Origin of the sequence: Arthrobacter bambusae (assembly GCF_022606295.1) — a bacterium.
Taxonomy (GTDB): Bacteria; Actinomycetota; Actinomycetes; order Actinomycetales; family Micrococcaceae; genus Arthrobacter; species Arthrobacter bambusae_A.
Map to the genome: position 1 here is coordinate 1 of NZ_JAHHZS010000008.1, position 115,343 is coordinate 115,343.

The following is a 115,343-nucleotide window of genomic DNA, read 5'->3' on the forward strand; positions in this document are numbered from 1 at the left end:
CTCCACCCACGCCGCGGTCTCCCAGCAGCGCGCGGAGGGCATCCGGCTCATGCGCGACGGGCTGTCCGCGCATTACGCGGACGATCCCGGGCAATCCTTCGAGCCCCAATCGCGCATTACCGCCCGACGCCGGCACGACTACCTCTCGACCCTCGCCACCGCCACCCTGGGCGGAATCACCCGCAGCTTCAGCGCTCCGGATGCAGCCTTGAACCAGGCAGTCTAGACTCCGCCTACTTGGCGGTCGGCACGCGGCGGAGCACGACGGCGGAGAGGACTGCCGCCCCCGCCATCAGAACCAGCCCGATCGCTGCCGTGATGTGGACCCCCGATTCAAAGGCCGCACGCGCCGCGGTGCTCAGGGAGTCGCCCAATGGCTGGGGCAGGGTAGATGCGGTGTCCATGGCGCCGGCGAGCGTCTCCCGCGAGCGTTCTGCGGCGTGGGCCGACAGTTCGACCGGAAGCAGCAAATGGTGTTGGTAGGAGGCTGTCAGGATGGAGCCGAGCACGGCTGTGCCCAGCAGTGATCCGAGTTCGTAGCCCGTTTCCGAGATCGCCGATGCCGCGCCTGCCTTGTCGGCAGGAACCGCGCCGAGGATCAGGTCGTTGGAGATGGTCTCCGCCGAGCCAACCCCGATGGCCAGCAGCAGGAGCGCCGTCAAAAGGTACCCCGGCCCCTGGCTGTGGTTTCCCAGGGCGGCCACGAGGTATCCCACCGCGCTCAGCGCCAATCCCGATGCCACCACCAGGCCAGGGCGGATCCGCTTGAGCAAGGGGACCACCACCAGTCCTGCCACAATCGTGGCAAGTAGGGCGGGAACCATCGCGATCCCTGCCTGCATGGGGGATTGGCCCTCCACCAGTTGCAAGTGCTGGGCGAAGAAGTAGATGAATCCCGTCATGGAGAACAGGGACAGGACGTTGGCCGTAATGGCCGTGCTGAAGACCTTGTTCCGGAAAAGCTGAACGTCCAACATGGGCGATGCCAACGAGCCCTGCCTCCGGACGAAGACAATTCCCATAGCCAGGCCGAACACCATGAAGGCCGCGGGACCCGGGCCGAACCCGTGCACGGCGGCCTCCTTGATGCCGTAAACCATCGGGGCCATGGTCAGGATGGACAGCACCACGCTGGGAACGTCGGGCTTGCCCGGGTTGCGGTCCTTCGACTCGGGAATCAAGGACGGACCGAACGCGAGCAGGGGAAGCAACAGCGGCACGGCGACCAGGAACACGGTTCCCCACCAGAAATGCTCCACGAGCCAACCGCCAAAGATCGGACCGAGCGCGGCTCCGCCGGAGAATCCCGCGGCCCACACGGCAACCGCGAGCCGGCGGCGGTTCGGGTCCGGGAAGATGTTGCGGATCAACGACAGTGTGGACGGCATGAGCATGGCTCCGAAGATGCCCATGCTGGCACGTCCTGCAATGAGCCATTCAACCGATGGGGCGAAGGCCGTGGCCGCGGAAACGGCCGCGAAGCCCGTGCTGCCGATCAGCAGCAAGCGACGGCGGCCGATCCGGTCACCCAGGTTTCCCATGGACACCAACAGTGCCGCGAGCACCAACGGATAGGCATCCACCACCCATAGCAGCTGCACGCCACCGACTTCCAGCGACCGGGCGATTTGCGGCAGGGCAAATGTCAGCGCCGTATTGTCCACAGCCACCAGCAGCACGGGGAACATCAGGAGTGCCAGGGCAGCCCAGTCGCGCCACGGGGCGATGTGGATCGAAGGGGTACGGGGGTGCTGGGTTGAGGACGGGGTGAACATGAATATAACTGTACCGTCTGGACGGTATAGTTTCAATTTGCCGCATCGAACTGCCGCATCGAACTAAGGGATGATGGACACCATGCCGCGAAAACCTATTGCCCGGGACGCTGTCCTGGATGCTTTTGAAGCCCTGCTGATCGAGGTGGGGGAGCGGGCTGCCACCCTGGACGCCGTCGCCAAGCGCGCAGGCGTCTCCAAGGGCGGTTTGCTCTACCATTTCCCCAACAAGGAAGCCATGATCAGCTCCTTGCTCGAGCGCATGGACGGGCTGGCCGCGCTGGACATCGAGGCGATGAAGGCAGCTCCGGAAGGTGCTGCCGCGTTCTTCATCAAGTCCTCGCTCTGGGCCGACACGCCCTTGGACCGCGTGTTTGTGGCAGCCACGCGCCTCGCGGAAGTAGCCCATGAAGAAACCCGCAGGCGCTTCGCGGGAATCCAGCAACAATGGCTCGATGTGCTGGCCGAGGAAGTCGGGCCTGAAATGGCCAAAGCCGTCCGGTATATGGGCGATGGACTCTACTTCAACGCAATGCTCGAAGGCGGCGCCGGTGATACGGAAGTCAAGGCCAGCGCGAGGAGCGCCGACGTCGGTGCGCTGCTGGCCGCCGTCGAACGCCTCCGTACCTGAGTGGCCACCCAACTGACTCGCATTAGGTGTCGTTTTGAGGCTCCAAAACGACAACAAGTGCCAGTCAGTTGGGAAAGTCGGGCTGCTAGGTAACCCTATTTGCGGACGCGGGCAGTCCATAGGACAATTGGTAGTTGTGGCAGCCGTCACCGGCAACCACAGTCGATTCACACAATTGAATACGCCTTTGATCTGCGGCGGGAGAGTCCTGCAGGCATGTGATGCAGGCGCCGTAGGAGCAAATCCTCCCCAGGAATCTCTCAGGCCCACGCACCGCCGCGGCAAGGCAACTCTGGAAAGCAGCACGCTGACGCGCGCTCACCGACGGTGCAAGCGGACAGTGCCATAAGCACGTTTCGCGGAAACTCTCAGGTCCAATACAGAGCGGGGAGGAATCCGATTAGCTGTGGCGTACCTTGCGCCGCCTTATAAATGGAGTTCCTTCGTGACGGTTAGTTCAACCTCCACCGCGTTCGTTGACCGGCATATCGGCGCCCGCCGCCAGGCCGACATTGACATCATGCTCAAGTCTGTTGGTTACGACAGTGTCGATTCGCTTGTGGACACCGCGGTTCCCAAAGACATCCGCCAGGACGTCGCGCTGACGCTCCAGGACGCCCTGAGCGAGGTCGAGGTCCTGGCTGAGCTGCGCAGGCTGGCTTCCAAGAACAAGACGGCCGTGCAGATGATCGGCCAGGGCTATTACGACACGGTCACTCCGCCGGTGATCCGCCGCAACATCCTCGAATCCCCGGCCTGGTACACGGCGTACACCCCGTACCAGCCGGAGATTTCCCAGGGCCGCCTCGAGGCGCTGCTGAATTTCCAGACCATGGTCCAGGATCTGGTGGGCCTGCCCATCGCCAACGCTTCCCTCCTTGATGAAGCCACGGCCGTGGCCGAGGCGGTCCTGATGATGCGCCGGGCGAACAAGAACAAGACGGCCCACGACGGCAAGACGGTGCTGGATGCCGACTGCCTCCCGCAGACCATCGCCATCGTGAAGGGCCGCGCCGAGGCGCTGGGCTTCGAGGTGGAGATCGCTGACCTGTCCCAGGGCCTGCCCGAGGGCGAGATCAACGGCATCGTGCTGCAGCAGCCGGGCGCTTCCGGCCGGGTGTTCGACCACTCGGGCGTGATCGCCGCCGCCAAGGAACGCGGCGCCCTGGTCACGGTTGCTGCGGACCTGCTGGCCCTGACCTTGATCACGCCTCCGGGCGAGCAGGGCGCCGACATCGCCGTCGGCTCCACCCAGCGCTTCGGCGTGCCGTTGTTCTTCGGCGGCCCGCACGCCGCGTACATGGCCGTCCAGAAGGGCCTGGAGCGCTCGATGCCGGGCCGCTTGGTGGGCGTTTCCAAGGACGACGCCGGCACTCCCGCCTACCGCCTGGCGCTGCAGACCCGTGAGCAGCACATCCGCCGCGAGAAGGCCACGTCCAACATCTGCACCGCGCAGGCACTGCTGGCCATCGTCTCCTCGATGTACGCCGTGTACCACGGCCCCGAGGGCCTGAAGGCGATCGCCGAGACCGCCCACCACCACGCCCGCACCCTGGCTGCTTCCTTGAAGGCCGCGGGCCTTGAGGTCCTGCACGGCAGCTTCTTCGACACCGTCACCGTCCGCGTCCCGGGCAAGGCTGCCGGGATCGTCGCAGCCGCGGAGGCCAAGGGCATCAACCTGCGCGGCATCGACGCCGACACTGTGGGCGTCTCGGTTGACGAGACCACAACGACGGCGGTTGTCGGCGGTGTCCTTGATGCGTTTGGTGCTTCACTCACCGAAGCCAATGAGGGCTTCGTCCTGGAGGCCGCGGTCGAGCGGTCTTCGGACTACCTGCAGCACCCGGTGTTCAACACGCACCGTTCCGAAACCCAGTTGCTGCGCTACATCCGCAAGCTCTCGGACCGGGACCTGGCGCTGGACCGCACCATGATCCCGCTGGGTTCGTGCACGATGAAGCTGAACGCCACTGCCGAGATGGAAGCGATCTCCTGGCCTGAATTCGCCTCGATCCACCCCTTCGCCCCGGATTCCCAGACCACGGGCTGGCGTGAACTCATCACGGACCTGGAATCCCAGCTGAGCGAGATCACCGGGTACGACCAGGTCTCCATCCAGCCCAACGCCGGTTCCCAGGGCGAGCTCGCTGGCCTGCTGGCGATCCGCGGCTACCACCACTCCCGCGGCGAGGCCCAGCGCAACGTCTGCCTCATCCCGGCCTCGGCCCACGGCACCAACGCAGCCTCGGCCGTGCTGGCCGGCATGAAGGTGGTGGTGGTGGCCACCGCTGCCGATGGCACCATCGACCACGCGGACCTGCAAGCCAAGATCGACGCCAACAAGGACGTCCTCTCGGCCATCATGATCACCTACCCCTCCACGCACGGCGTGTACGACGCGGACGTGCGCGAGGTCTGCGACTCCGTGCACGCAGCCGGCGGCCAGGTGTACATCGACGGCGCCAACCTCAACGCCCTGGTCGGCCTGGCCCAGCCGGGCAAGTTCGGCGGCGACGTGTCCCACCTGAACCTGCACAAGACCTTCTGCATCCCGCACGGCGGCGGAGGACCCGGCGTGGGCCCGGTCGCGGCCAAGGCGCACCTGGCCCCCTTCATGCCCGGCAATGCCGCGGCCTGGACCGAAGGCAACGACGTGCCCATCTCGGCTTCACGCTTCGGCTCCGCCGGCGTCCTGCCGATTTCCTGGGCCTACGTGAAGCTCATGGGCGGCGAAGGCCTCACCGAGGCCACGAAGTCCGCGCTGCTTGCCGCGAACTACATCGCCTCCCGCCTGAACGAGTACTTCCCCGTCCTCTACACCGGCGAAGGCGGACTCGTGGCCCACGAGTGCATCCTGGACCTGCGCGAACTGACCGCCAAGACCGGCGTCACCGCCGAGGACGTGGCCAAGCGCCTCATCGACTACGGTTTCCACGCACCCACCCTGGCGTTCCCGGTCGCGGGCACGCTGATGGTGGAGCCCACCGAATCCGAGGACCTCGGGGAGATCGACCGCTTCATCGAAGCCATGATCACCATCCGCAAGGAAATCGACCAGGTCGCCCACGGCGACTTCACGGTGGAGAGTAGCCCGCTGCGCCACGCACCGCACACGGCGGCCGCCGTCGTCTCCTCCGACTGGAACCGCGAGTACTCCCGCGAGCAGGCCGTCTTCCCGGTCCATCACCTCAAGCAGGACAAGTACTTCCCGCCCGTTGGCCGCATCGACGGCGCCGCAGGCGACCGCAACCTGGTCTGCTCCTGCCCTCCGATCGAAGCCTTCGAGAACTAAAGGACTCCTCACGATGACTGAGAACTACACTGCGCTCTACGAAGAGCACAAGAAGCTCGGCGCTTCCTTCACCGATTTCGGTGGCTGGCAGATGCCCCTGAAGTACTCCTCCGAACTGGCCGAGCACCACGCCGTTCGCGAGTCCGCGGGCCTGTTCGACCTTTCCCATATGGGCGAAGTCTGGGTCACCGGCCCCGAAGCCGCGGCTTTCCTGGACTACGCCCTCGTGGGCAAGATCTCCGCCATGTCGATCGGCAAGGCCAAGTACTCGCTGATCTGCCAGGAAGACGGCGGCATCATCGACGACCTCATCACCTACCGCCGCGGCGACTCCACCTTCCTGGTGGTCCCGAACGCGGGCAACGCCAAGGTTGTTGCCGAGGCTTTGGCACAGCGGGCAGCCAACTTCGACGTCGTGGTGGAGGACGTCTCCGCGGCAACCTCGCTGATCGCCGTCCAGGGCCCCAAAGCGGAAGAAATCCTCCTCCGCCTCGTCCCTGCCGCACAGCACTCCCTCGTCACCGGGCTCAAGTACTACGCCGCCGTCGAGGTGCCCTTCACCTTCGCCGGGAACACGACGGAACTGCTGCTCGCCCGCACCGGCTACACCGGCGAGGACGGCTTCGAAATCTTCGTGGACAATGATGCCGCTGCCGCCCTCTGGCAAGCAATCGCAGCAGTTGCCCAGGACGGCGAGCTGATCCCCGCCGGACTGGCCTCCCGTGACTCCCTGCGCCTGGAAGCGGGCATGCCGCTCTACGGCAACGAACTCTCCCGCGAAGGCAACCCCTTCTCGGCAGGCCTGGGCCCCGTTGTCTCCCTCGCCAAGGAAAGCGACTTCGTGGGCCGTGCTGCCCTGGAAGCCCTCAAGGCTGAGGGCGCCGGTTCCACCAGCGGCCGCAAGCTGGTCGGTCTCAAGGGCCTCGGCCGCCGCGCCGGCCGCAGCCACTACCCGGTCCTCAAGGACGGCGTCGTGGTCGGCGAAGTCACCTCCGGCCAGCCCAGCCCCACCCTCGGCTACCCCGTCGCGTTGGCCTATGTCGACGTCGAACACACCGAACCCGGCACGGCCCTTGACGTCGACCTGCGCGGCAAGGCCGAGCCGTTCGAAGTTGTCGCACTGCCTTTCTACAAGCGAGTCAAGTAAGTTTCGGATGCTGTCCCGGCGGGTTGGGTGACCGTGGTTGCGTTAGCCCGTCGGGTCCGACATCCTCTGCATGCTCGGTCGCGAAGACGCCCGCTGAGCGGACGTGTCGCTCCCTTAGACGCATGCTGCCGGATGCCGGCACCCGATGGGGCAGTGCAGCTCACCTCGGGTTCAGCTTCAATCCGGCGCCTTTGGCTCATTTTCGAAAGCCAAAGGTGCTGGATGATAGGCCACCTGCCGCAGCTTGGGCTCGCGGGAACCACGGATCACCGACTAAAACCGAAAGGGCCAGCGTTCTTTTCCGGTACGGTTGGCCCCGAAAACTGAACTGACGAATAACGGGTGACGGGATTCCGGCAGCGTGCGTCCAAGCGAGGAACGAGCGAGCACGCCGAGGAATTCCGTTATCCGCCACCCAACCCGACCACAACTGTTTTCTTAGACCAACGCAAAGGAAAAAACATGGCAAAAGTTGCACCTGAACTCCAGTACTCCGACGAGCACGAATGGGTTGCCCGCGAAGCCGGCAATCTTGTGTCTGTTGGCATCTCCGCCGTGGCCACCGATGCCCTCGGCGACATCGTGTACGTTGACTTGCCCGAGGTCGGTTCCGCTGTGACTGCGGGGCAGACCTGCGGCGAGGTGGAGTCCACGAAGTCCGTTTCGGACCTGTACTCCCCGGTCACGGGCGAGGTCACGGAAGTCAACCCCGCCGTCGTCGACGATCCCGCACTGATCAACAACGATCCGTACGGTGCGGGCTGGCTCTTCAAGGTGGCCGCCGAGTCCGACGGTCCGCTGCTTTCCGCAGAGGAATACGCTTCCAAGAACGGTGGCGAGCTGTGAGCGCCGCGAGCGGAACCGCGCGCACCGAGAACATTGCGTTCGAGCAGGTTGTTTCGCCGAGCCTGGATACGGTGTTGTCCGAGCTGGATCCGGAGATCGCGGCGAAGATCGACGACGAGCTGAACCGTCAGCGTTCGGGCCTGGAAATGATTGCCTCGGAGAACCACACCGCCGTGGCTGTCATGCAGGCGCAGGGTTCGGTGCTGACCAACAAGTATGCCGAGGGTTACCCGGGCAAGCGCTACTACGGTGGTTGCGAGCACGTGGATGTCATCGAGCAGTTGGCTATCGACCGGGTGAAGGCCCTGTTCGGTGCAGAGTACGCGAACGTGCAGCCGCACTCCGGCGCCCAGGCCAACGCCTCGGTGATGCACGCCCTCATCAAGCCGGGCGACACCATCATGGGCCTGAACCTGGCGCACGGCGGGCACTTGACCCACGGCATGCGGATCAACTTCTCCGGACGCCTGTACAACGTCATCCCCTACCAGGTCCGCGAAGAGGACCACCGGATCGACATGGCCGAAGTGGAGCGCCTGGCGCTCGAGCACAAGCCGGCACTGATCGTGGCCGGATGGTCCGCCTACGCGCGCCAGCTGGACTTCGCCGAGTTCCGCCGGATCGCCGACCTCGTGGGCGCGTACCTCATGGTGGACATGGCGCACTTCGCCGGCCTGGTGGCCGCCGGGCTGCACCCGTCCCCGGTCCCGCACGCGCACGTCACGACGTCCACGACGCACAAGACCCTCGCCGGTCCGCGCGGCGGCATCATCCTCTCCAACGACGCCGACATCGCCAAGAAGATCAACTCCGCGGTCTTCCCGGGCCAGCAGGGCGGACCGTTGGAGCACGTGATCGCCGGCAAGGCCGTGGCCTTCAAGATCGCCGGGTCGGAAGAGTTCAAGGAACGCCAGGAACGCGTGTTGGCCGGTGCCCGGATCCTGGCCGAGCGACTCGTCCAGCCCGACGTCACAGCCAAGGGCATCAACGTGATCTCCGGCGGCACCGACGTGCACCTGGTGCTCGTGGACCTGCGCAACTGCGAACTCAACGGCCAGGAAGCCGAGGACCGCCTCGCCGCGATCGACATCACCGTCAACCGCAACGCGGTTCCGTTCGACCCGCGCCCGCCGATGGTGACCTCCGGCCTGCGGATCGGCACCCCGGCACTGGCAACCCGCGGCTTCGGTGAAGCGGCGTTCCGCGAAGTTGCGGACATCATCGCCGAAGCACTGATCGCCGACGCCGACGCCGACCTCTCCGGCCTGCGTCACCGCGTGGAGGCACTCGCCGCCGCGCACCCGCTCTACCCCGGCGTCGCGAACCTCAGCTGAGGTTCTCTTTTGGCTGTTGGTTCCGGCGAACCTGTCGGAACCAACAGCCCGTCGGGGCCGGCATCCTCTGCGGGCTCGGTCGCGAAGACGCCCGCTGGGCGGACGTTTCCGCGACCGAATGGGCCCACGCCGTCCGGGTTCCCTGACCGAGCTTGCGAGGTTAGGGGGACGGCGGGGACGCCCGCTGCCGGATGTCGGTCCCGAAGGGGCCGCGCTGCTCACCTCCCCACCGTCCCCGACCACAACTAACTAAGGAAACCGACATGGCTGTTGGCGTCTTCGATCTTTTCTCTATTGGGATTGGTCCTTCGAGTTCGCATACCGTGGGGCCGATGCGGGCTGCTGCGGTCTTTGCGGGCGAGCTGAAGGCTTCGGGAAAGCTGGACCGGGTGACGTCCCTGCGCGTTGACCTGTATGGTTCCCTGGCTGCTACGGGCCGGGGGCACGGCACCATGACCGCGGTGCTGCTGGGCTTGGAGGGCTACCACCCCGAGCAGATCCTCCCCGAGGAAGTGGAGGAACGGCTTGCTTCGATCGCGGAGACCGGCCAGCTGAACCTTGGCGGCGCCGTCGAGCCCGAATCCGGGGTATCCCTGCCGTATGGGGAAGCGGACATGATCCTGCACCCCCTCACGGTCCTTCCCCGGCATACGAACGGTATGAAGTTCTCCGTGTCCGATGCCGACGGCGAGGTCCTGCACGAGGCGACGTTCTTCTCCGTGGGCGGTGGCTTCATTGTCCGCGAAGGCGAAGAGGACGCAGCCCAGAAGGAACTGGAGGAGTCCAAGAAGGAACTTCCGCTGCCCTTCCGCACTGCCGCCGAGCTGATGGGACGCTGCTCCTCCAAGGGACTCGGCATTTCGGACATCATGTTCATCAACGAACGGGCTTCCCGGACCGAAGAGGAAATCCGCGAAGGCCTGCTCCACATCTGGTCCGTCATGGAGGGCTGCGTCGAAACCAGCCTCAAGCGCGAAGGCGTGCTGCCCGGCGGGCTGAAGGTCCGCCGTCGGGCCCCCGACTGGCACGAGCGGCTCTTGAAGGAAACAAAAGACCAGGACCCTGACTACCGGGATCCGAAGTACTGGCAGGAATGGGTGAACCTGATCGCCCTGGCCGTGAACGAGGAAAACGCCTCGGGCGGCCGCGTTGTCACCGCGCCCACGAACGGCGCCGCCGGCATCATCCCCGCCGTGCTGTACTACGCCCTGCATTTCGCCCCCGGAATGGACAAGGCCACACAACAGGACCGCGACGACGTCGTGGTGAAGTTCCTGCTTGCCGCGGGCGCCGTCGGAGTGCTCTACAAGGAGCAGGCCTCGATCTCCGGCGCCGAAGTGGGCTGCCAGGGCGAGGTCGGCTCCGCTTCCTCGATGGCCGCCGCCGGCTTGGCCGAAGTCATGGGCGGCTCCCCGGGACAGGTGGAGAACGCGGCCGAGATCGCGATGGAACACAACCTGGGCCTCACCTGCGACCCGATCGGCGGACTCGTGCAGATTCCGTGCATCGAACGCAACGCGATCGCCGCGGCGAAGGCCATCAACGCCGCGAAGATGGCGCTCTGGGGGGACGGCACCCACCGCGTTTCCCTGGACGAGGTCATCGTGACCATGCGCGAAACCGGCAAGGACATGTCCTCCAAATACAAGGAAACCGCCATGGGCGGCCTCGCCGTCAACGTCGTGGAGTGCTGACGACCGCTTCCTGATGGTCGACGCGGCGGGTACCGGACGGCCAGGCCGGGCCCAGCAGTGCCGCGGATGCCATAGCGGCGAATACCGACCACAAGCTGTTGCTGCGGCCGGCGGAGAGCGGCGGAATGGGGCGGTAGACGATCATCGGATCCTCCTGGTTCAGGTGTTGTTATGACTACTCTCCGCCGCCGGATTAGTTGTGGACTTTGGAGAACCTTTGCCCCGGCTGTGAGGCCCGGATCTGCCATCCACGGCCAGGCGTTGAAGCCGGCCATTCCCTAGCCCTCCGTGGTGGCCGATAGACTTGGAGCTGAACGCCTGCGCCGCACACCGGTGCCTGCTGCCTCACGAACGCAACTGATTGGACACGGCCCCCTTGCGAGAATTTACCGCACGCTTTGCCACCGCCGAGGAAATCGAACACTGGGACAAACACGTCACAGCCAACCCCAACGGCGGCAACCTCCTCCAATCCGAGGCCTTCGCGGACTTGAAGCAACACTTCGGCTGGAAGCCCCTGCATCTCGTCTACGAGACCGAGGACTACAGCAGCTACAACCTGGTCCTGGAGAAGTCGTTCCCGCTGCTCGGCAAGCTCTGGTACCTCATCAAGGGCCCCGATGTTGCCGGCGTCGAGGACATTCCAGGGATCATCAAAGCCAACCGCGAATTCGTGAAGCGGGACAAGCTCGGCGTCTTCGCAGTGAAAATCGAGCCGGACATCGTCCTCAGCAGCGAAGCCCGGGACGCGATCGAAGCCACCGGAGTGGTCAAGACCCCCAACCTGCAGCCGAACGACTCCACAGCCCTGCTGGACATCTCTCCCGAGGAGAACCAGCTACTGCGCAACCTGCATTCCCGCGGCCGCAACGCCGTCCGCCGGGCCATCCGCGAAGGGGTTGAAGTCCACACCATGGAACCCACGGAAGAGAACTTCCGCTCCATGTATGCGCTGATGACCAACACCGTCGAGGCGAAGTCCCAAGTGCGGGTCCGCGAATTCGGGTACTATCGCCAGTTCTGGACCAACTTCATCGAACGTGGCCAGGGCAGGCTCTTGTTTGTCTTTGAAAACGGTGTCCCCTCGGTCGGAGCCTTCGTCATCAACTATGGCCGGAAGGGCACCTACAAGGACGGCGGATCGCTGCAGAAGCGCGCGCAGTACGGCGATTCGCACCTGGTTCAGTGGACCGCCATCAACCAGGTCAAGGAACTGGGTTGCACGGAGTACGATTTCTGCGGCACTCCTCCCGCTGACCGGCTCAAAGACACTTCGCATCCGTTCCACGGGCTTGGCTTGTTCAAGACCAGCTTCAGCAAGGCCGTCACCGACTTTGTCGGCTGCTACGACCAAGTCATCAGCCCGCTGAAGTACAAGCTCTGGACCGCGGCCGGGGAGCGTATAGCGCGGCAGGTCTACACCCGCCGCACTGGTCAACAGTTCTACTAGGCCAGCAGTTCCACCAGGATCTCAACGCCACCCCGGCTACCCGCATGTGCATGCCATCGTATTTGGAGGAACCACGCCCTTTGGAGGAACACCCGCTTGACTGACCGCCCCGACAACAGGCCCAACACCGACGGCCTGCCCAAGACGCAGCCGCTGAAGCCATCCCAGGTGCGCCAGAATGTCAACGCAAAGCGCATGCTTCGCAGGCTCGTGCAGGGCGAGAACCCACCCACCGCCCCTATGAGCATCGTCGATCGACTGGCAGGCAGTCCCTACGCCAACCCCATCATCCATGTGGGCGGCGTTGACGCTTCGGCCCGCAAGACCATCGACTTCGCGCTGCACATGGCAGAATCCATGTTTCGGTACGGAGCCGGGGCCCTCGAAGTCGAGACCAGCATCATCGCAGTCACGGCCGCGCTCGGGTTGAAGAACATCGAAGTGGACATCACCAACCAGTCAGTCCAGATCAACTACGCACCCAAGGAGCAGACCCCTCTGACCCTGCTCCGCGTCGTTCGTTCCTGGACCAACAACTACGCAGGTTTGGCCCAGGTGCACCAACTCGTCACGGACATCGTGGCCGGCGGGGTGGGCAGGGCCGAGGCCGTGCGGCGGCTGGATGACATCATCCGCAGCAGCAAGCCCTTCCCGCGGTGGATGGTCACCATGGCATTCGGCGTCTTCGCCGCTGTCTTCGTCGGGGTCCTCGGCGGGGGACTGGGAGCGTCCGCCCTGGCTTTCGTCTCCAACATGCTCGTCAACCTCGTGGCCCGCCAATTGGGCAAGTGGCGCACGCCTGACTTCTTCGTGACAGCCGCTGGCTCCTTCCTGGTCACGTTCATCGCGCTCATGCTCCACTGGGCCGGGGCGGACATCCCGCCGTCGATCGTCGTGGCAGGTGGCATCCTCTTGCTGTTGCCAACGGGCCGGCTCGTCTCCTCGGTGCAAGATGCCATCAACGGATTCCCCGTGACTGCGGCCGGACGTTTCCTGTCCACCATCCTGACCTTCGGCGCGATCGTTGCGGGGATCGCCGTCGCAGTGGTTGTGGGTGACCTCATCGGCAGCGTCGCGATCGACGTCACGCAAACATTCCCCGAAGCGTATCCATTGTGGGGCCAGGCCATCCTGATCGCCATCGGGGTGATTGCCATCGGCATCACCGAACAGACCCTCCTCAAGCTTCTGCTCCCGACGGCGGCAGTGGGCTTGGTGGGTTACTTCGTCTTGTGGGGGGCTTCAAACCTCGGCTTTGGAGACCGGCTCTCGCCGGCGATTTCCGCCGTCGTCATCGGTCTGCTCGCCCGCATGGTCGCCCTCAGGCTGGGGGCCCCGCAGTTGGTGGTGGCCGTCCCGGCCGCCCTCATCTTGCTCCCCGGCCTGAAGATATTCCGTTCCATGTATGTGTTGACCGTGCAGGAAGCGGACGTCTTGCTCGGTTCGGGCGGCATGCTCAACGCCGGGGCAATCGTGCTGGGCGTGGCCGCGGGAATTGTCCTGGGCGACAACCTTGCCCGTCCGCTGACAAAGGGCCTTGCCAGCAACGAGCGACGCCGCGTCCGCAGGCGCTAAGCTGCGCCCTAGATCTGCCCGATCGGGAGTTTCTTCTCTGCCTGGAAATCGTCCTCGACGCGCCCCTGGGCCCAGTATCCAGAGAGCGATACCTGGGAACGCTCGAGCCCACGCTGCTTGAAGAAGATGTCCCGCAGTCCCTTCATGTAACCGCGTTCACCATGCGCAAACACGTCGACGCGGCCGGGCAGCCACTCCGCTTCGCCCAAGGCATCAAGCAGGATCGAGCTGGATCCGGCCGGGACTCCGGAGCGAAGGAGCCAACGCAGCTCCACGCCGTCGGGGGCCGCTATGGCAAGGATGTCGGCGTCGCTATCGACTTCGAGGAAAGCCAGGCCCTTGGCGTCGGCCGGCAGGGATTCGATTGCTGCGGCGATCGCCGGGAGCGCGGCGTCGTCGCCCGCGAAAAGGTACCAGTCGGCGTCGGGTGCCGGGTTGTAGGCGCCGCCGGGTCCTGTGAAAACAAGCGTGTCGCCCGGCTGGGCCGCCAGGGCCCACGGACCCGCAAGGCCCTCGTCGCCGTGGACCACAAAATCAATGGCCAATTCCTGCGCGGCCTGGTCCACCCAGCGGACGGTGTAGGTGCGGGTGTAAGGCCACTGTTCGCGCGGCATGGTCTCGCGGATGGCCCAGAGATCCAGAGGCAGCTCGTAGTCGACGCCGGGCTGCGGGAAGACGATCTTCACATACCGGTCCACGAAGCCGTTGTTCGCGTAGCCGGCAAAACCGGGTCCACCCGCAATGATGCGCACCATGTGGGGCGAAAGCTGTTCCGTGCGCAGGACAGTCAGGTTCACTTGGGGGCGGGTATTCCGGGATGCAGACGACGTCGCAGGCAAAGATGTCATGTAGGCAAGCCTAAGCTAAGGCAGTGGTGGAAGTTCCCAGATGACGGGATCCGCGCCTTGCCTGCGGAGCAGCTCGTTGGCCCGGCTGAACGGGCGCGAACCGAAGAAGCCCCGCGACGCGGAGAGCGGGCTGGGGTGCGCGGAGGAGATCACGGGGGCGCCTTCAAGGAGGGGCTGGACGGCTTCAGCGTCCTTGCCCCACAGGATCGCGACCAGCGGACTCTGCAGCCCGGCAGCATTGGTGCGGCGGGCGACGGCGGTGACCGCCGCCGTCGTGATGGCCTCCCAGCCTTTGCCCCGGTGCGAGCCGGCCGCACCGGCAGCGACGCTCAGCACCCTGTTCAGGAGAAGTACCCCTTGGTCCGTCCAGGCCGAAAGATCTCCGTGCACCCGCTGCGGGAGCCCGAGGTCGGACTCCATCTCCCGGTAGATGTTCGAAAGGCTGCGGGGGATGGGCCGGGTTTGTCCGGAAACCGCGAAAGCGAGCCCGACGGCGTGTCCCGGCGTCGGGTAGGGGTCCTGGCCGAGGATCAGCACTTTGACGTCGGCCAGTGGCTGCCGGAATGCGCGAAGGATGTTCGACGCGGCAGGCAGTACCTGGGTTCCGCGGCTGGCCTCGCCCGCCACGAAGGCCAGCGCCGAGCGCAACTCGTCCTCGACGCCGGAGAGCGCGTCGGCCCAGTCCGGCGCCATCAGGTCCTCCAAGGCCATCCCCGGGAGTGCTTCGAACCCGGCGGAGCGGTCCTCGGATTCAAGCTCAAATAACGCTTCTTCGCCTGCCACCCAGCCATTCTCCCTGTCGTGGGGCATCTGGGGAAAGCGGGCCCTCGGGAGTTCCTCCCGCGGCGGGGCAAATGACATCCGTGTTATTCGCCCGGTATCATGGGTGGGGGACATTTTTCAGTCAATGCGTCGAAGGAGTGTGTCGTGGCAGAACCCGCACGGGAACCCATGGCGTCCGAAGCAACTGGATTGGTGCTCGAAGACCTGTCCGCCGGACTCCGCAGCGATTCGCCGCTCGGCGAGCGTGAACAGCAGATGCTCGCCCTGGAGAGGCAGTGGTGGAAGTACGCCGGGGCCAAGGAACAGGCCGTCCGGGAACTCTTCGATCTGTCCGCGACCCACTATTACCAGCTCCTCAACGCCCTCATCGACACCGAGGAAGCACTGGCGCACGATCCCATGCTGGTCAAGAGATTGCGTAGACTACGTATGTCACGTCAGAGGGCCCGCACAGCGCGCCGTCTCGGTTCCGACGCATAAAGCATCCGCTGATACCCCAGCAAGCAAGCAGCAAGGACAAGGCTTCACCATGACCAAATTTGCCCGGGATGAATTCGACCGTGTCCCGCAGAGCTCATCGCGCCAAGGTGTCCACAGGCTCGTCGCGTCCGCTTCCCGCGCAGCCTTGTGGCCGGTGCTGCTCCTGGGCGGCATTGCGCTGGCTGTCGGCCTCGTGGCGTTCCTCGTCCTTCCGAAGCTGGGATTCACCTCATCGACGACGCCGCAAGCCGTCGCCACGGCGGGCGCCTCGAAGCCAAGTGCCGCGGCGTCGCCCTCTGCGAGCAGCATGCCGTCTCCAAGTAGCTCTGTGCAGGCATCCGGGCAACCAAGCCCGAGCGATACTCCCTCCAGCACGCCGACCCCCACCACGGCGCCCTTGGACAAGACCGCGGTAGTCGCGGTCTACAACGGCACCACCACCGGTGGACTGGCTGCCCGTGTGGCCGGCATGGTGCAAGGCGGGGGATGGCCGTTGTCCACCGTCGCCAACTGGGGCGGCATGCCCCAGCAGACGTCGTCGGTCTTCTACAAAGGCGCGGCCCAGAAGGGCAACGCCGAAGCGCTCGGCAAATTGCTGGGTATCTCCAACCTGGTGGACAGCGCCGAGTTCCAGCAGCCCGTAGTTGTCATTCTGGGCCCCGGTTACAAGTAGGAACTCGGTTACGCCTCAATAACATTGCGGCTACCCGCACCCAAGGTTGCGCTACGGCAACGTGACTGTGGTTACAGTAGTTGTGAGCTGGCCCGGAGATCCCGGAAGCCGGCCACAGCTAGTTGAAAGTGTGGGGATCATGGCTTTGGGAACCGTCAAATGGTTCAATGCCGAAAAGGGCTACGGATTCATCACCGTGGATGAATCCGGTGACGATATCTTTGTGCATTGGTCCGCCATCCAGATGGATGGCTTCCGTGCGCTCGAAGAAGGACAAAGGGTCGACTTCGAATTGGGCGAGGGCCAGAAGGGCCCCCAGGCAGAAAGCGTGCGGCTTATCTAGTGGGTGTTGCGGCAACAGGGCTGTCCCTGCCTCTTGGGGTGCGCCGGTCCCGGGTATCGTTGGCAGCACCTCTCCTTGCAGGTTTTGCAGCCTTGGCCGTTGGACTGGCCGGGTGTTCCGCCCCCGTTGGCAACGCCAGGCTCAGCTCCGTCACTCCGAGCGGCGACGGCGTCCTGCGCGTCGGCGTGATTCTGGACAATACGGGTAGTTCCGCCTTCCTCAACGAGTCCGAGCTGGCAGCGGCCAAATTGGCCGTCAAGCAGATCAACGACTCCGGCGGCTACAAGAACCGCCCGGTCGAGTTGCTCCCGGAATCCGCGGCCGGCGAAGGCATCAGCGCCAGCCAAGGGGCCAGCGCGGCGGCCTTCACGGCCGATACAGCCACGCAAGCCAAGGCTTTGCTTTCGGCCCACGCCGACGTCGTTGTGGGGCCGACGGATTCGAGCCATGCACCCGCCGCCATCGATGTGCTGGCTCCTGCCCGGATTCCGCTCATCTCGCCGGCCAACACGGCGTCGGGGCTGAGCAGCTACAAGAACGGCGGTTTCTACTTCCGCACCTCGGCCGCTGATGCCGCACAGGGGAGCGTCTTGGCGAAGCTTGCCCACGACGGCGGCGCCAAGAGGATTTCCGTCCTCCACGAATCCGGGGACTACGGCACTCGTGTTTCCGGAGCGGTCATGGACGCTGCCCGCAGCCTCGGAATGGAGGCAGTGACCAACACGGAATTCGCGGCCGGCAAAGCAGCTCCCGCCGCGGCGGGCATCAAGTCCGGCACTCCTGACGCCGTCGTCGTGGTTGCCCGTGATGGCGCCCAAGGCGCCCTGGCCGAGCTCTTGAACGCGGGGTTGAGCGGCAAGAACCTGATCTTGAGCGACGGTGCCATCCGCCAATACGGAACCGCGCTGGGAGCCGGTGGCCTCGACGGCGCGCGGGGAATTCTTCCAGGCGTCTTCCCGAGTGCGGAGTTCCAGGCGGACCTGACCGGCATCGACCCCAAACTCAAGGACACAACGTACGCGGCCGAAACGTACGACGCCGTCACCCTCGCGGCGCTCGCGGCCGCGGCGGCGGGCGACGACGCCGGCGGTTCGATCGCAGCCTGGCTCACCACCGTGTCCGGCGGGACACGTCCGACGTCGGGTGATGCGGCAACGAAGGAACGCACGTCCTGTACGTCATACAAGGACTGCCTCGAGGTGCTGAAGGGGGCCAAGCTTCCGGATTACGACGGCGAGTCCGGCACCATCGGGTTCGACGCCAATGGCGACGTTACATCGTCCAATTACATGGTCTTCACCTACGGTGCAGACAACACTGCGCGGGTGAGTGGCAAGGAGACCGCCTCGCGGACTCCGTGATCGGCTTGTGCCCGTAGCGAATTCCCCTGGCGTGGCGAGCAGTTTCCCTCGCTTGCTGCTTGCACTCTCCTCGGGTGAGTGCTAATTATTGATTAGCACTCTCAAGCACTGACTGCTAATTCTTCACGGCTCCGGCCGTCTGGAAACACTGGCGGTGTTTGGGGGAACAAAGAAAACCTTGCTGGGGTGAGATCCCGAGCGCGCGGCGTACAGAGGCCGAACGCGAAGGATCGTCCGTCGCGGGCACCGCAGTGAAGGCACCTTCTTAACGACTGTCCCGAAAGGACTACCGCCGTTATGGCCAAGATCATTGCATTTGATGAAGAGGCACGCCGCGGTCTCGAGCGGGGTCTGAACATCCTCGCCGACGCCGTCAAGGTCACCCTCGGCCCGCGTGGACGCAACGTCGTCCTCGAAAAGAAGTGGGGCGCCCCCACGATCACCAACGATGGTGTTTCCATCGCCAAGGAGATCGAGCTGGACGATCCCTACGAGAAGATCGGCGCCGAGCTGGTCAAGGAAGTTGCCAAGAAGACTGACGACGTCGCTGGCGACGGCACCACCACCGCCACCGTCCTGGCCCAGGCCCTCGTCAAGGAAGGCCTGCGCAACGTAGCTGCCGGCGCCGACCCGCTGTCCCTCAAGCGCGGCATCGAGAAGGCTGTTGAAGCCGTCATCCGCGAACTGCTGGCCTCGGCCAAGGAGATCGAGACCAAGGAAGAGATCGCAGCCACGGCTTCCATCTCTGCCGGCGACACCGAAATCGGTAACCTCATTGCTGAAGCCCTGGACAAGGTCGGCAAGGAAGGCGTCATCACGGTCGAGGAGTCCAACACCTTCGGCCTGGAGCTTGAACTCACCGAGGGCATGCGCTTCGACAAGGGTTACATCTCCGCTTACTTCGTCACCGACGCAGAGCGCCAGGAAACGGTCCTCGAAGACCCGTACATCCTGATCGTCAACTCCAAGATCTCCAACGTGAAGGAACTCGTTGCGGTCCTGGAGAAGGTCATGCAGTCCAACAAGCCGCTGCTGATCATCGCCGAAGACATCGAGGGCGAGGCCCTGGCCACCCTGATCGTCAACAAGATCCGTGGCACCTTCAAGTCCGTTGCCGTCAAGGCTCCGGGCTTCGGTGACCGCCGTAAGGCACAGCTCGCCGACATCGCGATCCTCACCGGCGGCCAGGTCATCTCTTCGGAGGTCGGCCTCAGCCTCGAGAACGCAACCCTCGAACTGCTCGGCAACGCCCGCAAGGTTGTTGTCACCAAGGACGAGACCACCATCGTCGAAGGTGCCGGCGACGCCGACGCCATCGCCGGCCGCGTGGCACAGATCCGTGCCGAGATCGAGAACTCCGATTCCGACTACGACCGTGAGAAGCTGCAGGAGCGCCTGGCCAAGCTGGCCGGCGGCGTTGCAGTCATCAAGGCCGGTGCCGCAACCGAGGTAGAGCTCAAGGAGCGCAAGCACCGCATTGAGGACGCAGTCCGCAACGCGAAGGCTGCCGTTGAAGAAGGCATCGTCGCCGGTGGTGGCGTTGCCCTCATCCAGGCCGGTGCCAAGGCATTCGCCAACCTGCAGCTCGAAGGCGACGAAGCAACGGGCGCCAACATCGTCCGCGTTGCCATCGACGCTCCGCTCAAGCAGATCGCCCACAACGCCGGCCTCGAGCCGGGCGTTGTCATCGACAAGGTCCGCGGCCTGCCGTCGGGCCACGGCCTGAACGCCGCAACCGGCGTTTACGAGGACCTGCTGGCTGCCGGCGTCAACGACCCCGTAAAGGTCACCCGCTCGGCTCTCCAGAACGCAGCCTCCATCGCTGGTCTGTTCCTGACCACCGAGGCCGTTGTTGCCGACAAGCCGGAGAAGAACGCTCCGGCCATGGGTGGCGGCGACGACATGGGCGGCATGGGCGGCTTCTAAGCCCCCGCTGTAGCTCACCAGCCACACGCACGACGACGGTTCCCGCCTCAGGTGGGGGCCGTCGTCGCCGTTTAACCACCACGCCCGCTCACGCATGTCGGGTTTTGGCGGAACGCCCCCTCACCTTTGCGGTCCGGGAGTGTCGGGGTGGTCTGGCAGGATGGAAAGCATGACGATTATTGCTGCCGCCGACGGTTCTGCCCTCGGCAATCCCGGGCCTGCCGGTTGGGCCTGGTACGTGAACGACTCTTGCTGGAGGGCCGGGGGGTGGCCGCACGGAACCAACAACCAGGGCGAGCTCATGGCGGTGCTGGACCTCTTCCGGTCAACGGCACACGTTCCCGACGAAGAGCTGAAGATTCTGTGCGACAGCCAGTACGTCATCAATTGCATCACCAAGTGGATGCCAGGGTGGAAGCGCAAGGGCTGGCGCAAAGCGGACGGGAAGCCCGTCTTGAACGTCGATCTCCTCAAGGACATCGACCAAGCCATTGTCGGCCGCAAGTACACGTTCGAGTGGGTCAAGGGCCACGCAGGCCACGACCTCAACGAGGCTGCCGACGATCGCGCCCGCGCGGTGGCCACCGCATACCAGCAAGGTATAGCCGCTCCCGGCGGACCCGGTTATCCCGGAGCCGAAGCTGCAGGGTCTTTGGCCCGCACATCATCAGCGGGCACGCCACCAGCTCGTATGCAGTCAGCCCGCACGATGCCTGTGGAGGCGCCGTCGCTTTTCGACGACGATCATGACGACGCCGATGCGCCGGATGAAGACCTGACGTTGTTCGGCGGCCAAGACCTTTCGGACGGGTCGCCTTTGCTCAACGCGACGGTGGCGTTCGCGGAGCAGGAGGCGTTCATCGAGCCCACCCTCTTCGCCGGTGACGACGAACAAGCGGTCCTTGGCCAGGACGGCGGGCGCTCAGACGAGGAAACGGTCATTCTTCTTGAGAAGGAGCTCCTGAGGCCCGACGTCAGGGGAGACCTTGGACGTACGGGGATACTGCTCCACCCCGACTTTACCGAGATTGGCAGCTCCGGACTTGTCTGGTCCCGGGACGAACTCATGATGGCGTTGGAGGGAAATCCGGGCGAAACCGCTGAGATCGAGGTCATTTCCGCGGAGCGCCTCTCCAGCAACACCATGCTGCTCAACTACAGAAGTTACGGACGAACCGGCTCGGCCTTGCGGAGTTCCATCTGGTTGCTCGACGACGGCCGCTGGCGGTTGCGCTTCCACCAGTCGACGCCGGAGAAGTAAGGGCGCAAATGCAGGCTGCACCCCGGCGGGAAGGCGGAATGGCCGCCCGCCGGGACCCGCAGCCTCAGCGCTCAGTAGCTGAACCGCTGGGTGTTGCCTTGTTCGGTCTGGAGATAGCTTGCCGCGGCGGAAGACAGTGCCAGGTTGATGGATGCCAGCGAAGCCTCCACTTTGTTCTGGGTCAACGTCCACTCGGAGACGAGGGCCTGGAAATTGTTGGCCGCTGATCCCTTCCACGTGGCTTGGAGCTCGTCCAGCCCACGTTTCATCGCTTGGACGTCGGCACCGACGCGATCCACGGTGGCCTTGACGTTGGCGGATTTGAGCTGGAGCAGTTCGGTATCGACGGAGATAACGCTCATGGGGCGTCGCCTTTCAACTAACGGGGTCCGCAGGTGCGGCTGGCGTGTGGTCCACACAACGAGCCTAGAAGCGGTCCCATAGCCCGGACAGAGCCGTATCTCCCTATGTGGACAACTCGCTGGGCCAACCCGCCCGGGCCTTAGTCCGAGATCTCCGCCTCCGCGATGCCCGCGTCTTCAGGCATCTCCGAGATGTCGTCCTGGAAGGGGAGGCTGACAACCAAGGTGGCCCCGCCGCCGTCGGTCTCGTCGACCCTGACGGTACCGCCGTGGGATCCCACAATGGCAGAGACAATCGCGAGACCGAGGCCGCTGCCGCCGGTCTCCCGCGTGCGCGAAGTGTCAGCCCTGTAGAAGCGTTCGAAAATCCGGGGCAATTCCTCGGCCGGAATGCCGCTGCCGTGGTCCCGTACCTCGAGAACGGAGAGTGGACCGCTCGGACTGTTGCGGACACCGACGGCGAGCTCGATCGGCGTTCCTTCGGGCGTATAGCGCAGGGCATTGCCCACCAGGTTTCCCAGGACTTGCCGAAGCTTGGCCTCGTCACCCTGGACCGGGGCAGGCGCGGCCGGGCCGCCGTCGAGCCCCGTCAGCGTAATCTTCCGCTTGCCGGACGTTGCAAGGGAGTCCACGACGGCGTCGTTCGCGAGGAGCTGCAAGTCCACCGGCTTGAGCTGCAAGGGCCTTTGTTCGTCCAGCCGGGCAAGCAACAGGAGGTCTTCCACCATGGATCCCATGCGCTTGGCTTCGCTCTCGATCCTGCCCATGGCGGTGCCCACGTCTTCCGGTGTGGAAAGGGCGCCGTGGCGGTAAAGCTCGGAGAAACCGCGGATGGTGACCAAGGGGGTGCGCAACTCGTGGGAAGCATCAGCGGCGAATCGCCGCATCCTGGCCTCGGAGGCGGCACGCGCCGCGAAGGACGACTCGATATGCGCGAGCATGGCATTGAGGGAGGCACCCAGGCGGCCGACCTCGGTGACCGGATTCTCGATGTCCACGCGGCGCGAGAGATCGCCGGCGGCAATGGCGGCAGCAGTCTTTTCAACGCGCGAGAGGGGGCGGAACGAACGCGCAACGGTCCACGTGGCGATGAAGAACGCGAGCACCAGGGTCAACAGTCCGACGCCGACCACCACCAGGGTGGCGTGTTCCATGACTTTGTCCACGGGAGACAGGGGCAGCCCGATGATCACCACTGCGTTTTGCCCGGTACGGTTGTCCACGACGTTGACCGCCACCACGCGCCAATTGGCGCCGGTAGTGCCACCAACCTGGAAGGGCGCGTAGTTGCGATCCTTGGCTTCAACCGGGCTGATGCTGGCGATGTTCGGACGATCGGTCTTGCTGCCGCCGAACGGATACGGTGGCTGGCCCTGGACGTAGAGCGTCAGGGAATAGTCGGTGGGAACGGCAGGGCTCGCCTCGGACAGGTTGGCAAAGGACTGCTGCTGCTGGGCGGTCTGCACGGCAGCCTTGAGCTTGTCATCCACCTGCCCTTGGAGGTAGCTCTTGACGAGCGTCAGCGTCCCCGCGCCTGTGGCGGCCAGGGCAAGGAGCAGCAGCCCCATGATGATGGCGACCAGCTGCGACCTGAGGGAGGCCGACTTCCAACGGTTGAACAAGGTCAGCGCTTCTCGGCCGTCCGCAGTACGTAACCGACGCCGCGCTTGGTCTGGATCAGGGCAGTGGCATCCGGGTCGATGTCCACCTTGCGCCGGAGGTAGGAAATGTAGGACTCCACGATCGAGGCGTCGCCGTTGAAGTCGTACTCCCAGACGTGGTCCAGGATCTGCGCCTTGGAAAGCACCCGGTTCGGGTTCAGCATGAGGTAGCGCAGCAGCTTGAACTCGGTAGGCGAGAGCTCGATGATGGTACCGCCGCGGCGAACCTCGTGCGCGTCGTCGTCGAGCTCCAAGTCATCAACGCGGATGACGGCGTCGTCGTCTTCCATCGGCTGCGTGCGGCGGAGCACGGCGCGGATCCGGGCCACCACTTCATCCAGGCTGAAAGGCTTGGTGACGTAGTCGTCGCCGCCCACGGTCAGGCCGGTGACCTTGTCTTCCGTGTCGTCCTTGGCAGTCAGGAACAGGACAGGGAAGTGCTTTCCGGCGGCCCGAAGGCGGCGGGTGACAGTGAACCCGTCCATGTCGGGGAGCATGACGTCCAGGACCGCGAGGTCCGGGGCGTGAAGATCGGCGGCAGCGAGTGCCTCGCGGCCGTTCGACGCCGCAACGACCTCAAAGCCAGCAAAGCGCAGCGAGGTGGAGAGCAGCTCACGGATGTTGGGTTCGTCGTCGACGACGAGCAGCTTGGCTTCGGGGCCGTTCTTTTTCATACCATTCATGATGCTCCCAGTTTCTGGGAGTTGACTGGATGCTTGTTGTGAGAATTATCCGCGTGTCGAGGCTGCATCCCCGGCTAACTTCCGAAGGCAAGCCCGACGCCGAGACCCACCATCGTGACGGCAATCCCGCCGTCGAGAATCCGCCAGGACGCCGGGCGCGCAAAGAAGCCGCCAGGACGCCGGGCGCGCAAAGAAGCCGCGCAACATTTTCGCGCCGAACCCGAGCGAACAAAACCACAGAATGCTGCCCAGCATGGCTCCGGCGCCGAACCACCACCGCAGGCCGGGCCCTTGGGCATTCGCCACCGATCCCAGGAGCAATACAGTGTCCAGGTAGACGTGGGGATTAAGCCATGTGAGTGCCAGGACGGTTGCCAGCGCTGCAGCCAGTCCGCTTCGGCCGGCGCCCGAAGGCCCGGGGTCCGCGGAGACGAGCGCTTGCGGCTTGAGGATCCGCCGTGCCGCCATCACGCCGTACGTGACCAGGAACGCCGCGCCGACATAGCGGAGAACGACGACGGCGGCAGGTGCCGCGGTGAGCAGGGCGCCCGTGCCGAATACCCCGGCCGCGATGAGCACGGCATCGGAGATGGCGCACACGGCAACGATCGCTCCGATATGTTCGCCGCGGATTCCTTGCCGGAGGACGAAGGCATTTTGGGCGCCAATGGCAACAATGAGGGCCAGGCCGGTGCCAAGGCCCAGGCCGGCAGCGTGGAAGACGTCGGGGGAGTTCATGTTTCGAGGCTAAGTTTCGCCGTCAACATTAGTCCAGCTAAATATTCTTAGGCATCGTAAGATCATCTTATGGCCAGATTCTCCTCTGAACAGTTGCACACCTTCGCCGCCGTGCTCACGGAAGGCACGCTTGACGCCGCCGCCCGCTCGCTGAACATCACGCCGTCGGCGGTCTCCCAGCGCCTCAAAGCGCTGGAACAATCATCCGGAAGGGTATTGCTTCAGCGCAGCAATCCGGTCCAGGCCACGGAATCGGGGCACGTCGTGCTCAGGCTGGCGCGGCAACTCGCCCAATTGGAGGCCGACGCCGAACTTGAACTGGGGTTGCCCGGCGAATCGCCCATGGTGTCGGTGCCGATCGTGGTCAACGCGGATTCCCTGTCTGTCTGGTTCCTCAAAGCCCTGACGAAAGTTCCTGCGGAATTGAATGCGGTCTTCGACCTTCACCGGGATGACGAACAGCATTCCACGTCCATGCTGCGTGCAGGAACGGTGATGGCAGCCGTGACCGCGACGCCCGAACCGGTGCAGGGCTGCCGCGTGGAGCCGCTGGGGAGCATGCGGTACCGCGCCGTCACCACCCCGGAGTTCAAGGCGAGGTGGCTTCCCGACGGCGTCGATGCCGCCTCGCTGCGCGCAGCTCCCGCCGTGGACTTCGACCGCAAGGATGAATACCAGCACCGCTTCCTGGAACTCCTTGGCGGTGCGGGGCGTGGAATGGAACCGGCCGGGCCGCGCCACTATGTTCCATCCAGCCAGGAGTTTGCCGAAGCCATTCGCCTGGGTCTCGGATGGGGATTGCTGCCTGAACCGCAATGCGGCCGGGACATAGCCGATGGATCCTTGGTGGAACTCGCGCCCGGGCGGCCGTTGGACGTTCCCTTGTACTGGCAACGGTGGCGGACACCCTCGCGGATACTGGACGCCGTGACAGAGGCGGTCCGCAGCACCGCCGCGGAAGTGCTGCGGGCGCCCTGACAAAACGGCCAAAAGCCAACACGCCGCGGGCACAGTCTTCAATTGTCGGACCCCCGTTTCACACTGGAGCCATGGAAAACAAACAAGAATCACGCGGTGAAACCCACAACGTCGAATTCCATGTCAGCTACCTGGACACGCTCTCCGGACGCGTTGAGCACGAAGCGTTCAGCGACCGCCCGGCCGCTGAACGCTTCGCCGCTGCCCAGCTCAAGGACGAGGACTCGTGGGCTGTCGTCGACGCCGTCGTGCTGCGAGCAACGCAAGGCCAGGAGCGCGCGCAACAACTGGTTGCCTAGCTTGGGTTGGCCAAGCCCCTAGGCGGCGGGTACGTCCTTGGCGTCCATGATCCGGTAGGCGTAGCCCTGTTCGGCGAGGAAGCGCTGGCGTTTGGCGGCAAAGTCCTGGTCGAGGGTGTCCCGGGCCACCAAGGAGTAGAAACGTGCCGCACGGCCGTCCTGCTTGGGACGAAGCAAGCGCCCCAGCCGCTGGGCCTCTTCCTGGCGGGAACCGAAAGACCCAGATACCTGGATCGCGACGGATGCCTCGGGCAGATCGATCGAGAAGTTGGCCACTTTGGACACCACGAGGGTCTTGATGTCACCGGCGCGGAAGGCATCGAACAGTTTCTGCCGCACCTTCACCGTGGTATCGCCCTTGATCACGGGGGCGTCCAAACGCTCGCCGATCTCATCCAACTGGTCGATGTACTGGCCGATCACCAGCAGTTGCTCGCCTTGGTGCAAGGCCACCAGCTGCTCCACCAAGTGCGTCTTGGTCTCCGACGTCGCGCAGAGCCGGTACTTGTCCGCGTCCTCCGCCATCGCGTAGGCCACGCGCTCGTCCCGGGGCAGGTCCACCCGGACCTCCACGCAGTCCGCCGGCGCAATGTAGCCCTGGGCTTCGATGTCCTTCCACGGGGCGTCGTAGCGCTTGGGGCCGATCAGGCTGAAGACCTCGCCCTCGCGGCCGTCCTCGCGCACAAGCGTCGCCGTGAGTCCAAGCCGCCGCCGGGCCTGCAGGTCCGCGGTCATCCGGAAGATCGGAGCAGGGAGGAGATGGACCTCGTCGTAGATGATGAGTCCCCAGTCGTGCCCGTCCACGAGTTCCAGGTGCGGGTAGAGGCCGCCGCGCTTGGTCGTCAGGACCTGGTAGGTGGCGATCGTGACGGGCCGGACTTCCTTGACCGCGCCCGAATACTCGCCGATTTCCTCCTCCGTCAGCGACGTCCGCCTGAGGAGCTCGTCCTTCCATTGCCGGGCCGCGACCGTGTTGGTCACCAGGATCAGCGTGGTGGTGGAGCTGGTAGCCATGGCTGCGGCCCCCACCAAGGTCTTGCCTGCACCGCAGGGCAGCACGACGACGCCGCTGCCGCCCGCCCAGAAGTTCTCCGTGGCCAGCTTCTGGTACGGCCGCAGGTGCCAGCCGTCCTCGTTGAGGGCGATGAGGTGCGGAGTGCCATCCACGTAGCCGGCGAGGTCCTCGGCCGGCCATCCGAGCTTGAGCAGCAATTGCTTGAGCTGTCCCCGCTGGGAGGAATGCACCACCACGGTTTCGCCGTCGATCCTCGGCCCCAGCAACGGTGCGATCTTCTTGGCCCGGATGACTTCCTCGAGCACGGGGTAGTCGGTGGTGCGCATGACCAATCCGTGCTGGGGATCCTTTTCCAGGCGCAAGCGGCCGTAACGCGACATCGTCTCTTCGATGTCGATCAGCAAGGAGTGCGGCACCGGGAACCGGGAGTAGCGCAGGAGCGTGTCGAGGACTTTTTCGGCGTCCAGTCCTGCCGCGCGCGCATTCCATAGGCCCAATGGGGTGAGCCGGTAGCTGTGGACGTGTTCGGGGGCCCGCTCCAGTTCGGCGAACGCCGCAATCGCATGGCGGGCCTCGGTGGCGAGCTCGTGGTCGACTTCCAGCAGGATGGTTTTGTCGCTCTGTACGATCAGCGGACCGTCGCTCACTATTGCTTCCTCACTTGCGCGGATCGCCCGCGGGCTCCACATCGATGATGCGATGGATGGACAAGACTCTTTCGGTGTCCCTGGCCGCGTCGAACACCCTGACGCGCCCTCCCGACACCGATACGGGAACAACTGTTTCTGTATTGGAATTCCCCGAGCCGTCAACCACGTTCATGGTGACCGCTTGCTTCAGCCGGATGGCCCTCTGCAGGGTTTCGAGTCCGAGTTGCGTTGCCGCCTCGCCGGTCGCGTCGCCGTGGACAGAATGATGTTGCCTCAGTACCGAAAGCTGGGCGTCGACGTCGTCGTCCGGCGGTGCGGTGCGGGGCGCGGTGTACACGGGGCGGGCCCCGCCGGCCAGCGCCGTCGTCCTCCTGTAGCGCACGACGGCGGTCTCCGCCTCCTGCACGGCGGGCGAGAGTCCCAGCTCGCGCAGCACCCTCGCGACCTCCCGCGGGCTCGCCGTGGAGGTCAGCACCGTGGGGGCGATCCGGACAAGTCCGAGGCTTGAGGCTCCCGGCTCGTGAACGAGTTCGGCGATGGCTGCCTCGTCGTCGCTCTGGATGAAACTGGGGCTGCTGGCGACACGCAGGCGGCCGTGCCGCGAGGCGATGTCCTTGATCAAGTACCGGAGCGGCTGGGGGACATCGGTGGCCGAGTGGGTGCGCAGGAACCCGAGGATGGTTTCGGCGTCCTGGCCGGCGTCCAACGCGCGCCGGATCGAATCTCCGGAGAATCGGAAGATCGTCGCCGGGCCCTGGCCTTCGGCGTCGGCGATCAGAAGCAGTTTTTCGCTCAGCTCGGGGGCCAGGTACCCGGGGGCGACGGCGGTCAGGTCTGCTTGCAGGAGGACATGGTTCACCGCGGCGGGGAGGTGTTCGCCGAGGATGCTGAGGGCCAGTTCGGGCTGTTCGGTGGCGATCGCCGAACCAAGCTGGGTGAGGGCGCCGGAACCCATGAGCCCCAGGAGTTCGGCTTCGTGCAGGATGCCGCGGACAAGGGAACTGAACCGCCGCGACATCCGAGGCTGGGCCCATTCGGCGCGTTCCATGACGGCTTCGGCGTTGAGCACAGGAGCCTTGCCGTCCGGTGCTTCCACCTCGAGGGTGAGTTCTTCGAGGATCTCCAGGATCCGTTTGCGGACCAGCGGGGCGTCAGGGCGCTGGGCCTCGGCGGACAGGGCATTGATGGAGGTTGCCGCGGAGCCCGTTCGCGGTGCCGTGGTGCCGGGCCCCGGAAGGGTCTGGCCCACGAGGGAAGGAGCGCGCTCGCTGGCAAGCCAGGCGTTGACCAGCCACAGCCACTGTTCCTGGCGCGGGAGCGTGAGCCATTCCAGCGATGGCGGTTGCACCCACGTGGAACTGTCCACATCGAGGCGCAGTAATCCGGACAAGGCACCGAGCTCGAGGATGAGTGCGGTCTCGGATAAACCGAGGCGGAGGCTGTCGGCGAGGCGTTTGAGCTCGCGCACGCCCACACCGCCGCTGCGCAGGGTGACCACCGGCTGCTCGCGGACCGCGTACAGGAGTTCACCCACCAGCCGGAGCACTTCGGCGATGGCACCCATGGCGGCATTGCGGCGCAGGGCGGCACTCGTCTGGCCCAGCTCCGGCACGGGAGGCTTCAAGGTGAAGTGGTCCACGATCGCGCCGCCGCGCAGGGACAGGCCGACGCTGTGCGGAAGCTCAACGTGGCCCGCGTCGAGGGGAACAAGCAGTCCACGGGCCAGGAGCCAGTCCACGGGGCCGACGTCGCGGCCTTCATGGAGCACGGAGGCCTTGCGCTGGGCCTGCGGAACGGCGCCCATGGCCCAACTGCCGAACTTGTTCAAAAGGGGACGTGTCCGGACAGGTGCCTCGGACAGGATGTGCTGAAGGTTCTCCGGGGTCGATGTCCAATGTTGCAGTGCCAAAGCCGCGTCCATGGGCGTCGTGGCGGCCAGGATATGGGCGCCGCTCTGGTGGAGCTCGGCAACGAGGTGCACCACCCGCTGCGCGAAGGCAGGCTGCAGTCGGACCAACTCGGTGTAGCTGCGGCCCAAGCCCGCCGGGTAGATGCCGATGACGTCCTTGAGGCTGCCCACCGGCAAGTAGAAACGCTGCCTGCCTGGATTGTGCACCGTGGCCGGCGGATCGGCCCGGTGGATGAGGGCCAGCTCCTGGAGCTTGCTCAGGATCGGTTCGAGCGCGGCAAGCGTCGCTCCGTTGATGCACCTCTTCAATCCGGCCGCCGATGCGCTGTGGCCGGTGTCCGTGTTGGTGCATAGGTGGAGCGTCTCCAGCACCTGCATCTCCGGTTTGTTCAGCCGTTCCAGGGCGCGCTGCACGCTGACCCGGGCACTTGCCCTCGCTGCGAGGGCGGCGAAATCCGGTGCGATGGGGGAGATCAGGTCCGGCCGCGCGGCAAACAAGGCCCGCAGCGAATCGTCGCTGCGCGCTTCCAGTTCCTTGCTGAGCGCGCGAATAAGGGACATCAGTTCAACGTTACCGCCAGGCGGGCCCGCCGTCGGGCTTTCCGGCCGCTCATTGACGGCGCCGTGCCCACACGGAGTCAACCACCAGTGCGGCCATCAGAATGAAGGCGAGCGGCAGCCCGTACAGGGCGGTGGACGTGACCCACACCGGGGCCACGCCGTTGCCATAAGCGATCACCATGACGGCGGCGACGGCCGCCAGGGACAGGACTGCGACGACGGCGGCAACGATCGTGAGCGGCCGGCGGAAGTCGTGGGGAATCATGCATGCAACGCTAACAGTCCGGGGCCGCATCACCGGTTCCGGCCCGGGTGCAGTCCGGTCGCGGACAAATGGCGGCGGCACCGGCCTGCTGGAGCCTCAAAGCGCGATTCCGCGGCCGGGCAGGATAACCTTGAAGCAATAGACCAACACGGTCCAGGCAGTTACCCCTATTCCCGCAGCATCCTGCGGATGCGGTGGCGCGCCGGCTGTGTCTCGCAAGTCAGAACGAAGAAGGTTGATTACGTGCCCACCGGCAAGGTCAAGTGGTATGACAAGGACAAAGGCTTCGGATTCCTCGCGGCAGAGGACGGCCAGGAAGTGTTTCTGCCCAAATCAGCGCTGCCCGAAGGCGTAGCGGATCTCAAAGCGGGCACCCGGGTTGAGTTCGGCGTCGCCGATGGTCGCCGGGGCGCGCAAGCCCTTGGCCTCCGCGTGCTGGACAAGTTGCCATCCATCGCCAAGGCCAAGCGCATGAACGCCCGCGAGCTTGCTCCGGTAGTCCAGGATCTCGTTTCCGTCCTGGACAACCTCTCCGGCACGTTGTCCGCCGGCAAGTACCCTGAAGGCGCCAAGGGCAAGGCCATTGCCGCAGCCCTGCGCAAGGTCGCCGACGAGCTGGAAGCCTAAAGCTGCCATGACATCGGAATCCGCTGAAGCCAGTCCTGAAGAGAACGGCACTGGCGCCGCTGCTGGAACGGCTGGAACGCCTGGTTCCGGTGCTGAGCGGAAGCCGGCAACGGCGAAACCCCGCACCGGCATCCCCGTGTGGCGCGTCGGCAAGCCGGACGCTTTCCTGGCCGCCGCCGTCGATGTTGCCCGCAACGCGGTGGAGACCATAGCCCGGCCGGGTGAAATCGGCCCGCACATTGCAGCGCGCTCCGAAGGCGAACGCGTGGTCACCCACCTGTTCGAATCGCGGCTGGCAGGCTATGGCGGTTGGCAGTGGTACGCGGTGGTGACCCGCAACTCGCGCTCCAAGGTTGTCACCGTCAGCGAGCTTGGACTGTTGCCGTCGGAGGACTCCATCCTCGCGCCGGAATGGGTGCCGTGGGCAAAACGCGTCCGTCCGGAGGACGAGGCTACCGCGGCCGAAGAACTCGCGGAAGAGGCCGTCGTCGCCGTTGACGTGGACGACGACGGCGAGCCCTCCGGTTCGCAGGCCGCCGCTTCCGGTGACGCACCAGAGAACGACGACGTCGACGACATCGAGGCTGACTAACCTTTGGCGGACCCGGCGAGTGAATTCCTTGAAGGTGGAAACTGATGTCCACTTTCAAATCGCTGGGTGTCCCTAACTACCGCATCTGGTTCATCGGTGCCCTCATTTCCAACGTCGGCACGTGGATGCAGCGGACTGCCCAGGATTGGTTGGTCTTCGCCCATCTGAGCAATCACGACGCCGGCGCCATGGGCGTGACCTTGGCCCTCCAACTCGGCCCGCAGCTTTTCCTTGCTCCGTGGGCCGGACTGCTTGCCGACCGCTACAGCCGGCGCAGGCTCCTTGTCATGACGCAATCGGCGATGGCAGTCCTGAGCACTGGCTTGGGACTGCTGGTGCTGAGCGGTGCGGCGCAGTTGTGGCATGTCTATGTGTTCGCGCTGGTGCTGGGCGTCGTCTCGGCACTTGACGCACCGGTCCGCCAGACGTTCGTCTCGGAACTGGTCAAGGACGACTATCTTGCCAATGCCGTTGCATTGAACAGCGCATCCTTCAACGTTGCGCGCATGATCGGTCCCGCCGTGGCCGGCGTCCTGACAGTGGCCGTGGGCCCGGGCTGGGTGTTCATGATCAACACCGTGACCTTCCTCGCAATGCTTGGCGCGATCCGGGCCATTCCCCTAGCCTCCCTGCGCGTCCAGCCCCGGGCAGCCGCAGGCAAAGGCCGCATCCGGGAGGGGCTTCGCTACGTCCGCAATCGACCGGACATTGTGGTTGTCCTCGTCGCGATTTTCATCATGGGCACATTCGGCTTGAACTTCGTCCTCTTCATTGCGGCCATGGTCGGCACGGAATTCGGCATGGACGCGGGCGCCTTCGGGCTCCTCAACTCGGTCATGGCGATCGGCTCCGTCGCAGGGGCGCTCCTTGCCGCCCGGCGCGGCCGGCCACGGATGCGCCTCATCTTCGCGGCGGCGGGCGGGTTCGGCCTCGCGAGCGGACTGGCGGCGCTGGCACCGAATTACACCATGTTTGCCTTGGCGCTGATTCCCTGCGGCTTGTTTGCCCTGACCATGATCACCAGCGCCAACGGCTACGTGCAATCCACCACTGAACCTGTCATGCGCGGCCGGGTCATGGCGCTCTACATGGCCATCTTCATGGGTGGAACGCCCATCGGTGCACCGTTCGTCGGCTGGGTATCCAACGTCGCCGGACCCCGATGGGCTGTGGGTGTGGCCGCCGCCGCGGGCGCCGGCACCGCCGTCGTCGGCATCGTGTGGATCATTCGCGCGCGCCAGCTGCGGCTCCGTTTCGATCGAACCGCCCGAGGGCTGCGGTTCTTCCGCATTGAGTCCTTGGGCGCGGGCGATGCTCTTAATAAGGACAGCGCCGTTAAAGAGGCCAGCGCCGCCCGGGATCCGCACCCGGACGACGCCGACAAGCCCTGACCGCAGGAACGCGGCCGGCGCTTACTTCTTCAGTTCGCCCACCACATAGTCGATGCTGGCGAGCAACGCAGAGACGTCGTCCGGCTCGATGGCAACGAAGGTAGCGATGCGCAGCTGGTTGCGGCCCAGCTTGCGGTACGGCTCCGTGTCCACGATCCCGTTGGCGCGCAGCACCTTGGCGATGGCCGCGGCATCGATCGAATCATCGAAATCGATCGTGGCGATGACGTTGGAGCGATCCTCTGCCTTCGCGACGAACGGGGTGGCGTACTCGGAAGCCTCTGCCCACGTGTAGATGCGGTTTGCGGAGTCCGCGGTGCGTCCCGAAGCGAAGTCCAGGCCACCATTCTTGTTGAGCCACTGCACCTGGGCATCCAAGGTCACCAAGGTGGACAAGGACGGCGTGTTGTAGGTCTGGTTGAGCTTCGAGTTGTCGATGGCCGTCTGAAGGTCCAGGAAATCGGGGATCCACCGGCCGCTTGCCTTGATGCGGGCGGCGCGCTCCAGGGCTGCGGGGGAGAAGAGGCCCAGCCACAGGCCGCCGTCGGAGGCGAAGTTCTTTTGCGGAGCGAAGTAGTAGACGTCGGCCTCGGCAACATCGACATCCAGGCCGCCGGCCGCGGACGTCGCATCCACCAGGACCAGGGCGCCGTCGTCGCTGCCCTCAACGCGCTTGACCGGAGCGGCCACACCCGTCGAGGTTTCGTTCTGCGGCCATGCGTACACGTCCACGCCCGCTTCGGCCTCGGAAACCGGCCGGGTGCCCGGCTCGGACGTGATGATGGACGAGGCTTCCAGGAAGGGTGCCTTGTTGGTGGCCGCAGCGAACTTGGAGCCGAACTCACCGAAGGAGAGGTGCTGGGCTTTCTTCTCGACCAGGCCGAAGCCGGCGACATCCCAGAACGCGGTGGAGCCGCCGACGCCGAGAATCACCTCGTAGCCCTCGGGCGCACGGAAGAACTGGCTCAGTCCCTCGCGGACGGAGCCCACCAGGTTCTTGACCGGTGCCTGGCGGTGGGAGGTGCCGAGGATCGTGGTCGAGGCGGCGGACAGGGCCTCGATCTGCTCCGGGCGGACCTTGGAGGGCCCGGCGCCGAAGCGGCCGTCCTTGGGCAGCAAATCGGCGGGGATAGTGATGCTGTTGTCGCTCACGGGATGCTCCAATGGTGAAGTAGCGGCCTAGATGGGTCGTGGCAGGTGGCAAGCTGCCTCCTTCGACTTCCCAATTCTGCCCGACGCCGCAGGCGGGGGCAGAACCGGAGGTGTCATAGTCCGCCACGTGGAAAGCATTTGTTTGGTCGGCTCCGGATGGGACGGCGGAAGAGCGCTGGACCGGCGTCGTAATTATCCGGAGTAATTCCAAATAAGCTAAGCTTGGAGCTGGCGAAAACACGCAAGATACTGCGCTCGAGGAGCTGAGCTGGATGACGGATCTGATCGATACCACTGAGATGTATCTTCGGACCATTTTGGAGCTTGAAGAAGAGAACATCGTGGCTCTTCGCGCACGCATCGCCGAACGCTTGCGGCACTCCGGCCCAACTGTTTCCCAGACGATCGGTCGGATGGAACGCGACGGCCTGGTGATTGTGTCCAACGACCGGCACCTTGAGCTGACCGAAACGGGCCGGAAACGCGCCACGGAAGTCATGCGCAAGCACCGGCTCGCGGAACGGCTCCTCGCCGATGTCATCGGGCTTGACTGGGCCTACGTCCACGATGAAGCGTGCCGCTGGGAGCACGTCATGAGCGAGCGCGTGGAGCGGCGGCTCTACGAGCTCCTGGACCACCCCACGGAATCGCCCTACGGCAACCCCATTCCGGGACTCGAAGCATTGGGCGGAGCCGCGTCCCACGCGTTTACGGACGGCGTGGTCAACCTCCTTGACGCGATGAACGAATACTCACCTGAAAACCGGGTCACCGTCAGCCGATTGGCCGAACCGATCCAGGTGGAACCGGAACTCCTGGTGCAGCTGGACGAGGGCGGAATCCGTCCCGGTGCCAGGGTTTCCCTGGAACGGGTGGGGGAGTACATCTCAGTCCGCGTGCCCAATATCGACGGCGCCCTGGAGCTGCCGCCGGAGGTTGCCTCGCACGTGTTTGTCACGGTCGCCTAGCCTCTCCGGCAAGGCGAGCGGCAAAGATAACGAAATTATTACCGCGGGGGCTTAATCCCCTATAGTTGGGTACTGGCGCCGATACCAAAGCGTTACCTGATCCGAAGCCGAGTTCTGCCAGTGGATCAGGTGGATTAGTCCATTCACTGGCAGAAGCGGGGGAACCACCATCGGCCGTCGAAAGACGGCCTTGGGGTGAAGTCCGCAGCAGAAGCACACATTGCGCAGGGTCCTCCTCGGAGTAGCCCTGCGCTTCGCGTCCTTCGTGCGGACCGGGTCCACGATCTCTCTGGCCCGAATCCGACAGCTAACTTCGCAGGCTTGCCAGAGAGGAAAACCTTGACCACGCAGAACACCAGGGGCCGCAGGCGCGCGTCCGGTCCTGCTGCTGAGCTGCGGAGCGCAAGCGCCGTCGAGCACCAGCGGCCCCGCGATCCCCATCGCGAACTCCGCCGCCGCAAGGGACCTTTGCGGCAGATGGCCGAGTTCGCCGCAGCGAGCGGAGCGGGGCAGAAGGCCGGCGTGGCCCTTGCGGCTACCGGCCTCATCCTCACGATCGCCATGCCGGGCGCCGGCGCCATGACGGCCACCCCTGAGTTGAACCAGACGGCCCTGGCAGTGGGAACCCAGCCTGAAATCCCGGCCGCGGCAAGCGCCACGATCGATTTCAGCCGCGCTGCGGTTTCCACCACGGCAGATCCGGACAGCAGGCTCAAACAGCTCCTGAGCGCGCAGTCCGTCGGCACCATCACGACGTCGTCCTCCAAGGGCACACTCGGGGCGCCGCTGGATACCCTGATCACGGCCTCGCCGTTCGGTTACCGCGTGAACCCCATCACGGGCGGCCTAGGCGAATTCCACCGGGGCCAGGACTTCGTGGCCCAGTGCGGCACCCAGGTCCATGCCGCTGCGGCGGGCAAGGTGACCTTCGCCGGCTGGCATCCGTATGGCGGCGGGAACCGCATTGTGGTGGACCACGGCAACGGCCTGGAAACCACGTACAACCATTTGTCTTCGTTCAACGTCCACGTGGGCCAGACTGTCAGCCGCGGCGACGTCATCGCGTTGAGCGGCACTACCGGCGCCTCCACCGGCTGCCACCTCCATTTTGAAGTCATGGTCAACGGCGACGTCGTCGACCCCCTGGGCTGGCTGTAGCCAATCCGATGGAAGCCTCTCGCATGCTTGTCACGCTCCGTGACCTGAATGTGACATTCAGCCAAAACTCATGTACCGTCTAAGACGCATCAACTTTTAGAGAGTTGATGCACTCGAGTGGATTGCCTAGCTCTGCCACTGCTCGAGGTTCCGTTCGCAAAACATCGTCTGGCAGAGGCGGGGGACCCACTTTTGGTCATCTTCACGGATGGCCTTGGGGTTAAGTCGCACAACTTCCGAGAGGGAGAAGTGTGGCCGGATGACTCCCATCCGAATCCGACAGCTTACCTCGCGGGCATAGGGAGAGGCCTCTTAACGTGTCTTCACGCTCTACTGTCGCGCGCCACCGTGCCGCGGTCACCAAGACCAACTCGCTTGCCGTTATCGCTAAGACTGTCGGCAGCAACGCCGGTGGCGTAGGCCGTCAGGCAGCGGTTATCGCAGCTGCTTCCGGTCTGGTGCTTACTAGCGGTATCGCAGCCAACGCTGCAGAAACCAACGTCCCCCGCGAGTCCACTTCGACTTCCGCCCTGGAAGTCCAGTCCGTCGCCCAAGCCAGCATTTCGGCCGACTCCTCCGTCGCCATCAAGTACGAGCGCCCGACGGTTTCCACCGAGGCTGCTCCGGTTGTTGCTGCTCCGGTCGCTACCCAGGAAGCTGCTCCTGCTCCGCAGGCTGCAACGGGTGCCGCTACCGGCGTCTCGACGCTTTCCGTGACTGCTGCTGTTTCTCCCGCAACGAAGGTTGCCAGCGGCCAGGGCGCGGCAATTGCTGCCGCAGCTTACGCACAGCTTGGCGTTGCCCAGGACTGCACGGCCCTGGCTTCGAACTCCTTGGCTGCCGTTGGCATCCACTTCCACGGTTGGCCGGCAGACTACCTCTCCCTCGGCCGCACGGTCAGCGCTGCTGAAGCGCAGCCGGGTGACCTCGTCTACTACCAGAACGGTGGCATGGGCATGGCCCACATCGCCGTTTACGTCGGCAACGGCATGGCAGTCCACGGCGGCTGGAACGGTGGCACCACCGCCCTGTACAGCGTCAACGTCGGTTCCGGCCCGGTCTTCATCCGCGTCGGTGGCTAATTAGCTCCGGCTACATAGTTTTCACTGGAACATCCCCGTCGGTCCGCCGGCGGGGATGTTCCGTTTTAACCAGCATGCGCAAACGTGTCCGGCACATGAACTTTGACCGACACCGTCCTGGAACTCACGCTAGGATTCGTTGATCTGGCCTCCGGGTGTTTACTCTTAGGTTGTCGATCCACAGCCCGTACATGCAGAGGGCAGCCGGCCCTCGCGCCCCTGACGGGTGCGGCCGTGAAGAGGTACGTGCATGCGCACACTCGTTCTGAATGCTGGATATGAACCGCTGGCGGTAGTAACCTTCCGCCGGGCGCTGGTCCTTGTGCTCACCGGGAAAGCGAGCGTAGTGGCCGAAGGCGACGAGCCTGTCGTCGGGCCACAGGAGATTCTCGGACGTCCGTCCGTGATTCTGCTCAATCGCTACATCCGGCCAAGGTACAACACCATCACGGCGGTTACACGCCGCGGCGTCCTGCGCCGCGACGGCCACCGTTGCGCCTATTGCGGGAAAGCAGCCCACACCATTGACCACGTCCACCCCAAATCCAGGGGCGGCGCGGATTCCTGGGAAAACCTGGTGGCAGCGTGCCTTCGCTGCAACAACGCCAAGAGTGACCACACTCCAGCCGAGATGGGCTGGAAACTGAGGTTCACTCCCGCGGCGCCCACCGGGACTATCTGGCAGATCAAGGAGCTTGAGAAACCTGCGCCCGCATGGGATCCCTTCCTCCTCCCTGAATCGGCGGCCTGAACCGGAATTGAGCCGCTTCCCGGGTAATCTGGGCGGGTGGACTTTGATGCGGTGGTATTGGCGGGTGGCAAGTCCTCCCGCCTCGGCGGCGTGCCCAAAGCCCATCTGAGGTACGACGGCGCAACGCTCCTTCAGCGTGCCCTGGCGGCCACGCGCGGAGCCCGGAGAGTCGTCGTCGTCGGGCCGGATCCCGGCACATTGCCGGACGGCACGTTGACCGCACGGGAGGACCCGCCCTTCGCCGGACCGGCAGCCGCGATCGCCGCCGGGCTCCTCGCCCTGGAGGGGCAAGACAGCGAAGGGCAGGATTCCGAAGCGCGGCACGGCCAGAGTCCCTCCCCAGGCCATGCAGCCTGGGTGCTCGTCATGGCCTGCGACATGCCCCTGGCCGCCGCCGCTGTTCCTGTCCTGCTCCAGGAAGTTTCCGCCCATGCGGAATCGGAAGGAGCCCTGTCCATATCCTCCGATGGACGGAAGCAGCCCCTGCTCGGGATCTACCGGGTATCTGCCTTGCAACGGGAAGTGCAGGCTGTATCGGAAGAGGAGGGCCTGGCCAACGCAGCGGTCTTCCGGCTGCTTGCTAGGCTTGATCTGCTGGCCGTGCCCGTCCCCGAAGGGTCCACCGACGACGTGGATACCTGGGACGATGCCGCGGCGCTCGGAGTGGACGGCGACCTGCCGTGACAACAGCTGTACAGGACTGTGGAGGCGGATCGTGAAGAGCCAGGAAGAAACGCTCGAGGAATGGTGCAGGAGCCTGCTGCAAGCATATGAGCTCGAAAACGTCGAGATCGACATCAACGAGATCCTGTCCCTGGCAGGGGTTGCAGCCCATTCAGTGGTCCGGCCGGCGGCTCCTTTGACCACCTTCATCGCGGGCTTCGCAGCCGGACTCGCAGCGGGGTCCGGGCAGGCTAGCGAATCCGCGTCGATGGATGCCGCGATGGGCCTGGCCCGCACGCTCGCGAAGGACTATACGAACCCCGGAACCGACGCCGGATGACGGAAGCCCCCGAAGAAGGCGCCGAGCCGCTCGGCGCCGTGACCGAACCGGCCCCGGACGTTGAGCAGGTCCAGCACGCCGACCACTTGTGGGCCGAGGCGCGGCAACTAGCCTTCGACAGTGCCACGCCCATTCCCGCCGCTCCCGTCGCCCTGAAGGACGCCATCGGCAGGACCCTGGCCGCCGATGTGCACGCCCTGCAGGACCTGCCTCACTATGCGTCCTCGGCGATGGATGGTTGGGCGGTCAACGGCAGCGGCCCCTGGATCCTCGCGGAACCCGGCCATCGGCTGGCCCCGCACCAAGCGAGCCCGATCGTCACCGGTGGCTTGATCCCGCCGGGGGCCAAGGCAGTGCTCCGCAGCGAGAGCGGGGTCCTGACCACCGATGAAGACGGCCTGCCGCTGCTCGCGCTCGGCGGAAAAGCGAAACCGGGCGAACCGCGCAACGGCCAACACATCCGAAACGCCGGAGAAGAAGCCGCGGCGGGCGAGCTGCTGATCACATCGGGCGTTGTCTTGAACCCTGCCCACCTCGCCCTGGCCGCACTGGCCGGGCGCGACGAGCTGGACGTCCTCGGCAAGCCCCTCGTGAAAATGCTCCTGACCGGCTCCGAAGTGGTGACCGCGGGTGTCCCGGTCCCCGGCCGGGTGAGGGATACCTTCGGTCCCCAGCTTGGCGCCGTCGTCGAGCTCCTTGGCGGGATCCGCGGCGAGCAAATCAAGGTGGGCGACTCCTATGAAGAGTGGCTCGCGGGCCTTGAAGAAGGCGAGCTGTCGCCCGACGCGCCTCCCGCCGACGTCGTCATCACCACCGGTGGGACTGGCCGTTCGGGGACGGACCACTTCCGGCGGGCCATTGCGGAGCTCGGCGGCCGTTTGCTGATTGATGGAATTGCGATGCGTCCGGGACATCCCGGCGTGCTGGCCGAACTGCCGGACGGTCGCTTTGTGCTGGGTCTCCCCGGGAATCCGCTCGCGGCCATGATGGTCCTCTTCACGATCGGTGCACCGCTCCTCGCGGGGCTGGGGCACAGGGCGCTGCCGGAGGTCGGCGAGGTTCCTTGCGGTGCCATGCTCGACGCCGACCCGGGGCGCACGCGCTTGCTTCCCTTCAGGTTCGTGTACGGCTTGGCCTCGCCGGCCCAGCATGCGGGCCCCGGGATGATGCGCGGCCTCGCCAGCGCCGACGGAGTCATGGTGGTGCCACCGCACGGCGTGCAACTGGGAGAGGCGGTGCCCGCTTTTCCGTTGCCGTGGGGGCCGCCCCTTCCCCGGCCAAAGCCCACGGAGGACAAGGCCAAGAAGTCTCCCTCCCGGTCTGCCCGCAAGGTGCCGTCCGGGCCGGTCGACTGGAGCGCCCTGACGGGCTGAGAGATTCCGACGCCGAATGGACGCGGGTGGATTAGAGAGTCATGCCTTGCAATGATGGGGACATGAACAGGCATGCTCCCGAGCAGGACATCAACGAAGATGACCTCCAGATCCACCCACCCAAGCGCTCCGCCGCGGGCGTCAAGGCAGTCACCGTTGCATTGGAACGCGGTTGGGCCCAAGCGGGCGTCAGCCGGACCGTCAAGTCAATGCTCCGCGTCAACCAACGGGACGGCTTTGACTGTCCCGGCTGCGCCTGGCCGGAGTCCATCACCGGCAAACGCAGCCCCGCCGAGTTCTGTGAAAACGGGGCCAAGGCAATCGCCGAGGAGAGCACCACGCGCGTGGTCGACGCGGAATTCTGGGCCCGGCACTCCCTGGCCGAGCTTGAGGACAAGACCGAATACTGGCTCGGCAGCCAAGGCCGCATTGCCGAGCCAGTGGTGATCCGCCCCGGCGACACACACTATTCGCCGATCAGCTGGACGGATGCTTTCGCCCTGATCGGCGAGCACGTGAATGCCACGACGCCGGAGCGCTGCGTTTTTTACACCTCGGGGCGGACGGCCAACGAGACCGCGTTCATGTACCAGCTGTTCGCACGCAGCCTGGGCACCAACAACCTGCCCGACTGCTCGAACATGTGCCACGAGTCTTCCGGGAGCGCCCTCAACCCGACCATCGGCATCGGCAAGGGCACGGTCTCCCTGGAAGACATCCACGAAGCCCAACTGGTGCTCGTTGTGGGCCAGAACCCGGGCACCAACCATCCGCGCATGCTCTCCGCCTTGCGTGATTGCAAGAACAACGGCGGCAAGGTTGTCGCCGTCAATCCATTGCCGGAAGCCGGGCTCCTCAATTTCAAGGATCCCCAGTCGCTCAACGGCGTCGTGGGAGGCGGCACGGACATCGCCGATGAATTCCTGCAGATCAAGGTCGGTGGCGACCTTGCCTTGTTCCAGGCGCTGGGCCATCTCCTGCTCGAGGAGGAGAAGCGGCAGCCGGGAACAGTGGTGGACCGCGCCTTCGTCGAGGCCCAGACCGACGGCTTCGAGGCCTACGCCGAAGCCCGGGCTGCGCTGGACTGGGTCGAGACCGAACGCGCCACGGGCCTGAGCCGCATCGAAATCACCAAGGTGGCCGGCATGCTGGCCGCCTCAAAAGGCACCATCATTTGCTGGGCGCTGGGCCTGACCCAGCAGCCCCACTCGGTGGACACCTTGCGGGAAATCATCAACCTGCTGCTCCTGCAGGGAAACTTCGGCAAGCGGGGTGCCGGAGCCTGCCCCGTCCGCGGCCACTCCAACGTGCAGGGCGACCGCACCATGGGCATCTGGGAGAAGCCTTCCGAGCGCTTCCTGGCAGCCTTGGACAAAGAGTTTGGATTCACCATGCCGCGGGCGCACGGATACGACTCCGTGGAAACCCAACACGCCCTGGAGAAGGGTGATGTGGACGTGTTCGTTTCCATGGGCGGCAACTTCGCCGCGGCGGGCTCGGACACCGTCGCGCTGGAAGAAGGGCTCAAAAGGGCCGGGCTGACGGTGCACATCTCCACCAAACCCAACCGTGCCCACGTGGTGCACGGCAAGACCTCCCTGATCCTGCCTACCCTGGGCCGAACGGACACGGACGACAAACACCCGGGCGGGCGGCAGATCCTCTCCGTGGAAGACTCCATGTCCGTCATCCATTCCACCCAGGGCCGGTTGACCCCGGTCTCGGAGCACCTGCTCAGCGAACCCGTCATCGTCGCACGCATGGCCCAGGCAGTGCTCGGGGATGGACACCCTGTGGATTGGCGTGCCATGGCCGAGGACTACGACGTCATCCGGGACCACATCTCCAGGGTGATCCCCGGCTTCGAGGACTTCAACGCAAGGGTGCGGACCAAGAACGGTTTCGTGCTGCCCAATCCGCCACGCGACACCCGCACGTTCGCCACGGACATCGGCAAGGCACGCTTCACCGTGAGTCCGCTGGAGTACCTGGAAGCCCCGGCCGGCCACCTGATCCTGCAGACAGTCCGCAGCCACGACCAGTACAACACCACGTTCTACGGGCTCGACGACCGCTACCGGGGAATTTCCGAAGGCCGCCGGGTCATCCTTGTCCACGAGGAGGATCTCAGCGAGCTCGGCTTCGTGGACAGGGACATGGTGGACGTCATCTCCACTTTCGGCGGAACGGAACGCCGGGCGGACAAATTCCGGCTGGTTGCCTACCCCACTGCCAAGGGTTGCGCGGCGGCGTACTTCCCGGAGGCCAACGCCCTGGTCCACCGGGAGCTCGTTGCCCGTGAATCCAACACGCCGGGCTACAAGGCCATGACAGTGCGGTTCGTCAAGCATGGGGATGCCGCCGGAAACCGGGATTCTGCCGGGACGGTGGGTATCTGAGATGGGACGGGTAACCCAGCGCCGCAAGGTGCACAAATATGTCCTGGATGGCTCCGCCCAGGCGCTGGAGCACCCGGTCCGGTACCGCGAGGACTTCCTGGCTGTCGAGGAACCGCTCGAGGTGCGCCTGGGGCACCTGTCCTTCTCGGTGACCATGCGGACCCCTGGCGACGACTTTGACCTCGTGGCGGGCTTCCTGGTCTCCGAGGGCGTCATCTGGGACCCGGCCCAGCTCATTTCCCTGCGTTTCTGCGCCGGCGAGGACGAGAACGGCGTGCAGACCTTCAACGTCGTGGAGGCGCAGTTGCGTCCCGACGTCGTCCTTCCGGAGACCGGCCGCAACGTCTACACCTCCAGCTCGTGCGGGATCTGCGGCACCGACTCCATCGAGGCAGTGCGCAAATCCTCACACTTCAGCCCCGCCGGCGACTCCCTGAGCATTCCGGTCGAGGTTCTGGCGTCGCTGCCTGACCGTCTCCGCGAAGCACAAGCGGTCTTCGACAAGACCGGGGGAGTGCATGCCGCCGGACTCTTCCGGATCCACGACGACGGTGCCGCCGAGCTGCTGTGCCTGCGGGAAGACGTGGGCAGGCACAATGCGGTGGACAAGGTGGTGGGCTGGGCACTCCGCGAAGGACTGTTGCCCTTGAGCGGCACCGTCCTGCAAGTCTCCGGGCGGGCATCCTTCGAACTGGTCCAGAAGGCGGCGCTCGCAGGGATTCCGGTTCTGGCCGCCGTCAGCGCACCCTCCAGCCTCGCGGTGGAGCTCGCGCAGGAGACCGGCCTGACCCTGGTGGGATTCAGCCGGGGGACCAGCCTGAACGTCTATGCAGGCAGTGACCGGGTGGGTGTTCCGGCCGCATCTTCGGATGTGCGGGGTTGACCGCCAATCACTTGGCTATTGTTCCGGAACAACGTAGATTTTATCCATCGAATGGAATCTGTTTCTTCCGAACAATGACCCTGCCGATTCAGGCTGCTCATAACGGTAAGGAAGCAATCAACCGAGCCCACTGCAAAGGGGACCTCAATTGCACGACGACCGCCGGATCACCGAGAAGCGGCTCGAACGTTTTGTCCGGGAGCGGATAGCGCCCGCCATCTATGGCAGGGCACTGCCTCTTGAAATGAGCAGCTGGGATGCCCCGGGAGAGCCGGTGACGGTGTCGGAAGCAGTCCGCCAGGTCTTTGAACCCCAGGAACACGGTGCTGCGTGGGGCAAGGCCTGGAGCACCAAATGGTTGCGGCTTCGGGGCGAGGTCCCGGAGGGCTGGGGAGTCGCGGATGGCACCGCGGTGGAGATCGTCGTCGATCTCGGGTTCAGCATCGACGCTCCTGGATTCCAGTGCGAAGGCATCGCCTGGCGGCCGGACGGCACCATCATCAAGGCCATCTCCCCGCGCAACCAGCACGTCCCGCTGAAGCTGCTCGGTGGCGGCCTCTCGGTGGACTTCTACGTGGAAGCCGCCGCCAACCCGGACCTCAGCCAGGGGTGGAGCTTCGCAGCAACTCCCTTGGGGGACAAAACCACTTCCGGAGACGAACCCCGCTACCGGCTCGGACGCATAGCCATAGCCGAACTCAACGAGGTGGTGTGGGAACTCCACCAGGACATCTGGACCCTCAGCGGGCTGATGCACGAGTTGCCCTTCGAACTGCCCAGGCGGCATGAGATCCTCCGCGCCTTCGAGCGCATGCTCGACGTCATGGACCCGGACGATGTTGCCGGGACGGCAGCCGCCGGCAGGGAAGCCCTCGCCGAGGTCTTGAGCCGGCCCGCCTACGCCTCGGCCCACGAACTTCTGGCCACTGGCCACGCCCACATTGACTCGGCCTGGCTGTGGCCGGTCCGTGAAACCATCCGCAAATGCGCCCGCACATTCTCCAACGTCGTCGCGCTCATGGATGAGAACCCCGATTTCGTCTTCTCCTGCTCCTCTGCGCAGCAATTGGCATGGATGAAAGAGTTCTACCCGGAGCTGTTCATCCGGATCCGGGAAAAGGTCAAGGCCGGGCAATTCGTGCCGGTCGGCGGCATGTGGGTGGAATCGGACACCAACATGCCCGGCGGCGAGGCGATGGCGCGCCAATTCGTGGAGGGCAAAAGCTTCTTCCTGGAGGAGTTCGGCATCGACTGCCAGGAAGCGTGGCTGCCTGACTCCTTCGGATATTCCGGTGCCCTCCCGCAGATCGTCAAAGCCGCTGGGTCCCGGTGGTTCCTGACCCAGAAGATCTCCTGGAACCAGGTCAACAAAATGCCGCACCACACCTTCAATTGGGAGGGCATCGACGGCACGCGGCTATTCACCCACTTCCCGCCCGTGGACACCTACAACTCCGAGCTCCACGGCCGCGAACTCGCACACGCCCAGCGCAACTACCGGGAGCACGGCCGCGGCACCATCTCGCTGGTCCCGTTCGGTTACGGCGACGGCGGCGGCGGACCCACACGCGAAATGGTTGCCGCAGCCCACAGGACAGCGGATCTGGAAGGCTCGCCAAGGGTGCGCATGGGAACCGCCGAGGAGTTCTTCAAGCAGGCCGAGGCTGAGTACCGCAACCTCCCGGTCTGGGTAGGCGAGATGTACCTCGAGCTGCACAGGGGCACCTACACGAGCCAGGCCAATACGAAACAAGGCAATCGCCGCTCGGAACACCTGCTGCGCGAGGCCGAGCTTTGGTGCTCGACGGCGGCAGTACGGACTGCAGGTTCGTTCACCTATCCCGCGGCGGACCTCAAGCGGTTGTGGCGGCTGGTGCTGCTCCAGCAGTTCCACGACATCCTGCCGGGCAGTTCCATCGCGTGGGTCCACCAGGATGCGGAGCGGAACTACGCCGCAATCGCCCGGGAACTCGAAGGCATCATTGCGGGTGCTGCGTCCGCCCTGCTGGGCGAGGGAGACACCATGTTCCTGCTCAATGCAGCGCCGCACGAACGCAGCGGCGTACCCTCGCTCGCCGCTGCCGAGCCGGTCCACTCGGATCATCCAGTCAATGTCACGGAACGCGCCGGCGGGTATGTTTTGGACAACGGAATCATCCGCGCGGTGCTGGACGCCAACGGATTGCTGACCTCCCTGTCGGATTACGCAACGGGCCGGGAAGCCATTGCGCCCGGGATGTTCGGAAACCACCTTGAGCTCCATCGGGACACGCCCAACGAATGGGATGCCTGGGACATTGACGAGTTCTACCGCCGGAACGTCGTCTCGGTAGTCGACGCGCGATCGGTGACGCTGGAAAGCGCAGGCTGGGACGCCGTCGTCGTGGTGGAGCGGACGGTGGGCTCCTCCACGATCACGCAGCGCATTTCACTTGAGGCCGGCGCGGAATCCCTCGGTATTTCCACCACGGTGGACTGGCAGGAACACGAGAAACTGCTGAAGATCGGTTTCCCGCTGGATGTCCGCGCTGATCGTTCCGCCTCGGAGACCCAGTTCGGGCACGTATTCCGGGCCACGCACACCAACACGTCCTGGGAGGCTGCCAAGTTCGAATTCTGCGCCCACCGCTGGATCCACGTGGCGGAGCCGGGTTACGGTGTCGCGCTTTCCAACGCATCGAGCTACGGGCACGACGTCACCCGGACCATCCGCGACGACGGCGGAACCACCACCAATGTCCGCGTATCACTGCTGCGGGCGCCCAAGTTCCCGGACCCCCAGTCCGACCTCGGTGTGCACGTCCTGGATCTGAGCATCCGGCCCGGCGCCAGCATCGGCGACGCCGTGGAAGAGGGGTACCGGACAAACCTCAAGCCAAGGCTGCTGACGGGCGCGAACCCTGTGGAACCGCTCTTCACGGTGTTCAACCAAGCGCTGGTCATCGAGGCCGTCAAGCTTGCCGAGGACGGCTCCGGAGACGTGATCGTACGGCTTTACGAATCACTGGGGGAGCGTTCCACTGGCCTCATCACGGCCAACTTCGAATCCGCCAAGGTGCAATCCGTTGACCTCTTGGAGCGCCCGGTTGAGGCTCCAGGGGTGAAGCCTGGCGTGGGTGCCGCCGAACTTGCACTGCGCCCGTTCCAGTTGGTGACCTTGCGGTTCAGTTAGTGGCGACGGCGCGGCCGGTGGGCCGGGCCGGTTTACGGCGGACGCACAGGCTCCTTCAGGGAAGCCCCAACCTTCGTTGCGTACCTTGGGACAATGTCCAATGCCATGACGACCGACTCCGGACGGCTGCCTGCCGAACAAACGGAACGGCAGCAGCCCGGGGGACAAGAGCAAGCGACGGAGTCCACCGCCCGCCGCATCCCTGCGATCCGGCCCGAACGGGCTCCGATCAGCACGTCCGACGGCAGGGTGATTCTTGACGTCGCGATACCGGTCTACAACGAAGAAGCGGCCCTCGAACCGGCGGTCCGTCGCCTGCATTCCTATCTCAAGGACAGCTTCCCGCACCTGTTCACGATCACCATCGCGGACAATGCCAGCACAGACTCGACCCTGGAGATCGCACGCCGCCTCAGTACCGAGTTCAGTGAAGTGCGCGTCGAGCACCTGGACCGGAAGGGGCGCGGGCGGGCGCTTCGGACCGTATGGCTCGCGTCCGAGGCGGCGGTGGTCGCCTACATGGATGTTGATTTGTCCACGGATCTTGCAGCCCTCGGTCCACTCATTGCGCCGCTCTTGTCGGGGCACTCGGATTTGGCGGTCGGAACCCGCCTGAACCGAAACTCGCGTGTCGTTCGAGGAGCCAAACGGGAGTTCATCTCCCGAAGCTACAACCTCATCCTCCGCGGCTCACTGGGCGCACGCTTCTCGGACGCCCAATGCGGCTTCAAAGCCATCCGTTCTGACATCGCGCGCGCCCTCCTGCCGTGCACCGTCGACGATGCCTGGTTTTTCGACACCGAATTGCTGGTCATCGCCGATCGGGCCGGTCTCAGGGTGGCCGAGGTGCCGGTCGACTGGACAGATGACCCGCACTCGTCGGTTGACATCGTGCGGACCTCGATCGATGACTTGAAAGGGATCGTGCGGATCGGGCGGGACATGATGACGGGGCGGATACCGGTCGCCGAGCTGCGCACCGCCCTTGGCCGCAAGGCCCCGGACAAAGGCAACGGCGCGCTCCTGGGGCAAATGCTCCGTTTCGGCGTCGTGGGTGTCGTCTCGACGTTGGCCTATCTCGCCCTGTTCGTCTTCATGCGTACGTTCGCCGATGCGCAGACCGCGAATTTCGTGGCAATGCTCATCACGGCGGTTGCAAACACCGCGGCCAACAGGCGGCTGACCTTCGGGGTGTCCGGAGCGACGGGAGCTGTACGGCACCAGTTCCAGGGCCTTGTGGTCTTCGCCCTTGGCCTGGCGCTGACTTCCGGGGTCCTGTTCTGGCTGGCCTCCGGCGGTGAGCCCCCCAGGGCGGTCGAAGTAGCGGGCGTCGTCGGCGCCAACCTCCTGGCGACCCTGCTGAAGTTCATCCTGTTCAGGGTCTGGGTCTTCAAGCAACCGCGCCAGCCCTAGGCGTGCGGAAGCCCACAAACGCTCCATTTCAAGTGAAAGACACAATGAGCTCCAAATCCATGACTGTCACCACCCCCACCCGGGACCAGAAAGCCGCCGCTCCCCGAGAGGCCGCTTTTGCCAATCGATGGGAGCGCCTGGCGTACGGCGAAAATCAACCGCGGTGGGTCAGGCCCTCGGCCGCGGCACTGCTCCTGGTTGCCGCGCTGGTCTACGTGTGGAATCTGACGAATTCCGGATACGCCAATTCCTTCTACGCTGCGGCCATCCAGTCGGGGACAAAGAACTGGACGGCATTGCTGTTCGCATCCCTGGACCCATCGAACGCCATTACGGTCGATAAGCCGCCGGCAGCTTTCTGGATACCCGCCCTGCTGGGCCGCGTCTTCGGGTTCAATTCCTTCACCATGCTGCTGCCCCAGGCAGCGATGGGGATCGCTTCCGTCGGGATGCTCTACTTGGCCGTCAAACGGGCGGCGGGACCGGCCGCAGGCCTTGTCGCAGGAGCTGCCCTCGCCGCGACTCCAGTGGCCGCACTCATGTTCCGTTTCAACAACCCCGATGCCATGATGGTCTTCTGCCTCATGGTTGCGGCCTGGATGACTGTGAACGCCACCCAGAAGGCCAGCCCGGCGTTGCTTTTCTGGGCAGGAACGTTTGTGGGCATGGCCTTCCTCAGCAAGATGCTTGAAGGGCTGATGACCGTCCCGGCGCTCGGACTTGCCTACCTGTTGGCCGCCCCGGTTCCGCTCCAGAAGAGGCTTCTGCACTTGCTCGGCGCCGCGGGAGGCATCACGCTCGTCTCCGGCGCGTACGCGCTTGTTTTCCAACTCACTCCGGTATCCGTACGGCCATACATGGCGGGGTCGCAAGGAAATTCCCTGTGGGAACTTGTCTTCGGCTATAACGGGCTGAGCCGGATCCTAGGCCGGGGCAGCGCGACCCCCGGGGGAGGCGCGGCACCGGACTTTGCCCGCTATTCCGGTGGCGCCGGTGCTGTGCCTGGCGGCGGCGGAGGTGGGGCTGGATTCTCGTTCGGCGGCCCTCCCGGTGTCCTCCGCTTGTTCGGCGGCGAGTTCAGCGCTGAAGTGGCGTGGTTCCTGCCCGCCGCGTTCCTCCTCCTGGTAGCCGGACTGTGGTTCACGCGCCGGGCCGCGAGGACCGATGCGATCCGTGCCTCCTTGGTCTTGTGGGGCACATGGCTGGTCATCACCGCCGCTGTCTTTTCCTTCATGAGTGGCACCATCCACGCCTACTACACGGTCGAACTTGCCCCTGCCGTCGCCGCGTTGCTCGGCATCGTCGGGGTCCAACTCTGGAAACACCGGTCCCAGCCTGCGTCCCGGGCCGTGCTGGTGTCGGCTGTCCTGCTGACGTCGATATGGTCCTTCGTGCTGCTTTCCAGCGACCCGGGGTGGCTCCCGTGGCTCCGATGGACAGTTCTCGCTGCAGGCATCCTGAGCGCAGCCTTGATCGCGGCTGGTCCGATCCGGCTTGGGAAAGCCAGTGCAGCGGCGGCGATCCTGGCGCTCTTGTCAACAGGCCTCGGCGCGGGCGCATGGACTGTAGCCACTGCGGCCACCGGCCATACCGGAGGCTCGCCTTCCGCGGGACCGGGCTCAGGAGCGAACAACCAAGCGATGGGGCTCGCAGGGCTCACCAGCCCGGCCGGTTCCGCCTCCCGTAACGGGGCATTCGACCGCTTCCGTGGTTCCGATGCCGCCAACCCCCAGGCCGCGGCAGAAGGATTCACCGAACCCCTCGGGAATTCCGCGCTGAACACCCTTCTGCAGACGACGAAGACGAAGTGGTCTGCTGCCACCGTTGGCGCGAACAGTGCCGCAGCGCTTGAGCTCGGTTCCGATACTTCGGTGATGGCCATTGGCGGTTTCAGCGGTTCCGATCCATTTCCGACCCTGGACCAGTTCAGGCAAATGGTTGCCGCAGGACAAATTTCCTACTTCGTTCCGGGCAGTCCCTTTGGCGGTCCGGGCGGCCAAGGCGCGCCCGGCAAGGCAGGTGCCTCGGATCCTGAAAATCCCGGACAGGGCCCGGCGGCCCGCAGCGATAGTGGAACCGAGGCACGTGGCCTCGGACGGGCAGCCGGGAACGGCACATCCTCGGCCATCACGCAGTGGGTCGAAGCAACGTTCCCGGCTACGACAGTCGGAGGGAGCACCGTCTACCGTCTGCACCAATGAGCGGGCGACCCTGGCCCAACTAACTCGCAGTTAATGTCGTTCTGGAGGCCCAAAACGACAACAAATGCGAGCTAGTTGGGTCAGACGTCGTGCTGGAGACGCTTGACGAATTGCTTGGTGCGTTCCTCGCGCGGTTCCCGGAGGACCTCCGCGGCAGGACCGCGTTCCACCACCACGCCGCCGTCCATGAAGATGACTTCATCGGCAACCTGGCGGGCAAAGGCGAGCTCGTGCGTCACGATCACCATGGTCCAGCCTTCGTCGGCCAGTTCCTTGATGACACCCAGCACCTCACCCACGAGTTCCGGGTCCAGGGCCGAGGTGGGCTCGTCGAAGAGCAGCAATTGGGGCTTGAGGGCCAAGGCCCGCACGATTCCCACGCGTTGCTGCTGGCCGCCTGACAGTTCGAAGGGGTAAGCGTCGCGCTTGTCAGCGAGGCCCACCCGGGCCAGGAGCCGCTCGGCTTCGGCAACAACTTCCGCGCGGGGGCGCTTCTGGACCTGCAGCGGTCCCTCGATGATGTTCTTGAGGACCGTCATGTGCGGGAACAGGTTGTAGTGCTGGAACACCATGGCGCTGCGGTCCCGGAGGGCGGCGATCTCCCGCTTGCCCACGGTTCCCGCGAAATCGAGCGTCAGTCCCGCGCCCGACCCCCGTACCGTACCGGCGTCGGCGTCCCCGAAGGTGACTGTGCCGGCGTCGGGCACTTCGAGGCCGTTGAGCGAGCGCAGGACAGTCGTCTTTCCCGAACCGGAAGGCCCGATCAAGGCAACCACCTGTCCGCGGCGGACTTCGATGTCGATGCCGCGCAGCACCTCGTTGCTGCCGAAGGCTTTGGTGAGGTCCCGCGCGGACAAGACCAGCCCGGAGTTTCCCTGGGAGGCGTTGCTGGGCTCAGTGGGCGACATAACGGTCCAATCTACGCTCCAGGGCGGACTGGCCCGTGGAGAGGACGAGGCAAATGACCCAATAGACCAAGGCCGATTCGAGATACAGGATCATGAATTCCTGGCTGAACGCGGCAATTTGCTGGGCGTTGCGGAAAAGCTCGGTGACCAGGATGAGTGAAGCCAGCGAGGTGTCCTTCACGAGGGAAATGAAGGTGTTGGACAGCGGAGGCACCGAAACCCTGGCCGCTTGCGGCAGGATGATCCGCACAAGCGTTTCCGGCCGCGACATTCCGATGGTGTGCCCGGCCTCCCATTGGCCCTTGGGCACGGACAGGATCGCGGCGCGGATGACCTCGGCCGCGTAACCGCCCACATTGAGCGAAAACGCGATGATGGCACTAGGCCACGGCTCCAGCTTCACGCCAATGCTCGGGAGGCCGTAGAAGATCACGAACAATTGCACCAACAAAGGCGTCCCGCGGATCACGGAAACGTAGAAGCGCGCGACGCCGGAGAGCAGCTTGTTGGGGCTCAGCCGCAAGAGCGCAACGAGCAGGGCCAAGGCCAGGCCCAGGGCGAACGAGGCCAGTGTCAGGGGGATGGTACCCGTGACGGCGCCGCCGACGATCGGCCCGAAGGAACTCCAGACGAGGTCCCAGTTGAAGGTCATCTGTTTGGCCGCCGGCTACTTGGTAACGTCTGCGCCGAAGTACTTCTGGGAGATCTTTGCCAGGGTTCCGTCTGTGCGAAGGTCCGCGAGGGCTTTGTCCACTGCGGCCTTGAGTTCGGTGGATCCCTTGCGGAAGACCATGGCGCTTTGCGTCTTGTCGGTGGTCTCCGCCGCGATCTTCAAGCCGGAGTCCGGGGTGCTCTTGGCGTAATCGAGATAGGTCAGCTTGTCGTTGACCGTTGCGTCGACGCGGCCCTGGCGGACCAAGGTGGCGGCTTGCGCCCAACCTTCGACGGACTGGACGTTGGCGCCGGCGTCGACTGCCATCTTGTAGAAGTTGCTGGTCAGCGACTGGGCGGTGGTCTTGCCTTTGAGGTCGGCGAAGCTGTTGATGGAGTTGTTGTCGGACTTGGTCACCACGACGCCGTTGGAGATCGTGTACGGCACCGAGAAGTCATACTTGGCCGTGCGCTCAGGGTTGATGGAGATCTGGTTGGCAATAGCGTCGAAGCGCTTGGCATCAAGTCCCGCGAAGATGCCATCGAACTGGGTTTCCTGGAAGGTTGCCTTGACGCCGAGCTTGCCGGCCACGGCCTGGGCGATTTCGACGTCGAAGCCTGTGAGGGGGCCGGCTCCGTTGTCGTGGAAGCTGAACGGCCGGTACGTGCCTTCGGTGGCGATGACGATCTCGCCTTTGGACTTGACGTCGGAGAGCGAGGTGTCTCCACCCGACGTCGACGACGGCGAGGAGCCGCCGCCGCAAGCGGACAGTGCCAGCGCGACGGCGGCAAGGGTTGCGGACAGGGCTATGCGGCGATTGGACAAGCTCTTCATGAAAGCCATCTTAGTCACGGGACCGTACCAGCTTGCCCCGGGCCTACACACAAGGACGCTTAAATAGGCTGAGTGGGGGCGGTCCCCAACAGCCCGCCACCACTCATCCCCCCAAAAGTGCTTCCGCACGCGCCACGAACCTTGGAAACCCGTTCATTGATTCAAAGGTCAGGCTGCGTCGCCTTCACACATTCATAATTATGCCACGATATAATGGATTTATGAAAGAGGTTACGCGGTATGTTTTTTACGTTACCGCGCGGCGAGTCCGGCTGGCAACGGTCTTGGACAACCAGATACCTCCCAAGCCAAGCGCAGCCGCCAAAGCGGCCGAGTAATTGATGAGCGGGCGCAGCCACGTGTTCGAAAGCGGGATGAGCGGAAACACTTGGGAAACGATGAGCAATCCGAGGCCCAGGAGCAGGGTCGCAGACGCGGCGCGGAGCAGGACGGGACCCGGGTTTCGAACGGACCGCCACATGCCCGGGAGAAGGCATACGGCGACGTAGCCCGGGTAAAACCGTCCCAAAGCCGCGTAGACCTCGAGTGACGGCCCCCACGTCAGCGCGTCCAGGCCCACGCTGGAGCCCGAGGTGTCCGTCGAGAAGAAGAAGGCGGCAGTCAGGACCGCGGTACCACCCAAGACGGCCAAACCGATCGGCCCGCGGATGGCACGTTCACCGCCGGGTGAGCCAAACGCCCGGGCAACCTTGATGCCCATCAGCAGGAACGTTCCGTAGAGCAGGAACCGGAGCAGCAGGTTGCAGAGGTTGAAGTTGCCCAGCCATCCGTCAAACAGCATGTACGGACCCTCGATGCTGAGGAGGATGTCGAGGGAAATCAGGGCGAACAGGACGAACATCATCCGGTTTTCACCCCGCACGGCGCTCGGAATGCGAATGGCCGTCAAGGTGACGCAAACGAGGAGCGTGGCCCACGCCAATACGGTGATCATCCCAAGTTTTCCCAGATTCTGTTGTTGTGGTCGAGCTCGTGTTCATGGCGGCGCAGGGCCTTGCCCAGCGCCTGCAGGCGCTCTCCGGCCAACAGTGCCAGTTCGCCCTCGGTCATCCTGTCCAGGGCGGCGCGCCGCGCCCCGGGGGGCCATCCTGCCTCGGCCTCGGTGACGAGGCCGCTGGCCACGAGGCCTCCGGCCGGTCCGACGCCGGCGGCTCGCGACGTTGCCAAGGCCAGTTCAGGGGGCAGCCTGTTGGCCGTCAGGTGCGCGGAGAAGTTCTGCGGCGCAATCCCGCTGGCCTCGCTCACGCGGTGGCGCAGCTCGCCGTCGTCAATCGCGTCCACCCAGTTCCTGACCGAACTCGCGTGCGGAGTCTCTGCCAAGACCAAAGACGCGACGCCGTCCCGGGGGCCGGAGCGCTCCACGACTGCCCGCAGCAGGTCCATGGTGGAGACCTGGCTGACGAGTTCCGCGTCAGTAGGGGGAACCGGGGTCCCGCGAAGCGCCGCGTAGGCCTCGAATTGCGCCAACGCGTCGAAGGGATTCATGTCGAAGGCCCGGCTGATGCTCACGAGCGAACTCTCGGCCACCTTGCCGCGGACCAATTGCTGGGCCAACGTCGTGCGTTTCACTCCCGAAAAGCGGCACACATCAGCCGTGCTGGTGTCCGGGGCGATACCGTGCAGCCAGCGCTGGAACGCCTTGGAAGGGAGGGACATTAACCACTTTCTGATAGGCGAGGACCGGCGTGCGGCATCCGGCAGGCGGCTCCTGCCAGCTCGCGTGAGGTCGATTTTACGATGAGCGCACATTGAATTATGCTTGATTCTCGAACCCGCTGGTCCGCACACCCCCCAAGTACGGACCGGCGGGTTCTTCCATGCCCCGGGCTTTTTCGCACGGCAGGGTTTTCAAACGGTTGCCCCACGTGGCCGGTCTTTCCGCTCAGGAGCGGAGCAGTGAGAGGATAGACCAATGACTGCAACGCTTGTCGCCAAAGAGCTTTCCGGCGGCCACGGTCACCGCACCTTGTTCTCGAAGCTCTCCCTCACAGTCGCGCCAGGAGATGTCGTGGGTGTCGTCGGCGCCAACGGCGCCGGGAAATCCACCCTGCTGCGGATCCTTGCGGGAGCCGACCGCCCCCAGGAGGGCACGGTCAGCCTCGCTCCCAGCGACGCCTTTGTCGGCTGGCTGCCCCAGGAACACGAACGCACCCCCGGCGAAACCGTCGCGGCCTACATTGCCCGCCGCACTGGTTGCGCCCAAGCAACGGCCGAGATGGAAGCCGGCGCCGAGGGACTCGCGGCCGGGACCCCTGACGCCGACGACGCATACTCCTTGGCTTTCGACCGCTGGATGGCATCGGGTGCCGCGGACCTGGAGGACCGGATTCCCGCGGTGTTGGCGGAGCTTGGCCTCGAATCGGGTCCGGACGCGCTCATGACCGGCCTTTCCGGAGGGCAGGCCGCCCGCGTTGCCCTCGCCGCGCTCCTGCTGAGCCGCTTCGACGTCGTGCTCCTCGACGAACCCACCAATGACCTGGACCTCGACGGACTCGCCCGGCTTGAATCGTTCGTCCAGGGCCTTCGCGGCGGCGCGGTGCTCGTCTCGCACGACCGTGAGTTCCTGGCGCGCTGCATCACCAAGGTGCTGGAGCTGGACCTGGCCCAGAGCAGCGTGGCGGTCTACGACGGCGGCTACGATTCCTTCCTCGAAGAGCGGGCTGTGGCAAAGCGGCACGCCCGGGAACGCTACGAGGAATTCGCCAACACCAAGGCTGATCTCGTATCCCGGGCCCGGACGCAGCGCGAGTGGAGCTCGCAGGGTGTCCGCAACGCCATGAAGAAGAGCCCGGACAACGACAAGATCCGCAGGGCGGCGAGCGTCGAGTCGTCGGAAAAGCAGGCACAGAAAGTCCGGCAGATGGAGTCGCGCATCGCCCGGCTCGACGAGGTGGAAGAGCCGCGCAAGGAATGGCAGCTGCAGTTCAGCATCGGCCAGGCTCCGCGCTCCAGTTCCGTCGTGGCGACCTTGCGCGACGTCGTGGCCCACCAGGGCGATTTCACGCTCGGACCGGTCAATCTCCAGCTCAACGCCGGCGAACGAATTGGCATCACCGGACCCAACGGAGCAGGAAAATCCACCCTCCTGCGGCTGCTGCTGGGACTCCAGGAGCCCGACGCCGGAGACGCTTCCATGGGTGCGTCCGTGGCGATCGGCGAGATCGACCAAGCCCGTGGACTGCTGGCGGGGCACCTCACCCTGGCAGACGCCGTCGAGTCCGTCCTGATCGAATGGAACTCGGCGGATGTCCGCACCCTCCTGGCCAAGTTCGGCCTCAAGGCGGACCACACTTCCCGGACCGTGGATTCCTTGTCCCCGGGCGAACGCACCCGCGCGGCGCTCGCGCTGCTGCAGGCCCGCGGCGTCAACCTGCTGGTCCTGGACGAACCCACCAACCACCTCGACCTGCCGGCGATCGAGCAGCTTGAGGAAGCCCTCGACGGCTACGACGGCGCGCTCCTGCTGGTCACGCACGACCGCCGCCTGCTCGAAAACGTCCGGCTCGATTCCCGCTGGCACCTTGACAACGGCACCGTGACCGAACTGCACCACACTTCCGGAATGGGGAATCACAAGCCATGAGCATGGATGGCGTCGCCTGGCGCTCGCTCTACAACATCACCCGCGCCAAGAGCGGCTCCCAGCCGTTTTCGCGGGAAACCATCAAGCGCGTGCTCGCTTTCGCGAAACCGTACCGCAACAAGCTGATTGCCTTCGTCCTGGCCTCCATCGCCGGCGCATTCCTTGCGGTTGCCACTCCGGTGCTGGCCGGCAAGGTGGTGAATGCGCTCATCGCCAAAGCAGGCGTGGACGTCGTGATCGGGCTGGCCGCGCTCATCGCTGCCGTGGCCGTCGCCGACGCCGGAGTGGGACTGCTGACCCGGTGGCTGTCTTCCGTGATCGGCGAAGGCGTGATCGTTGATCTCCGGACGCAGGTGTTCGACCACGTGCAGCGCATGCCCATCGCTTTCTTCACACGGACCCGGACCGGCGCCCTCGTCAGCCGGCTCAACAACGACGTCATCGGAGCCCAGTCGGCCTTCGCGGGCACGCTCTCCGGGGTGGTCAGCAACGTCGTGTCCTTGATCCTGACACTCGTGGTCATGCTCAACACCTCCTGGCTGGTCACCGTCCTGGCGATGGTGCTGCTCCCCATCTTCCTGATCCCCGCACGCCGCATGGGCTCCAAGCTGGCCGACCTCCGCCGTGAGGCCGCGTCCCACAACGCGGCCATGGGAACCCAGATGACGGAGCGTTTCTCCGCACCAGGAGCCACGCTCGTCAAACTCTTCGGCCGCCCGGACGAAGAATCCGCCGAGTTCGCCCTGCGGGCCGGCCGCGTGCGGGACATCGGCGTCCGCACCGCCATGTTGCAGTTCACGTTCATCACCGCGCTGACCCTCGTTTCCGCACTTGCCCTCGCACTCGTTTATGGACTGGGCGGTTGGCTTGCGCTGAGCGGGCAGCTGGCCGCGGGCGACGTCGTCGTGCTGGCGCTGCTGCTCACCCGGCTCTATGCGCCGCTCACCGCGCTGTCGAGCGCCCACGTCGAGGTGATGAGCGCGTTGGTCAGCTTCGAGCGGGTCTTCGAGATCCTGGACCTCAAGCCGCTCATCCAGGAGAAGCCCGACGCCGTCGCGGTGCCTTCGGGACCTGTCGCGGTGGAGTTCGACGACGTCCGCTTCGGCTACCCGTCCGCGGAAAAGGTTTCCCTCGCCTCCCTCGAGGAAGTGGCGACGCTCGACACGCGCGGCGGCGAGGAGGTCCTGCACGGTATCAGCTTCCGCGTGGAGCCCGGGCAGACCGTGGCGCTCGTGGGGTCCTCCGGCGCGGGCAAGTCCACCGTGGCGCAACTGCTGTCCCGCCTGTACGACGTCGACTCCGGCGCCGTGCGCCTGGGCGGGCACGGGTGGGGTACCGGCCTGGACATCCGGGACGTAACGTTCGATTCCCTCAGGGCGACCCTGGGCATGGTCACCCAGGACGGCCACCTGTTCCACGAAAGCATCGCCTCCAACTTGCGCCTGGCCCGGCCGGGAGCGACGGACGAGGAAATGTGGGACGTGCTCCGGCGCGCCCGGCTCGAAGCCATGGTCCGCTCCTTGCCGGACGGCCTGGAGACCGTGGTGGGGGAGCGCGGTTACCGGCTTTCCGGCGGGGAACGCCAGCGGCTCACCATTGCCCGGCTCCTCATCGCCCAACCGAAGGTCGTCATTCTGGACGAAGCCACAGCAGCCCTGGACTCCACCAGTGAAGCGGCCGTCCAAGCGGCCTTGGGCGAGGCACTTGAGGGACGCACCGCCGTCGTGATCGCCCACCGGCTCTCCACCATCCGGGCGGCCGACGTCATCCTCGTCGTGGAGGACGGATCGATCATCGAGCGCGGCTCGCATGCAGAGCTCCTCGCCGGGGACGGCCGATACGCAGAGCTGTACAACACGCAGTTCGCCGAGGCGACGGCCGTGGCCCAGGAAGCTGTTCCGGAGCTTTAGGCGCGGCGCCGGCGCCGGCCCTTAGAGTCAGCTCCTGGTGTGTTGACGGACTTCGGGCGCGACCTCCACGCGGTTCCGGCCGGCGGACTTGGCGGTGTACAAGGCCATATCGGCTTCCTTGAGGAGCCGTTCGCTGCTGACCCGGTGGTCGGGCACGAAGGCCGAGAGACCGGCGCTCAAGGTGAGGGTGCCCGAAGGGTTTCCTGAGTGGGCAATCCCCAGGTCCCGCACTGCCTCCAGTGCGCGGGCGAGCCTTGCCTCTGCGCCGGATGCCGTCTGGCCGGGCAGCAGGAAGAGGAATTCCTCCCCGCCGAACCGGTAGATTCCATCGCTTTCGCGCCCTTGGGCGGCAAGGGAGGCCGCTACCGACTGCAAGGCGAGGTCGCCGGCCTGGTGGCCATAGAGATCGTTGTATCTCTTGAAATTGTCCACGTCGCAGATCGCCAGGCTGTAGTCCGTCCCGTAGCGGGCGCTTCTGTCATGCAGCCGTTCCAGGTCCTCCGAGAGCTTCAGCCGGTTATGGAGCTTCGTCAGGGGATCGGTCCGCGCTTGCTCCGCGAGCGCGGCACGGTAGCGGGCAAGGTCCGTGTGCAGCGAAGTCACCCGTTGCGCCACCAGCAGCCGGGTGTGCAAAGCGAACGGGTCAAGCGGCTTGGCCACGTAATCATCAGCACCGGCGTGCATGCCCGCGACGACGTCCTCGCGGGCATCCTTCGACGTGACAAGGACAAGATAGGTGTAGGAGTCTTCTTCCGCGCTCCGGATGGCGCGGCAGAGCTCCAGTCCGTTGAGCCCGGGCATCATCAGGTCAGTCACGACGACTTGCGGCCGGTGTTGCCGGTACAGTTCCCAGGCGGAGCTGCCATCCGCTGCCACGATGCATTCATGGCCGGACTGCTCCACCGCGGCCTTCGCCACGAGGCGCGAACCGAAGTCGTCGTCCGCCACCAGGACCTTCACGAGGCCACCGACAGGGCATGGTCCAAGGCTTTGTCAACGAGGGCAAGTTCGGCCTCAAGGCCGGCTATGAGCGCCGGATCGACAGGCTTGCCGCTTGATGAGCTGCGTTCCAATTCCTCGCACATCCGGGCGGCGCGGGCGGCTCCGATGTTGGCTGCGGCGCCTTTCAATTTGTGGACCACCTGTCTGAAAGCTTGTCCGCTTCCGTTGTCCAAAGCCTGGCGGAGTGCTTGCAGGCTCGGTTGAATGTCTTGCCTGAAGGCCTGGGCCGCGGCGGGCAGCAACCCCAATCCGTCTGCCGGGCCGAGGTCACGCAACGTTTCCAGCCTTGCGGGGTCGAGGGCAGGTCCGGCATCTTCCTCGGAACTTTCCGGGATCCATCGCGAGAGAACCTGGTCCAAGGTGTCCACGTCCACCGGTTTGGTCAGATAGTCGTCCATGCCGGCCGCGAGGCAGCGCTCACGATCCTCATCCAGGGCCCCTGCGGTCATGGCAATGACGGGGAGCCGCCTGCGGCCATCGTTGCGTGCCCGGATAGCCTTGGTGGCCTCGAATCCGTCCATGACGGGCATATGGCAATCCATCAGGACTGCGGCATACTCCTTGGCCGCGGTGGCGGCGACTGCTTGGCTGCCGTCGGCAACGACGTCGGCCTCGTACCCGAGCTTCGCAACCATGCTGCGGGCCACGAGCTGGTTGACCTCGTTGTCCTCGACGACCAGAATCAGGCCGTGCGAAGGCTGGCTGATGGTTACAGGGATCGCCGGAGAAACCGCGGGAGCCGCGAGTGGGCGGGCCGCTACAAGACGCATGAGCCGGTCGTAGAATTCGGAGCTGCGGACGGGTTTCGTCAGCCATTCCCGGACCCCGGCGGCCACAAGTTCGGCTTTGTCCACATTCATGGTGGACGTCAGCATGATGATCCGCGTCGATTCCAGCGCGACGTCGGTGCTCAGCTTGTGGGCCAGTTCCAAGCCGTTCATGTCCGGCATGCACATGTCCAGCACCGCAATGTCGAAGCGACGTCCGGCGGCGGCTTCTTCACGGCAGCGGTCCAGGCCCTGTTGGGCGTCGCCGACAGCCTCAGGATTCATCCGCCAGCCCGCCAATTGCGCTGTGAGCACCAGCCTGTTGGTCGAGTTGTCGTCCACCACCAGGACCCGCAGTCCCGTGAGCTGCTCGGGCGAGACCGACGGCGGAACTGCGGCGGGCCCGCTCACCGCCAAGGGAAGGGTGGCCCAGAAGGTGCTTCCGTTGCCCAAGGAACTGTCGACCCCGATCTCGCCGTCCATCACTTCGGTGAGCCTCCGTGAGATCGCCAGCCCCAGGCCGGTTCCACCGTATCGCCGGGTGGTGGAGGCGTCGGCCTGCGAGAACGACTCGAAGAGCCTGAGATGGTCTGCCGCCTCGATCCCGATCCCGGTGTCCCGGACTTCGAAGCGCACCCGCACGTTCGTGGATTCCTGCTCCACGACCTTCACGCTGATGACGACTTCCCCCGAGGGGGTGAACTTCACGGCGTTTGAGGCCAGGTTGAGCAGGATCTGCCGGATGCGGCCGACGTCGCCCACCAGCATCGCCGGAACCTCCGGGCGGCAGTAGGCAATCAGCTCAAGGCCTTTGGCTTGTGCGGGCTCGGCAAGGAGGACCGCGAGTTCCTCCACCAAGGTGCGTGGATTGAAGGGCACAGGGTCAAGATCGACCTTGCCGGCTTCGAGTTTCGAGAAGTCCAGAATGTCATTGATCAGGGTGAGCAGGGCTTCGCCCGCCCCCTTGACGCCCTCGGCATATTGGCGCTGGGCTTCTTCCAAGGGGGTGTCCAGCAATAAGCCGGTCAACCCGATCACGCCATTCATCGGCGTGCGGATCTCATGGCTCATCGTCGCGAGGAACTCCGACTTCAAGCGGCTGGCTTCCTCGGCGGCTTCCCTGGCAGTCACCAACTCGGCCTGGGCGATCCTTCGTTCGGTGATGTCCTGGGCGATCGTGGCGACTCCGCGGATGCCGCCGGTGCCGCGGATCGGGGACATGGTGATCGAGACCGGAACGGGGGAACCGTCGATGCGGAGCCGTGTTGTTTCGTAGCTGTGGGTTTCGCCGCCGGCCCTGATGGCCGCCATGAGCTGGTTCTCCTCATCCTGAAGCTCATCCGGAATGACGAAGGAAACATTCCTGCCTATTGCCTCTGCGGCGCTGTACCCGTAGATCCGTTCCGCGCCGGGGTTCCAGCTGGTGATGACACCGTCAAGGGTCTTTCCCACGATGGCGTCCGCCGAGGAGTTGACGATCGCGCCGAGGCCTTCAAGCTCCGCCGTCCGCTGGGCAACCTTCGATTCGAGATCCCGGGTCAGGTTGATGTTCTCCAGGATCATGAGGATCTGGCGCGTGACGGCGAGGGCCAGCACGGTAAGTCCTACGGTCTGGAGGAAGGGGTCGCCGGGGCGCCCGACGCGTATGGGCGCCACCATGACGGCACCGAAAACGGGGACATAGGGGAGGAGTTCCAGGGCCAGGGTGTAAAGGCGCCGGTCCGTCCTGGGACGCGGGGCGTAAGGGACCAAAGGGGCAACGGCTATCAGCAGGAACGCCGCGATCCACCCTGCTGCCAAGGGTGTTCCGGTGAGCCCAGTGACTCCGTCGGAAGTCTGGTCCACGTAGGTGCTGTCAGTGATCGCCAGGACCAGGAGGCCGCCACCCAGGCAGGCCCACCTGAGGCGCTCGCCGGGTGCCGTCCGCATGGTGAGCATGAGGACAAGGGAAACCATCACGATATCGGCAACGGGATAGGCAAGGCCGGTGAGGTGGACGAGGGGGTCCGGCCCCTCGGCCTTGTACATGGAACCGAGGACGGTGGCCCAGCTGATGAACAGCACCGCGGAGGCGATCACTGCCGCATCAAGGAGTCCGCGCAGGAAAGCAACACGGGAAACCCTGGGACGCGGGAACAAGTAGAGGCCGATCGCGGCCGGGATCGAATAGCCGACGAATGCGGCATCTGCTGCGGATGGGTAGGGATAGTTGTGGTCAAGCGTCAGCCCGTAGAAGGTCCAGATTGATTGACCGATGGTCCAGATCAGCGTGGCCAGCGCCATGACCCACCATGCGCGGGAGCTTTCGTCTTTGCGTCGGGCCGCGCGGGCGCAACTGACCGTGGCGAGCAGCACCGCCGCCAGGATGGCGAGATCCCCGGCGGACTGGGCCGCGGACGTCCCGTGGTTGATTCCGAGAACCATCGCCAGGACGGCAACTGCGGCACCGGCGGCAATGACCGCCCACAGCAGGGTGGGCTTTCGCAACCCGTAGCCGCTCATGCCGATGGCCGGAGCGTCGCGGCGCTCATCAAGATATTGCATGCGATCCCCCAGCTGGATCTGACAATGCGGGGCTGTATTAGGTTAAACCAAACTTTGCCACCAGTCGCCTGAAAGCTCTACTGGTTCTTCATCTTTGGGCGAGCAAGGGCAGCACGTGGTCGGTCAGGAGGGGAGCCAAATCGTCCGGAAGTTCGGCAGAGAGATCCAACCAGCGGATCTCTGCGATCTCGGCCGAAGGATGGGCTTCCCACGTTCCCGGTGCCGTGAAGACGGTGGCTTCGATGTCGGTGGCGGCCTCGTTCGCAGCGGCAGCGAGCCAGCTCCCCAAGGGCTCCAGCCCGGCCGGATCGACGTCGATTCCGACTTCCTCGGCCAGCTCGCGGGATGCCGCCTCCGCCGCTGTTTCACCTGGTTCGGGCTTGCCTCCCGGGTGCATGAACTTGTCCGTGCCGCGCTTGCGCACCGTCAGCAGCCGTCCGGCGTCGTCGTAGACGCAGACCGCGCTGACCACAATCAGGTCCTTTGCTGGGCGGTTGCGGGTCATTGCTCTCTCCTTAGCCGGGATTCCAGCAGCAAGTCCTTGGCCGGTCCCTGGACGTCCCAGGCGTAGCTGAAAGCGTCCAGTCCGCCCCAGAGGTAATTGACCTTGTAGTCATCGGGATCGCACCAGTGGCTGTCCTCGTTGGCGTGGTCTCGGAAGCTCATGCGGTGGAAGGGCTTCCCGTCCGGGAAATAGACGTCCATGGCGGCGGGGGAGTCGCCGGGCCGCAGGAGGTATTCGCGGAAGGCCGGACCCGTGTGGGTGGCCCAGGTCATGGTGCCGTCTTCGCGAAGGGCGAGGCCGCCGTCGGGGGTTCCTGAATAGCGCACGACGCCGGTGAACGTGCCTCGGGCGCCGCTCGCGCGGTCCCACAGGGACCGTTCCACGGTCCAGCTGCCCAGCAGGTAGGCCCGCAGGTCTTGCGTCGGAGACGATTCGCGCAGCTGGTCTTTCAAGTGCCCTCGATTGGAATCGAACCAACGACACCGGCTTTAGGAGAGCCGTGCTCTATCCACTGAGCTACGAGGGCCTGTGCACGTGCTGGAAGCTCCGGGGAGCCGCTGGCCGGGCACGCATACAAGCATACAAGCTGCCGGGGCGCCCCCCGAACACCGCCGCGGGCAACAGGGGCGGCGCGGCAGAGGGGCGGGCTGAGGCTAGGCTGGCCCGCATGAGAGAGCAGATGACGGTGCCGGCCGCATCCGGCGACCACCTCCCGGACCTGGGGACCATCCGCTCCAACATCGGAGGCTGGGCCCATTTGAGCGTGGTGCAGTATTTCGTGGCCGAATCGGCGGTGATAGAAGCCTGGCGCGGCCCCGAGCCCTACGATCGCCGGACCGGTTTCATCAGCGATCTTGGCGCGCTCAAATGCGGGATCTACGAACACCGCGACGTCTGTTCGCCCCTTCACTTGCTCATGAATGCCTCCTTCGTGGTGCAGGGCCTGGCGTTGCTCTTCGGGGCGTTGCTGCTTAGTTCCGCGCTCCTGTGCATCGCGGCCCGTCCCGGCGTGCGGATCCTGCAAGGCGCCGGCTACCGCAAAGCGTGGCCCACCGCCGTCGCGGTCCGTGTCTTGACGGGGATCTCCGGGCTGGGGACCGTGGTTGTTGGTTTTGTGCCGGAGGACCTGGGGTCTCCCTTCCACTTCGTGGGCGCCCTCATGTTCTTCATCGGAGGTGCATTCGCCCTGGTGCTCCTCGGAGTGCTCTGGCTGCCGCATACTCCCATGAGCTGGTTCATCCTGGTATGCGGAACGCTGACCCTGGGCGCCCTCGTGGTCGGTGGGCTGACGCGGATGGATGTCCCCGAACCCGGAACCTTGGAACGCCTGATGGGCTATCCGGTCACGATCGGATTTTCCGCCGCAGGGCTGGTGGTGGCGCAAAGGGTCCGGGACGTACGGCGAACGGCGCGGCTTGCAAAACGCTGAGTTTTCGCGGGTAGCCTCATGTCAGCGAGTGGGTGGTCTTTGCATTATCATGAGTGCACTCACCGGAAAGGCGCCGGGCTGAGGGTTCCACGCAGTTTTGGCGCAGACTAGATTGACCGATACGGCAGAACATAGGACCCATGACTCATCAGCTTGTTCGGCGTGGTCCGGGACACGCAGGCGTTATTTTCCCCATAGGGGCAGGATCCGGCCTTTCGGGTCGTGCCCTTTGGAACGCTCACGGGCCGATCGCCCGACGGCGGCAGGCCGCACGACGATGAGCGCCCGGACACTGCCCGCCCGGGATTGCACGCTTCCCGATGACGCTTCGGAGCCTTCAGCCGAAGTCGTGACGGCCCTCGCCGATCAGATCACCGTCGACTTGGCGGCGGACGGGATTGTCGAGGTCACCCTGCCGCCGAACTCGGTCGTCCGCTCGCCGGAAGCCCGGGCGGCCGCGGCGGCCGTTCGCATGTTTGCGGACGGCCGGAGGCTTCCGCTGCTACTCAGAGTGACCGGAGTACTGTCCGTCACCGACGACGCGCGCCTGACGTACACGAATTCCGTGGCTGTTTCAGCCTGTGCCCTCTTAGGGGAGAGTCCTGTGGACCGTGTGATTGCACATTTTCTCCTTCGCGCGAAGCCAGGCTCCCTCCCGGGACAGTTCTTCACCTCAGAGGCGGAGGCCCGTGACTGGTTGAGAGAGCACCACCGTGAACCATGAGCCCCAGGACCCGCGACTCCTTGCCCTTGTTGAAGGGGTGGTGCGGATTGCCGACGGCGACCTCAGCACGAGGATCCCGGTCTCCGGCCCGCGGGACGAAGTGGCTGCCGTCATTACCGGGATCAACCTCATGGCCGACGATCTTCAAGCCATCTACCAGGAGCTCGAGGAACGGGTCGAAAGCCGGACTGCCATGCTGCGCGAGGCCCAGATCGAACTCGAAAGGATGGCGCTCACTGATCCGCTGACTCAATTGGCCAACCGCACGGCACTCGAAAGGGCGCTGAACCATGAACTCGTTGAGTCCGAGAGGGGTGAGCTCCCGCCGGCGTTGCTCGTTTTGGACTTGAACTCATTCAAGGGGATCAACGACACCTTGGGCCACGGCGCAGGGGACACCGTCTTGAAGGTCACTGCAAGGCGCCTGATCTCAGCGGTCCGCGACACTGACATGGTGGCCAGGCTCGGCGGCGACGAATTTGCCGTCATGCTGCCAAAATCCAATGCCGCGCATGCACGGGGCGTCGCCAAGCGGATCCTCCGGGCCGTCGGTGAGAGCATCGACATCGGCGAAGTCCGGATCATCTGCGGCACCAGCATCGGGCTCCGGGTCGCGGAACCCGGACAGTCCGTGGACGACCTCGTCATGGAAGCCGATACAGCCATGTACGCGGCAAAGGCAGAGCAAGGGAGCAGCGTCAGGGTTTTCGAGCCGGCTTTGTTGTACGCGCGCCGGCTCCAAGGACTCATGATCTCGGAACTGCGTGAAGCCATCCGCACAGATCAGCTGGTCCTCCATTTCCAGCCTGTTGTCGAGTTGGCCTCGGGCAGGATTGAAGGCGCTGAGGCGCTGGTGCGATGGAACCACCCCGAAAGGGGATTGTTGATGCCGGATGCCTTCATCCCGCTGGCCGAGGAAACCGGAATCATCCTCGACCTCGGGTATTGGGTCCTTCGGCGGGCAATGCAGCAACTGCGCGAATGGCAGGACGGCCCGGGGGTGGCCGAAGACTTCAGCATGCGGGTCAATATTTCAACAACGGAACTTCAAAGCCTGGAATTGATCGAGCACGTCCGGGAAGTGCTCGCCGAAACCGGAGTGGAAGCATCCAAGCTGGTCATCGAGCTGACGGAGTCAATGGCGGTGAACGGCAGCGACATCGACAGATACTCGCTGACCGGCCTCCGGCGTCTGGGCATCCGCTTGGAAATCGACGACTTCGGCACGGGCTATTCGTCGATCAGCTACCTGCGCAGCCTTCCCGTCAACGTGGTCAAGATCGACCGCTCCCTCATCCAGGACCTGGGCAAGGACGAGAAGGAACGGAACTTTGTGGCGGCCGTTCTCCAACTCATTCATGCGTGCGGAATGCAGGCCGTTGCCGAGGGCATCGAAACTGCAGAACAAGCGGCTGAGCTTGCCCGCCTGGGCTGCGCCAGTGGCCAGGGCTATTACTTTGGCCGGCCCATGGCAGCGGAAAAGTTTGCGGAACTGCTGCGGGGCGCCTGAACGCACTTACTCCCGCGACGGAAGAACGGCAACAGAAAGGCACCGGACCCAAGGTCCGGTGCCTTTCAGGTGGAACTAGTTGGACGGAGTGGAGTTGGGCCACCAGCCGATTGCCTGGGGTGACACCTGGGTGGTGGCGTTGGGCCACCAGCCGATTGCCTGTGCCGCACCCTGGGTAGCGGCGTTGGGCCACCAGCCGATTGCCTGTGCCGCACCCTGGGTGGCGGCGTTGGGCCACCAGCCAATGGCTACGGAGGAATCCTGCGACGGGCCCTGGCCGCTGGCGGACACCGCTGCCGAGCCGGTAATGCCCGCGAGCAAGATTGCTGCTGCCGCGAGGAGGGCGGCGAAAGTTCTTTTCATGCGAAAGCTCCTGATAGTTTTTGTGACTGATGCGACTGAAGTGAACAAAGTGAAGCACGCTCATTATAAGAGTAACGACACGCCGTGTCATCAATGCTTGGTCGGCATCTTCCAAAATCGTGCTAATTGCCCTTCCGCGTCTCGACGAAGTGTCTCAGGGACATAATGGAGCTATGCGAGAAAAAAAGGTTGCGCCGGCGTACGCTGCGGTGGAGCTTGAGGCGAGGGAGCACCGCGCCAGCCATGATTTCACCAAGGCTGCCGACGGCGCGCGTTCGGCCGCCGATATTGCCCGCGACGAGGGCGATTCCACGGGCTGGTGGAACATGACCTTCCTGCAAGCCGAGAACCTTCTCGACGCCGGTGATTTCGCCGAGTGCACTGCCTTGGCGAGATCCCTTTCCGAGGCATCGTTGGCTGCAGCCTCACCCCAGCACAGGGCCAGGGCACTCATTTTGATGGCGAACTCCCTGCGGAGTGAAGGACTTCTGGAGATGGCGACGGCGGCCGCGGCGTCGGCTGTGGGCTTGGTCGATGATGACGCAGACATGGAAATCGACGTCCATGCACGGCAGGCTCTGATCGCGACGTATGGCGAATCCGGAAAGCTTGAGGAGGCTTGGGAGGAGTGCCTTTCGCTCTCGGAAAGAATCTCCGATGAGATGGATGACCAACTGGCCGGCAAGGCGTACTGGGTCATCGGCAATGTGGCATTCCTCTGCGACAAGGTCGCTGAGGGCCTCCATTACCATGAACTCGCCGCGGAGACTTTTTCCCCGTCACGGAACCTGGACGTCTGGGCCAAGTTCAACAAGGCATCGGCGGCGATGAGGCTGGCGGCGGACGTGGCTGACGCCGCCACCTTGCGGTGCATCGAACGTGCCGAACTTGCCACGGATGTTGTCGGGGGGAGCGAAGAGGAAATTCTCCTGCTTCGCCTCAACCGCGCGCATTGGAACTACCTGGCAGGAGACGCCGGAGCGGCGCTTGAGCTGCTGGGCGAAATCAGCGGCAGCGCAGATCAGCTGCCTTCGCAGATCGCGGGCGAAATATTCCTCTTGATGGCGCGTGCCCAAGCCGATACCGGGAGCAAGCAGGCGGCCAAGGAAAGCCTGGTCGAAGCCGCTGACCGCTTCGACAAGGCAGGCGCCCACCAGCGTGCTCTCCAAGCCAGGGAGATGCTCGCGCCGGGGAGCGGCTCGGATCAGGAGTAGCCTCGACGGGCCGGCCTGTCAGGCGCTCTTGGAACGCCGCCTCCCCAGGAATACAGCCGCGACGCCAGCCAAAAGGCTTAGCAGGAATAGTACCCAGCCCACAACGGTGAGGGTGGAAGCCAACGCCACCTGGCCGGCGTCGGGCGTTGCGGTCCCCAGCGCGGCGTCGACCGCCACGTTGCCGCACAAGCGGACCACCGCGAACAGCAGGGGAGCAGCCCACAGGGCCCACCGCATCGCCTTCGCGGCCACATTGGTGCCAATGAGCAGAAGCCAGGTGAAACCGAAGATCAGCGGAAACAGCGTTCCGGCGGTCTTGTGGATGTAGCTGAGCTGTCCGCGGGCGTCGTCGGTCATGGCGCCATGCAATTGATGGACATAGTCGGTGGAGAACCCGCCGACAAGTGAATCGGGCATGGCCATGCCGCCGGATAACTGGGTCATCTGGTTCAGGGTCAGGAGGTGCACATACCAGAACAGGAACAGGCTGGCCACGACCCCGGCGATCACGATGAGGCGGCCGTTGTTCTGCGCCTTCTCAGGGCCCTGCTGGGCGGTGGGATTGATCACCGACGGCAAGTGGTGCTGGGGCACGGCGGCATTGGCACCGTGCTTCTTGATGCGTTGGGCTGGGGTCTTGGCCATGTCATTCATTATCCCGCCACATAAGCTGGACCCATGACCACTGGCAGGCACTCCGCCACAGAACTTGATCCTTCGCTCGACGACTACGAACTCGCTGCAGCCCTGGTCCGGGAAGCCGGGCAGCTTGCCCTGCTGATGCGGATGGGCGGCTTGCAGGGGGAACGGAAGACCTCGGTTTCGGACGTGGTGACGGCCGCGGACCATGCAGCCGAGGCCTATGTCCTTGAGCAACTGCGCCGTTGCCGCCCGCACGACGGCATCCTGGGTGAAGAAGGAAGCTCGGTGGCAGGGAGCAGCGGCCGCACGTGGGTGATCGATCCCGTGGACGGCACCTACAATTTCCTGCACGGCTCGACGTATTGGTGCTCGGCGATCGCCTTGAAGCACGAGGGCACGGCATCGCATGGTGGTGCCCCGGACGCCGACGTCATCCTCGGGGCCATCTATCAACCGGAGCTCGACAAGCTCTGGACAGGCGGCGAAGGCCACCCCGCGACCCTCAACGACGAACCGGTCACGGGACCATCCGGAGCTGCCCTCAGCGAACTCGGCGCCGCGACCTACATCCACCCCACCTGGCTCGCCGATCCCCGCGCCGCCATGCCGTGGCACGCCGCAGCGGTGTCCACCGCTTCACTGCGCATGTTCGGCTCCGGGTCCTGCGATCTCGGTCGGGTTGCCGACGGCGAACTGGGCTGCTGGTTCCAGCACAGCTGCCCCGAGTGGGACTGGCTCCCCGGCAAAGCGATCGTCCGCGCGGCCGGCGGGGACACCGACGTCGTGCGCGTCAACGGCCTGGACTGGTTCATCGCGGGAGGCCCGACGGCGGTCCGCGAGTTGCGCGCGGCCCTCACCTCGGTGCCGCAATTCGCCTGAGCATGCGCCTTTCTTGGTCCGGGGAGTGGACATAGCGGTGTTATGTCCACTCGTTCGGGCGAAGAGGGGGCATGTCCCGTGGGGGAACCGATCCTGGGCGGCATCCGGACAATGAGTGTCAGGGCCACCGCCTAGACTGTAAACACCATGGATATGTTGTTTGACCCGTACGCGGATGGCCCCTTCAAAGCTGCAAGCACAGCTGCCACCAAGGCCGCTCCGGCCGTGCTTTCGCGCGCCGGAAGCGGCTCTGCACCCGGCGGCTCTGCGCCCGGAGGGGGTTCTGCATCCGGCGGTTCCGTGCCCGGGGGTGCGTCTGGTGCGTCCTGGGGAGGGACGCCCGGCGGTGCCGAGGAGCGGGGCCATTCGGGCTTGCCGTCCGCGGACGCATTGCTCCAAGGCTTGAATCCGCAGCAAGAGGAAGCCGTCAAGCACGCGGGCAGCCCTTTGCTGATCGTGGCTGGCGCAGGTTCGGGCAAGACCCGCGTGCTGTCCAATCGCATTGCGTACCTGATCGCCACCAGGAGGGCCCACCACGGTGAGATCCTGGCGATCACCTTCACCAACAAGGCGGCCGCGGAAATGCGGGAACGCATCGAAGCCCTCGTGGGTGCCCGCGCCAAGTCCATGTGGATTTCAACATTCCACTCCTCCTGCGTGCGTATCCTGCGCCGCGAAGCCGCCAACGTGGGGCTGAACTCCAACTTCTCCATCTACGACTCCGCAGACTCCCTGCGGCTCATCACGCTCGTCGCGAAGAACCTGGACCTTGATCCCAAGAAGTTCGCGCCCAAAGCGATCCAGCACAAGATCTCGGCCCTCAAGAACGAGCTCATCGACGACGACGCGTTCGCGTCGAGCGCCAACTACAACGAACCCTTCGAGCAGGCCGTGTCCGAGGTCTTCAAGGGCTACACCCAGCGCCTGCGCCAGGCCAACGCCATGGACTTCGACGACCTCATCGCACAGACCGTCTACATGTTCCGGGCCTTCCCCGCGCTCGCAGAGTCCTACCGCCGTCGTTTCCGTCACGTCCTCGTTGACGAATACCAGGACACCAACCACGCCCAGTACGCATTGGTCCGCGAAATCGTCGGCGAGGGTCCCCACGCGAGCGAGCTGACCGTCGTCGGCGACTCCGACCAATCCATTTATGCCTTCCGCGGTGCGGATATCCGCAACATCGTCGAATTCGAGAAGGATTACCCGGAAGCACGCACCATCAAGTTGGAGCAGAACTACCGCTCCACCCAGAACATCCTGAGCGCGGCGAACTCCGTTATTTCGCGCAACCCCAACCGCCCGGACAAGAAGCTCTGGACGGCCGAGGGTGACGGCGAAAAGATCATCGGCTACGTGGGGGAGAACGAGCACGACGAAGCCCAGTTCATCGCCAAGGAAATCGACCGGCTCCAGGACGAGGAAGGCCTGCGTCCCGGCGACGTCGCCATTTTCTACCGGACCAACGCCCAGTCCCGCTCCATTGAAGACGTGCTGGTCCGGGTCGGCCTGCCGTACAAAGTGGTGGGCGGCACCCGCTTCTACGAGCGCAAGGAAATCAAGGACGCCCTCGCGTACCTTCGCGTCCTGGTGAACCCGGACGACGACGTCAATTTGCGTCGCGTCCTCAACGAACCCAAGCGGGGAATCGGCGATCGCGCCGAAGGAGCCGTGGCGGCGCTTGCCGAACGCGAACGGATGTCGTTCATGACTGCGGCACGCAAGGCGGACCAGGCTCCCGGCATGGCCACCCGTTCCGTGAACGCCGTCTTGGGATTCGTGAAACTCCTGGATGACCTGGCCGAAGTGGCCTCGGGTTCCGGGGCTGCGGCAGCGTTGGAAGCGGTTCTGGAACAGACGGGGTACCTTGCAGGGCTCCGTGCCAGCACCGATCCGCAAGACGAGTCCCGCGTGGAAAACCTCGCCGAACTGGTGGCGGTGGTCCGGGAATACGAGCGCGACAACCCTGAAGGTTCGTTGGGTGAATTCCTGGAGCAGGTTTCCCTCGTAGCCGACGCGGACCAGATCCCGGACGCTCCGGAAGGATCCTCCGAGGACGCAGCCGCCGCCGTGGCAGAAGCCAAGCGGATGGGCGTCGTCACGCTCATGACCCTCCACACGGCCAAGGGCCTGGAGTTCCCGGTAGTTTTCCTGACCGGCATGGAACACGGGCTGTTCCCGCATCAGCGGTCCGCAACCGATCCCAAGGAGCTGGCAGAAGAGCGTCGCCTGGCCTATGTGGGCCTCACCCGGGCACGGAAGCGCCTCTATGTCACCCGCTCGGAAGTCCGCAGCATGTGGGGCCAGAGCCAATACAACCCCGCCAGCCAATTCCTTGAGGAGATCCCCACCGGTCTGGTGGAGTGGAAACGCGAAGGTACCTCCCGCCAAGTGAGCGGCTGGGGCAACGCCCCGATCGGTTCCGGGCGTTACGGCGGATCCTTCTGGGGTGCCGGCACCTCGCGCGGGGCTGCCGCCAGTGCGACGGCGGGCTTCAACGCCGACGTGCCTGCCGCCGTCGTACGCAATCGTGTCCAGCCGCAGAAGGAAGTGGTCGCCGTCGCCGTCGGGGACAAGGTGAACCACACGAGCTTCGGGAACGGCACCGTGATCGGCGTCGAAGGCGCCGGCGACAAGACCGTGGCGAAGGTGAAGTTCGACGTCGGCGAGAAACGGCTGCTGTTGCGTTACGCGCCGCTGACCAAACTGGATTCCTAACGGCTCCGGCGTCCTGTCGTCCTGGCATGGCGGCGTCCGGAGCGCCGGAAAACCGCGTCATATAGCGGTTTTTCTACGGTCCATAGAACTGTGTGCTTACTCACTTAACAGGTACTGTAGAACCGGCTGGCCTCCCCGGGGGGCTAAAGTTCGAGAGGAACTTGCGCAATGTGACCGGCTGCTTGTCGGCCGTTCGATGCGCACCTATCCGCAGCCGGTTTTCGCGGTCACCGTGGTTTCCGGCTGTACAGAAACTACTTCGACGTAGAAGGACACTAAACCGTGGACCTGTTTGAATATCAGGCGCGCGATATGTTCGAAGCGCACGGTGTACCCGTGCTCGCCGGCATCGTGGCGCACACTCCTGAAGAAGCAAAGGCTGCTGCCGAGAACATCGGCGGCGTGACCGTCGTCAAGGCGCAGGTAAAGGTCGGTGGCCGTGGCAAGGCCGGCGGTGTCAAGGTCGCAAAGTCCGCTGACGAAGCGCTTGAGCACGCCACCAACATCCTCGGCATGGACATCAAGGGCCACACCGTCAACAAGGTCATGATCGCCCAGGGCGCCGACATTGCTGAGGAATACTACTTCTCCGTCCTGCTGGACCGGGCCAACCGCAACTACCTGGCCATGTGCTCGGTAGAAGGCGGCATGGAAATCGAGCAGCTTGCCGTGGAGCGCCCCGAGGCCCTCGCCAAGGTAGCCATCGATCCCGCAGTCGGAATCGACCAGGCCAAGGCTGACGAAATCGTTGCCGCTGCCGGTTTCTCCGAGGAACTGCGCGCCAAGGTTGCTTCCGTCATCCTGAAGCTCTGGGACGTCTTCAAGAAGGAAGACGCAACCCTCGTTGAGGTCAACCCCTTGGTCAAGACCGGCGCTGGCGACATCGTTGCCCTTGACGGCAAGGTCTCGCTGGACGAGAACGCCGGCTTCCGCCACGTCCACCACGGTGAGCTTGAGGACAAGGACGCGGCTGACCCGCTCGAGGCCAAGGCCAAGGCGCAGGACCTGAACTACGTGAAGCTTGACGGCTCGGTTGGCATCATCGGCAACGGCGCCGGTCTTGTGATGTCCACCCTGGACGTGGTTGCTTACGCAGGAGAAAACCACGGCAACGTCAAGCCGGCCAACTTCCTGGACATCGGCGGTGGAGCCTCCGCTGAGGTCATGGCCGCCGGCCTGGACGTCATCCTCGGCGACGAGCAGGTCAAGAGCGTTTTCGTGAACGTCTTCGGTGGCATCACCGCGTGTGACGCTGTGGCAAAGGGCATCGTCGGTGCACTGGCCGAGCTTGGCTCCAACGCCAACAAGCCGCTGGTCGTCCGCCTCGATGGCAACAACGTCGAAGAGGGCCGCCGCATCCTGGCCGAGGCCAACCACCCGCTGGTTACCCTGGCAGCCACCATGGACGAGGGCGCCGACAAGGCCGCCGAGCTCGCCAACGCAGCGAAGTAAGGGACGCAAGACTATGTCTATCTACCTCAACAAGGACTCCAAGGTCATCGTCCAGGGCATCACCGGCGGCGAAGGCACCAAGCACACCGCCCTGATGCTCAAGGCCGGCACCAACATCGTCGGTGGCGTCAACGCCCGCAAGGCCGGCACCACGGTGCTGCACGGGGACAAGGAAATCACTGTCTTCGGCACCGTCAAGGAAGCCATCGCCGAAACCGGCGCCGACGTCTCGATCGTCTTCGTCCCGCCGGCATTCACCAAGGCCGCCGTCGTTGAAGCCATCGAAGCAGGCATCGGCCTGGTTGTCGTCATCACCGAAGGCGTGCCGGTTCAGGATTCGGCCGAATTCTGGGCACTTGCCCAGGCCACGGTTGATGCTGACGGCAAGCAGATCACCCGCATCATCGGCCCGAACTGCCCCGGCATCATCACTCCGGGCGAAGCCCTGGTTGGCATCACCCCGGCAAACATCACGGGCAAGGGCCCCATCGGCTTGGTCTCCAAGTCCGGTACCTTGACCTACCAGATGATGTACGAGCTGCGCGACCTCGGTTTCTCCACCGCGATCGGCATCGGTGGCGACCCCGTCATCGGTACCACGCACATCGACGCCCTGGCTGCGTTCGAGGCTGACCCGGAGACCAAGGCAATCGTCATGATCGGCGAAATCGGTGGCGACGCCGAAGAGCGCGCAGCCGACTTCATCAAGGCCAACGTGACGAAGCCGGTTGTCGGCTATGTTGCAGGCTTCACCGCTCCCGAGGGCAAGACCATGGGCCACGCAGGCGCCATCGTCTCCGGCTCCGCGGGTACGGCACAGGCCAAGAAGGAAGCTCTCGAAGCAGCAGGCGTGAAGGTCGGCAAGACTCCGTCCGAGACCGCCAAGCTCCTCCGCGAGGTCTTCGCAACCCTCTAGCACAACTCCGCGCGAGATTTCCGCGCGACTGAAGCACGACGGCGCCCGTCACCTTCCACGCGAAGGTGACGGGCGCCGTCGTGGTTTAACTGTTGAAAGCCCGGGCGGCCCGTCACCGACGCCCGCTCACATCTGAAGGGTTTTGGGCCGACGCCCGCTCACATGATGTGAGCGGGCGTTTGCGGTTAAGGCGATTTATGTGAGCGGGCGTCTCGGCTTTTAGCCATATATGTGAGCGGGCGTTGCTGATGGCGGCGCATCAGGGTGCCGAGGGCTTGTGGCGCGATCATCTACTTTGTTAGTATGTCAGGACAAACTAATCGAAGGAGAGCAGATGCCCCTTGTCCGCATTGACGTCAACGAAGGCCGAACGCCGCAGCAGCTCGGCGACCTCAGCAGGCGAATCCACGATGCCATCCTCGCCGAGTACGGCATTCCCGAGCGCGACTACTTCCACATCATCACCGAGCATCCCTCAGGCCAGATCGTTGCGCAGGACGCCGGGCTCGGCTTCGAGCGAAGTTCCGGCGTGGTCATGATCCAGATCTTCACCCAGGGTGGTCGAAGTCGCGAAGCCAAACAGTCCCTGTTCGCCGCCATTGCCGCGCAACTCAGTGAGATCGGCGTCGCCGGCGAGGATGTCTTCCTGGGGTACGTCGAAAACACCGCCGATGACTGGTCCTTCGGCTTCGGCCGGGCCCAGTATGTCACCGGCGAACTTGCCGTTCCTGCCCGGTAACTCAGCGTTTTGGAGCGGATTCAAACCCATATCACCGCGTAACTTCGGCCATTACGTTTCGTTGTAAATATGTCAGTACAAACCTTTGACAGGACATGAATTCTGGTGCAAAGTAGTGGTTGTGGCCCCGCTCACTGCGGGCCGGCAAAAGCACCGGAGCTCTCACCGTCCCGCAAGAAGAGTTCACTACAGAAAGGTCCGCGATCACCGTGACCCACGAACTGCTCACCATCGGGCGCATCAGCGTTGATATCTACCCGAACGACATCGGTGTGGGACTGGAGGACGTGCAGTCCTTCGGCAAGTATCTAGGCGGCTCGCCCTCCAACGTGGCTGTTGCCGCAGCCCGCCACGGCCGCCGTTCCGGCGTGATTACGCGTACGGGCGATGACCCCTTCGGCGTCTACCTGCACCGCGAGTTGCGCAAGTTCAAGGTCGACGACGGATTCGTCACCCCGGTGCCGGGGCTGCAGACCCCGGCCACGTTCTGCGCGATCCAGCCCCCGCACGACTTCCCACTTTACTTTTACGGCCGTTTCCCGACGGCGCCGGACCTTCAGATCAAGGCCGAGGAACTGGATCTCGACGCGATCAAGGACGCCGGGATCTTCTGGTCCACCGTGACCGGGCTTTGCCAGGAGCCCAGCCGCTCAGCCCACCTCGCAGCCCACGAGGCACGTCCGCGCACGGGACTCAAGGAGGGCCAGTACACCATCCTGGACCTGGACTACCGGCCGATGTTCTGGGCTTCCGAGGACGAGGCCCGCGCTGAAGTTGCCAAGATCCTGCCGCACGTCACGGTGGCCATCGGCAATGACAAGGAATGTGCGGTCGCCGTGGGTGAGGGAACCCCGGACGAACAGGCGGACCGGCTCCTGGCCGCCGGCGTCGAAATCGCCGTCGTCAAGCTCGGCCCCGAAGGCGTGATGGCCAAGACCCGCACTGAACGCGTCGTTTCCGCGCCGGTTCCGGTGGAGACCGTCAACGGACTGGGCGCGGGCGATTCCTTCGGCGGCGCGTTCTGCCACGGACTGCTCTCCGGCTGGCCTTTGGCCCAGGTCCTGGACTACGCGAACGCCGCCGGCGCGATCGTCGCCTCCCGCCTCTCGTGCGCAGATGCCATGCCGACGCCGGACGAGGTCACTTCGCTGCTCGCTGAACGCGGCCGCCTGACACCCGCCGGCACCGCCGCAGCCGTTTCCGAAGGAGCAACACGTTGAGCTTCAATGACGACCCCCGCCGGTACGAGCACCTCAGTGCCATCCGGCTTGAAGATCCCGACGCCGTTGCCCGCGCCGCCGCCGCCCGTCGCCGCCACCCGGGACTCAAGTACGGGACCCAGAACTTCATCGTCGCGGCCGACCACCCGGCCCGCGGCGCCCTGAGCGTCGGCATCGACCCGACAGCCATGGCAGACCGCCGGACCCTGCTCGACCGGCTGCAGATCGCCTTGGCGAACCCCGCCGTCGACGGTGTGCTCGCGAGCCCGGACATCATGGATGACCTGCTGCTGCTCGGTGCGTTGGAGGGAAAGCTCGTCTTCGGTTCGATGAACCGCGGCGGCCTCGCCGGGCTGGTCAACGAAATCGATGACCGTTTCACGGGCCACACCGCGGCGGCCCTTGACGCCCTCGGCGCCGACGGCGGCAAAATGCTCACCCGGATCTGCCTCGGGGACCCGGACACGGCGTCGATCCTGGAGGCCACCGCCAAGGCAGTGGACTCGCTCGCTGCGCGCAAGCTGATCGCGATGGTGGAGCCGTTCCTGTCCGTCCGCGAGGCGAACGGCAAGGTCCGCAACGACCTTTCCCCGGACGCCGTGATCAAGTCGGTCGCGATTGCCGAGGGCCTCGGTTCCACGAGCGCCTACACCTGGATGAAACTGCCGGTCGTGGCTGAGATGGAACGCGTCATGGCGGCCACCACGCTGCCCACTGTCCTGTTGGGCGGGGATCCGGATGCGGGGCAGGACGAGGTCTTTGCCAGCTGGCAGGCAGCGCTTGCCCTGCCCGGAGTCCAGGGATTGACTGTGGGGCGCACCCTCTTGTATCCGGCCGACGGAGACGTTGCCGGGGCCGTGGCCACCGCCGCCTCGCTCTTGAAGACGACCGAGCTGCTGAAGACACCTGCGAAAGTATCGGAGTAAGAGTAATGTCAACGCGCAGAATGACGGTCGCCCAGGCGGTTGTCGAGTTCCTGTCCAGGCAGTACACGGTGGACACCGTCGGCGGGAGTGAGTACAGGGAGCGACTGATCCCGGGCACCTTCGGGATCTTCGGGCACGGCAATGTCGCCGGTGTGGGCCAGGCCCTCAAGCAGTACCAGCAGCTCGATCCGGCGATCATGCCGTACTACCAGGGCCGTAACGAGCAGGCGCAGGCGCACCAGGCTGTCGGCTATGCCCGGCACACCCGCCGCCGCCAGACCTTCGCGATCAGCACCTCGATCGGCCCGGGTTCCTCGAACCTGTTGACCGGCGCGGCGCTGGCCACCACGAACCGGTTGCCGGTGCTGCTGCTGCCGAGCGATACCTTCGCCACCCGCGCGGCGGACCCGGTGCTGCAGCAGCTTGAGCTGCCCTACGCCTACGACATCACGGTCAACGACGCGTTCCGTCCGCTCTCGAAGTTCTTCGACCGGGTGTCCCGTCCGGAGCAGTTGTTCTCCGCGTTCCACCACGGCCTGCGCGTCCTCACGGACCCGGCGGAGACCGGCGCCGTCACCATCTCCCTCCCGCAGGACGTCCAGGCCGAGGCCTTCGACGTGCCCGAGGAGTTCCTGGCCGAGCGTGAGTGGCGGATCCGCCGCCCCGAAGCCGACGACGAGGACATCCGCCGCGCCGCCGAAGCGATCCGCGCCGCGAAGCGCCCGCTCATCATCGCCGGCGGCGGCGTCCTCTACGCCTTCGCCAACGAGGAACTCGCCAAGTTCGCCGAACTGACCGGCATCCCGGTGGGCAACACCCAGGCCGGCGTCGGCGTCCTGCCCTGGGACCACAAGTTCTCGCTCGGAGCCATCGGCTCCACGGGCACGACGGCGGCGAACGCCATCGCTGCCGAGGCTGACCTGATCATCGGCATCGGCACGCGCTACGAGGACTTCACCACCGCCTCGCGGACCGCGTTCCAGAACCCCGACGTGAAGTTCATCAACATCAACATGGCCCCCATCGATGCGTACAAGCACGGAACCGTGCTGCCGATCGTCGCCGACGCCCGCAAGGCCCTGATCAAGCTGAACCAGGCGCTCGGCGGATACCGTGTCGGCGCGGACCTCGAGCAGAAGATCGCGGCCGAGAAGAAGCGCTGGGACGCCATCGTGGACGAGGCCTTCGACACCCGCCACACGCCGCTGCCGGCCCAGAACGAGATCATCGGCGCCACCAACCGGGCCATGGACGAGCAGGACGTTGTCATCTGCGCCGCCGGTTCCCTGCCCGGAGACCTGCACAAGATGTGGCGCGTCCGTGACGCGTTCGGCTACCACGTGGAATATGCCTACTCCTGCATGGGCTACGAAATCCCCGGCGGCCTGGGCGTCAAGCGCGCCGCGTTGGCCGAGGCCGCCGCGGGCGGCAAGGATGCAATAGTACGGGACGTGGTTGTCATGGTGGGGGACGGCTCCTACCTGATGATGCACACCGAACTGGTCACCGCCGTCGCCGAACGCATCAAACTGATCGTCGTCCTCATCCAGAACCACGGCTACGCCTCCATCGGTTCGCTCTCCGAGTCCCTGGGCTCGCAGCGCTTCGGCACCCAGTACCGGGTCCTGGACAAGGAACAGCACTCCTTCGACGCCGGCGAGAACCTGCCCATCGACCTGGCCCTCAACGCCGAGTCCCTCGGCGCGAAAGTCATCCGGATCGAACCGGGGGAGAAAGTCATCGCCGAACTCGAACAAGCCATCCGCGACGCGAAGTCGGCGCCCGAAGAGACCGGACCGATCGTCATCCACGTCGAATCGGACCCCCTGCTGGACGCCCCGAGCTCCGAATCCTGGTGGGACGTTCCCGTCTCGCAGGTCTCCGAACTCGAATCCACCCAGCACGCCTACCGGACCTACACCGACCACAAGAACCGCCAGCGCAAGCTGCTCGGCTAGACCCCTTCAAGCTCGCTTCAAGCCACAGACAAGGAAGTCCGCACATGTCGACGACGACCACCCTGACCACCATCCAACATTTCATCAACGGTGTAGAAACCGCCGGCGCCGGCGACCGCAGCCAGCCGGTCTACAACCCGGCCACCGGCGCAGCCTCAGCGGAGCTGCGGCTCGCGAACCGGGCCGATCTGGACGCCACGGTCGCCGCAGCGAAGGCTGCTGCGGAAAAGTGGGGCGATTTCTCCCTGGCCAAGCGCACCGCTGTGCTGTTCAAGTTCCGCGAACTCGTCGCCGCGCACGTGGACGAACTCGCGGCCCTGATCACCGCCGAACACGGCAAGGTCATCTCCGACGCCAAGGGCGAAATCGGCCGCGGCCTGGAAGTCATCGAGTTCGCCTGCGGCATCCCGCAGCTGCTCAAGGGCGACTATTCGGACCAGGTCTCCACCGGCATCGACGTGTTCTCCTTCCGGGAGCCGCTCGGCGTCGTCGCCGGCATTACCCCGTTCAACTTCCCCGTCATGGTTCCGCTCTGGATGGCACCGATGGCGATCGCCACGGGCAACGCCTTCATCCTCAAGCCTTCCGAACGGGACCCTTCCGCCTCGATGCTCCTCGCGAAGCTGTGGAAGCAGGCAGGGCTGCCCGACGGCGTGTTCCAGGTCCTGCACGGCGACAAGGAAACGGTCGACGGGCTCCTGACGCACCCGGACGTGGACGGCATCTCCTTCGTCGGCTCCACCCCGATCGCCCAGTACGTCCACGAAACCGCCACCAAACACGGCAAGCGGGTCCAGGCCCTGGGCGGGGCGAAGAACCACGCGATCATCATGCCCGACGCCGACCTGGACAACGCCGCCGACCACCTGGCCGCGGCCGCGTTCGGTTCCGCCGGCGAACGCTGCATGGCCATCTCCGTCGCGGTCGCCGTCGGCGATGCCGCGGAGCTGCTGGTCAAGAAGGTCGAGGAGCGAGCCCTGGCCGTGAAGGTCAAGAACGGCACCGAGCCCGACGCCGAAATGGGCCCGGTCATCACCCCGGCCTCCAAGGAACGCATCGTGCGGATCGTCACCGAAGCCGAAACCGCCGGGGCGGCCATGGTCGTTGACGGCCGCGACCTCGTGGTCCCCGGCCACGAAGAAGGCTTCTGGGTCGGCCCCACCGTGATCGACCACGTCACGGCCGAAATGACCGCCTACACCGAGGAAATCTTCGGACCCGTCCTCGTCGTCGTCCGCGTCGAGGACCTGGAGGAAGGCATCAAGCTCATCAACTCCAACCCCTACGGCAACGGCACCGCCATCTTCACCTCCTCCGGCGCCAACGCCCGGAAGTTCCAGCGCTCCGTCACCGTGGGCATGGTAGGCATCAACGTCCCCCTGCCGGTCCCGGTGGCCTACCACTCCTTCGGCGGCTGGAAAGCCTCGCTCTTCGGCGACAAACACATCTACGGACCCGAAGGCGTGTCCTTCTACACCCGCGGCAAGGTCATCACCTCCCGCTGGCCCGAACCCACCCACGCCTCCGGCGCCTCCTACAACTTCCCCTCCAACTAGTCTCCTCTGGCCCAACTGACTCGCAGTAGTTGTCGTTTTGGGCCCTCATAACGACAACAAATGCGAGTCAGTTGGGCCGGGCCCCCGGTGGGGAGCAGTCAACGTTAAGGATTGAGCAATGACAGAGAACAAACTCATCATCGGCACGGCCCCGGACTCCTGGGGTGTCTGGTTCGCGGATGACCCCAAGCAGACCCCGTGGGAGCGTTTCCTGGATGAGGTGGCCGAGTCCGGCTACAAATGGATTGAACTAGGCCCCTACGGCTACTTGCCGAACGACCCCGCCCGCCTCGCCGAGGAACTCAAGCAGCGCGACCTCAAGGTCACCGCGGGAACGGTCTTCACGGCCTTCCACCGCGGTGGCGCACAGTATGAGGAAGCCTGGGAACCGGCACGCAAGGTCGCCGAACTGACCGCCGCCATGGGCGGCGAACACATCGTGGTCATTCCCGCGATGTGGCGCGACGACGTCACCGGCGAGGCCGTGGAGAGCGGGGAACTGTCGCAGGAACAGTGGAATGATCTGTTCGCCGGCCACAACCGCATGGGCAAGGTGCTGCTGGAAGACTTCGGCCTCAAGCAGCAATTCCACTCCCACGCAGATTCCCACGTCGGCGCCCAAGCGGATATCGAGCACCTGCTCGCCGAGACCGATCCCCAGTATCTGAACCTGTGCCTGGACACCGGGCACGCGGAATACTGCGGAGCCTCCAGCCTGGAACTCATCAAGAATTACCCGGACCGGATCGGCTACCTGCACCTGAAGCAGATCAACCCGGACATCCTGCGAAAGGTCAACGAGGAAAACATGACCTGGGCGGCAGCCAACCTGGCCGGAGTCATGACCGAACCGCCGAACGGGCTGCCGGATCTTCGCGCCGTCATCGAAGCGGTTGAAGGACTTAACCGCCCGATCTTTGGCATTGTGGAACAGGACATGTATCCCGTGGCCTTCGACGTCCCGATGCCTATCGCCAAGCGCACCCGGAACTACCTGCTCTCGTGCGGCTCCCGCACGACTGTTAACTAACGCTGCCTTTCAGGCGCCAACACCTAAGGACAGAAACAATGACTGACATTCTCCGCGTGGCCGTCATCGGCGCAGGCCGCATGGGCGCCGACCACATCAAGCGGCTTAGCACCCGCATCCACGGCGCCGAAGTGGCCGCCGTCGTCGACGTCGACCTCGCCCGTGCGCAGGCCGCCATCGCAGGGATCGACGGCGCCGTCGCCCTCGCCAGCGCCGATGAGGCCCTCAACAACGGGGACGTCAACGCAGTGCTGATCGCCACCCCGGGCTTCCTGCACGAGGAAATCCTGTACAAGGCACTGGAGAAGGACTTCCCGATTCTCTGCGAGAAGCCGCTCACCCCGGACGCCGAGAGCGCCTGGAAGGTTGTCCAGGCGGAAACGGCGCTCGGCCACAAGCGCATCCAGGTGGGCTTCATGCGCCGCTTCGACGCCGAATACGCCGCCCTGGGTTCCGTGATCCGCGATCGTGAACTCGGCGAGCTGCTCATGCTGCACCACCAGCACCGCAACCCGGACACCCCTGCGGGCTTCACCAACGAGATGCTCATCAATGACTCGGTGGTCCACGAATTCGACGCCATCCGCTTCTTCACCGGCGAGGAGATCACCTCCGTGCAGGTCCGCCTGGGCAAGGCGACGCGCAACGCCCCGAACGGCCAGCACGACCCGCAGCACGTCCTGATCGAGACCGAGTCCGGCGTGCTGGCCGACGTCGAGATCTACGTGAACGCGAAGTTCGGCTACGAAGTCGCCACCCAGGCGTCCTTCGAGGACGGCATCGTGAGCATCGGCGGCGACGGCGGTCCTTACGTCCGCAGCGCCGGCCGCTGGGGCGGCAAGGTCACGCCCGGCTTCGAAGAGCGCTTCGGTGCCGCATACGACGTCGAGGTCCAGGCCTGGGTTGATGCCGCCCGCCGCGGCGAAATCGGCGGCCCCACCGCCTGGGACGGCTACGCCACGGCTGCTTGCTGCGAAGCCGGCGTCGAGGCCCAGAAGTCGGGCGAAAAGGTGGCGGTACAACTCAACACCAAGCCCGAGCTGTACAAGTAGGAATCGCCATGAAGATTGCCCTCGATCCCACCCCGTTCCACCACAGCCACGGCCTCCTGGAGTTTCCGCGGCTTGCTGCCGATCTCGGTTACAAATACCTCCAGCTGACCCCGCATGCGGACTTTATCCCGTTTTTCAACCACCCCAAGGCCGACGACGAATTGGTCGGCCAGCTGAAAAAGGCTTGCAAGGACGCCGACGTAGAGATCGCCTCGGTGCTTCCCGTGCTGCGCTGGTCCGGACCCGACGAAGACGCCCGCGAGGCAGCGGTCCGCTACTGGAAGCGTGCCATCCAGATCACGGTAGATCTCGGCGTGCAGACGATGAACACCGAATTCAGCGGCCGGCCGGAAAAGGCCGAGGAGTCCGAAAGGGCGTTCTACCGCTCGATGGAAGAGCTGCTTCCGATCATCGAGCGCGAAAGCCTGGACATCCTCATCGACCCGCACCCGGATGACTTCGTCGAGGACGGACTCGCCGCGCTGCGGGTCATCCGGGGCGTCAACTCGCCCAACATCGGCATGGTCTATGTTGCCTCCCACACGTTCCACATGGGCAACAAGCCGCTCGACATCATGCGGGCCGCGGGGGACAAGCTGCGTTTGGTCCACGTGTCCGACACCATGGACCACCATGCCTCGCACGGACTGCGCTACATTACCAACCCGCCCGGAAACGCCGTGCGCGTGCATCAACACCTCAAGATCGGCGACGGCGACGTCAACTGGGATGAGTTCTTCGGCGAACTTAAGGAAATCGGCTTCCTGGACAAGGACAACACCGTCATGGTGTCCAGCGTCTTCGCCGAGGACGACAACGCCAACGAGGTGTCCCGCTACCAGCTGGAAACGATGGGCAAGTACATCGCCAAGGTCCAGTAGGGCGGCCAACAAAGGGAGGCGGCGATTTTTCGCCGCCTCCCTTTGTTGTCCCGGCTACCGAAGCAGGGATGCCAGGCAGGTGCTGTAGCCGGCCATCACTTCCTCGAAGCTAAGCAGCCGCGGCCTGCCGTGAATGTCGCTTGTCTTGGGAAATGCGGGGAGTCCTTCCGGGGAGCACAAGAGCGGTTCGCAGGCGCGTCCGGCGGTTTCCAGGGTGGCGATGCCCCAGGGGTGAACGGCCGGGGTGACAGTGATGTCAATGGCGTTCAGGGGATCGATGAGCAGGTTGCGGATGACCATCCTCCAAGCGGCAACGAAGGATTCTCGGAGCATCTCGGCCTTGTCGTTGTCATTGGGATCGTAGCTCCGAAGCAAATCTTCGGAGAGCGCGTCCCATTCCTCGGCGGACCGCACGAGCAGGTGGGCGGCCCGGATGTGGGCGCTGGCTTCATTCAGTGACGGCATTAGTCTTCTTTCAAAGTTGGCGCCTGTAGGGTCGCCTGCGTCTGGACCGGTTGCGGTTTCTTGCCGGGGTTGCGGGCGGTGCGTGCGCTGGCGGCGCGGGCGACGTGGCTTCGGGCGTGCTCCACGGCGGGGGTTAGTTCGGTGAAGAGGTGTTTGTGGTGGCGAAGGGAGTCCAGGACCCCCACTTGGGTGACGAGTCGAAGGTGGCGTTCCTGGATCCCTTTGATCAGCACGGTGATTCCACGGCGTTCCAGAGCCTGGACGATGTCGGTGATTGTTCTGGCCCCGGTAGCGTCCAGGATCTGCAGTTGTGACATGCGGATGATCACGACGTCGACATTCCGGATGGCGCTGACCCGCTCCAGGACGCGCTCGGCGGCGGCGAAGAACACCGCCCCGTCGAGGCGGAACACGGCGATGTGCTCGTCCCCTTCGCGGACCGGGCCGGGGATTTCCTCACGGTGCACCCCGCTGGACCGGACCAAGGCACGCAAGGCGAAGAAGGCGGCAACTGCGATCCCGATTTCCACGGCCTCGATCAGGTCGAAGGACACGGTGATCAGTGCGGTGACGAAGAACACGACCGTGTCGGCGCGGGTTGATCCGATCACGCTGCGCAACGTCTTGAGGGAGACCATGCGTGTCGCGGTGACCATGAGCACCCCGGCCAGGGCGGCTAGGGGAATGCGGGAAACCGGGCCGGTGGCCAGGTACACGACGGCCAGCAGGACGAGCGCGTGGGTGATGGCGGCGAGGCGTGTCCGGCCGCCCGAGCGAATGTTCACCGCGGTGCGGGCGATGGCACCTGTGGCCGGCATGCCGCCGAAGAATCCGGACGCGACCGAGGCCAGGCCCTGGCCCAGGAGTTCACGGTCCGCGTCGTAGGGGCCGGTATCGGAGATCGACGCCCCGACCCGTGCCGAGAGCAGCGACTCGATCGCGGCCAGGGCCGCGATCGTGCCCGCGGAGGCGGCCAGCGCGGTGATCGTCGCCAGGTCCAGGGATGGCATCATCGGGGCCGGAAGGGAACCGGGCAGGGCGCCGATCCGGGTCACGGGCAGATCGAGCAACTGCGCGGCCACAGTGGCGATGATGATCGCGATGAGCGAGCCCGGGATCCGGGGGTGGATCCGCGGCGAGGCAACCATGATCAGCGCCACCAGGGCTACGACGGCAACCGGGGCAAGAACCGAGGCTGGGGATACGGTGCTGATGGCCTGGATGGCCGAGATGGCGGCGTTGCTGCTGGGCCCGGGCTTGGCGCCGAATGCGGCAGGGACCTGCTGCAGGAAGATGATTACCGCGATTCCGACGGTGAAGCCCTCGATCACCGGCCAGGGCAGGAGCGTCACGACCCGCCCGAGCTTGAGCAGCCCGGCGGCCACCACTATCACCCCGGCAAGGACCGAGACTGCGGCCAGTGCCCCGAGCCCATGGGCGGCGATGACCGGGCCCAGAACCACGACCATGGCGCCGGTGGGTCCGGAGACTTGGATATTGGAACCACCGAAGACGGCCGCGATAACCCCGGCGATCACGGCGGTGATCAGTCCGCTGGCCGCACCCGCGCCGGAGCTGACACCAAACGCGAGAGCCAGCGGCAGCGCGACAATGCCGACCGTGACTCCGGCAACCAGGTCTCCTTTCCAGGTGCGCGGCAACAACGTGTAGTCCTGCCGTCCGGGCAGCAAGGCCCGGACAGCGAGCAGGGCCTTCACCGGGTGCTGGCCGCTGCGGCTGCCGCGGGTGCAGTCGCTACTGAGGTCTCAAGCTGCGCCCGGGTGGTGTGCAGCATGTCGTTGAGCAGCAGTCTGGCGACGGCGAGGAGCTCCGCGACCTGGGGGTACGCGAGGGTGTAGAACATCTGCAGCGCCCGTCGCTCTCCCTTGACGAGCTGATATCGGCGCAGCACCGACAGGTGCTGGGACAGGTGCGATGCCTCCAGGCCCGTTGCGGCCAGAAGGTCTGTCACGGATACTTCGGGCGCCGCCGACAGCAGCTCCAGTACCCGGATCCTGACCGGGTGGGCCAGCCCCTTGAACAGATTGGCCTTCACCTCGTACAGCGGTGCCCGGAAATCCGCGAACTCTTCCATGTCTGCCTCCCGGCCCGCCATCACGAGCCTTGCTTGACTATTTGATGGATTCATCATTCAGTGTATCAAGGGTGGGAAGAGAGAGCCCTGCGGGCCAACGAAGGAGGGCCCCATCCGACTTTTTTCGGATGAGGCCCTCCTCTGTGGTTCGGGTGAAGTGGCTAGGCCGTCACGTTCAGCGATGCGGAGAGCGCTGCGTCGGCGTCACGAAGGACCTTGGCGGCGACCTCGAGTCCTTCGATCCGGCCGAGCGAGGTGTCTTCGTGCTCGATGTTGACGAGCATGTTCGGGTCCACCTCATGCAGGGCGCGCAGGAACTCGGTCCAGTAGGCAGTGTCGTGCCCGCGCCCGAGCGCCACGAAGTCCCACGCGGAATTCCTAGGCCACTCATTGGCCCATTCGTCGCCGCCGAGGTTCGTGCGGTTCTCTTCCGGGGAGAGCCGGCGGAAGCTGTTGTCGAGAACCCCGTAGAGGGCGGCATTCGCGGTGTTGACGCGGACGTCCTTCGCGGCTGCCTGGAAGACCAAAGGCCCGAGTTCCCGGACCACGGCTACCGGATCCATTTGCTGCCAGAACAGGTGCGAAGCATCGAGTTCGACGCCAACGTGGGTGGCTCCCGTGAGCTCGATGAGCTTGTGCACATCGGCGGTGTTGAACACGATGTTCTGCGGGTGGAGTTCAAGGGCCACCTTGACGCCGTGGTCTGCTGCCAGGCGGTCGGTCTCGCGCCAGAACTTCGCCGCGATATCCCACTGGTAATCCAGCACGTCCAAGGCCGCCGAGTTCCAGGCGTTGACGACCCAGTTCACTGTGGTGGCTCCCGGTTCGCCCCCGGGAAGGCCGGACATGGTCACCACCCGGTCCTGGCCGAGGCGCTCCGCGAGCCGGATGGAGCGGCGGACGTCCTCGGCATGCTTCTCGCCGATTTCGCGCTTGGGGTGCAGGGGATTGCCGTTGCAGTTCAGTCCTGCGATCGCGACGCCGGTTCCCTCGAAGATCGCGAGGTAGTCGTCGCGGGCGGCATCCGAGACCAGGATGTCGTCGAAGGTGGGGACGTGCACGGCGGGGAGGAACCCGCCCGTGTTGACTTCGATGCCCGTCAGGCCCAAATCAGCGATGACTTTCAAGGCTTCGGGAAGTGGGCGGTCGTGCAGGATCGCGTTGTAGACGCCGAGTTTCATAGCGTGATGGTCTTTCCATTGTTGAGTGCGGATTCGGTGACGGCGCCGAGCAGTTCCATGTTGCGGACGCCTTCGTCGAACGTGGCGCAGCGGGGGAGGGAATCGGCCTCGGGAAGGCCGGCGACCTCTTCGAGAAACGCCCGGGCCTGGTAGCCGAAGGCGTCGTTTTGGCCGAAACCGACTTCGGGGGCGTCCATGGCGAGGCCGCCGGCGATGTACGGGTGGCCTGGTCCGAGGATGACCTGGCGGTAGCCGTTCTCGTTGCCCGAGCCATCGTTGAGGAAGAGCTGGATTTCGGAGGGGCGGCGCTGGTCGAACTTTGCCGCACCGTTCTCGCAGAACACTTCGAAGTTGAGGCTGTTGGCGTGGCCGGCGGCAACGCGGGAGACTTCGAAGCTGCCTGCGCCATTCTCGAATGCTGCGTTGAAGGCAGCGTAGTCGTCGTTCTCCACGGCTTCAAAGGTGTCGCTCACGGCGGCGTGGTCGTGGCCCATGACGGCGCCCAGGGGCACGGGGCGCTTGTCGATGACGGTGCTCAGACGACCGCCGCTGATGGACGTGATGTCGCCGCACAGGAACTCGGAGATGTACGTGAGGTGGCTTCCGACGTCGGCCAACGCGCCGGAGCCGGGGCCGCCTTTGTAGCGCCAACTCATGGGAGCGGACGGGCTGAAGCCGTAGTCCGTCCAGTAGCGGCCGCTGAAGTGCAGCACCTTGCCGAGGACACCGGTGCGGATCAAGTCGCGGATATAGGCGATGCCCGGTGTGCGGCGGAACGTGAAGCCGATACGCGCGATGCTGGAAGCGTTGCGGGCTGCTTCCGCCATGGCGCGGGCGTCCTCGAGCGAGTCGCTCAGCGGCTTCTCGCAGAGGACGTGCTTGCCGGCGGCCAGCAGTCCTTCGACCACCTCGCGGTGGAGGGAATTCGCAATGACGACGCTCACGACGTCGATATCGTCCGCTTCCGCGATCGCCTGCCACGAGGTGTCATTGCGTTCGTAGCCGAATCGCCGGGCAGCGAGGGAGCCGAACTCCGCGTTCACGTCGCCGATCGATACGAGGCGCACCGGCGGAAGCGCGGGGCTGTAAAGGGCAGACGCCGTGCGGTAGGCCGCCGCGTGTGCCTTGCCGGCCATTCCTGCGCCGATGACGGCGACCCCTAGGCTCTCAGCCATTGATTTCTCCTTCGAAATTCAGCCCGGGTGCCGAACACCCCTTTTGGCATTTTGGAGCGCTACAATTTAGCACTGAACTCACAGCCTAATCATGTGAGTATGTCCTGTCAATGTCTTGCTAATACCCTTGACACCAAAGGAGAAAGGTTTCCGAGCCATGAGTTCCAGCAGTCCAAAAACCCGCCGCCCGACCATCTACGACGTTGCCAAGCTAGCCGGCGTCTCGCCGTCGTTGGTGTCCTTGGTCCTGCAAGGGCCGGCGAGGGTCAGCGACAAGCGCCGGGAAGCTGTCCAGGCAGCGATATCTGAGTTGGGCTACCGGCCCAGCCGGGCCGCGACCACCCTGGCGAGCAACCGCACCAAGAGCATCGGCCTGGTGATCGACGACTACCGGAACCTCTGGTTCGTGGATCTGCTGAGGGGCCTGGAGTCGGTTCTTTCGGAGCTTGGTTACCACGTCCTGCTGGCCGACTCCCGGCCGGGCGAGAACCGCATCAAAGAAGCCGCGGACGGCCTCCTCGCCATGCACGTTGACGCGCTGGTGATCGCGGCGGAACCGAGCGAGCCCATGCTGGCCCGGACGTGGGTACCCACGGTGGTGGCCGGGTGGCGCTTGGGGGTGCCGAGCGGTGCCGACCTCATCACCAACGACGACGACGGCGGGGGCGGCCTGGCCGCGAGTCATTTGCTGGAGCTGGGCCACCAACGCATCGGTCATCTCTCAGGGTCCGACGGCGCGTCAGCCCATCGGCGCGCCGGGTTCCGGCGGCAGATCCAGGCGGCCGGCGTCGAACTCCTGATCGCCGAATCCCGGGGCACTTCGGAGGAAGATGGCTATGCGGCAGCCTCCTGGCTCCTGGACCACCATCCTGACACCACCGCGATCTTCGCGGCCAACGACACCATGGCCGTGGGCGCCTTTGCCGTCCTCAAGGCCCGGGGCCTTCGCGTGCCCGGAGATATTTCGGTGATCGGCTATGACAATTCCCCCCTGGCCAAATCGAGGTACCTGGACATCACTTCCGTCGACAACCGAAGCGACCTCGTCGGCATTGGCGCTGCGCGCAGGCTGTTGGCCAGGATTGAAAACCCCGCTATCGCGCCCGAGCGCACCTTGATTGATCCCGTCCTGGTTGTCCGCTCGACGACGGCCCGGGCCGCACTCTGATTCGTCATCAATCCAGTCCTTCACGTAAAAACATCCTAATGTCAGGACAAAGTGTTGACATATGTGAGGCCAGTCACCATGATCTGTGTAGAGGGCTTTGAGCTCCTGCAGAGTGGCAGGGCCGCAACCCCTATCAAAGGAGATAAATCGTGAAGAAGTTTTCCTGGCGGAAGGCGGCACTTGTGGCGGCCGTCGTTCCGATGATGGCTCTCAGTGCTTGTTCCAGCCAAGGCGGAAAGCCGGCCGACACCGCCAACGCCGCGGGAGGCGGACAAGCCGTCAGCACTCCCCGGATGAAAGTAGCCCTCATCACCCACGCCGCAGCAGGCGACACGTTCTGGGATATCGTGCGCAAGGGCGCCGAGGAAGCGTCCGCGAAGGACAACGTTGACCTCCTCTACACCAGCGACCCCGAAGCCGGCCGCCAGGCCCAGCTGGTACAGCAGGCCATCGACCAGAAGGTCGACGGCATCGCCGTCACCCTCGCCACTCCTGATGCACTCAAGGACGTCCTCAAGAAGGCCGAAGACGCCGGTATTCCGGTAGTAAGCCTCAATGCGGGCGAGGACGTCTCGGCCCAGCTCGGGGCATTTACGCACTTCGGCTCGAACGAAAAGCTGGCCGGCGAGGCCGTGGGAACCAAGCTCGCGTCGCAGGGCTTCAAGCACCCGATCTGCGTGATTCAACAGCAGGGCCACGTCGGCCTTGAGGCACGGTGTGCCGGCGTGAAGGCGAAGGTCCCGGGAACCGAGGTCCTGTACGTCAACGGCCAGGACATGACATCTGTCCAGTCCACAGCGACCGCGAAACTCCAGGCAGCCAAGGACGCGGACGTGATTGTAGGCCTAGGCGCCCCGATCACCCTCACGCTCCTCAAGTCGGTCACAGACGCCAACAGCTCCGCAAAGGTGGCCAGCTTCGACCTGAACGCCGACCTCGCCCAGAAGATCGTGGATGGCTCGGTGCTCTTCACCGTGGACCAGCAGCCGTGGCTCCAGGGCTACATGTCCGTTGACTCCCTGTGGCAGGCCAAGCGCGGAGGCTTCAAGCTCGGTGGGGGCCAGCCCGTTCTTACCGGTCCCACCATCGTTGACAAGTCGAACGCTTCCGACGTCCTCAAATTCGCCCAGCAGGGCGTCCGCTAGATCCAGGATTCCGGCCGCGCGGCGGGCGACCGCCGCGCGGCCTGACCAACAAGGAGTTTCTTCCTATGGCAAACACAGCAACCCTGCCGCCGGCACCGGCCTCGGCCCCCGGCGATGAGCGGATCGGAAGGCGTAGCCCGATCCAGAAGTTTTTGGGCAGGCCTGAGGTCGGTGCCCTCGTGGGGGCGGTTGTCCTCTTCATTTTCTTTGCTTCGGTGTCCGGGACGTTTACCCAGCCGAATGCTTTGGCGACGATCCTTTATGGTTCCTCGACGATCGGGATCATGGCGGTGGGGGTGTCGTTGTTGATGATCGGCGGCGAATTCGACCTTTCCACCGGTGTCGCCGTGATCTCCTCGGCCCTGACCGCGTCGCTTTTCAGCTGGAACTTTTCCCTGAACGCATGGGTGGGTGTCCTGCTGGCCCTCGTCGTCTCGCTCGGCATCGGTTTCATCAATGGGTGGATCCTGGTCAAGACGAAGCTGCCGTCGTTCATCGTGACGCTGGCGACGTTCCTGATGCTCACGGGCCTGAACCTGGCGTTGACGCGCCTGATCGGGGGGTCGGTGTCCTCGCCGTCGATTTCGAAGCTGGATGGTTTCGATTCGGCCCATGCGGTGTTCGCGTCCTCGATCAGCATCGGCGGGGTCGAGGTGAAGATCACGGTGTTCTTCTGGATCTTCCTGGTCGCGGTCGCGTCCTGGGTGCTGCTGCGCACGAAGGTGGGCAACTGGATCTTCGCTGTGGGCGGGGACGCGAACGCGGCCCGCGCCGTGGGTGTGCCGGTGACGAAGACGAAGATCGGGTTGTTCATGGCGGTCGGGTTCTGCGGCTGGATCCTGGGCATGCACAACCTCTTCGCGTTCGACGCGGTGCAGTCCGGTGAGGGTGTGGGCAACGAGTTCCTGTACATCATCGCCGCGGTCATCGGCGGCTGCCTGCTCACCGGCGGGTACGGGTCCGCGGTGGGCGGTGCGATCGGTGCGTTCATCTTCGGGATGGCGAACAAGGGCATCGTGTACGCGCAGTGGAACCCGGACTGGTTCAAGTTCTTCCTGGGCCTGATGCTGCTGCTGGCCACCATCGTGAACCTCATCGTCAAACGCCGCGCAGAGCTGAAGTAGAAGGGCGCAAGAACATGAATGCCAAACAGATCGACCAGCAGACCCTGCTGCGCGAGGAGAAGGACCCGCTGACCCACACCCCCGTGCACCTGCTCTCCCTGGACGCGGTGGGCAAGCACTACGGGAACATCATCGCCCTGCGCGAGGTGACGATGGCCGTGGACAACGGCCGCGTCACCTGCGTGCTGGGGGACAACGGTGCCGGCAAGTCCACGCTGATCAAGATCATCGCCGGCCTGCACCAGCACGACGCCGGGGTGTTGAAGATCATGGGGGAAGAGCGGAAGTTCAACTCGCCCCGGGACGCCCTGGACGCCGGGATCGCGACCGTGTACCAGGACCTGGCCGTGGTGCCGTTGATGCCGATCTGGCGGAACTTCTTCCTCGGCTCGGAACTGACCACCGGGTTCGGGCCGTTCAAGTCCATGGACGTGCAGAAAATGAAGGACATCACCCTGAAGGAACTGGCCGAGATGGGCATCGACCTGCGCGATGTGGAACAGCCCATCGGCCAGCTCTCCGGCGGTGAACGCCAATGCGTCGCGATCGCCCGCGCCGTGTATTTCGGGGCGAAGGTGCTGATCCTGGACGAACCCACCGCGGCGCTGGGCGTGAAGCAGTCCGGCGTCGTGCTCCGCTACATCCTGCAGGCCCGCGACCGGGGCCTGGGCGTCATTTTCATCACGCACAACCCGCACCACGCCTTCCCCGTCGGGGACCGGTTCCTGCTGCTCAAACGCGGCAAGTCCATCGGCTACTACGACAAAAAAGACATCACCCTGGACGAACTCACCGCCCAGATGGCCGGCGGCGCGGAACTGGCAGAACTCGCCCACGAACTCGAACAACTCGGCGGACACACCCAAGCCCTCAAGGAAGTCCAAGCCGAAGTCGCCGGGGTAACAGAAGTCACCGACGTTGCCGACTCCTCAAGGGAAGGCAGCCCGCGGCACGCCTAGCGCGGAGGCAGCACGGATGGAGACGGGGGTCCGCCAGATGGAGCGGATGGGCCCCCGCTCGCCATGCCACAGCGGGAACGGGAACAACGTAAGTAGACGGGAAGACAACATGCCAATCCGGGTAGGCGTTATCGGCGCCGGCGTTATGGGCGCAGACCACATCAGGAACCTCTCCACCACCATCAGCGGTGCCGAAGTCACCTTCGTGGCAGACCTCGACGCCGGACGTGCGGCAGCCGCAGCGCCGCCATCCGCGCGCATCACCACGGATCCTTCCGAACTGATCTACTCCAGCGACGTTGACGCCGTCGTCGTCGCTTCCCATGACTCAACCCATGCGGGACTCGTGCTGGAGTGCTTTGAGGCAATGACCCCAGTACTGTGCGAAAAGCCGTTGGCCCCCACGCTCCTGGAAAGCCATGAAGTCGTGGAGGCAGAAGCCGACCTCCTGGCCGCAACGGGTGCCCGGCTGCTGTCGATGGGCTTCATGAGGCGCTTCGATCCCGGTTATGTGGCGCTGCGCGAAGCGACCCGGGCACGCACGCACGGCGAGCCTTTGCAGGTCCACTGCACCAGCCGGACCGCCTCCGCGGGACCCGGCGCGAGCTCGGAGTCCGCCATCACCAACTCGGCCATCCACGAGCTCGACATCATCCCTTGGCTGCTGGATTCGCCCATCACCGAGGTGTCCTGGCAGTCGGGGCGGAGTTCCCGGCGCAGCACCGGTGACCTGCGGGATCCCGCCTTCATGCTCCTGCGCGCGGCCGACGGCACCCTGGCCACGCTCGAACTTTTCCTCAACGCGCAGTATGGCTACACCACCCGGTGCGAGGTCGTGTCTGAGTTCGGCACCACGGCACTGCCCGAACCAGCCGCCCTCGATGTCCGGCACGAGGGGAGGCGCAGTACCGAAATCCCCGCCGATTGGCGTCCACGCTTCGCCGACGCTTACCGCCTGCAACTCCAGGCCTGGATTTCAGCCCTAGAAAAGGGGGAGCCTGCGCCCCTCGCCACGGGTGAGGACGGGCTGCGCGCGTCGCAGCTCGCACAAGCCATGATCCGTTCGCTCCACAGCGACGGGGCCTACACGAAGGTGGCCTACTGATGGTTTCATCCGGCCTTCCGGAGTCCGGTCTTCCGGTGGCCCGTGTGCCGGATTCCCGTGACGCGCCAGCGCTGCGTTGGGGGATCATGGGCCCGGGGTGGATTGCCGAACGCTTCACCGAGTCGGTGCAGGCCTATTCAACGCAAGTGATTGCCGCCGTCGGCTCCCGTTCCTTGGAGCGGTCCAAGACGTTCGCGGACGCTTTCGGCCTACCCGCCGCTTATGGAAGCTACGAAGAGCTGGCTACGGCTCCGGACATAGACATCGTTTACGTGTGCACTCCACACAACTTCCACCACGCGGCTGCAGCACTCGCCATCGACGCGGGCAAACACGTCCTCATCGAGAAGCCGATCGGCCTGAACGCTGTGCAGGCGCGCGATATCGCCGCGCGGGCAAGGGCAGCCGGCGTCTTCGCCGCCGAGGCCATGTGGAGCTTCTTCCTTCCGAAGTTCGACGTGATCCGGCAAGTGCTCGACGGCGGGACGCTGGGCACCGTGACAACGGTCCTTGCAGAATACGGCGAGCACTTCGAACGCAGCCACCGCATCTTCGATCCCGCACTGGCTGGTGGGCCCCTGCTGGACCTGGGCACCTACCCGCTGGCCCTCATCATCGAGGTCCTGGGGGCGCCCGAACGATTGAGCGCTTTCGGACAGCCCCACGAATCCGGTGTCAACGCCCAGCTCTCCGCCATCCTGCAATTCCCGGGCGGAAGCCAGGCCGTGATGAATACGCACCTGCATAATTTCACCCCCACAATGGCCACGATCGTTGGCTCCGAGGCCACGTTGACGATCGATGGCCCTTTCAACATGCCCGGCGGTTTCGAGGTCCGGTTTCCGGACGGCACACGGCTTCGCTACAACGAAGCGGCGGGCGGCCATTTGGAAGGCTTGCACTACGAAGCCGCCGCGGTGGCCCGCGCCATCGCCGCCGGTGACACGGAAACCCGACAACGGCCCCTGGCCTCCTCCATCCGGACGATGGACGTCGCCGATGAAATCCGCCGCCAAATAGGCATTGAATTCCCGGGCGAAGGCAACGCGCCCGCCTGAGCAATTGTTGTACTGACTATCGAAAGGACCGGCCCATGGCCTACATCGAACAGCATTCAGCCGAACTTCCCACGCCTGTGCGGCTTGGCCTCATAGGCTCCGGCTGGATGGGAGCGTTCCACGGCGAAAGCATAGCCCGCAGGGTTCCCGGCGCGGTCCTTGCCGCCGTCGCCGATCCCAACGTGGACTCCGCCGCGTCCGTGGCTGCCCAGCTTGGTACGGCGAAAGTCACCGCAGACGCAGCCGACATCATGGCCGATCCGGAGATCGATGCTGTGATCATTGCCAGCCCGGCGCGCTTCCATGCTTCCCTGATCGCCCAGGCCGCGGCCGCGGGCAAACACGTGTTCTGCGAAAAGCCCGCGGGGCAGAGCCTCGAAGAGCTCGACGCCGCGCTCCTCGCCGTCGAAACGGCAGGGGTACATTTCCAGATCGGCTTCAACCGCCGCTACGCCACTGACTTCCAGGCCGCCAAGAAGGACCTGGCCGAAGGGATTGTGGGGGAGCCGCAGCTCTTGCGCTCGTTGACGAGGGATCCAGGCACCGGGAGCATCGGACACGCAGCCAGGATTCCGGCCTGGACGATCTTCCTGGAAACCCTCATCCACGATTTCGACACGCTGAACTGGTTCAACGAAGGCGCCGAGCCGGTGGAGGTCTACGCCGTCGCGGATGCTTTGGTGGAACCGGGCTTGCGTGACCAGGGATTCCTGGACACCGCCGTGGTCACTGTCCGCTACAGCAATGGAGCCTTGGCAGTGGCGGAAGCCAACTTCAGCGCTCTTTACGGCTACGACGTCCGGGGCGAAGTCTTCGGCTCCAAGGGCATGGTCCAGGCAGGACGGCCCACTGAAACGGCTGCCCTGAGATACACGGCAGAGGGCCTTTCGGCCGAAACCCCGAGGCTCAACGTGGAACTGTTCCGCGATGCCTACACTGACGAACTCGTGGACTTCACGGCGGCAGTCCGCGCGCGCCGCGATGGCACGCAGCCGCCGTCGGGCGCCTTCACCCTCACCCCAGGAGCTGCTGACGCGCGGCGCGCCTTGGCGATGGCGCTGGCGTGCATCGAATCGGTCCAGCGCGGCGGACCCGTGGAGGTACCTACCGTCTCGAGCAACAAGGCCGGTGTCTGATGCGGCTCGCCGTGTGCGCCGAAATGGTCTTTACGGAGCTGCCGTTCACCGAACGGGTACGCCGGATCCACGAGGCGGGATTCGACGTCGAACTCTGGGACTCGAGGAACAAGGACATTGCAGCACTCAGGTCGAGCGGCGCGGTCTTTTCCTCCATGACCGGATACACCTCGGGGAGCCTGGTTGACGCCGAAACCGCCGACGATGTGGTGAGGACCGCCAAAACGCTGATTCCGACCGCCTTGGAACTCGGCGTCAGCCGCATGGTGGTGCACTCGGCCCAGCTCATCGACGGCAAAGCAGCCCGTCCCGTCTACCGGTCCAACGGCAGCATGTGGATCACGGGTGTCCGGACCTTGGAGCGCCTTGGCGCGCTCGGGGAAAAGCACGGACTGACGTTCTGCCTCGAAAACCTCAACACCGTGCTGGACCACCCCGGAATTCCGCTGGCGCGGGCCAAGGACACCCTCACGCTCGTGGAGGCGGCCGGACACCCCCATGTGAAGATGATGCTGGACCTGTACCACGCACAATTGGGGGAGGGGAACCTCATTGAGCTGGTCCGCACCGCCCTGCCGCATATCGGCGAGATCCAGGTGGCGGACGTCCCGGGCCGTTGCGAGCCCGGGACCGGCGAGATCAACTATCCGGCTGTTGCCCGTGCGCTCGCGGCTGCGGGCTACGAAGGCACCGTCGGCATGGAGGCATGGGCCAGAGGCGACGACATGGCGGCGCTTGAGGCGTTCCGCCGGGCGTTCACGGTTGAGGCCGAAGAGTCCCTGGACAGCTCAGCTTTTTCAACGGAGGTAGCACTATGAAGGACGTCGTTCTCGGGCTGGTTGGAGTAGGGCGGATCGGCGTGATGCACGCCAACAACATTGCAGCCCTCAACGGGGAACTGAATGCGCAGGGCATCAAGGTGCAGTTGCGGCTCACGGATGTGGCCGAAGAACATGCCCGTCGGATCGCGGCGGGGCTCGGCGCGCAATTCCTGCCCTCCGTAGAGGCCTTGATCGCGTCCGGAGCGGATGGGCTGGTCATCGCGACCGGAACGGGCACCCACCCGGAACTGATCCGCGCGGGAGTGGACGCCGGTATTCCGGTGTTCTGCGAGAAGCCCGTGGCCATGAATGTGGCCGAGTCGCTGCCTGTCCTGGAGCATATCCGTGCCAACGATGGTGTGGTGCAGATCGGCCACCAACGTCGCTTCGATGCCGGATACCTCGAGGCCAAGCGCGCCTACCAAGCCGGAGAACTCGGGTGGATCCACTCGCTGCGCGCCGTGACCTGCGATATGGCTCCGCCGCCCGTGGAGTTCCTGGCGACGTCCGGCGGGCTGTTCCGTGATTGCTCGGTCCACGACTTCGACATCCTGCGCTGGTTGACCGGCCGCGAAATCGTGGAGGTCTATGCCAAGGGTTCCAACAATGGCGATCCCGCCATCGGCGAAGTGGGCGATGTGGACACCGCCTTGGCTCTGATCACGTTCGACGACGGGACCGTTGGCACCGTGTCGGCAACGCGTTACAACGGGGCTGGACACGACGTCCGACTCGAAATCCAAGGCTCGAAGCATTCCCTCATGGTTGGCCTGGACGAGCAGACAGCCATGGAATCAGCCGAGACCGGCGTAGCGTTCCCGTCCGGAGAACCTCACAAGACCTTCGCCGAACGCTTCGACCAGGCCTATCGTTCTGAAATGGCAGCCTTCGTTGAACTGGTCCTGGGCCAACGGGAGAACCCGTGCACTCCGGAGGACGCCGTCGCGGCTTCCCGGGTGGCGGATGCGGCGCAGGAGTCGCTCGCGAGCGGGGTCCCGGTCAGAGTGGCACTCGTGACGGCCTAGGCCAGTTAGGCGGTTCCAGGCCCCAACTGACTCGCAGTTGTTGTCGTTTTGGAGGCCCAGAACGACAACAACTGCTAGTCAGTTGGGTGTGGGAACTCCTTAGGCGCCGAACGGCAAGCGGGGGTCGATGTCCTGTCCGTCCCAGCTCTGCCGTACCCACCCGTGGTGGGGGTCGTCGCTGATGAGCCATTCGCGCACGGGCCCCGGGCCGGCCATGACGTTCAGGTAGTACAAGTCGTAGCCGGGAGCGGCCATGGCGGGGCCGTGCCAGCCATAGGGAACAAGAACGACGTCGCCGGTCCGAACCTCCGCGGCAACGTCGATCGGGCGCTCATCGGAGGCGTAGACGCGCTGGTAGCCGATCGCGTCGGCGTCAGCAGGAGCACCGGAGGGGTCGGCCACGCGGGTCTCGAAGTAGTAGATCTCCTCAAGCTGCGTTTCGCCGTCCTTTTCCTCGTCATGCTTATGCGGGGGATAGGAAGACCAGTTGCCCGCGGGCGTGAGCACTTCGCAGACGATGAAACGGTCGGCCTCGAGGGCGGCGGGAGTACCGAAGTTATGGACCTGGCGCGAACAGTTGCCTGCTCCGCGCAGCTCAACGGGGGTCTCCGCGGCGGTCACCAGCCTAGTGGGGTATGACGCGTTGGCCGGGGCGGTCGCGACGGCGACGCGGCCGCCGTCGGGCGAGCTGATGGTGACAGCGGCGTTCGTGCCGGAATACAGGACATCGCTGGGGCCGTGGAAAACCGACGCCCGCCCCGCAAGGGGGTAGTCGACGTCGTCGACCGTCACTGTGAAGGCGCCGTTGAGCGGCACAACGATCCGTTCTTCTGCTGCGGCGGGAAGCTCGACGGCGGCGCCCGCGACGAGCGTGGCGACCTTAAGCCCGGTGTGGGCCCAACCGTCCACGGCCAACGCGGAATCGGAGGTTCCGAGAGAGATGTCCCAATCGCCGTCGTTGGCGGTTCCCAGTGGATAGACCCAGTTGGCCATGAAGTTATGTCCTTGCGTTAGCGCTGTACGAGTGTCATTTCAAAGCTGTAGGAATCGGCCCGATAGACGTGGTGGCCGGTCTCGACCATGCGTCCGGTGTCGTCGACGGCTGTGCGCTCCATGGTGACCAAAGCCGAGCCGACCTCCGCCTCCAAGAGCGGCGCCTGGTAGTCGTTGGCGATCATGGCGCCGATCCGCTGCGAGGCGAGGCGGAAGTTGACCCCGCCGCGGCGGAGGATGGCGTAGAGGCCTTCTGCCTGGAGCATGGATTCGTCCATGGAGGTTATGTCGTCGCGGACCCAGTTCTCCATGAGCGCCAGCGGCTTACCGCCCACTTTGCGCAGGCGGGTGAAGTGGTAGACCTTGGAACCGGCCGGAAGCTGGAGTGCGGTCAGCGTGGCTGCGTCGGCTTCCATGTGCGAGAAGCTGAGGACCTGCGTTGTGGGCTTCTTGCCGTTGTTGGTCAGGTCGTCGTACAGGCTGGAGAGTTCCAGGGGCCGGCGGACCTGGCTCGACACCACCTGCGTGCCGACGCCGCGCTTGCGGACCAACAGGCCCGAACGGACAAGCTCGTCCATCGCCTTGCGCATCGTGGGCCGGGACAGGTTCAGCTGGGCGGCGAGGTCAATCTCGTTGTCCAAACGGCTTCCGGGCTCCAACACTCCGCTGTGGATGGCGGCCTCGATGCCCTGGACCACCTGATGGTACAAAGGCACAGGGGAAGAACGGTCGATAGTGAGGCCAAGTTGATTCGCCATTGCATGCTCCCTCGCATTCCGGGACTGTCCCGGAAGTTGCAAGCATGTCCGCTCATGTTCGCTTGATAGGACATACTGCTTTACTGATGATAGCAGGAGCATTGCGCGGGTCAAGGGTGCCTGAGGTGCGTTTATCGTGCCTTGTCACAGGTTTTGTAGGGACATGTCCAGACATCAGGACGAGGCATCAATTGCCTCAGCCGCGGGTGGGTCTTTCTGCGTCCGGTGCCATCCGGCGTCGGGCGCTTTCAGCGGCGGAGTCGGGCGCTGCTGCGTTGACGGACGTAGCCGACGGCGGCAAGCACCGCGCCCAGTCCCTCGGCGGCCGCGCTGAGGGTCTTCTCGAAAAACCATACGGGCTCGTACATGGACGGGAGCGGACCGATGGCCGGTATGTCGACATATCGGTAGAGGAGGACGGCTATGAAGGCGCTTCCAGCAACTACCACCGCGGCCGCGTAGGCCGGCCGGTTGCCGCGGATCAGGACATACAGGCCGACGAGGATTGCAACAGCGGCCTCGATCCGAAACAGGTTGCCTTCCCCGATTCCACCAGGCGCACCCAATTGGTAGCCGGAGGCCAGATCGAGGTGCACTACAGCGTCGATGCCCAGGGCTGCCGCTATAAGCAGTCGCAGCAGGATGTCCCTCGGCCTGCGGTTCATCGGCTTGCGGCGGGCCGCTTCACGGGTGCTCACTTTACGACCAGCGTTCCGTGCATGTTCGAGTGATAGGCGCAGTGGTAAGGGTAGCTGCCCGGTGTGGTGGGCGCCGTGAACTGCGCTGTCCCGCCCCCGCCATCGATGGCAGCGTCGAACGACTTTCCATCGTCCGAGGTGACCGTGTGGGCCTGGGCGTCCTCGTCCTTCACGGTGATTTTGGCCCCCGGGCTGACCGACACGGGTCCTTGGTAGCCGAAGTCCTTGATGGTAATGGTGAGCGATGGGGAGGTCCCGGAAGGCGGAGCAGTCGAGGAGGCGGCAGAAGGCGGGCTTGACGATGCGCCCTGGTAACCAGTTCCGGATGCCCCGCAACCGCCCACGGCGATCAGGGCGGCCGCTCCAACGATGACCATCATGGCCTTGGGGTTGTTCCTCATGATTGGTTCCCCGCTCCTCGTGTCCGGTGGCGCGAATGTGCTTGCCACATTGATGAGACGAATTCCGGAGCGGTCAGGTTCACGGGAACTAGTACTTTGCTTGCCGCCGGCGGAGGCGGCCCGCTCGGTCACCCCACCGGACGCAGCGTCCTGCAGACCTCCACGAAAGCCTTGAACGGGGCGAGCCGTTCCTCCTCAGGCAGCTGCGAGGCCTCGGGATGCCATTGCACGGATGCCACCCAGCGCTGCGGATCCTCGAGGGCCTCCACTGTCCCGTCCTCTGCGACCGCCGTCACCACCAGGCCATCGCCTACCCGTGCCACGGCCTGGTGATGTCCCGAAGCGATCCGCACCGAGTCGCGCGAGCCATAGAGCCCGGCCACCTTGGAATCCGGTGAAAGTTCGACGTCGTGCCACGCCCAGGCGCTGAGCCCACCGTCCGCCGTGGTCACGCCGTTGTGTTCCACCGCAGACGGGTACATGTCCTGGATCAGCGTCCCGCCATAGACAACGTTGAGGAGCTGATGGCCGCGGCAGATGCCAAGGGTGGGCAAACCGGCGTCGAGCGATCCACGGGCGACCGCCAAGTCCAGGCGATCCTGGTCGGGGTTCACGTCATAGCAGGCGTCGGTCGCTTCTTCCCCGTAGAGTCGCGGATCCAGGTCCCCACCGCCGGGCAGCAGGACCCCGTTGAGGGATCGGAGTTCGGCGGCCAGCGGACCTGCTTCGTCGGTGAAGGAAGCGTCCAGCAGCACAGGCTCCGCACCGGCGTCGCGCATTAGTTCGACGATGAAGTCGAAGAGTTCATTCGCCTCGACCACGCGGGCATCCGCGCTTTCGGAACTGCTGAGGCGGACAGGAATGCCGATCCGGGGCCTTAAGCTTCTTTGCTGTTCGGAAGTCTGCATCCTCCATGATGCACTGGCCGGTCGACTCCTGCGCAACGGGAACCGCGGGCTTACGCTGATGCCATGAATCCGTCCCGCGCCCTGACTCCCAGTCCCCGCACGCTCGACATTGAGAGCGTGGCCCATTTCGACAAACTGCTGAGCTCGGGTGCCGCAACGATGCACGGATGGCACGCCCAGTCGCTGGACCTGCGGGGCCGACGAGCGGACCTCGAGAGGCTGGATCCGCAAGGCGCCATCTTCCTGGGCTGTACCTTCGACGACGGCGTGGAGGACTCCCTGCGCAGCCGCGGCGCCCTCATCTTTCCGAAACTCCGCGGAGTGCCCTTCAACCCGTACCGGGGCAGCCTCTATAGCGCCGCCGAACTGTACGAGGACATTGACTCCACGGAGTACGAAGCAACCCTGGACGCGCAGGTCTATCACTGGAGCATCATGCCGGGGCAGCGGACCAGCCTGGATGCCACCCTCGCCGCCGCGCTGCACGACCACGCGATCGGGGATGCGCTGGACGAGCTCCTGGGCAACGGGGATTTCGCGGGGACCAAGGTCGTGGGAGTCATGGGCGGGCACGCCGCACAACGCGGAACCACGGACTTTTACGACGCCGCGCGGCTGGGTCGGCTCCTGGCTCTGTCGGGCTTCACGGTAGCCACGGGGGGAGGACCGGGTGCCATGGAAGCCGCCAATTTGGGCGCCTACTTGAGCGGCCTGCCCGACGCCGACTTCACCGTCGCGCTGCAATCGCTCGCGGCGGTGCCGGGTTTCCGCCCCTCGGTGACGGCGTGGGCGCGGGCGGCGGCCGCCGTCGTCGGGCAACATCCGAGCGGAACGACGTCGCTGGGCATCCCCACCTGGTTTTACGGGCACGAGCCGCCCAACCTCTTCGCCACACACATCGCCAAGTACTTCGCCAACTCCGTGCGGGAGGCGATCCTGCTGGAGCTATGCAACGGCGGGATCGTCTTCCTTCCGGGCTCCGCCGGCACCGTGCAGGAAATCTTCCAGGATGCGTGCGAGAACTTCTACGGCGCCCCGGAAACCGTCACGCCCATGGTGCTCGTAGGTCGCGACCATTGGGAGCGCAAGTATCCAGCGTGGCCCATGTTGCAGAGCCTTGCCGCCGGGAAAGTGATGGAGGGCCGGATCTTCCTGGTGGACAGCGTCGAGGAAGCACTCGCCGTCGTCGCGGGCTAGGCGCCTCACACGGGACATGCCCAGCCTTGGCTCGCCGTCCCGCCCCGGCACTTAGGGACATGTCCAGCCCTGGCTTGGCGTCCCGACCCCGCACTTAGGGACATGTCCAGCCCTGGCCTGGAACATTGGGCATATTGCGAATATGCCCGTCTTTGGACTTCAGGGCTGGACATGTCCCTATCGGCGAAAGCATTATGCCCGCTGCTGAGCCCTAGGGCTGGGCATGTCCCTTGGCCGGTTGGTGGACATGTCCATTGCGTGACTTCAGAGCGGGGCATGTCCGGTGCGATGCGGGGATGCCGGGCTAGTGTGGGGATGCCGGTTAGTGTGGGGGCCGCCCGCCCAGTCGAATGGTGACTTTGCGTGCTGCGTCTTGGCATGCCTCGCCGAGGCTGGCGAGGGTGTCCTGCGAGACCCGGAACTTCGGCGCAGGTATGAGGACGGAGGCCACGATGTCTCCGCGGTGGTCAAAGACAGGCGAAGCAACACCGACTTCTTCGATCGACGTTTCGCCGAAATTGAAGGCCCATCCCCGGGTCACAGACTCCTTGAGCCGGATCAGGTAGGCCTCGAGGGACTCCTCGTCGAGACCGGGCAATCTGATGGAGCCGCTGCGGAGGAGCTTGCGGACGCGGTCGGCGTCTTCGGCGGCAAGAAAGACCTGCACCGATGAGCTGAGCGCCTCGTTGTAACGGGCACCCAACGGTGCGAGGTGCTTGACCTGGTGACGGCTGGCGATTTGCTCCACGCACATGGATTCGCTCCCGTTCCACACCATGAGGGCGCTCGTCTCGCCTGTCCGTTCGCTCAGCTCGCGCAACACGGGATAGGCCACCCGGCGCTCTTCCAGCTCGGCGAGGAGCGGCCCGGCAAGGGCGATCATCCCCAGGCCCAACCGGAAGCGGCGGGACTCGGGGTCGCGCTCCACCAAGTGTTCCTGTTCGAAGGTCGCGAGGATCCGGGACACCGTGCTCTTGTGCAAGCCGATCCTGCCGGCGATCTCGGTGACACCCAGGAGGGGTTCCTCGGCGGTGAAGCTGCGCAGCACGGCAATGGCGTTCTCAAGTACCGAAGCGCCTCTGGAATCGCCGTTGGCCGGGGTTTCACTCGTGGTTGCACGCGGTTCTGCGCGCCGTTCTGCTGAGGTCATGATGGTCACTATATGGCTCTTTTAATGGGGACATGCCCAGCCTTGGCCAAGAGCAATGAGCATATGAGTCATATGTCCACTGCTCGGGCGCAAGGCTGGGCATGTCCATGGGGGTGGGGGTCAGGCGCCGATGATGTTGTATTCCGGGCCGAAGGGGAACTTGGTGATGTTCTCGGCACCGTCTTCGCCGACCACCAGGATGTCGTGCTCCCGGTACCCGCCGGCACCCGGCTGGCCATCGAGGACGGTGATCATCGGTTCCATGGAGACCACCATTCCCGGTTCCAGAACGGTGTCGATGTCTTCGCGCAGTTCCAGTCCGGCTTCGCGGCCGTAGTAGTGCGAGAGGACGCCGAAGGAGTGTCCGTAGCCAAAGGTGCGGTTGGCGAGCAGTCCATGCGAAACATAGATCTCGTTGAGCTCCGCGGCGATGTCCTTGCAGACCGCCCCGGGCTTGATGAGTTCCAGTCCGCGCTTGTGCACGTCCACGTTGATGTTCCACAGCTCCAGGGAGCGTGCATCGGGTTCGCCGTAAAACAGAGTCCTTTCCAGGGCCGTGTAGTAGCCCGAGGTCATGGGGAAGCAGTTCAGCGACAGGATGTCGTGTTCCTGGATCTTGCGGGTGGTTGCCCAGTTGTGGGCGCCGTCCGTGTTGATGCCGGACTGGAACCACACCCAGGTATCGCGGATTTCTGAGTCCGGGAACGTGCGGGCGATCTCGTGCACCATGGCCTCGGTGCCGATCAACGCCACCTCGTACTCGGTGATGCCGGCAGTGATGGCATTGCGGATCGCTTCGCCGCCGAGGTCGCCGATCCGGGCGCCGTGCTTGATGACCTCGATTTCCTCGGCGGACTTGATCATGCGCTGGCGCATCGCGGCCTGGGCGACGTCCACAAGGGTCGCTCCGGGGAAGGCGGCCTGGATCTTGTTGCGGTTGTCCAGGGGAAGGGAGTCGTCCTCGACACCCAGGCGCCGGACGTTGATCCCGCGGGTGCGCAGCACTTCCTGGATGCCGAAGATGTAGTTGTCCCGGCGCCAGTCCGTGTAGACCAGGTTGTCCCCGTAGCTGCGGCGCCACGGCATGCCGGCGTCGATGTTGGCGGTGACCGTGACGGTGTCGTCGGCCGTGACCACCATGGCGTAGGAGCGGCCGAAGTAGGTGAACAGGAAATCGGAGTAGTACTTGATGGAGTGGTAGCTGGTCAGGACAACGGCGTCCAGTTCCTTCTCTGCCATGATCCGGCGAAGGCCCGCAAGGCGTCGCTCAAACTCTGCGTCAGAGAAGGTCAGGCAGACCTTCTCTCCGTTGTTGAGGACCTTGAGGCGCTCAAGCTTGGTGACGTCGCTGACGGCTTCATTCTCGGTGATGGTCATGGGTGGTGTTCCTTTCAATGGGTGGGTTGTTTTCAGTCCTGCTGCAGGGGCTTCTTGGAGGTTTCCACAGCGAAGAGGACCGCGATGAGGGAAATGACGGAGGCTGCCACGAGGTACCAGCCGGGGGCCAGTTGGTTGTGGGTCAGGCCGATGAGGAGTGTTGCCATGAACGGGGCGGTGCCGCCGAACAGGGCGTTGGAGAGATTGAAGCTGACGGCGAAGCCGCTGTAGCGGACCCTCGTGGGGAAGAGCTCGGCGAGGAAGCTGGGCAGCGTGCCGTCGTTGAGTGTAAGCATCGCGCCCAGCAGGATCTGCACCAGGACGATGACCAGGAAATTGCCGGTATCGAGGAGCATGAACGCCGGAACGGTTAGCACCACGAACAGCACGGAAGCGGTGATGAGCATGCGCTTGCGGCCGAACCTGTCCGATGCGATCCCGGTCAGGAAAATGAATCCGATATAGCTGAGGAGGGCAATCGTCGTGGCCAGGAACGATTCGGCTGCGCCGAAGTGAAGCTCCTCGGAAAGGTACGTGGGCATATAGCTGAGGATCACGTAGAACCCGACGGCGTTGAGCAGCACGGCGCCCGTCGCAATGATCAGCTGCTTGCGGTACGTCTTGAACATGGCGAAGGCCGGAGCCTTGACCGCGGTGTCCTTCGCGGCCATTTCGCGGAATGCCGGGGTGTCCTCGAGTTTGGTGCGGATGTAGCGGCCAATCAGGCCCATCGGGGCTGCCAGGAGGAAGGGCAGGCGCCAGCCCCACTCGCCGAGCTGGTCGGCGCTCAGCACCGAACTGAGCAGCGCCGCCAGCAGGGATCCGAGCAGCAGGCCTGCCGCTGTACTGGCGGGTACGACGGCGGCATAGAGTCCGCGTCGATTGGCCGGTGCGTATTCCACCAGGAAGGCTGAGGCACCCGCGTATTCGCCTGCTGCCGAGAAGCCTTGAACAACGCGGACGAGCAGCAGGAGGACCGGCGCCATGACGCCGATGGTGTTGTAGCCGGGGATCAGTGCGATGCAGAACGTTGCCACGGACATGAGCACGATCGACAGGGAGAGTGCCTGTTTGCGTCCGAGGCGGTCACCGATGTGGCCCCAGATGAATCCGCCCAGTGGACGGACGAAGAACGAGACGGCGAAGACGCCGAACGTGGCGAGCAGGGCTGTCTGCCGGTCCGATGCGGGGAAGAAGACGGTCGAGATAATCCCGGCAAGGTAGCCGTAGACGGCGTAGTCGAACCACTCGACGAAGTTGCCGATGAAGCTGGCAGTGATGACTCGGCGTCGGGTGTCTTTACTGACTGTGTGGCTGTCGGCTGGCTTTGGTGTGCCGCCCGGGGCGGCTGTCGCATCGGGAAGGCCGGATCCGCCTTTGGATCCGGCATGAGCGCTTCCCGGGATTGCTGCGACGGAGGATGTTTCGTTTTTCATGAATCCACCAAGAACTTTGGGGTTGCATTCAACGCAACGCTGTTGCACCAGAATAGATGTGTCGTGCATCACCGTCAAGGGCTTCCGGTAACTATCCAACTGTCTCGCAATAGATGTCGTCATGGACGCTCAAAACGACAACAAGTGCGAGCTGGTTGGGGAGGGTGGCGCACTCACTGCAACATGGTTGCTTTCTTTGGGTGGAATCTCGGTCCGGAATGCAAAAAAGAAGCTCCCCGGATCCAGGGATCCGGGGAGCTTCAAAGCAAGCGTGAAAGGACTATTTGAGCCAGGCAGCCACCACATCCGGGTGGGCATCCACCCATTTCTTGGCAGCGGCATCGGGCTTCATGCCGCCCTGGATGTCCGTTGCGACGGAGTTCTGGTCCGCGTTGGTCCATGAGAAGGCCTTGAGCAGTTTCGCGGCGGGAGAACCGCTGTCCGCAAACTTCTTGGCCATCACTTTGTTCAACTTGTAGTCGGGGTAGTCGCAGGCCACCTTCTCGGCGTCGGCATCGCAGCCCGGAGTGTAGGCGGGCAGGCTGACCTTCTTGAGGGGGACCTCGGAAAGGAACCATTGAGGCTCGTAGAAGTACCCCAGCAGCGGCGTCTTGTTCTTCTCCGCCGTACGGAACGACTGGATCAATGCTGCTTCCGAACCGGAGAAGACCACTTTGTAGTCGAGGCCTAGATTCTTGACGAGGGCTTCATCGTTGGTGACGAACGCCGGGTCGCCATCCAGTACCTGGCCTTTGCCGCCCGACTCGGACGTGGCAAACAGGGACGCGTATTTGTTCAGGTTCTTGCTGTCCAGGATGTCCGGGTATTTCTGGACCATCCATGGTGGTACGTACCAGCCGATATGCCCTTCGTTGCCCGTGGGACCAGCATCCACCGCAACCTTCTGGTCGGTGATGTACTGCTTTGCGAGGTCCTCGTGACCCCAGTTCTCAAGGATGACGTCGACTTCACCCGAGCCGAAGCCCTGCCAGGAAATCTGTTCCGACAGGTCCTTCTGGACTACAGTGCAACCGAGTTTGTTTTGGGCTATGTAGCTGTAAACAGCCGCATTTGCCGTGTAGCCCACCCATGCGTTGAGGGCCACGTTGACGGTTCCGCAGGGGGTGCCCGAAGCACCGGCTGCGGCCGCCTGATTGACTGTTGCGCCGCCGCAGCCGGCTAGCAACAGGGCGGCAGCGACGGTTCCGGCGAGCGTGGGAATTGTTCGTTTCAACAGCAGTCCAGCTTTACTCATGGTTGGATCTCCTTGGGTGGGGCAGTGTGTTGGGGGAGTGCGTGAGACTGTGCCCGTTAGTGGGCGGGTGATTTTGCCGAAGGGACTTTTCGGACGGGGTTGGCTGCGGCAGCCTGGGTCATGCGATCCAACAGGATGCCGAGGAAAACGATGGCCAGGCCTGCGGCGAGGCCCTTGCCGAACAGCGAACTCTGGACAAAGCCGGCAACGACGTCGTACCCAAGGCCGCCCGCTCCGACCAGCGCTCCGACTACCACCATGGCGAGGACGTAGATCAGGCCCTGGTTGGCCGCGAGGGCCAGGGATTGCCGAGCCATGGGCAGCTGGACCTTCGTGATGACCTGCCAGGGAGTTGAGCCGCTGGACACGGCAGCTTCCATGACGGTGGGCGAAATTGCGGCGATGCCGTCGGCCGTGATCTTGATGGCCACCGGCGCCGCGTAGATGATGCCGGCAATGATGGCGGTGAACCGTGTGGCGCCGAAGAGGCCCAGGAACGGAACGAGGTAGACGAAAGCCGGCATGGTCTGTCCGGCGTCGAGCATGGGCCGCATGAGCTGGTCCACTTTGTCGGACCTGCCCATGGCCACGCCGAAGATGACGCCCAGGACCATGACCACTGCGGTGGCAACGAGGGTTCCTGCCAGGGTGACCATGGCATCGCTCCACAGGCCCAGGTAAATGATCACGGCCAAGCACGTTGCCGTGACCGCTGCCAACTTCCAGCCGCCGAGGGCAAACGCCGCCACGACGATCACGGCAACCAGGAGGTAGAAAGGCGTCTCTGTCAGGAGTGACTGGAACGGGTTGAGGATCCCGTTCGTGACTGCCTCACGGAAGGACACCGTAAAGAGGTAGAGGTTGGTCTGGAGCCATTCGCTCGCGGAGCTCACTCCGCTGACAAAGGCCGGTCCAATGTTGAGATCCTTCGGGAAGGCAGCGGCCCAGAGCATCGTCCGGGACAACTGGACCGTGACGAGCACCACAAGAAAACTGACGGCCAGCAGAATGTACCTCATTCGCCGCGATATCCGGCGTCTGCGGTTTGCTCCGGGTTCGGCCCGGCGGCTTGCGGCCGTGGTCACGCGGTCCAGCACAATGGCCAGCAGGACGATCGACAGTCCGGCATTGACCGCCGTGCCGACGTCGAGCGACTGCAGGGCGCGGATAACCACCTGTCCCAGCCCGGGGGCAGCGATCAGCGCCGCGATGGTCACCATGGACAGCGCGGCCATGGTGCTTTGGTTGATCCCCATGACGATGGTGCGCCGAGCGAGCGGGAGCTGCAGGGTGACGAGCCGCTGCCAACCGGTGGTTCCCAAGGAGTCGGAGGCTTCGCGGGTGTTTTCCGGGATGCATCGGATGCCATGCGCCGTCAGTCGGATGACGGGCGGTGCTGCGTAGATCACGGTGGCGATCACGGCGGAGGCGGGTCCGATCAGGAAGATGAGGGCCAGCGGTGCCAGGTAAACGAAGGTGGGAAGGGTCTGCATGAAGTCGAGGACGGGGGTGATTACTTTGGCAACCCGGCCGTAGACTCCTGCGAGGACTCCGAGGGGGATGCCGAGAGCCAAGGTGAAGAGCACGGCTGTGAGGACGAGGGCGAAGGTGTAAGCCGCTTCCGTAAACAGCCCCTGAAGGCCGAAGAAGACGAAGGCGGCTGCTGTCAGCAGGGCCACGCGGGCGTTGCCCACCGCCAAGGCGATCCAGCTGAGCAGCGCGACGGTTCCCAGCCAGCCGATTTCCGGCAGCCGAAGCCCGGTGGTGCTGGCGGCGAAAACGCCGATGAACAGGTTTGCGACGGCGTCGACGGCGGCCCGGAGGGGTGTGAAAACGTACTGGAAGACGGGATTGTCGGCCCGGTTTGAGGCCACCCAGGCATTGAATTGGTTGAGGGAGCGGTGGAGGTCGGTGAGCTCCGAAGCCGGCAGCGTGAGGGTCGCCGTGCCGTGGAGGAACAGGAATCCGACGAGCCAGACGACGCCGGCCCCGCCCAGAAGCAGGGTGCGGCGGCTTAACCGCTTGCGCGGTGCGCGGACGGAAACGAGGCCGGTCTGAACCGGGGCGCGATCGCGGACGAGTGTGGACATCACGCCGCAACTTCCGTGCTGCGGATGACCGACAAGATGCTGTCGCGGTCGATCTGGCCGGTGATCTTGCCGGAGTCTTCCACCAGGACAGGGCACGATGAGTTCATGACGGTGGGAATGGCGTCGCGGATGATCGTGCCTGCGCTCAGGACCGGAGCATCCCCGGGAGTGCCTAGTGCTACGGGATCGGTGATCCACTTGAGTGTCAGGACATCCGCGCGAGGCACCTCGGAGACGAAGTCGGCGATGTATTTGTCCGCAGGCGATCCGACGAGATCGTCGCCTGTGCCGCATTGGACCGTCTCCCCGTTCCGCATGATCAGGATGCGGTCCCCGAGTTTGAGCGCTTCGGAAAGGTCGTGGGTGACGAAAACCATCGTCTTTCCCATTTCTTTGTGCAGCCGGATGACCTCCGCCTGCATATCGCGCCGGATGAGCGGGTCCAAGGCGGAGAACGGTTCGTCGAAGAGGATAGTGTCCGGATCGCCTGCCAAGGCGCGGCCAAGTCCGACGCGCTGTTGCATTCCGCCGGAGAGTTGATCGGGGAAATGCTGCTCGTAACCTTTGAGGCCTACGAGCTCGATGATTTCGCGGGACCTGGCATAGCGCTCGTTCTTGGCGGCGCCACGGATCTGCAGCCCGTAGGACACGTTGTCCAGCACGGTGCGGTGCGGCAGGAGGCCGAAATGCTGGAAGACCATGGACATTTTTCGCCGACGCAGCTCCCGAAGCTCGCCGGTTCCCGCTTGCATCACGTCCTTGCCGTCCACCAGGACGCTCCCCGACGTCGGTTCGATGAGCCGGGTGAGGCACCGGATCAGGGTGGACTTTCCTGATCCGGACAGGCCCATGACGACGAACACTTCGCCCTTCGCGACGTCGAAGTTCATGTCGCGCACTGCGGCATTGCACCCTGTGCGTTCAAGCAATTCGGCCGAGCTCAAAGCCGAGAGCCCGGGATCCTTGGGGATCTTTTCACCTCCGGGGCCGAAGACCTTCCAGAGGTTGCGCACTGATATGTCAGGACTGCTCATTGCTGTACTCCTGCCTGTGACGGCTCGAACCAATGGCTGGGCCCGGGGCTGATGTTTTGCCAGATGTGCTTCGTTTCTCGGTATTCGGCCAAGCCCGCGAGCCCCAATTCACGGCCATTGCCGGACTGTCCGAAGCCGCCCCATTCGGCCTGCGGAACGTACGGGTGGTAGTCGTTGATCCAGACCGTCCCGTGGCGCAACGCTTCGGAGACCCGCTGGGCTTTCGATGCGTCTGCCGTCCACACGGCGCCGGCCAGTCCGTAGACGGTGTCGTTGGCCAGCCGGACGGCCTCTTCCTCGGTGGTGAATGCTTCCACCGTCATGACGGGGCCAAAGGATTCCTCTTGGACCACGCGCATCGAGGTGCTGCACCCGTCCAGCACGGTGGGCGGGTAGAAGCTGCCACCGGCCAACTCCGGGCTGTCCGGAATGAAGCCGCCGCACAGCAGCCGGGCGCCTTCCGCAAGCCCGGCCTGCACATAGGCGTGGACCTTGTCCCGGTGGGCGGTGGAGATCAGCGGGCCTGTCTGGGCTTCCTGGTCGAAGGGCCCGCCCAGCCGGATCCGGCGGGCACGGCGCACCACTTCGGCTACGAATTCCTCGTGGATGGACTCTTCGACGATGAGCCTGGCCCCTGCCGAGCAGACCTGGCCGGAATTCAGGAAGACGGCCGTCAAGGCGTTGTCGATGGCGGCTTCCCGGTCGGCGTCGGCGAACACGATGTTCGGGTTCTTGCCGCCGAGCTCGAGGGCCACTCGCTTGACCGTCTGCGCTGCCGCCACCATGATCCGCTTGCCGGTTTCAAGCCCGCCCGTGAACGAGACCAGATCGACCCGGGGATCCGAGCTAAGTACCGCCCCCACTTCAGTTCCCGTTCCGGTCACGAGGTTCGCGACACCGTCTGGCACCCCTGCTTCCCGCAGGGTGTCCATGAGCAGGATGGACGTGGAGGGTGTCAGCTCACTGGGCTTGAGGACAAATGTGTTGCCGGCCAAGAGCGCAGGTGCAACCTTCCACGAAGCCTGCAGGAGCGGGTAGTTCCACGGCGTGATGAGCCCGCAGACTCCTACGGGTGCATGGACGACCCGGCTGATGGCGCCGGGCCGGCCGGTATCGACCACACGGCCCGCGTCCGTGCCTGCCACGCTGCCGTAGTAGCGGAAGCAGGCTATGACGTCGTCGATGTCGTATTCGGCTTCGACCAGCCGTTTGCCGGTGTCGAGGGCTTCGGCCGCGGCGTAGCCGGCTTTGTCCCGCTGCAGCAGGCCGGCTACGCGGAGCAGGATCGCGCCGCGTTCCAGCTCGGGCATGCCCGGCCAGAGGCCGTCGTCGAACGCTTTCCGGGCGCTCGCCACGGCGGCCTCGGCATCGGCCGCGGTGCACTCCGCGACGTCGGCAACGTGCGTGCCGTCCGCCGGGCAGCTGATGCTCCGGGTGCTTCCGCTGGACTGCTGCCAAGCGCCGTCGACATAGCTGCCGCGCACTGTTGTTTGGATCTGTGAAAGTTGTGGGCTGTTCATGCCGCTCCTTAGTTCCTTGCCGAAGTGGCCTCGGGCTGGCTTTCCAGGCTTTCCAGACTGTCGGGAACCGGCCCGTCCGCCCCCGGAACCGCGCCGTGCCGGTAGAACTCGGCGGCGATCGGCGCGAGGGGTTCGCGGCCCTGAATCAAGTCCGCGGCTTTCTCGGCCAGCATCATGACCGGCGCATAGATGTTGCCGTTGGTCACGTACGGCATTGCCGAAGCGTCAGCCACCCGCAGCCCCGAGATGCCATGCACCCTCATGCTGAGCGGGTCTACCACCGCCATGGGATCGGTGGCCGGGCCCATCTTGGCTGTGCAGGAAGGGTGCAAGGCGGTTTCTGCGTCGCGGGCTACCCAGTCGAGGATTTCCTCGTCGGTCTGGACTGCTGGACCGGGGGAGAGCTCACCGCCATTGAATGGCGCCATGGCGGACTGCTCCAGGATGTTCCGGGAAATCCGGATGGCTTCGACCCACTCGCGCCGGTCCTGGTCCGTGGAAAGGTAGTTGAACTTCATGGACGGGTGGACGGTTGGATCCGTGGAGGTGATCTTCAGGCTGCCACGGGCGTCGGAATACATGGGCCCGATGTGCACTTGGTAGCCATGCTTGGCGTCGGCCTTCTGGCCGTCGTAGCGGACGGCCACCGGCAGGAAGTGGAACATCAGGTTCGGGTAGGCGACGTCCTCGTTGGAGCGCACAAAGCCGCCCCCTTCGAAGTGGTTGGTGGCCGCGGGCCCCTTGCGCCCGAACAGCCACTGCAGGCCGATCCACGGATAACGCCACAGGCTCAGGCTTGGCTGCATGGACACCGGCTGGGTGCAGGCATGCTGGATGTAGACCTCCAGATGGTCCTGCAGGTTTTCGCCCACACCGGGGAGGTCAACCACGGGCCTGATCCCGAGCGATTTGAGGTGCGTGGCGTCCCCGACGCCGGACAACTGCAGCAGCTGCGGGGTGTTGACGGCTCCTCCGCACAGGACGACTTCCTGGGCGTCCACGCTGTGCTGCTTGCCGTTGCGTCGGTAGCTGACGCCCGTGGCCCTGACCTCGGACGTTCCAATGCCGTCGAAGTTGATTTTCGAGACGAGGGCCCGTGTCCTTACCGTGAGGTTGGGCCGGTCCAGGTGCGGCCGCAAGTAGGCGCGCGACGCGGAGAGCCGCTGGCCCTTGTGCACATTGCGGTCGAAGGGACCGAAGCCCTCCTGCCGGTACCCGTTGACATCGCTGGTCCGTGCGAATCCGGCTTCTTGGGCGGCGCGGAAGAAAGCCTGGAAGAGGGGATTGCGCGCAGGGCCGCGTTCAAGGACGAGCGGTCCGTTGTGTCCCCGCAGTTCATCGTCGGGATCCGCGGCGAGGGCGGTCTCCATGCGGTTGAAGTAGGGGAGGCAGTGAGCGAAATCCCAGGTCTCCATCCCGGCGTCGGCTC

Annotated in this window: 99 protein-coding genes, 1 tRNA gene, 2 pseudogenes and 4 riboswitches (1 of these 106 running past the window's edge); of the genes and pseudogenes, 60 read left to right on the top strand and 42 right to left on the bottom strand. The window is 64.8% G+C overall.

What is annotated here, in order from left to right:
* Positions 1–226 (top strand): annotated as a pseudogene (locus tag KNN17_RS07355) (sigma-70 family RNA polymerase sigma factor); the annotation flags it as partial.
* 7 nt (positions 227–233) lie between these two features.
* On the opposite strand, the gene KNN17_RS07360 reads toward KNN17_RS07355, so the two are convergent.
* Positions 234–1,775 carry an MFS transporter gene (locus KNN17_RS07360; protein WP_241708140.1) on the bottom strand — a complete coding sequence of 514 codons (1,542 nt, stop codon included), beginning with the start codon at positions 1,773–1,775 and terminating at the stop codon, positions 234–236.
* Positions 1,776–1,857: 82 nt separating this feature from the next.
* Here KNN17_RS07360 and KNN17_RS07365 point away from each other — a divergent pair, with 82 nt between their 5' ends.
* From KNN17_RS07365 to KNN17_RS07390, 6 genes are all read left to right on the top strand, one after another.
* Positions 1,858–2,406 (top strand): TetR/AcrR family transcriptional regulator, encoded by a 549-nt coding sequence (locus tag KNN17_RS07365; RefSeq protein ID WP_078106300.1) that lies wholly within the window; start codon positions 1,858–1,860, stop codon positions 2,404–2,406.
* A gap of 188 nt (positions 2,407–2,594) precedes the next feature.
* Positions 2,595–2,692, top strand: a riboswitch (glycine riboswitch).
* A 1-nt stretch (position 2,693) separates the two neighbouring features.
* A riboswitch (glycine riboswitch) is annotated at positions 2,694–2,799 on the top strand.
* Between the two features lie 52 nt (positions 2,800–2,851).
* On the top strand, positions 2,852–5,698 hold the full coding sequence (gene gcvP, locus KNN17_RS07370) for an aminomethyl-transferring glycine dehydrogenase (protein WP_241708141.1): 2,847 nt from the start codon (positions 2,852–2,854) through the stop codon (positions 5,696–5,698).
* A 13-nt stretch (positions 5,699–5,711) separates the two neighbouring features.
* The gene (gene gcvT / locus KNN17_RS07375) at positions 5,712–6,845 is read left to right on the top strand and encodes a glycine cleavage system aminomethyltransferase GcvT (RefSeq protein ID WP_241708142.1); all 1,134 of its coding nucleotides are present in this window, start codon (positions 5,712–5,714) and stop codon (positions 6,843–6,845) included.
* A 462-nt stretch (positions 6,846–7,307) separates the two neighbouring features.
* Entirely contained in the window at positions 7,308–7,691 is a 384-nt protein-coding gene (gene gcvH, locus KNN17_RS07380) for a glycine cleavage system protein GcvH (protein WP_241708143.1), read from the top strand.
* Complete coding sequence (gene glyA, locus KNN17_RS07385) at positions 7,688–9,025, top strand: serine hydroxymethyltransferase (protein ID WP_308196779.1); 1,338 nt, start codon at positions 7,688–7,690, stop codon at positions 9,023–9,025. Before gcvH ends, glyA begins: the two co-directional genes overlap by 4 nt.
* A gap of 263 nt (positions 9,026–9,288) precedes the next feature.
* Positions 9,289–10,719: an L-serine ammonia-lyase gene (locus tag KNN17_RS07390; RefSeq protein ID WP_241708144.1), complete on the top strand. Its 1,431-nt coding sequence runs from the start codon at positions 9,289–9,291 to the stop codon at positions 10,717–10,719.
* Here the strand turns inward: KNN17_RS07390 and KNN17_RS07395 are convergent.
* The gene (locus KNN17_RS07395; protein ID WP_171983419.1) at positions 10,700–10,864 is read right to left on the bottom strand and encodes a hypothetical protein; all 165 of its coding nucleotides are present in this window, start codon (positions 10,862–10,864) and stop codon (positions 10,700–10,702) included. The two genes, KNN17_RS07390 and KNN17_RS07395, sit on opposite strands and share 20 nt — an antisense overlap.
* Positions 10,865–11,095: 231 nt before the next feature.
* On the opposite strand from KNN17_RS07395, the gene KNN17_RS07400 reads away from it, so the two are divergent.
* Positions 11,096–12,169, top strand: coding sequence for a lipid II:glycine glycyltransferase FemX (locus tag KNN17_RS07400; RefSeq protein WP_241708145.1), 1,074 nt, complete (start codon positions 11,096–11,098; stop codon positions 12,167–12,169).
* 96 nt (positions 12,170–12,265) lie between these two features.
* On the top strand, positions 12,266–13,744 hold the full coding sequence (locus KNN17_RS07405; RefSeq protein WP_241708146.1) for a threonine/serine ThrE exporter family protein: 1,479 nt from the start codon (positions 12,266–12,268) through the stop codon (positions 13,742–13,744).
* Positions 13,745–13,752: 8 nt separating this feature from the next.
* Here the strand turns inward: KNN17_RS07405 and KNN17_RS07410 are convergent, their stop codons facing one another.
* Together KNN17_RS07410 and KNN17_RS07415 are read right to left on the bottom strand one after the other, a co-directional pair.
* A complete protein-coding gene (locus KNN17_RS07410) occupies positions 13,753–14,592 on the bottom strand; it encodes a siderophore-interacting protein (RefSeq protein ID WP_241708147.1) in 840 nt (279 codons plus the stop codon).
* A gap of 15 nt (positions 14,593–14,607) precedes the next feature.
* Entirely contained in the window at positions 14,608–15,402 is a 795-nt protein-coding gene (locus tag KNN17_RS07415) for a uracil-DNA glycosylase (RefSeq protein WP_242598640.1), read from the bottom strand.
* A 117-nt stretch (positions 15,403–15,519) separates the two neighbouring features.
* On the opposite strand from KNN17_RS07415, the gene KNN17_RS07420 reads away from it, so the two are divergent.
* From KNN17_RS07420 to KNN17_RS07445, 6 genes are all read left to right on the top strand, one after another.
* Entirely contained in the window at positions 15,520–15,855 is a 336-nt protein-coding gene (locus KNN17_RS07420; protein ID WP_059388211.1) for a DUF3263 domain-containing protein, read from the top strand.
* Between the two features lie 49 nt (positions 15,856–15,904).
* Entirely contained in the window at positions 15,905–16,528 is a 624-nt protein-coding gene (locus KNN17_RS07425; RefSeq protein ID WP_241708149.1) for a LytR C-terminal domain-containing protein, read from the top strand.
* Positions 16,529–16,667: 139 nt separating this feature from the next.
* The gene (locus tag KNN17_RS07430; protein ID WP_059388209.1) at positions 16,668–16,871 is read left to right on the top strand and encodes a cold-shock protein; all 204 of its coding nucleotides are present in this window, start codon (positions 16,668–16,670) and stop codon (positions 16,869–16,871) included.
* A gap of 92 nt (positions 16,872–16,963) precedes the next feature.
* Positions 16,964–18,232 (top strand): ABC transporter substrate-binding protein, encoded by a 1,269-nt coding sequence (locus KNN17_RS07435; RefSeq protein WP_241708150.1) that lies wholly within the window; start codon positions 16,964–16,966, stop codon positions 18,230–18,232.
* A gap of 297 nt (positions 18,233–18,529) precedes the next feature.
* Positions 18,530–20,158: a chaperonin GroEL gene (gene groL / locus KNN17_RS07440; protein WP_078106281.1), complete on the top strand. Its 1,629-nt coding sequence runs from the start codon at positions 18,530–18,532 to the stop codon at positions 20,156–20,158.
* A gap of 169 nt (positions 20,159–20,327) precedes the next feature.
* Entirely contained in the window at positions 20,328–21,419 is a 1,092-nt protein-coding gene (locus tag KNN17_RS07445; protein ID WP_241708151.1) for a ribonuclease HI family protein, read from the top strand.
* 71 nt (positions 21,420–21,490) lie between these two features.
* Here KNN17_RS07445 and KNN17_RS07450 read toward each other — a convergent pair whose 3' ends face one another.
* The 4 genes and pseudogenes from KNN17_RS07450 to KNN17_RS07465 all read right to left on the bottom strand — a co-directional run bounded on the left by KNN17_RS07450 (position 21,491) and on the right by KNN17_RS07465 (position 24,863).
* On the bottom strand, positions 21,491–21,781 hold the full coding sequence (locus KNN17_RS07450; protein ID WP_241708152.1) for a WXG100 family type VII secretion target: 291 nt from the start codon (positions 21,779–21,781) through the stop codon (positions 21,491–21,493).
* Between the two features lie 140 nt (positions 21,782–21,921).
* Positions 21,922–23,403, bottom strand: a complete 1,482-nt coding sequence (locus KNN17_RS07455) for a sensor histidine kinase (RefSeq protein WP_241708153.1) — start codon at positions 23,401–23,403, stop codon at positions 21,922–21,924.
* 2 nt (positions 23,404–23,405) lie between these two features.
* Positions 23,406–24,116: a response regulator transcription factor gene (locus KNN17_RS07460; protein ID WP_059388206.1), complete on the bottom strand. Its 711-nt coding sequence runs from the start codon at positions 24,114–24,116 to the stop codon at positions 23,406–23,408.
* Positions 24,117–24,199: 83 nt separating this feature from the next.
* Positions 24,200–24,863: pseudogene (locus KNN17_RS07465) on the bottom strand (LysE/ArgO family amino acid transporter).
* Positions 24,864–24,932: 69 nt separating this feature from the next.
* Here KNN17_RS07465 and KNN17_RS07470 point away from each other — a divergent pair.
* Together KNN17_RS07470 and KNN17_RS07475 are read left to right on the top strand one after the other, a co-directional pair.
* Complete coding sequence (locus KNN17_RS07470; protein WP_241708154.1) at positions 24,933–25,841, top strand: LysR family transcriptional regulator ArgP; 909 nt, start codon at positions 24,933–24,935, stop codon at positions 25,839–25,841.
* 71 nt (positions 25,842–25,912) lie between these two features.
* Positions 25,913–26,140, top strand: coding sequence for a hypothetical protein (locus KNN17_RS07475; RefSeq protein WP_078106277.1), 228 nt, complete (start codon positions 25,913–25,915; stop codon positions 26,138–26,140).
* Positions 26,141–26,158: 18 nt separating this feature from the next.
* On the opposite strand, the gene KNN17_RS07480 is transcribed toward KNN17_RS07475, so the two are convergent.
* From KNN17_RS07480 to KNN17_RS07490, 3 genes are read right to left on the bottom strand one after another with little or no spacing between them, the layout of a single operon-like run.
* Positions 26,159–27,802, bottom strand: coding sequence for a DNA repair helicase XPB (locus KNN17_RS07480; RefSeq protein WP_241708155.1), 1,644 nt, complete (start codon positions 27,800–27,802; stop codon positions 26,159–26,161).
* Between the two features lie 10 nt (positions 27,803–27,812).
* Positions 27,813–30,275 carry a helicase-associated domain-containing protein gene (locus KNN17_RS07485; RefSeq protein WP_241708156.1) on the bottom strand — a complete coding sequence of 821 codons (2,463 nt, stop codon included), beginning with the start codon at positions 30,273–30,275 and terminating at the stop codon, positions 27,813–27,815.
* Between the two features lie 49 nt (positions 30,276–30,324).
* Positions 30,325–30,540, bottom strand: a complete 216-nt coding sequence (locus tag KNN17_RS07490) for a hypothetical protein (protein ID WP_241708157.1) — start codon at positions 30,538–30,540, stop codon at positions 30,325–30,327.
* Positions 30,541–30,783: 243 nt separating this feature from the next.
* On the opposite strand from KNN17_RS07490, the gene KNN17_RS07495 reads away from it, so the two are divergent.
* The 3 genes from KNN17_RS07495 to KNN17_RS07505 are packed head-to-tail and all read left to right on the top strand — an operon-like array spanning position 30,784 to position 33,150.
* A complete protein-coding gene (locus tag KNN17_RS07495; RefSeq protein ID WP_078106274.1) occupies positions 30,784–31,167 on the top strand; it encodes a cold-shock protein in 384 nt (127 codons plus the stop codon).
* 7 nt (positions 31,168–31,174) lie between these two features.
* Positions 31,175–31,759, top strand: coding sequence for a DUF3027 domain-containing protein (locus KNN17_RS07500; protein ID WP_241708158.1), 585 nt, complete (start codon positions 31,175–31,177; stop codon positions 31,757–31,759).
* 44 nt (positions 31,760–31,803) lie between these two features.
* The gene (locus KNN17_RS07505; RefSeq protein ID WP_241708159.1) at positions 31,804–33,150 is read left to right on the top strand and encodes an MFS transporter; all 1,347 of its coding nucleotides are present in this window, start codon (positions 31,804–31,806) and stop codon (positions 33,148–33,150) included.
* A gap of 21 nt (positions 33,151–33,171) precedes the next feature.
* Here the strand turns inward: KNN17_RS07505 and serC are convergent, their stop codons facing one another.
* Positions 33,172–34,302, bottom strand: coding sequence for a phosphoserine transaminase (gene serC, locus KNN17_RS07510; RefSeq protein WP_241708160.1), 1,131 nt, complete (start codon positions 34,300–34,302; stop codon positions 33,172–33,174).
* A 272-nt stretch (positions 34,303–34,574) separates the two neighbouring features.
* Between serC and KNN17_RS07515 the strand changes: the two genes are divergently transcribed.
* The 12 genes from KNN17_RS07515 to KNN17_RS07570 all read left to right on the top strand — a co-directional run bounded on the left by KNN17_RS07515 (position 34,575) and on the right by KNN17_RS07570 (position 50,705).
* Positions 34,575–35,270: a metal-dependent transcriptional regulator gene (locus tag KNN17_RS07515; RefSeq protein ID WP_078106270.1), complete on the top strand. Its 696-nt coding sequence runs from the start codon at positions 34,575–34,577 to the stop codon at positions 35,268–35,270.
* Between the two features lie 126 nt (positions 35,271–35,396).
* Positions 35,397–35,607: riboswitch (cyclic di-AMP (ydaO/yuaA leader) on the top strand.
* A gap of 2 nt (positions 35,608–35,609) precedes the next feature.
* On the top strand, positions 35,610–36,428 hold the full coding sequence (locus tag KNN17_RS07520; RefSeq protein ID WP_241708161.1) for a M23 family metallopeptidase: 819 nt from the start codon (positions 35,610–35,612) through the stop codon (positions 36,426–36,428).
* Between the two features lie 145 nt (positions 36,429–36,573).
* A riboswitch (cyclic di-AMP (ydaO/yuaA leader) is annotated at positions 36,574–36,740 on the top strand.
* A gap of 5 nt (positions 36,741–36,745) precedes the next feature.
* Positions 36,746–37,510, top strand: a complete 765-nt coding sequence (locus KNN17_RS07525) for an NlpC/P60 family protein (RefSeq protein ID WP_241708162.1) — start codon at positions 36,746–36,748, stop codon at positions 37,508–37,510.
* A gap of 250 nt (positions 37,511–37,760) precedes the next feature.
* Positions 37,761–38,261, top strand: coding sequence for an HNH endonuclease (locus tag KNN17_RS07530; RefSeq protein WP_028266173.1), 501 nt, complete (start codon positions 37,761–37,763; stop codon positions 38,259–38,261).
* A 36-nt stretch (positions 38,262–38,297) separates the two neighbouring features.
* Positions 38,298–38,945 (top strand): molybdenum cofactor guanylyltransferase, encoded by a 648-nt coding sequence (gene mobA, locus KNN17_RS07535; RefSeq protein WP_241708163.1) that lies wholly within the window; start codon positions 38,298–38,300, stop codon positions 38,943–38,945.
* A 31-nt stretch (positions 38,946–38,976) separates the two neighbouring features.
* Complete coding sequence (locus KNN17_RS07540; protein WP_171983416.1) at positions 38,977–39,264, top strand: DUF6457 domain-containing protein; 288 nt, start codon at positions 38,977–38,979, stop codon at positions 39,262–39,264.
* Positions 39,261–40,637 carry a molybdopterin molybdotransferase MoeA gene (locus KNN17_RS07545; protein WP_241708164.1) on the top strand — a complete coding sequence of 459 codons (1,377 nt, stop codon included), beginning with the start codon at positions 39,261–39,263 and terminating at the stop codon, positions 40,635–40,637. The genes KNN17_RS07540 and KNN17_RS07545 overlap by 4 nt, the downstream gene beginning before the upstream one ends.
* 62 nt (positions 40,638–40,699) lie before the next feature.
* Entirely contained in the window at positions 40,700–43,036 is a 2,337-nt protein-coding gene (locus tag KNN17_RS07550; RefSeq protein ID WP_241708165.1) for an FdhF/YdeP family oxidoreductase, read from the top strand.
* Position 43,037: 1 nt separating this feature from the next.
* Positions 43,038–43,919, top strand: a complete 882-nt coding sequence (gene fdhD / locus KNN17_RS07555) for a formate dehydrogenase accessory sulfurtransferase FdhD (RefSeq protein ID WP_241708166.1) — start codon at positions 43,038–43,040, stop codon at positions 43,917–43,919.
* A 148-nt stretch (positions 43,920–44,067) separates the two neighbouring features.
* On the top strand, positions 44,068–47,091 hold the full coding sequence (locus KNN17_RS07560; protein ID WP_241708167.1) for an alpha-mannosidase: 3,024 nt from the start codon (positions 44,068–44,070) through the stop codon (positions 47,089–47,091).
* A 105-nt stretch (positions 47,092–47,196) separates the two neighbouring features.
* The gene (locus KNN17_RS07565; RefSeq protein ID WP_241708168.1) at positions 47,197–48,504 is read left to right on the top strand and encodes a bifunctional glycosyltransferase family 2/GtrA family protein; all 1,308 of its coding nucleotides are present in this window, start codon (positions 47,197–47,199) and stop codon (positions 48,502–48,504) included.
* 59 nt (positions 48,505–48,563) lie between these two features.
* Positions 48,564–50,705, top strand: a complete 2,142-nt coding sequence (locus KNN17_RS07570; protein WP_241708169.1) for a glycosyltransferase family 39 protein — start codon at positions 48,564–48,566, stop codon at positions 50,703–50,705.
* Positions 50,706–50,785: 80 nt separating this feature from the next.
* Here the strand turns inward: KNN17_RS07570 and KNN17_RS07575 are convergent, their stop codons facing one another.
* From KNN17_RS07575 to KNN17_RS07595, 5 genes are all read right to left on the bottom strand, one after another.
* Positions 50,786–51,613, bottom strand: coding sequence for an amino acid ABC transporter ATP-binding protein (locus KNN17_RS07575; RefSeq protein WP_241708170.1), 828 nt, complete (start codon positions 51,611–51,613; stop codon positions 50,786–50,788).
* Positions 51,600–52,265 carry an amino acid ABC transporter permease gene (locus tag KNN17_RS07580; RefSeq protein ID WP_241708171.1) on the bottom strand — a complete coding sequence of 222 codons (666 nt, stop codon included), beginning with the start codon at positions 52,263–52,265 and terminating at the stop codon, positions 51,600–51,602. Before KNN17_RS07580 ends, KNN17_RS07575 begins: the two co-directional genes overlap by 14 nt.
* Before the next feature lie 15 nt (positions 52,266–52,280).
* Positions 52,281–53,099 carry an amino acid ABC transporter substrate-binding protein gene (locus KNN17_RS07585; protein ID WP_241708172.1) on the bottom strand — a complete coding sequence of 273 codons (819 nt, stop codon included), beginning with the start codon at positions 53,097–53,099 and terminating at the stop codon, positions 52,281–52,283.
* 247 nt (positions 53,100–53,346) lie between these two features.
* On the bottom strand, positions 53,347–54,054 hold the full coding sequence (locus KNN17_RS07590; protein WP_241708173.1) for a hypothetical protein: 708 nt from the start codon (positions 54,052–54,054) through the stop codon (positions 53,347–53,349).
* Positions 54,051–54,776 carry a hypothetical protein gene (locus KNN17_RS07595; protein ID WP_078106258.1) on the bottom strand — a complete coding sequence of 242 codons (726 nt, stop codon included), beginning with the start codon at positions 54,774–54,776 and terminating at the stop codon, positions 54,051–54,053. Before KNN17_RS07595 ends, KNN17_RS07590 begins: the two co-directional genes overlap by 4 nt.
* Before the next feature lie 256 nt (positions 54,777–55,032).
* Here KNN17_RS07595 and KNN17_RS07600 point away from each other — a divergent pair, with 256 nt between their 5' ends.
* Together KNN17_RS07600 and KNN17_RS07605 are read left to right on the top strand one after the other, a co-directional pair.
* Positions 55,033–56,703 carry an ABC-F family ATP-binding cassette domain-containing protein gene (locus KNN17_RS07600; protein WP_241708174.1) on the top strand — a complete coding sequence of 557 codons (1,671 nt, stop codon included), beginning with the start codon at positions 55,033–55,035 and terminating at the stop codon, positions 56,701–56,703.
* Entirely contained in the window at positions 56,700–58,613 is a 1,914-nt protein-coding gene (locus tag KNN17_RS07605) for an ABC transporter ATP-binding protein (protein ID WP_241708175.1), read from the top strand. Before KNN17_RS07600 ends, KNN17_RS07605 begins: the two co-directional genes overlap by 4 nt.
* Positions 58,614–58,640: 27 nt before the next feature.
* On the opposite strand, the gene KNN17_RS07610 is transcribed toward KNN17_RS07605, so the two are convergent.
* The 5 genes from KNN17_RS07610 to KNN17_RS07630 all read right to left on the bottom strand — a co-directional run bounded on the left by KNN17_RS07610 (position 58,641) and on the right by KNN17_RS07630 (position 63,957).
* Positions 58,641–59,573, bottom strand: coding sequence for a GGDEF domain-containing response regulator (locus tag KNN17_RS07610; RefSeq protein ID WP_241708176.1), 933 nt, complete (start codon positions 59,571–59,573; stop codon positions 58,641–58,643).
* Positions 59,570–62,926 (bottom strand): response regulator, encoded by a 3,357-nt coding sequence (locus KNN17_RS07615; protein ID WP_241708177.1) that lies wholly within the window; start codon positions 62,924–62,926, stop codon positions 59,570–59,572. Before KNN17_RS07615 ends, KNN17_RS07610 begins: the two co-directional genes overlap by 4 nt.
* A gap of 88 nt (positions 62,927–63,014) precedes the next feature.
* On the bottom strand, positions 63,015–63,431 hold the full coding sequence (locus KNN17_RS07620; RefSeq protein WP_241708178.1) for an NUDIX hydrolase: 417 nt from the start codon (positions 63,429–63,431) through the stop codon (positions 63,015–63,017).
* Positions 63,428–63,883 (bottom strand): DUF6314 family protein, encoded by a 456-nt coding sequence (locus KNN17_RS07625; RefSeq protein ID WP_308196780.1) that lies wholly within the window; start codon positions 63,881–63,883, stop codon positions 63,428–63,430. The genes KNN17_RS07620 and KNN17_RS07625 overlap by 4 nt, the downstream gene beginning before the upstream one ends.
* Before the next feature lies 1 nt (position 63,884).
* Positions 63,885–63,957, bottom strand: a tRNA-Arg gene (locus KNN17_RS07630).
* A gap of 141 nt (positions 63,958–64,098) precedes the next feature.
* Between KNN17_RS07630 and KNN17_RS07635 the strand changes: the two genes are divergently transcribed.
* The 3 genes from KNN17_RS07635 to KNN17_RS07645 all read left to right on the top strand — a co-directional run bounded on the left by KNN17_RS07635 (position 64,099) and on the right by KNN17_RS07645 (position 67,094).
* Positions 64,099–64,860 (top strand): DUF998 domain-containing protein, encoded by a 762-nt coding sequence (locus KNN17_RS07635; protein ID WP_241708179.1) that lies wholly within the window; start codon positions 64,099–64,101, stop codon positions 64,858–64,860.
* 277 nt (positions 64,861–65,137) lie between these two features.
* On the top strand, positions 65,138–65,584 hold the full coding sequence (locus KNN17_RS07640) for a DUF7793 family protein (RefSeq protein ID WP_241708180.1): 447 nt from the start codon (positions 65,138–65,140) through the stop codon (positions 65,582–65,584).
* The gene (locus tag KNN17_RS07645) at positions 65,574–67,094 is read left to right on the top strand and encodes a putative bifunctional diguanylate cyclase/phosphodiesterase (RefSeq protein WP_241708181.1); all 1,521 of its coding nucleotides are present in this window, start codon (positions 65,574–65,576) and stop codon (positions 67,092–67,094) included. Before KNN17_RS07640 ends, KNN17_RS07645 begins: the two co-directional genes overlap by 11 nt.
* Positions 67,095–67,169: 75 nt before the next feature.
* Here KNN17_RS07645 and KNN17_RS07650 read toward each other — a convergent pair whose 3' ends face one another.
* Entirely contained in the window at positions 67,170–67,457 is a 288-nt protein-coding gene (locus tag KNN17_RS07650) for a hypothetical protein (protein WP_241708182.1), read from the bottom strand.
* A gap of 173 nt (positions 67,458–67,630) precedes the next feature.
* Between KNN17_RS07650 and KNN17_RS07655 the strand changes: the two genes are divergently transcribed.
* Positions 67,631–68,671 carry a hypothetical protein gene (locus tag KNN17_RS07655; protein ID WP_241708183.1) on the top strand — a complete coding sequence of 347 codons (1,041 nt, stop codon included), beginning with the start codon at positions 67,631–67,633 and terminating at the stop codon, positions 68,669–68,671.
* A gap of 18 nt (positions 68,672–68,689) precedes the next feature.
* Here KNN17_RS07655 and KNN17_RS07660 read toward each other — a convergent pair whose 3' ends face one another.
* Positions 68,690–69,316 (bottom strand): hypothetical protein, encoded by a 627-nt coding sequence (locus KNN17_RS07660; protein ID WP_241708184.1) that lies wholly within the window; start codon positions 69,314–69,316, stop codon positions 68,690–68,692.
* 33 nt (positions 69,317–69,349) lie between these two features.
* Here KNN17_RS07660 and KNN17_RS07665 point away from each other — a divergent pair, with 33 nt between their 5' ends.
* The 12 genes from KNN17_RS07665 to KNN17_RS07720 all read left to right on the top strand — a co-directional run bounded on the left by KNN17_RS07665 (position 69,350) and on the right by KNN17_RS07720 (position 84,640).
* The gene (locus KNN17_RS07665) at positions 69,350–70,192 is read left to right on the top strand and encodes an inositol monophosphatase family protein (RefSeq protein ID WP_241708185.1); all 843 of its coding nucleotides are present in this window, start codon (positions 69,350–69,352) and stop codon (positions 70,190–70,192) included.
* A gap of 147 nt (positions 70,193–70,339) precedes the next feature.
* Positions 70,340–72,910: a DNA helicase PcrA gene (pcrA, locus tag KNN17_RS07670; protein ID WP_241708186.1), complete on the top strand. Its 2,571-nt coding sequence runs from the start codon at positions 70,340–70,342 to the stop codon at positions 72,908–72,910.
* Positions 72,911–73,192: 282 nt separating this feature from the next.
* On the top strand, positions 73,193–74,362 hold the full coding sequence (gene sucC / locus KNN17_RS07675; protein ID WP_078106244.1) for an ADP-forming succinate--CoA ligase subunit beta: 1,170 nt from the start codon (positions 73,193–73,195) through the stop codon (positions 74,360–74,362).
* Between the two features lie 13 nt (positions 74,363–74,375).
* Positions 74,376–75,278 carry a succinate--CoA ligase subunit alpha gene (gene sucD, locus KNN17_RS07680; protein ID WP_241708187.1) on the top strand — a complete coding sequence of 301 codons (903 nt, stop codon included), beginning with the start codon at positions 74,376–74,378 and terminating at the stop codon, positions 75,276–75,278.
* A 334-nt stretch (positions 75,279–75,612) separates the two neighbouring features.
* Positions 75,613–76,017 (top strand): tautomerase family protein, encoded by a 405-nt coding sequence (locus KNN17_RS07685; RefSeq protein WP_241708188.1) that lies wholly within the window; start codon positions 75,613–75,615, stop codon positions 76,015–76,017.
* A gap of 209 nt (positions 76,018–76,226) precedes the next feature.
* A complete protein-coding gene (gene iolC, locus KNN17_RS07690) occupies positions 76,227–77,237 on the top strand; it encodes a 5-dehydro-2-deoxygluconokinase (protein WP_078106294.1) in 1,011 nt (336 codons plus the stop codon).
* Entirely contained in the window at positions 77,234–78,163 is a 930-nt protein-coding gene (locus KNN17_RS07695) for a Cgl0159 family (beta/alpha)8-fold protein (protein ID WP_241708189.1), read from the top strand. Before iolC ends, KNN17_RS07695 begins: the two co-directional genes overlap by 4 nt.
* Positions 78,164–78,183: 20 nt before the next feature.
* On the top strand, positions 78,184–80,121 hold the full coding sequence (gene iolD / locus KNN17_RS07700) for a 3D-(3,5/4)-trihydroxycyclohexane-1,2-dione acylhydrolase (decyclizing) (RefSeq protein WP_241708241.1): 1,938 nt from the start codon (positions 78,184–78,186) through the stop codon (positions 80,119–80,121).
* A gap of 44 nt (positions 80,122–80,165) precedes the next feature.
* On the top strand, positions 80,166–81,677 hold the full coding sequence (locus KNN17_RS07705) for a CoA-acylating methylmalonate-semialdehyde dehydrogenase (protein ID WP_241708190.1): 1,512 nt from the start codon (positions 80,166–80,168) through the stop codon (positions 81,675–81,677).
* Positions 81,678–81,795: 118 nt separating this feature from the next.
* On the top strand, positions 81,796–82,707 hold the full coding sequence (locus KNN17_RS07710) for a sugar phosphate isomerase/epimerase family protein (protein WP_241708191.1): 912 nt from the start codon (positions 81,796–81,798) through the stop codon (positions 82,705–82,707).
* Positions 82,708–82,745: 38 nt separating this feature from the next.
* A complete protein-coding gene (locus KNN17_RS07715; RefSeq protein ID WP_241708192.1) occupies positions 82,746–83,759 on the top strand; it encodes a Gfo/Idh/MocA family protein in 1,014 nt (337 codons plus the stop codon).
* A gap of 8 nt (positions 83,760–83,767) precedes the next feature.
* Positions 83,768–84,640, top strand: a complete 873-nt coding sequence (locus KNN17_RS07720; protein ID WP_241708193.1) for a sugar phosphate isomerase/epimerase family protein — start codon at positions 83,768–83,770, stop codon at positions 84,638–84,640.
* 54 nt (positions 84,641–84,694) lie between these two features.
* Here KNN17_RS07720 and KNN17_RS07725 read toward each other — a convergent pair whose 3' ends face one another.
* From KNN17_RS07725 to KNN17_RS07745, 5 genes are all read right to left on the bottom strand, one after another.
* Positions 84,695–85,105 carry a hypothetical protein gene (locus KNN17_RS07725; RefSeq protein WP_241708194.1) on the bottom strand — a complete coding sequence of 137 codons (411 nt, stop codon included), beginning with the start codon at positions 85,103–85,105 and terminating at the stop codon, positions 84,695–84,697.
* Positions 85,105–86,823 (bottom strand): SulP family inorganic anion transporter, encoded by a 1,719-nt coding sequence (locus KNN17_RS07730; RefSeq protein WP_241708195.1) that lies wholly within the window; start codon positions 86,821–86,823, stop codon positions 85,105–85,107. Before KNN17_RS07730 ends, KNN17_RS07725 begins: the two co-directional genes overlap by 1 nt.
* Positions 86,820–87,200 carry an ArsR/SmtB family transcription factor gene (locus KNN17_RS07735; protein WP_241708196.1) on the bottom strand — a complete coding sequence of 127 codons (381 nt, stop codon included), beginning with the start codon at positions 87,198–87,200 and terminating at the stop codon, positions 86,820–86,822. Before KNN17_RS07735 ends, KNN17_RS07730 begins: the two co-directional genes overlap by 4 nt.
* 161 nt (positions 87,201–87,361) lie before the next feature.
* On the bottom strand, positions 87,362–88,381 hold the full coding sequence (locus tag KNN17_RS07740; protein ID WP_241708197.1) for a sugar phosphate isomerase/epimerase family protein: 1,020 nt from the start codon (positions 88,379–88,381) through the stop codon (positions 87,362–87,364).
* On the bottom strand, positions 88,378–89,556 hold the full coding sequence (locus KNN17_RS07745; RefSeq protein ID WP_241708198.1) for a Gfo/Idh/MocA family protein: 1,179 nt from the start codon (positions 89,554–89,556) through the stop codon (positions 88,378–88,380). Before KNN17_RS07745 ends, KNN17_RS07740 begins: the two co-directional genes overlap by 4 nt.
* A gap of 157 nt (positions 89,557–89,713) precedes the next feature.
* Between KNN17_RS07745 and KNN17_RS07750 the strand changes: the two genes are divergently transcribed.
* From KNN17_RS07750 to KNN17_RS07790, 9 genes are all read left to right on the top strand, one after another.
* Complete coding sequence (locus tag KNN17_RS07750; protein ID WP_241708199.1) at positions 89,714–90,724, top strand: LacI family DNA-binding transcriptional regulator; 1,011 nt, start codon at positions 89,714–89,716, stop codon at positions 90,722–90,724.
* 149 nt (positions 90,725–90,873) lie between these two features.
* Positions 90,874–91,869, top strand: a complete 996-nt coding sequence (locus KNN17_RS07755; protein WP_241708200.1) for a substrate-binding domain-containing protein — start codon at positions 90,874–90,876, stop codon at positions 91,867–91,869.
* 65 nt (positions 91,870–91,934) lie between these two features.
* Positions 91,935–92,993, top strand: a complete 1,059-nt coding sequence (locus tag KNN17_RS07760) for an ABC transporter permease (RefSeq protein ID WP_241708201.1) — start codon at positions 91,935–91,937, stop codon at positions 92,991–92,993.
* A 14-nt stretch (positions 92,994–93,007) separates the two neighbouring features.
* Positions 93,008–93,952: an ATP-binding cassette domain-containing protein gene (locus KNN17_RS07765; RefSeq protein ID WP_241708202.1), complete on the top strand. Its 945-nt coding sequence runs from the start codon at positions 93,008–93,010 to the stop codon at positions 93,950–93,952.
* Between the two features lie 109 nt (positions 93,953–94,061).
* The gene (locus KNN17_RS07770) at positions 94,062–95,057 is read left to right on the top strand and encodes a Gfo/Idh/MocA family oxidoreductase (protein WP_241708203.1); all 996 of its coding nucleotides are present in this window, start codon (positions 94,062–94,064) and stop codon (positions 95,055–95,057) included.
* Positions 95,057–96,115, top strand: coding sequence for a Gfo/Idh/MocA family protein (locus KNN17_RS07775; protein WP_241708204.1), 1,059 nt, complete (start codon positions 95,057–95,059; stop codon positions 96,113–96,115). The genes KNN17_RS07770 and KNN17_RS07775 overlap by 1 nt, the downstream gene beginning before the upstream one ends.
* A 35-nt stretch (positions 96,116–96,150) precedes the next feature.
* A complete protein-coding gene (locus KNN17_RS07780; protein WP_241708205.1) occupies positions 96,151–97,251 on the top strand; it encodes a Gfo/Idh/MocA family oxidoreductase in 1,101 nt (366 codons plus the stop codon).
* Positions 97,251–98,069, top strand: coding sequence for a TIM barrel protein (locus tag KNN17_RS07785; protein WP_241708206.1), 819 nt, complete (start codon positions 97,251–97,253; stop codon positions 98,067–98,069). The genes KNN17_RS07780 and KNN17_RS07785 overlap by 1 nt, the downstream gene beginning before the upstream one ends.
* Positions 98,066–99,097, top strand: coding sequence for a Gfo/Idh/MocA family oxidoreductase (locus KNN17_RS07790; RefSeq protein ID WP_241708207.1), 1,032 nt, complete (start codon positions 98,066–98,068; stop codon positions 99,095–99,097). Before KNN17_RS07785 ends, KNN17_RS07790 begins: the two co-directional genes overlap by 4 nt.
* A 99-nt stretch (positions 99,098–99,196) precedes the next feature.
* Here the strand turns inward: KNN17_RS07790 and iolB are convergent, their stop codons facing one another.
* The 5 genes from iolB to KNN17_RS07815 all read right to left on the bottom strand — a co-directional run bounded on the left by iolB (position 99,197) and on the right by KNN17_RS07815 (position 102,855).
* Complete coding sequence (gene iolB / locus KNN17_RS07795) at positions 99,197–100,090, bottom strand: 5-deoxy-glucuronate isomerase (RefSeq protein WP_241708208.1); 894 nt, start codon at positions 100,088–100,090, stop codon at positions 99,197–99,199.
* Positions 100,091–100,107: 17 nt separating this feature from the next.
* Positions 100,108–100,848 carry a GntR family transcriptional regulator gene (locus tag KNN17_RS07800; protein ID WP_078106216.1) on the bottom strand — a complete coding sequence of 247 codons (741 nt, stop codon included), beginning with the start codon at positions 100,846–100,848 and terminating at the stop codon, positions 100,108–100,110.
* Between the two features lie 248 nt (positions 100,849–101,096).
* Positions 101,097–101,546, bottom strand: a complete 450-nt coding sequence (locus KNN17_RS07805) for a hypothetical protein (protein ID WP_241708209.1) — start codon at positions 101,544–101,546, stop codon at positions 101,097–101,099.
* Entirely contained in the window at positions 101,543–101,947 is a 405-nt protein-coding gene (locus tag KNN17_RS07810) for a cupredoxin domain-containing protein (RefSeq protein WP_241708210.1), read from the bottom strand. The genes KNN17_RS07805 and KNN17_RS07810 overlap by 4 nt, the downstream gene beginning before the upstream one ends.
* Before the next feature lie 128 nt (positions 101,948–102,075).
* Positions 102,076–102,855 (bottom strand): gamma-glutamyl-gamma-aminobutyrate hydrolase family protein, encoded by a 780-nt coding sequence (locus tag KNN17_RS07815; RefSeq protein ID WP_241708211.1) that lies wholly within the window; start codon positions 102,853–102,855, stop codon positions 102,076–102,078.
* 63 nt (positions 102,856–102,918) lie between these two features.
* On the opposite strand from KNN17_RS07815, the gene KNN17_RS07820 reads away from it, so the two are divergent.
* On the top strand, positions 102,919–104,052 hold the full coding sequence (locus KNN17_RS07820) for an LOG family protein (RefSeq protein ID WP_241708212.1): 1,134 nt from the start codon (positions 102,919–102,921) through the stop codon (positions 104,050–104,052).
* Positions 104,053–104,374: 322 nt separating this feature from the next.
* On the opposite strand, the gene KNN17_RS07825 is transcribed toward KNN17_RS07820, so the two are convergent.
* From KNN17_RS07825 to betA, 8 genes are all read right to left on the bottom strand, one after another.
* Positions 104,375–105,202 (bottom strand): IclR family transcriptional regulator, encoded by an 828-nt coding sequence (locus KNN17_RS07825; protein ID WP_241708213.1) that lies wholly within the window; start codon positions 105,200–105,202, stop codon positions 104,375–104,377.
* Between the two features lie 120 nt (positions 105,203–105,322).
* Positions 105,323–106,579: an aminopeptidase P family protein gene (locus KNN17_RS07830; protein ID WP_241708214.1), complete on the bottom strand. Its 1,257-nt coding sequence runs from the start codon at positions 106,577–106,579 to the stop codon at positions 105,323–105,325.
* A gap of 32 nt (positions 106,580–106,611) precedes the next feature.
* Complete coding sequence (locus tag KNN17_RS07835; protein WP_241708215.1) at positions 106,612–108,015, bottom strand: MFS transporter; 1,404 nt, start codon at positions 108,013–108,015, stop codon at positions 106,612–106,614.
* A 280-nt stretch (positions 108,016–108,295) separates the two neighbouring features.
* The gene (locus KNN17_RS07840) at positions 108,296–109,270 is read right to left on the bottom strand and encodes an ABC transporter substrate-binding protein (RefSeq protein ID WP_078106210.1); all 975 of its coding nucleotides are present in this window, start codon (positions 109,268–109,270) and stop codon (positions 108,296–108,298) included.
* A 56-nt stretch (positions 109,271–109,326) separates the two neighbouring features.
* Entirely contained in the window at positions 109,327–111,360 is a 2,034-nt protein-coding gene (locus KNN17_RS07845; RefSeq protein WP_241708216.1) for an ABC transporter permease, read from the bottom strand.
* Positions 111,360–112,394 carry a quaternary amine ABC transporter ATP-binding protein gene (locus tag KNN17_RS07850; RefSeq protein WP_078106208.1) on the bottom strand — a complete coding sequence of 345 codons (1,035 nt, stop codon included), beginning with the start codon at positions 112,392–112,394 and terminating at the stop codon, positions 111,360–111,362. The genes KNN17_RS07845 and KNN17_RS07850 overlap by 1 nt, the downstream gene beginning before the upstream one ends.
* The gene (locus KNN17_RS07855) at positions 112,391–113,914 is read right to left on the bottom strand and encodes an aldehyde dehydrogenase family protein (RefSeq protein WP_241708217.1); all 1,524 of its coding nucleotides are present in this window, start codon (positions 113,912–113,914) and stop codon (positions 112,391–112,393) included. Before KNN17_RS07855 ends, KNN17_RS07850 begins: the two co-directional genes overlap by 4 nt.
* Before the next feature lie 8 nt (positions 113,915–113,922).
* Positions 113,923–115,343: the 3' portion of a choline dehydrogenase gene (gene betA / locus KNN17_RS07860; RefSeq protein ID WP_241708218.1), read on the bottom strand. Its footprint extends 331 nt past the window's final position; 1,421 of the gene's 1,752 nt are visible here — the last part of the coding sequence; its start codon lies beyond the right edge, outside the window — the gene reads right to left on this strand; the stop codon is at positions 113,923–113,925.

Bases quoted from the DNA above. Each gene is read 5' to 3' on its own strand.
- KNN17_RS07360 (WP_241708140.1), bottom strand. From the start codon at position 1,775: ATGTTCACCCCGTCCTCAACCCAGCACCCCCGTACCCCTTCGATCCAC.
- KNN17_RS07365 (WP_078106300.1), top strand. From the start codon at position 1,858: ATGCCGCGAAAACCTATTGCCCGGGACGCTGTCCTGGATGCTTTTGAA.
- gcvT (WP_241708142.1), top strand. From the start codon at position 5,712: ATGACTGAGAACTACACTGCGCTCTACGAAGAGCACAAGAAGCTCGGC.
- gcvH (WP_241708143.1), top strand. From the start codon at position 7,308: ATGGCAAAAGTTGCACCTGAACTCCAGTACTCCGACGAGCACGAATGG.
- KNN17_RS07390 (WP_241708144.1), top strand. From the start codon at position 9,289: ATGGCTGTTGGCGTCTTCGATCTTTTCTCTATTGGGATTGGTCCTTCG.
- KNN17_RS07395 (WP_171983419.1), bottom strand. From the start codon at position 10,864: ATGATCGTCTACCGCCCCATTCCGCCGCTCTCCGCCGGCCGCAGCAAC.
- KNN17_RS07410 (WP_241708147.1), bottom strand. From the start codon at position 14,592: ATGACATCTTTGCCTGCGACGTCGTCTGCATCCCGGAATACCCGCCCC.
- KNN17_RS07415 (WP_242598640.1), bottom strand. From the start codon at position 15,402: ATGCCCCACGACAGGGAGAATGGCTGGGTGGCAGGCGAAGAAGCGTTA.
- KNN17_RS07425 (WP_241708149.1), top strand. From the start codon at position 15,905: ATGACCAAATTTGCCCGGGATGAATTCGACCGTGTCCCGCAGAGCTCA.
- KNN17_RS07430 (WP_059388209.1), top strand. From the start codon at position 16,668: ATGGCTTTGGGAACCGTCAAATGGTTCAATGCCGAAAAGGGCTACGGA.
- groL (WP_078106281.1), top strand. From the start codon at position 18,530: ATGGCCAAGATCATTGCATTTGATGAAGAGGCACGCCGCGGTCTCGAG.
- KNN17_RS07445 (WP_241708151.1), top strand. From the start codon at position 20,328: ATGACGATTATTGCTGCCGCCGACGGTTCTGCCCTCGGCAATCCCGGG.
- KNN17_RS07450 (WP_241708152.1), bottom strand. From the start codon at position 21,781: ATGAGCGTTATCTCCGTCGATACCGAACTGCTCCAGCTCAAATCCGCC.
- KNN17_RS07460 (WP_059388206.1), bottom strand. From the start codon at position 24,116: ATGAAAAAGAACGGCCCCGAAGCCAAGCTGCTCGTCGTCGACGACGAA.
- KNN17_RS07470 (WP_241708154.1), top strand. From the start codon at position 24,933: ATGGCCAGATTCTCCTCTGAACAGTTGCACACCTTCGCCGCCGTGCTC.
- KNN17_RS07475 (WP_078106277.1), top strand. From the start codon at position 25,913: ATGGAAAACAAACAAGAATCACGCGGTGAAACCCACAACGTCGAATTC.
- KNN17_RS07485 (WP_241708156.1), bottom strand. From the start codon at position 30,275: ATGTCCCTTATTCGCGCGCTCAGCAAGGAACTGGAAGCGCGCAGCGAC.
- KNN17_RS07490 (WP_241708157.1), bottom strand. From the start codon at position 30,540: ATGATTCCCCACGACTTCCGCCGGCCGCTCACGATCGTTGCCGCCGTC.
- KNN17_RS07500 (WP_241708158.1), top strand. From the start codon at position 31,175: ATGACATCGGAATCCGCTGAAGCCAGTCCTGAAGAGAACGGCACTGGC.
- KNN17_RS07505 (WP_241708159.1), top strand. From the start codon at position 31,804: ATGTCCACTTTCAAATCGCTGGGTGTCCCTAACTACCGCATCTGGTTC.
- KNN17_RS07515 (WP_078106270.1), top strand. From the start codon at position 34,575: ATGACGGATCTGATCGATACCACTGAGATGTATCTTCGGACCATTTTG.
- KNN17_RS07530 (WP_028266173.1), top strand. From the start codon at position 37,761: ATGCGCACACTCGTTCTGAATGCTGGATATGAACCGCTGGCGGTAGTA.
- KNN17_RS07545 (WP_241708164.1), top strand. From the start codon at position 39,261: ATGACGGAAGCCCCCGAAGAAGGCGCCGAGCCGCTCGGCGCCGTGACC.
- KNN17_RS07550 (WP_241708165.1), top strand. From the start codon at position 40,700: ATGAACAGGCATGCTCCCGAGCAGGACATCAACGAAGATGACCTCCAG.
- fdhD (WP_241708166.1), top strand. From the start codon at position 43,038: ATGGGACGGGTAACCCAGCGCCGCAAGGTGCACAAATATGTCCTGGAT.
- KNN17_RS07565 (WP_241708168.1), top strand. From the start codon at position 47,197: ATGACGACCGACTCCGGACGGCTGCCTGCCGAACAAACGGAACGGCAG.
- KNN17_RS07570 (WP_241708169.1), top strand. From the start codon at position 48,564: ATGACTGTCACCACCCCCACCCGGGACCAGAAAGCCGCCGCTCCCCGA.
- KNN17_RS07575 (WP_241708170.1), bottom strand. From the start codon at position 51,613: ATGTCGCCCACTGAGCCCAGCAACGCCTCCCAGGGAAACTCCGGGCTG.
- KNN17_RS07580 (WP_241708171.1), bottom strand. From the start codon at position 52,265: ATGACCTTCAACTGGGACCTCGTCTGGAGTTCCTTCGGGCCGATCGTC.
- KNN17_RS07585 (WP_241708172.1), bottom strand. From the start codon at position 53,099: ATGAAGAGCTTGTCCAATCGCCGCATAGCCCTGTCCGCAACCCTTGCC.
- KNN17_RS07590 (WP_241708173.1), bottom strand. From the start codon at position 54,054: ATGATCACCGTATTGGCGTGGGCCACGCTCCTCGTTTGCGTCACCTTG.
- KNN17_RS07595 (WP_078106258.1), bottom strand. From the start codon at position 54,776: ATGTCCCTCCCTTCCAAGGCGTTCCAGCGCTGGCTGCACGGTATCGCC.
- KNN17_RS07600 (WP_241708174.1), top strand. From the start codon at position 55,033: ATGACTGCAACGCTTGTCGCCAAAGAGCTTTCCGGCGGCCACGGTCAC.
- KNN17_RS07605 (WP_241708175.1), top strand. From the start codon at position 56,700: ATGAGCATGGATGGCGTCGCCTGGCGCTCGCTCTACAACATCACCCGC.
- KNN17_RS07615 (WP_241708177.1), bottom strand. From the start codon at position 62,926: ATGCAATATCTTGATGAGCGCCGCGACGCTCCGGCCATCGGCATGAGC.
- KNN17_RS07620 (WP_241708178.1), bottom strand. From the start codon at position 63,431: ATGACCCGCAACCGCCCAGCAAAGGACCTGATTGTGGTCAGCGCGGTC.
- KNN17_RS07635 (WP_241708179.1), top strand. From the start codon at position 64,099: ATGAGAGAGCAGATGACGGTGCCGGCCGCATCCGGCGACCACCTCCCG.
- KNN17_RS07640 (WP_241708180.1), top strand. From the start codon at position 65,138: ATGAGCGCCCGGACACTGCCCGCCCGGGATTGCACGCTTCCCGATGAC.
- KNN17_RS07650 (WP_241708182.1), bottom strand. From the start codon at position 67,457: ATGAAAAGAACTTTCGCCGCCCTCCTCGCGGCAGCAGCAATCTTGCTC.
- KNN17_RS07655 (WP_241708183.1), top strand. From the start codon at position 67,631: ATGCGAGAAAAAAAGGTTGCGCCGGCGTACGCTGCGGTGGAGCTTGAG.
- KNN17_RS07660 (WP_241708184.1), bottom strand. From the start codon at position 69,316: ATGGCCAAGACCCCAGCCCAACGCATCAAGAAGCACGGTGCCAATGCC.
- KNN17_RS07665 (WP_241708185.1), top strand. From the start codon at position 69,350: ATGACCACTGGCAGGCACTCCGCCACAGAACTTGATCCTTCGCTCGAC.
- pcrA (WP_241708186.1), top strand. From the start codon at position 70,340: ATGGATATGTTGTTTGACCCGTACGCGGATGGCCCCTTCAAAGCTGCA.
- sucD (WP_241708187.1), top strand. From the start codon at position 74,376: ATGTCTATCTACCTCAACAAGGACTCCAAGGTCATCGTCCAGGGCATC.
- KNN17_RS07685 (WP_241708188.1), top strand. From the start codon at position 75,613: ATGCCCCTTGTCCGCATTGACGTCAACGAAGGCCGAACGCCGCAGCAG.
- iolD (WP_241708241.1), top strand. From the start codon at position 78,184: ATGACGGTCGCCCAGGCGGTTGTCGAGTTCCTGTCCAGGCAGTACACG.
- KNN17_RS07705 (WP_241708190.1), top strand. From the start codon at position 80,166: ATGTCGACGACGACCACCCTGACCACCATCCAACATTTCATCAACGGT.
- KNN17_RS07710 (WP_241708191.1), top strand. From the start codon at position 81,796: ATGACAGAGAACAAACTCATCATCGGCACGGCCCCGGACTCCTGGGGT.
- KNN17_RS07715 (WP_241708192.1), top strand. From the start codon at position 82,746: ATGACTGACATTCTCCGCGTGGCCGTCATCGGCGCAGGCCGCATGGGC.
- KNN17_RS07720 (WP_241708193.1), top strand. From the start codon at position 83,768: ATGAAGATTGCCCTCGATCCCACCCCGTTCCACCACAGCCACGGCCTC.
- KNN17_RS07725 (WP_241708194.1), bottom strand. From the start codon at position 85,105: ATGCCGTCACTGAATGAAGCCAGCGCCCACATCCGGGCCGCCCACCTG.
- KNN17_RS07735 (WP_241708196.1), bottom strand. From the start codon at position 87,200: ATGGAAGAGTTCGCGGATTTCCGGGCACCGCTGTACGAGGTGAAGGCC.
- KNN17_RS07740 (WP_241708197.1), bottom strand. From the start codon at position 88,381: ATGAAACTCGGCGTCTACAACGCGATCCTGCACGACCGCCCACTTCCC.
- KNN17_RS07745 (WP_241708198.1), bottom strand. From the start codon at position 89,556: ATGGCTGAGAGCCTAGGGGTCGCCGTCATCGGCGCAGGAATGGCCGGC.
- KNN17_RS07750 (WP_241708199.1), top strand. From the start codon at position 89,714: ATGAGTTCCAGCAGTCCAAAAACCCGCCGCCCGACCATCTACGACGTT.
- KNN17_RS07760 (WP_241708201.1), top strand. From the start codon at position 91,935: ATGGCAAACACAGCAACCCTGCCGCCGGCACCGGCCTCGGCCCCCGGC.
- KNN17_RS07765 (WP_241708202.1), top strand. From the start codon at position 93,008: ATGAATGCCAAACAGATCGACCAGCAGACCCTGCTGCGCGAGGAGAAG.
- KNN17_RS07770 (WP_241708203.1), top strand. From the start codon at position 94,062: ATGCCAATCCGGGTAGGCGTTATCGGCGCCGGCGTTATGGGCGCAGAC.
- KNN17_RS07775 (WP_241708204.1), top strand. From the start codon at position 95,057: ATGGTTTCATCCGGCCTTCCGGAGTCCGGTCTTCCGGTGGCCCGTGTG.
- KNN17_RS07780 (WP_241708205.1), top strand. From the start codon at position 96,151: ATGGCCTACATCGAACAGCATTCAGCCGAACTTCCCACGCCTGTGCGG.
- KNN17_RS07785 (WP_241708206.1), top strand. From the start codon at position 97,251: ATGCGGCTCGCCGTGTGCGCCGAAATGGTCTTTACGGAGCTGCCGTTC.
- KNN17_RS07790 (WP_241708207.1), top strand. From the start codon at position 98,066: ATGAAGGACGTCGTTCTCGGGCTGGTTGGAGTAGGGCGGATCGGCGTG.
- iolB (WP_241708208.1), bottom strand. From the start codon at position 100,090: ATGGCCAACTGGGTCTATCCACTGGGAACCGCCAACGACGGCGATTGG.
- KNN17_RS07800 (WP_078106216.1), bottom strand. From the start codon at position 100,848: ATGGCGAATCAACTTGGCCTCACTATCGACCGTTCTTCCCCTGTGCCT.
- KNN17_RS07810 (WP_241708210.1), bottom strand. From the start codon at position 101,947: ATGAGGAACAACCCCAAGGCCATGATGGTCATCGTTGGAGCGGCCGCC.
- KNN17_RS07815 (WP_241708211.1), bottom strand. From the start codon at position 102,855: ATGCAGACTTCCGAACAGCAAAGAAGCTTAAGGCCCCGGATCGGCATT.
- KNN17_RS07820 (WP_241708212.1), top strand. From the start codon at position 102,919: ATGAATCCGTCCCGCGCCCTGACTCCCAGTCCCCGCACGCTCGACATT.
- KNN17_RS07825 (WP_241708213.1), bottom strand. From the start codon at position 105,202: ATGACCTCAGCAGAACGGCGCGCAGAACCGCGTGCAACCACGAGTGAA.
- KNN17_RS07830 (WP_241708214.1), bottom strand. From the start codon at position 106,579: ATGACCATCACCGAGAATGAAGCCGTCAGCGACGTCACCAAGCTTGAG.
- KNN17_RS07835 (WP_241708215.1), bottom strand. From the start codon at position 108,015: ATGAAAAACGAAACATCCTCCGTCGCAGCAATCCCGGGAAGCGCTCAT.
- KNN17_RS07840 (WP_078106210.1), bottom strand. From the start codon at position 109,270: ATGAGTAAAGCTGGACTGCTGTTGAAACGAACAATTCCCACGCTCGCC.
- KNN17_RS07845 (WP_241708216.1), bottom strand. From the start codon at position 111,360: ATGTCCACACTCGTCCGCGATCGCGCCCCGGTTCAGACCGGCCTCGTT.
- KNN17_RS07850 (WP_078106208.1), bottom strand. From the start codon at position 112,394: ATGAGCAGTCCTGACATATCAGTGCGCAACCTCTGGAAGGTCTTCGGC.
- KNN17_RS07855 (WP_241708217.1), bottom strand. From the start codon at position 113,914: ATGAACAGCCCACAACTTTCACAGATCCAAACAACAGTGCGCGGCAGC.